General features: G+C 33.3%; 124 protein-coding genes (2 of these 124 cut by a window edge). 47 read left to right on the top strand and 77 right to left on the bottom strand.

Translation table 11 applies throughout. The annotated features are described in order from the left end of the window. Both Q0828_RS14675 and Q0828_RS14670 read right to left on the bottom strand, forming a co-directional pair. Window positions 1-522, bottom strand: partial view of a hypothetical protein gene (locus Q0828_RS14675; protein WP_298422506.1) — the 5' portion only. It extends 6 nt beyond the left edge of the window; only the first 522 of its 528 coding nucleotides appear in the window; it begins with the start codon at window positions 520-522; its stop codon lies off the left edge, out of view. Between the two features lie 13 nt (window positions 523-535). Further along, window positions 536-1,582: a hypothetical protein gene (locus tag Q0828_RS14670; protein ID WP_298422504.1), complete on the bottom strand. Its 1,047-nt coding sequence runs from the start codon at window positions 1,580-1,582 to the stop codon at window positions 536-538. Window positions 1,583-1,884: 302 nt separating this feature from the next. Between Q0828_RS14670 and Q0828_RS14665 the strand changes: the two genes are divergently transcribed. Beyond that, entirely contained in the window at window positions 1,885-3,078 is a 1,194-nt protein-coding gene (locus tag Q0828_RS14665) for a hypothetical protein (protein ID WP_298422502.1), read from the top strand. A gap of 92 nt (window positions 3,079-3,170) precedes the next feature. Then, window positions 3,171-3,425 carry a hypothetical protein gene (locus Q0828_RS14660; RefSeq protein ID WP_298422500.1) on the top strand — a complete coding sequence of 85 codons (255 nt, stop codon included), beginning with the start codon at window positions 3,171-3,173 and terminating at the stop codon, window positions 3,423-3,425. Between the two features lie 69 nt (window positions 3,426-3,494). Here the strand turns inward: Q0828_RS14660 and eno are convergent, their stop codons facing one another. The 36 genes from eno to rpsL form a co-directional block, all read right to left on the bottom strand. Beyond that, window positions 3,495-4,784, bottom strand: coding sequence for a phosphopyruvate hydratase (gene eno / locus Q0828_RS14655; RefSeq protein WP_298422498.1), 1,290 nt, complete (start codon window positions 4,782-4,784; stop codon window positions 3,495-3,497). A gap of 243 nt (window positions 4,785-5,027) precedes the next feature. Further along, window positions 5,028-5,645 (bottom strand): hypothetical protein, encoded by a 618-nt coding sequence (locus Q0828_RS14650; protein WP_298422496.1) that lies wholly within the window; start codon window positions 5,643-5,645, stop codon window positions 5,028-5,030. A gap of 19 nt (window positions 5,646-5,664) precedes the next feature. Beyond that, window positions 5,665-6,777, bottom strand: coding sequence for a glutamine-hydrolyzing carbamoyl-phosphate synthase small subunit (gene carA, locus Q0828_RS14645; protein WP_298422494.1), 1,113 nt, complete (start codon window positions 6,775-6,777; stop codon window positions 5,665-5,667). A 38-nt stretch (window positions 6,778-6,815) separates the two neighbouring features. Next, the gene (locus tag Q0828_RS14640) at window positions 6,816-7,634 is read right to left on the bottom strand and encodes an FkbM family methyltransferase (RefSeq protein ID WP_298422492.1); all 819 of its coding nucleotides are present in this window, start codon (window positions 7,632-7,634) and stop codon (window positions 6,816-6,818) included. 167 nt (window positions 7,635-7,801) lie between these two features. Further along, the gene (rplQ, locus tag Q0828_RS14635) at window positions 7,802-8,272 is read right to left on the bottom strand and encodes a 50S ribosomal protein L17 (RefSeq protein ID WP_298422490.1); all 471 of its coding nucleotides are present in this window, start codon (window positions 8,270-8,272) and stop codon (window positions 7,802-7,804) included. 65 nt (window positions 8,273-8,337) lie between these two features. Continuing rightward, window positions 8,338-9,330: a DNA-directed RNA polymerase subunit alpha gene (locus tag Q0828_RS14630; protein ID WP_298422488.1), complete on the bottom strand. Its 993-nt coding sequence runs from the start codon at window positions 9,328-9,330 to the stop codon at window positions 8,338-8,340. Between the two features lie 25 nt (window positions 9,331-9,355). Next, window positions 9,356-9,961, bottom strand: a complete 606-nt coding sequence (gene rpsD / locus Q0828_RS14625) for a 30S ribosomal protein S4 (RefSeq protein ID WP_298422486.1) — start codon at window positions 9,959-9,961, stop codon at window positions 9,356-9,358. Window positions 9,962-10,046: 85 nt separating this feature from the next. Continuing rightward, on the bottom strand, window positions 10,047-10,436 hold the full coding sequence (rpsK, locus tag Q0828_RS14620) for a 30S ribosomal protein S11 (protein WP_108115112.1): 390 nt from the start codon (window positions 10,434-10,436) through the stop codon (window positions 10,047-10,049). Between the two features lie 11 nt (window positions 10,437-10,447). Further along, a complete protein-coding gene (gene rpsM / locus Q0828_RS14615; protein WP_298422480.1) occupies window positions 10,448-10,822 on the bottom strand; it encodes a 30S ribosomal protein S13 in 375 nt (124 codons plus the stop codon). A gap of 2 nt (window positions 10,823-10,824) precedes the next feature. Continuing rightward, on the bottom strand, window positions 10,825-10,941 hold the full coding sequence (ykgO, locus tag Q0828_RS14610) for a type B 50S ribosomal protein L36 (protein WP_007094966.1): 117 nt from the start codon (window positions 10,939-10,941) through the stop codon (window positions 10,825-10,827). 4 nt (window positions 10,942-10,945) lie between these two features. Beyond that, window positions 10,946-11,161: a translation initiation factor IF-1 gene (infA, locus tag Q0828_RS14605; RefSeq protein ID WP_046756846.1), complete on the bottom strand. Its 216-nt coding sequence runs from the start codon at window positions 11,159-11,161 to the stop codon at window positions 10,946-10,948. A 2-nt stretch (window positions 11,162-11,163) separates the two neighbouring features. Next, window positions 11,164-12,504, bottom strand: a complete 1,341-nt coding sequence (secY, locus tag Q0828_RS14600; protein WP_298422470.1) for a preprotein translocase subunit SecY — start codon at window positions 12,502-12,504, stop codon at window positions 11,164-11,166. A gap of 15 nt (window positions 12,505-12,519) precedes the next feature. After that, on the bottom strand, window positions 12,520-12,972 hold the full coding sequence (rplO, locus tag Q0828_RS14595; protein WP_298422467.1) for a 50S ribosomal protein L15: 453 nt from the start codon (window positions 12,970-12,972) through the stop codon (window positions 12,520-12,522). A gap of 15 nt (window positions 12,973-12,987) precedes the next feature. Beyond that, a complete protein-coding gene (rpmD, locus tag Q0828_RS14590; protein ID WP_298422463.1) occupies window positions 12,988-13,167 on the bottom strand; it encodes a 50S ribosomal protein L30 in 180 nt (59 codons plus the stop codon). Window positions 13,168-13,179: 12 nt separating this feature from the next. Continuing rightward, complete coding sequence (rpsE, locus tag Q0828_RS14585; RefSeq protein WP_298422460.1) at window positions 13,180-13,704, bottom strand: 30S ribosomal protein S5; 525 nt, start codon at window positions 13,702-13,704, stop codon at window positions 13,180-13,182. Window positions 13,705-13,710: 6 nt separating this feature from the next. After that, window positions 13,711-14,064, bottom strand: coding sequence for a 50S ribosomal protein L18 (rplR, locus tag Q0828_RS14580; RefSeq protein WP_298422457.1), 354 nt, complete (start codon window positions 14,062-14,064; stop codon window positions 13,711-13,713). A gap of 9 nt (window positions 14,065-14,073) precedes the next feature. Next, complete coding sequence (gene rplF, locus Q0828_RS14575; protein ID WP_298422454.1) at window positions 14,074-14,616, bottom strand: 50S ribosomal protein L6; 543 nt, start codon at window positions 14,614-14,616, stop codon at window positions 14,074-14,076. An 18-nt stretch (window positions 14,617-14,634) separates the two neighbouring features. Further along, a complete protein-coding gene (gene rpsH, locus Q0828_RS14570; protein ID WP_298422451.1) occupies window positions 14,635-15,033 on the bottom strand; it encodes a 30S ribosomal protein S8 in 399 nt (132 codons plus the stop codon). Between the two features lie 61 nt (window positions 15,034-15,094). Continuing rightward, a complete protein-coding gene (gene rpsN / locus Q0828_RS14565) occupies window positions 15,095-15,364 on the bottom strand; it encodes a 30S ribosomal protein S14 (RefSeq protein WP_046756854.1) in 270 nt (89 codons plus the stop codon). Between the two features lie 2 nt (window positions 15,365-15,366). After that, window positions 15,367-15,918, bottom strand: a complete 552-nt coding sequence (gene rplE / locus Q0828_RS14560; protein ID WP_298422447.1) for a 50S ribosomal protein L5 — start codon at window positions 15,916-15,918, stop codon at window positions 15,367-15,369. Between the two features lie 2 nt (window positions 15,919-15,920). Continuing rightward, window positions 15,921-16,232 carry a 50S ribosomal protein L24 gene (rplX, locus tag Q0828_RS14555; protein WP_298422445.1) on the bottom strand — a complete coding sequence of 104 codons (312 nt, stop codon included), beginning with the start codon at window positions 16,230-16,232 and terminating at the stop codon, window positions 15,921-15,923. Window positions 16,233-16,245: 13 nt separating this feature from the next. Beyond that, entirely contained in the window at window positions 16,246-16,614 is a 369-nt protein-coding gene (gene rplN, locus Q0828_RS14550) for a 50S ribosomal protein L14 (RefSeq protein WP_007094978.1), read from the bottom strand. Between the two features lie 2 nt (window positions 16,615-16,616). Then, window positions 16,617-16,874 carry a 30S ribosomal protein S17 gene (gene rpsQ / locus Q0828_RS14545; RefSeq protein WP_007094979.1) on the bottom strand — a complete coding sequence of 86 codons (258 nt, stop codon included), beginning with the start codon at window positions 16,872-16,874 and terminating at the stop codon, window positions 16,617-16,619. An 18-nt stretch (window positions 16,875-16,892) separates the two neighbouring features. Further along, entirely contained in the window at window positions 16,893-17,084 is a 192-nt protein-coding gene (rpmC, locus tag Q0828_RS14540; RefSeq protein ID WP_298422441.1) for a 50S ribosomal protein L29, read from the bottom strand. 13 nt (window positions 17,085-17,097) lie between these two features. After that, a complete protein-coding gene (rplP, locus tag Q0828_RS14535; RefSeq protein WP_298422438.1) occupies window positions 17,098-17,517 on the bottom strand; it encodes a 50S ribosomal protein L16 in 420 nt (139 codons plus the stop codon). 20 nt (window positions 17,518-17,537) lie between these two features. Continuing rightward, a complete protein-coding gene (gene rpsC / locus Q0828_RS14530) occupies window positions 17,538-18,260 on the bottom strand; it encodes a 30S ribosomal protein S3 (protein WP_298422435.1) in 723 nt (240 codons plus the stop codon). 10 nt (window positions 18,261-18,270) lie between these two features. Further along, the gene (rplV, locus tag Q0828_RS14525; protein WP_046756860.1) at window positions 18,271-18,678 is read right to left on the bottom strand and encodes a 50S ribosomal protein L22; all 408 of its coding nucleotides are present in this window, start codon (window positions 18,676-18,678) and stop codon (window positions 18,271-18,273) included. Window positions 18,679-18,687: 9 nt separating this feature from the next. Continuing rightward, entirely contained in the window at window positions 18,688-18,966 is a 279-nt protein-coding gene (rpsS, locus tag Q0828_RS14520) for a 30S ribosomal protein S19 (RefSeq protein WP_072303192.1), read from the bottom strand. A gap of 3 nt (window positions 18,967-18,969) precedes the next feature. Then, complete coding sequence (gene rplB / locus Q0828_RS14515) at window positions 18,970-19,794, bottom strand: 50S ribosomal protein L2 (RefSeq protein ID WP_298422420.1); 825 nt, start codon at window positions 19,792-19,794, stop codon at window positions 18,970-18,972. A gap of 13 nt (window positions 19,795-19,807) precedes the next feature. After that, entirely contained in the window at window positions 19,808-20,098 is a 291-nt protein-coding gene (gene rplW, locus Q0828_RS14510) for a 50S ribosomal protein L23 (RefSeq protein ID WP_298422417.1), read from the bottom strand. Window positions 20,099-20,106: 8 nt separating this feature from the next. After that, a complete protein-coding gene (gene rplD, locus Q0828_RS14505) occupies window positions 20,107-20,736 on the bottom strand; it encodes a 50S ribosomal protein L4 (RefSeq protein ID WP_298422414.1) in 630 nt (209 codons plus the stop codon). Continuing rightward, complete coding sequence (rplC, locus tag Q0828_RS14500) at window positions 20,736-21,353, bottom strand: 50S ribosomal protein L3 (protein WP_298422410.1); 618 nt, start codon at window positions 21,351-21,353, stop codon at window positions 20,736-20,738. The genes rplD and rplC overlap by 1 nt, the downstream gene beginning before the upstream one ends. Before the next feature lie 155 nt (window positions 21,354-21,508). Next, window positions 21,509-21,814 carry a 30S ribosomal protein S10 gene (gene rpsJ, locus Q0828_RS14495; RefSeq protein ID WP_007094989.1) on the bottom strand — a complete coding sequence of 102 codons (306 nt, stop codon included), beginning with the start codon at window positions 21,812-21,814 and terminating at the stop codon, window positions 21,509-21,511. A gap of 10 nt (window positions 21,815-21,824) precedes the next feature. After that, window positions 21,825-23,957: an elongation factor G gene (fusA, locus tag Q0828_RS14490; protein ID WP_298422406.1), complete on the bottom strand. Its 2,133-nt coding sequence runs from the start codon at window positions 23,955-23,957 to the stop codon at window positions 21,825-21,827. An 18-nt stretch (window positions 23,958-23,975) separates the two neighbouring features. Beyond that, window positions 23,976-24,452 carry a 30S ribosomal protein S7 gene (rpsG, locus tag Q0828_RS14485; protein ID WP_298422403.1) on the bottom strand — a complete coding sequence of 159 codons (477 nt, stop codon included), beginning with the start codon at window positions 24,450-24,452 and terminating at the stop codon, window positions 23,976-23,978. Between the two features lie 24 nt (window positions 24,453-24,476). Continuing rightward, on the bottom strand, window positions 24,477-24,851 hold the full coding sequence (gene rpsL, locus Q0828_RS14480) for a 30S ribosomal protein S12 (RefSeq protein ID WP_007094992.1): 375 nt from the start codon (window positions 24,849-24,851) through the stop codon (window positions 24,477-24,479). 242 nt (window positions 24,852-25,093) lie between these two features. Between rpsL and Q0828_RS14475 the strand changes: the two genes are divergently transcribed. The 10 genes from Q0828_RS14475 to rlmB all read left to right on the top strand — a co-directional run bounded on the left by Q0828_RS14475 (window position 25,094) and on the right by rlmB (window position 41,802). Beyond that, entirely contained in the window at window positions 25,094-26,719 is a 1,626-nt protein-coding gene (locus Q0828_RS14475; RefSeq protein ID WP_298422398.1) for a hypothetical protein, read from the top strand. A 113-nt stretch (window positions 26,720-26,832) separates the two neighbouring features. Beyond that, on the top strand, window positions 26,833-30,075 hold the full coding sequence (locus tag Q0828_RS14470; RefSeq protein WP_298422395.1) for a SusC/RagA family TonB-linked outer membrane protein: 3,243 nt from the start codon (window positions 26,833-26,835) through the stop codon (window positions 30,073-30,075). A gap of 11 nt (window positions 30,076-30,086) precedes the next feature. After that, complete coding sequence (locus Q0828_RS14465) at window positions 30,087-31,772, top strand: SusD/RagB family nutrient-binding outer membrane lipoprotein (RefSeq protein ID WP_298422393.1); 1,686 nt, start codon at window positions 30,087-30,089, stop codon at window positions 31,770-31,772. 12 nt (window positions 31,773-31,784) lie between these two features. Continuing rightward, a complete protein-coding gene (locus tag Q0828_RS14460; protein ID WP_298422390.1) occupies window positions 31,785-32,684 on the top strand; it encodes a hypothetical protein in 900 nt (299 codons plus the stop codon). Window positions 32,685-32,819: 135 nt separating this feature from the next. Next, window positions 32,820-34,448, top strand: coding sequence for an aryl-sulfate sulfotransferase (locus Q0828_RS14455; protein WP_298422387.1), 1,629 nt, complete (start codon window positions 32,820-32,822; stop codon window positions 34,446-34,448). Between the two features lie 357 nt (window positions 34,449-34,805). Further along, window positions 34,806-37,856, top strand: coding sequence for a TonB-dependent receptor (locus Q0828_RS14450; protein ID WP_298422384.1), 3,051 nt, complete (start codon window positions 34,806-34,808; stop codon window positions 37,854-37,856). Between the two features lie 12 nt (window positions 37,857-37,868). Further along, a complete protein-coding gene (locus Q0828_RS14445; RefSeq protein ID WP_298422381.1) occupies window positions 37,869-39,290 on the top strand; it encodes a RagB/SusD family nutrient uptake outer membrane protein in 1,422 nt (473 codons plus the stop codon). A gap of 17 nt (window positions 39,291-39,307) precedes the next feature. Continuing rightward, entirely contained in the window at window positions 39,308-40,135 is an 828-nt protein-coding gene (locus tag Q0828_RS14440; protein ID WP_298422378.1) for a hypothetical protein, read from the top strand. 11 nt (window positions 40,136-40,146) lie between these two features. Continuing rightward, window positions 40,147-40,992, top strand: coding sequence for a hypothetical protein (locus tag Q0828_RS14435; protein WP_298422375.1), 846 nt, complete (start codon window positions 40,147-40,149; stop codon window positions 40,990-40,992). Window positions 40,993-41,064: 72 nt separating this feature from the next. Beyond that, window positions 41,065-41,802 (top strand): 23S rRNA (guanosine(2251)-2'-O)-methyltransferase RlmB, encoded by a 738-nt coding sequence (gene rlmB, locus Q0828_RS14430; RefSeq protein WP_298422372.1) that lies wholly within the window; start codon window positions 41,065-41,067, stop codon window positions 41,800-41,802. A gap of 6 nt (window positions 41,803-41,808) precedes the next feature. On the opposite strand, the gene Q0828_RS14425 is transcribed toward rlmB, so the two are convergent. After that, window positions 41,809-42,558: a rhomboid family intramembrane serine protease gene (locus tag Q0828_RS14425; RefSeq protein WP_298422369.1), complete on the bottom strand. Its 750-nt coding sequence runs from the start codon at window positions 42,556-42,558 to the stop codon at window positions 41,809-41,811. A 91-nt stretch (window positions 42,559-42,649) separates the two neighbouring features. Between Q0828_RS14425 and Q0828_RS14420 the strand changes: the two genes are divergently transcribed. Beyond that, a complete protein-coding gene (locus Q0828_RS14420) occupies window positions 42,650-43,927 on the top strand; it encodes a replication-associated recombination protein A (RefSeq protein WP_298422366.1) in 1,278 nt (425 codons plus the stop codon). Between the two features lie 98 nt (window positions 43,928-44,025). Here the strand turns inward: Q0828_RS14420 and Q0828_RS14415 are convergent, their stop codons facing one another. The 6 genes from Q0828_RS14415 to radC form a co-directional block, all read right to left on the bottom strand. Beyond that, window positions 44,026-44,826, bottom strand: a complete 801-nt coding sequence (locus tag Q0828_RS14415; RefSeq protein WP_298422363.1) for a hypothetical protein — start codon at window positions 44,824-44,826, stop codon at window positions 44,026-44,028. Window positions 44,827-44,879: 53 nt separating this feature from the next. Next, window positions 44,880-46,244: a DUF5723 family protein gene (locus Q0828_RS14410; RefSeq protein WP_298422360.1), complete on the bottom strand. Its 1,365-nt coding sequence runs from the start codon at window positions 46,242-46,244 to the stop codon at window positions 44,880-44,882. 79 nt (window positions 46,245-46,323) lie between these two features. Next, complete coding sequence (locus Q0828_RS14405; protein ID WP_298422357.1) at window positions 46,324-46,878, bottom strand: hypothetical protein; 555 nt, start codon at window positions 46,876-46,878, stop codon at window positions 46,324-46,326. A gap of 132 nt (window positions 46,879-47,010) precedes the next feature. Beyond that, window positions 47,011-47,694, bottom strand: coding sequence for a YjjG family noncanonical pyrimidine nucleotidase (locus Q0828_RS14400; RefSeq protein ID WP_298422355.1), 684 nt, complete (start codon window positions 47,692-47,694; stop codon window positions 47,011-47,013). Further along, window positions 47,687-48,982 carry a polysaccharide deacetylase family protein gene (locus Q0828_RS14395; protein WP_298422352.1) on the bottom strand — a complete coding sequence of 432 codons (1,296 nt, stop codon included), beginning with the start codon at window positions 48,980-48,982 and terminating at the stop codon, window positions 47,687-47,689. Before Q0828_RS14395 ends, Q0828_RS14400 begins: the two co-directional genes overlap by 8 nt. Window positions 48,983-49,142: 160 nt before the next feature. Further along, window positions 49,143-49,838, bottom strand: a complete 696-nt coding sequence (gene radC, locus Q0828_RS14390) for a DNA repair protein RadC (protein WP_298422349.1) — start codon at window positions 49,836-49,838, stop codon at window positions 49,143-49,145. Between the two features lie 154 nt (window positions 49,839-49,992). Here radC and Q0828_RS14385 point away from each other — a divergent pair, with 154 nt between their 5' ends. Further along, a complete protein-coding gene (locus Q0828_RS14385; protein ID WP_298422346.1) occupies window positions 49,993-50,451 on the top strand; it encodes a DUF1569 domain-containing protein in 459 nt (152 codons plus the stop codon). Window positions 50,452-50,457: 6 nt separating this feature from the next. Continuing rightward, entirely contained in the window at window positions 50,458-51,069 is a 612-nt protein-coding gene (locus Q0828_RS14380) for an FMN-binding negative transcriptional regulator (protein WP_298422344.1), read from the top strand. A 45-nt stretch (window positions 51,070-51,114) separates the two neighbouring features. Here the strand turns inward: Q0828_RS14380 and Q0828_RS14375 are convergent, their stop codons facing one another. Then, window positions 51,115-51,762: a hypothetical protein gene (locus tag Q0828_RS14375; protein ID WP_298422341.1), complete on the bottom strand. Its 648-nt coding sequence runs from the start codon at window positions 51,760-51,762 to the stop codon at window positions 51,115-51,117. A 329-nt stretch (window positions 51,763-52,091) separates the two neighbouring features. Further along, a complete protein-coding gene (locus Q0828_RS14370) occupies window positions 52,092-53,447 on the bottom strand; it encodes a Mur ligase family protein (RefSeq protein WP_298422338.1) in 1,356 nt (451 codons plus the stop codon). Window positions 53,448-53,621: 174 nt separating this feature from the next. On the opposite strand from Q0828_RS14370, the gene Q0828_RS14365 reads away from it, so the two are divergent. Beyond that, window positions 53,622-54,167: a GNAT family protein gene (locus Q0828_RS14365; protein WP_298422335.1), complete on the top strand. Its 546-nt coding sequence runs from the start codon at window positions 53,622-53,624 to the stop codon at window positions 54,165-54,167. 6 nt (window positions 54,168-54,173) lie between these two features. Here Q0828_RS14365 and Q0828_RS14360 read toward each other — a convergent pair whose 3' ends face one another. Beyond that, a complete protein-coding gene (locus Q0828_RS14360) occupies window positions 54,174-54,518 on the bottom strand; it encodes a dihydroorotase (RefSeq protein WP_298422332.1) in 345 nt (114 codons plus the stop codon). A gap of 330 nt (window positions 54,519-54,848) precedes the next feature. On the opposite strand from Q0828_RS14360, the gene Q0828_RS14355 reads away from it, so the two are divergent. After that, the gene (locus Q0828_RS14355) at window positions 54,849-55,694 is read left to right on the top strand and encodes an RDD family protein (protein WP_298422329.1); all 846 of its coding nucleotides are present in this window, start codon (window positions 54,849-54,851) and stop codon (window positions 55,692-55,694) included. A gap of 13 nt (window positions 55,695-55,707) precedes the next feature. Further along, window positions 55,708-56,469, top strand: coding sequence for a cyclase family protein (locus Q0828_RS14350; RefSeq protein WP_298422326.1), 762 nt, complete (start codon window positions 55,708-55,710; stop codon window positions 56,467-56,469). Window positions 56,470-56,687: 218 nt separating this feature from the next. Here the strand turns inward: Q0828_RS14350 and Q0828_RS14345 are convergent, their stop codons facing one another. Further along, window positions 56,688-57,641 carry a tetratricopeptide repeat protein gene (locus tag Q0828_RS14345; RefSeq protein WP_298422323.1) on the bottom strand — a complete coding sequence of 318 codons (954 nt, stop codon included), beginning with the start codon at window positions 57,639-57,641 and terminating at the stop codon, window positions 56,688-56,690. Between the two features lie 279 nt (window positions 57,642-57,920). On the opposite strand from Q0828_RS14345, the gene Q0828_RS14340 reads away from it, so the two are divergent. After that, window positions 57,921-64,013: an alpha-2-macroglobulin family protein gene (locus Q0828_RS14340; protein ID WP_298422320.1), complete on the top strand. Its 6,093-nt coding sequence runs from the start codon at window positions 57,921-57,923 to the stop codon at window positions 64,011-64,013. A 431-nt stretch (window positions 64,014-64,444) separates the two neighbouring features. Then, a complete protein-coding gene (locus tag Q0828_RS14335; RefSeq protein WP_298422317.1) occupies window positions 64,445-64,702 on the top strand; it encodes a hypothetical protein in 258 nt (85 codons plus the stop codon). A 58-nt stretch (window positions 64,703-64,760) separates the two neighbouring features. Here Q0828_RS14335 and Q0828_RS14330 read toward each other — a convergent pair whose 3' ends face one another. The 6 genes from Q0828_RS14330 to Q0828_RS14305 all read right to left on the bottom strand — a co-directional run bounded on the left by Q0828_RS14330 (window position 64,761) and on the right by Q0828_RS14305 (window position 69,241). Then, entirely contained in the window at window positions 64,761-65,822 is a 1,062-nt protein-coding gene (locus Q0828_RS14330; RefSeq protein WP_298422314.1) for a methylated-DNA--[protein]-cysteine S-methyltransferase, read from the bottom strand. Window position 65,823: 1 nt separating this feature from the next. Then, window positions 65,824-66,582, bottom strand: a complete 759-nt coding sequence (locus Q0828_RS14325) for an isocitrate lyase/phosphoenolpyruvate mutase family protein (RefSeq protein ID WP_298422310.1) — start codon at window positions 66,580-66,582, stop codon at window positions 65,824-65,826. Between the two features lie 98 nt (window positions 66,583-66,680). Further along, complete coding sequence (locus Q0828_RS14320) at window positions 66,681-67,256, bottom strand: hypothetical protein (RefSeq protein WP_298422307.1); 576 nt, start codon at window positions 67,254-67,256, stop codon at window positions 66,681-66,683. 9 nt (window positions 67,257-67,265) lie between these two features. Then, on the bottom strand, window positions 67,266-68,399 hold the full coding sequence (locus Q0828_RS14315) for a hypothetical protein (protein ID WP_298422304.1): 1,134 nt from the start codon (window positions 68,397-68,399) through the stop codon (window positions 67,266-67,268). Window positions 68,400-68,481: 82 nt separating this feature from the next. After that, window positions 68,482-68,847 (bottom strand): glyoxalase, encoded by a 366-nt coding sequence (locus Q0828_RS14310; RefSeq protein ID WP_298422301.1) that lies wholly within the window; start codon window positions 68,845-68,847, stop codon window positions 68,482-68,484. Window positions 68,848-68,860: 13 nt separating this feature from the next. Then, window positions 68,861-69,241, bottom strand: a complete 381-nt coding sequence (locus Q0828_RS14305; RefSeq protein WP_298422299.1) for a cyclophilin-like family protein — start codon at window positions 69,239-69,241, stop codon at window positions 68,861-68,863. Window positions 69,242-69,383: 142 nt separating this feature from the next. On the opposite strand from Q0828_RS14305, the gene Q0828_RS14300 reads away from it, so the two are divergent. Then, the gene (locus Q0828_RS14300; protein WP_298422296.1) at window positions 69,384-70,058 is read left to right on the top strand and encodes a carboxypeptidase-like regulatory domain-containing protein; all 675 of its coding nucleotides are present in this window, start codon (window positions 69,384-69,386) and stop codon (window positions 70,056-70,058) included. Between the two features lie 91 nt (window positions 70,059-70,149). Here the strand turns inward: Q0828_RS14300 and Q0828_RS14295 are convergent, their stop codons facing one another. The 6 genes from Q0828_RS14295 to Q0828_RS14270 all read right to left on the bottom strand — a co-directional run bounded on the left by Q0828_RS14295 (window position 70,150) and on the right by Q0828_RS14270 (window position 75,323). Beyond that, window positions 70,150-70,842 (bottom strand): peptidase E, encoded by a 693-nt coding sequence (locus Q0828_RS14295; protein ID WP_298422293.1) that lies wholly within the window; start codon window positions 70,840-70,842, stop codon window positions 70,150-70,152. A 25-nt stretch (window positions 70,843-70,867) separates the two neighbouring features. Next, window positions 70,868-71,803: a hypothetical protein gene (locus Q0828_RS14290; protein WP_298422290.1), complete on the bottom strand. Its 936-nt coding sequence runs from the start codon at window positions 71,801-71,803 to the stop codon at window positions 70,868-70,870. Between the two features lie 48 nt (window positions 71,804-71,851). Beyond that, window positions 71,852-72,253 carry a hypothetical protein gene (locus Q0828_RS14285; RefSeq protein ID WP_298422287.1) on the bottom strand — a complete coding sequence of 134 codons (402 nt, stop codon included), beginning with the start codon at window positions 72,251-72,253 and terminating at the stop codon, window positions 71,852-71,854. A 148-nt stretch (window positions 72,254-72,401) separates the two neighbouring features. Then, window positions 72,402-73,400 carry a GTPase ObgE gene (obgE, locus tag Q0828_RS14280; protein ID WP_298422285.1) on the bottom strand — a complete coding sequence of 333 codons (999 nt, stop codon included), beginning with the start codon at window positions 73,398-73,400 and terminating at the stop codon, window positions 72,402-72,404. A 20-nt stretch (window positions 73,401-73,420) separates the two neighbouring features. Next, window positions 73,421-74,227, bottom strand: coding sequence for a DUF3050 domain-containing protein (locus Q0828_RS14275; protein WP_298422282.1), 807 nt, complete (start codon window positions 74,225-74,227; stop codon window positions 73,421-73,423). Next, window positions 74,217-75,323, bottom strand: a complete 1,107-nt coding sequence (locus tag Q0828_RS14270) for an adenylate kinase (RefSeq protein ID WP_298422949.1) — start codon at window positions 75,321-75,323, stop codon at window positions 74,217-74,219. Before Q0828_RS14270 ends, Q0828_RS14275 begins: the two co-directional genes overlap by 11 nt. 197 nt (window positions 75,324-75,520) lie before the next feature. Here Q0828_RS14270 and Q0828_RS14265 point away from each other — a divergent pair, with 197 nt between their 5' ends. Together Q0828_RS14265 and purE are read left to right on the top strand one after the other, a co-directional pair. Beyond that, entirely contained in the window at window positions 75,521-76,675 is a 1,155-nt protein-coding gene (locus Q0828_RS14265) for a 5-(carboxyamino)imidazole ribonucleotide synthase (protein WP_298422279.1), read from the top strand. A 1-nt stretch (window position 76,676) separates the two neighbouring features. Continuing rightward, window positions 76,677-77,162: a 5-(carboxyamino)imidazole ribonucleotide mutase gene (gene purE, locus Q0828_RS14260; RefSeq protein ID WP_298422276.1), complete on the top strand. Its 486-nt coding sequence runs from the start codon at window positions 76,677-76,679 to the stop codon at window positions 77,160-77,162. A 519-nt stretch (window positions 77,163-77,681) separates the two neighbouring features. Here the strand turns inward: purE and Q0828_RS14255 are convergent. Continuing rightward, a complete protein-coding gene (locus Q0828_RS14255) occupies window positions 77,682-78,458 on the bottom strand; it encodes a T9SS type A sorting domain-containing protein (protein ID WP_298422273.1) in 777 nt (258 codons plus the stop codon). A gap of 91 nt (window positions 78,459-78,549) precedes the next feature. Beyond that, on the bottom strand, window positions 78,550-80,994 hold the full coding sequence (locus Q0828_RS14250) for a T9SS type A sorting domain-containing protein (RefSeq protein WP_298422270.1): 2,445 nt from the start codon (window positions 80,992-80,994) through the stop codon (window positions 78,550-78,552). Window positions 80,995-81,162: 168 nt separating this feature from the next. Here Q0828_RS14250 and Q0828_RS14245 point away from each other — a divergent pair, with 168 nt between their 5' ends. The 14 genes from Q0828_RS14245 (at window position 81,163) to Q0828_RS14180 (ending at window position 91,675) form a co-directional block, all read left to right on the top strand. Continuing rightward, a complete protein-coding gene (locus Q0828_RS14245) occupies window positions 81,163-83,196 on the top strand; it encodes a M3 family metallopeptidase (RefSeq protein ID WP_298422267.1) in 2,034 nt (677 codons plus the stop codon). Window positions 83,197-83,228: 32 nt separating this feature from the next. Then, a complete protein-coding gene (locus tag Q0828_RS14240) occupies window positions 83,229-84,791 on the top strand; it encodes a hypothetical protein (protein ID WP_298422264.1) in 1,563 nt (520 codons plus the stop codon). 70 nt (window positions 84,792-84,861) lie between these two features. Then, complete coding sequence (locus Q0828_RS14235; RefSeq protein WP_298422261.1) at window positions 84,862-85,365, top strand: MarR family transcriptional regulator; 504 nt, start codon at window positions 84,862-84,864, stop codon at window positions 85,363-85,365. A gap of 80 nt (window positions 85,366-85,445) precedes the next feature. After that, the gene (locus Q0828_RS14230; RefSeq protein ID WP_298422259.1) at window positions 85,446-85,820 is read left to right on the top strand and encodes a hypothetical protein; all 375 of its coding nucleotides are present in this window, start codon (window positions 85,446-85,448) and stop codon (window positions 85,818-85,820) included. Window positions 85,821-85,881: 61 nt separating this feature from the next. Beyond that, the gene (locus Q0828_RS14225) at window positions 85,882-86,217 is read left to right on the top strand and encodes a hypothetical protein (RefSeq protein ID WP_298422257.1); all 336 of its coding nucleotides are present in this window, start codon (window positions 85,882-85,884) and stop codon (window positions 86,215-86,217) included. Further along, window positions 86,214-87,104 (top strand): class I SAM-dependent methyltransferase, encoded by an 891-nt coding sequence (locus tag Q0828_RS14220; protein WP_298422255.1) that lies wholly within the window; start codon window positions 86,214-86,216, stop codon window positions 87,102-87,104. Before Q0828_RS14225 ends, Q0828_RS14220 begins: the two co-directional genes overlap by 4 nt. Window positions 87,105-87,108: 4 nt before the next feature. Further along, entirely contained in the window at window positions 87,109-87,456 is a 348-nt protein-coding gene (locus tag Q0828_RS14215; protein ID WP_298422252.1) for a hypothetical protein, read from the top strand. Between the two features lie 12 nt (window positions 87,457-87,468). Further along, window positions 87,469-87,876, top strand: a complete 408-nt coding sequence (locus Q0828_RS14210; RefSeq protein WP_298422249.1) for a hypothetical protein — start codon at window positions 87,469-87,471, stop codon at window positions 87,874-87,876. 13 nt (window positions 87,877-87,889) lie between these two features. Then, window positions 87,890-88,810: a TIGR01777 family oxidoreductase gene (locus Q0828_RS14205; RefSeq protein WP_298422243.1), complete on the top strand. Its 921-nt coding sequence runs from the start codon at window positions 87,890-87,892 to the stop codon at window positions 88,808-88,810. 10 nt (window positions 88,811-88,820) lie between these two features. Next, window positions 88,821-89,534 (top strand): DUF2071 domain-containing protein, encoded by a 714-nt coding sequence (locus tag Q0828_RS14200; RefSeq protein ID WP_298422240.1) that lies wholly within the window; start codon window positions 88,821-88,823, stop codon window positions 89,532-89,534. A gap of 73 nt (window positions 89,535-89,607) precedes the next feature. Then, window positions 89,608-90,222, top strand: coding sequence for a hypothetical protein (locus Q0828_RS14195; RefSeq protein ID WP_298422237.1), 615 nt, complete (start codon window positions 89,608-89,610; stop codon window positions 90,220-90,222). Continuing rightward, complete coding sequence (locus Q0828_RS14190) at window positions 90,223-90,675, top strand: SRPBCC family protein (RefSeq protein WP_298422234.1); 453 nt, start codon at window positions 90,223-90,225, stop codon at window positions 90,673-90,675. A 176-nt stretch (window positions 90,676-90,851) separates the two neighbouring features. Further along, complete coding sequence (locus Q0828_RS14185) at window positions 90,852-91,406, top strand: sigma-70 family RNA polymerase sigma factor (RefSeq protein ID WP_298422231.1); 555 nt, start codon at window positions 90,852-90,854, stop codon at window positions 91,404-91,406. A gap of 11 nt (window positions 91,407-91,417) precedes the next feature. Next, a complete protein-coding gene (locus Q0828_RS14180) occupies window positions 91,418-91,675 on the top strand; it encodes a hypothetical protein (protein WP_298422228.1) in 258 nt (85 codons plus the stop codon). A 1-nt stretch (window position 91,676) separates the two neighbouring features. On the opposite strand, the gene Q0828_RS14175 is transcribed toward Q0828_RS14180, so the two are convergent. Beyond that, window positions 91,677-92,492 carry a hypothetical protein gene (locus Q0828_RS14175; RefSeq protein ID WP_298422225.1) on the bottom strand — a complete coding sequence of 272 codons (816 nt, stop codon included), beginning with the start codon at window positions 92,490-92,492 and terminating at the stop codon, window positions 91,677-91,679. Window positions 92,493-92,645: 153 nt separating this feature from the next. Between Q0828_RS14175 and gcvP the strand changes: the two genes are divergently transcribed. The 3 genes from gcvP to proC all read left to right on the top strand — a co-directional run bounded on the left by gcvP (window position 92,646) and on the right by proC (window position 97,564). After that, complete coding sequence (gene gcvP / locus Q0828_RS14170) at window positions 92,646-95,492, top strand: aminomethyl-transferring glycine dehydrogenase (RefSeq protein ID WP_298422222.1); 2,847 nt, start codon at window positions 92,646-92,648, stop codon at window positions 95,490-95,492. Between the two features lie 219 nt (window positions 95,493-95,711). After that, window positions 95,712-96,770 (top strand): 3-oxoacyl-ACP synthase III family protein, encoded by a 1,059-nt coding sequence (locus Q0828_RS14165; protein WP_298422219.1) that lies wholly within the window; start codon window positions 95,712-95,714, stop codon window positions 96,768-96,770. Between the two features lie 2 nt (window positions 96,771-96,772). Continuing rightward, window positions 96,773-97,564: a pyrroline-5-carboxylate reductase gene (gene proC, locus Q0828_RS14160; RefSeq protein WP_298422217.1), complete on the top strand. Its 792-nt coding sequence runs from the start codon at window positions 96,773-96,775 to the stop codon at window positions 97,562-97,564. Between the two features lie 86 nt (window positions 97,565-97,650). On the opposite strand, the gene Q0828_RS14155 is transcribed toward proC, so the two are convergent. The 3 genes from Q0828_RS14155 to Q0828_RS14145 form a co-directional block, all read right to left on the bottom strand. Further along, window positions 97,651-99,147, bottom strand: coding sequence for a polysaccharide biosynthesis C-terminal domain-containing protein (locus Q0828_RS14155; RefSeq protein WP_298422214.1), 1,497 nt, complete (start codon window positions 99,145-99,147; stop codon window positions 97,651-97,653). 171 nt (window positions 99,148-99,318) lie between these two features. After that, entirely contained in the window at window positions 99,319-99,540 is a 222-nt protein-coding gene (locus tag Q0828_RS14150; RefSeq protein WP_298422212.1) for a hypothetical protein, read from the bottom strand. A 121-nt stretch (window positions 99,541-99,661) separates the two neighbouring features. Next, complete coding sequence (locus Q0828_RS14145) at window positions 99,662-99,850, bottom strand: hypothetical protein (RefSeq protein ID WP_298422209.1); 189 nt, start codon at window positions 99,848-99,850, stop codon at window positions 99,662-99,664. 136 nt (window positions 99,851-99,986) lie between these two features. On the opposite strand from Q0828_RS14145, the gene Q0828_RS14140 reads away from it, so the two are divergent. The 3 genes from Q0828_RS14140 to Q0828_RS14130 all read left to right on the top strand — a co-directional run bounded on the left by Q0828_RS14140 (window position 99,987) and on the right by Q0828_RS14130 (window position 102,313). Further along, window positions 99,987-100,520 carry a methyltransferase gene (locus Q0828_RS14140; protein WP_298422207.1) on the top strand — a complete coding sequence of 178 codons (534 nt, stop codon included), beginning with the start codon at window positions 99,987-99,989 and terminating at the stop codon, window positions 100,518-100,520. A gap of 53 nt (window positions 100,521-100,573) precedes the next feature. Further along, window positions 100,574-101,440, top strand: a complete 867-nt coding sequence (locus tag Q0828_RS14135) for a glycosyltransferase family 2 protein (protein ID WP_298422205.1) — start codon at window positions 100,574-100,576, stop codon at window positions 101,438-101,440. A 123-nt stretch (window positions 101,441-101,563) separates the two neighbouring features. Next, the gene (locus Q0828_RS14130) at window positions 101,564-102,313 is read left to right on the top strand and encodes a LytTR family DNA-binding domain-containing protein (RefSeq protein ID WP_298422201.1); all 750 of its coding nucleotides are present in this window, start codon (window positions 101,564-101,566) and stop codon (window positions 102,311-102,313) included. Here Q0828_RS14130 and pafA read toward each other — a convergent pair. Next, window positions 102,310-103,989, bottom strand: coding sequence for an alkaline phosphatase PafA (gene pafA / locus Q0828_RS14125; RefSeq protein WP_298422198.1), 1,680 nt, complete (start codon window positions 103,987-103,989; stop codon window positions 102,310-102,312). The genes Q0828_RS14130 and pafA overlap by 4 nt on opposite strands. A 145-nt stretch (window positions 103,990-104,134) precedes the next feature. On the opposite strand from pafA, the gene Q0828_RS14120 reads away from it, so the two are divergent. Then, the gene (locus tag Q0828_RS14120) at window positions 104,135-104,872 is read left to right on the top strand and encodes an ABC transporter permease (protein WP_298422194.1); all 738 of its coding nucleotides are present in this window, start codon (window positions 104,135-104,137) and stop codon (window positions 104,870-104,872) included. A 4-nt stretch (window positions 104,873-104,876) separates the two neighbouring features. Next, window positions 104,877-105,644: an ATP-binding cassette domain-containing protein gene (locus Q0828_RS14115; RefSeq protein WP_298422191.1), complete on the top strand. Its 768-nt coding sequence runs from the start codon at window positions 104,877-104,879 to the stop codon at window positions 105,642-105,644. Between the two features lie 64 nt (window positions 105,645-105,708). Here the strand turns inward: Q0828_RS14115 and Q0828_RS14110 are convergent, their stop codons facing one another. The 5 genes from Q0828_RS14110 to Q0828_RS14090 form a co-directional block, all read right to left on the bottom strand. Beyond that, window positions 105,709-106,077, bottom strand: a complete 369-nt coding sequence (locus Q0828_RS14110; protein WP_298422188.1) for a hypothetical protein — start codon at window positions 106,075-106,077, stop codon at window positions 105,709-105,711. 20 nt (window positions 106,078-106,097) lie between these two features. After that, entirely contained in the window at window positions 106,098-107,573 is a 1,476-nt protein-coding gene (locus tag Q0828_RS14105) for a DUF389 domain-containing protein (RefSeq protein WP_298422186.1), read from the bottom strand. Window positions 107,574-107,578: 5 nt separating this feature from the next. Continuing rightward, window positions 107,579-108,655: a mannose-1-phosphate guanylyltransferase gene (locus Q0828_RS14100; RefSeq protein ID WP_298422946.1), complete on the bottom strand. Its 1,077-nt coding sequence runs from the start codon at window positions 108,653-108,655 to the stop codon at window positions 107,579-107,581. 151 nt (window positions 108,656-108,806) lie between these two features. Next, window positions 108,807-109,406, bottom strand: coding sequence for a SprT-like domain-containing protein (locus Q0828_RS14095; protein ID WP_298422183.1), 600 nt, complete (start codon window positions 109,404-109,406; stop codon window positions 108,807-108,809). A 111-nt stretch (window positions 109,407-109,517) separates the two neighbouring features. Beyond that, complete coding sequence (locus Q0828_RS14090) at window positions 109,518-110,435, bottom strand: DUF4349 domain-containing protein (protein WP_298422180.1); 918 nt, start codon at window positions 110,433-110,435, stop codon at window positions 109,518-109,520. 134 nt (window positions 110,436-110,569) lie between these two features. On the opposite strand from Q0828_RS14090, the gene Q0828_RS14085 reads away from it, so the two are divergent. Together Q0828_RS14085 and Q0828_RS14080 are read left to right on the top strand one after the other, a co-directional pair. After that, window positions 110,570-111,487: a hypothetical protein gene (locus tag Q0828_RS14085; RefSeq protein WP_298422177.1), complete on the top strand. Its 918-nt coding sequence runs from the start codon at window positions 110,570-110,572 to the stop codon at window positions 111,485-111,487. Further along, window positions 111,484-112,023 carry a hypothetical protein gene (locus Q0828_RS14080; RefSeq protein ID WP_298422174.1) on the top strand — a complete coding sequence of 180 codons (540 nt, stop codon included), beginning with the start codon at window positions 111,484-111,486 and terminating at the stop codon, window positions 112,021-112,023. The genes Q0828_RS14085 and Q0828_RS14080 overlap by 4 nt, the downstream gene beginning before the upstream one ends. Window positions 112,024-112,060: 37 nt before the next feature. Here Q0828_RS14080 and Q0828_RS14075 read toward each other — a convergent pair whose 3' ends face one another. The 4 genes from Q0828_RS14075 to Q0828_RS14060 all read right to left on the bottom strand — a co-directional run. Further along, window positions 112,061-112,891, bottom strand: a complete 831-nt coding sequence (locus Q0828_RS14075; RefSeq protein WP_298422171.1) for a DNA-binding domain-containing protein — start codon at window positions 112,889-112,891, stop codon at window positions 112,061-112,063. Continuing rightward, window positions 112,891-113,823: a DUF692 domain-containing protein gene (locus Q0828_RS14070; protein ID WP_298422168.1), complete on the bottom strand. Its 933-nt coding sequence runs from the start codon at window positions 113,821-113,823 to the stop codon at window positions 112,891-112,893. Before Q0828_RS14070 ends, Q0828_RS14075 begins: the two co-directional genes overlap by 1 nt. A 223-nt stretch (window positions 113,824-114,046) precedes the next feature. Next, window positions 114,047-114,802, bottom strand: coding sequence for a hypothetical protein (locus Q0828_RS14065; protein WP_298422165.1), 756 nt, complete (start codon window positions 114,800-114,802; stop codon window positions 114,047-114,049). A 17-nt stretch (window positions 114,803-114,819) separates the two neighbouring features. Beyond that, on the bottom strand, window positions 114,820-115,343 hold the final stretch of the coding sequence (locus Q0828_RS14060; protein ID WP_298422162.1) for a ferritin-like domain-containing protein. 982 nt of this gene lie beyond the right edge of the window; the window shows 524 of its 1,506 coding nt (coding positions 983-1,506); its start codon lies off the right edge, out of view; its stop codon occupies window positions 114,820-114,822.

The raw sequence follows: 115,343 nt of genomic DNA, 5'->3' as shown, positions 1-115,343 counted from the left end.
TATTCCTGTATACTCTGTAACAACTGGTTGTGGTAAAAATAGTTCTATTAAAAATACTAAGCTATCTCTTGAAATGATTGTAATGGAAATTAGTATTGTAGTAAGTAATATCGCGACAGCTAAATTATTTTTTTTCAACTCTCCTACTTCGTCCACATGTTTCGTGAGTGATTTTGCTAACATGAACGAACTGAAATGAATTAATCCTGCTAATAAAAAACCTATAAATAATGATAATGAAGAGTATTTAAGAATTTCTACAAATAAATTTTCTTTCGCATGAATTTTAAACATTTCTATAGCACTGATAATTGATGGAATAATACCACTTAACAAATATCCTGTACTAAAAATGATTCCTGAGAAAAAGATACTTAACGCCAAATTAGAATCGTTTAGATTTTCTTCTTTGAGGTTAAATATTTTGATGAGTACTTTGTATGAGATGAAGAATATGACAATAGCAAGTACAATGGATAATACCATTTGACTTAGTGCGAGATAGAATAATTCTGTATTCATGTGATTTCTTTTTTTAGTTGACTAACACAAAGTCCCAATAGCGTAAGCTTGATACGTCTTTGGGCAAATATCCAATAGGACAACCTTTGGCAGTGGTTTCTACGAAATAATATTTTTTTCTGTTGTATGTTTTGTATTTTCCTCTTGCGGGGACACTGATTCCTAATACAGAATGTTTGTATTGATCACTGTTGAGAATAGCTACATCGTAATTAAATTTTGACAATAATACAAATAATAATACCGTACGCGAGTCACAATCACCCGTAAGATTGGCTCCAAATTCTACAGGAGCAAAGATTCCTAATCGTACATTTCCAACACATGGATAGTCTTCATTTCCATTACATGGTGTTGATTTTATATAGTTGTACTGTATGTTTTGTACACTAGTAATGATGAATTCGGCAAACTTTTTACGATTCATCTTTTTTTCTTTCTGAATTTTACTGAACGATGTGTACAAATGTTCTAACAATGGCGCATCATGATTTGCCATGTGTTTGTAGAAATTCCCCCAAGTAAAACTGCGTGTGTATTTGAAACTTTGGCGATTTTTTTTAGATTTTGGCACATTGGCTTTTTCTATTTTGAAGTTCATCCGATAACGATCGCCATCAAAATCTTTCCAACGCAGATTGTTTACAATATATTCAACTGTTTTGTCGCCTTCTGTTGTGGTAATAACTTCCGTCTTCTTCGTTTCTTCTTTTACGATTGTATTTTCTTCTTCTATAACATAGCCCGCATTTTTCATTAGAATTGCCATGATGACAGAAAATAGTATGATAATTCCAACGGTTCTTAGAATATTGAATAAGATATTTTTAAAAGCATCCGTATTGGAACTGCTTTTTCGTACTACTTTTTTCCAGAGATATCGTAATATGAAGAATCCACAAACTGAAATAACTAGCAATGACATACCTTCTATTTTGACTTCAGTTGCTAGAAAAAATAACACTATTCCTAAAAAACCTGTAGCTATTAATGCCAAACAACCCGAAAAGAGTTTTTGTATGGCAACGACGCATCCGTGAGGTTTTTTATCTTCTGTCATGATACGCTAAAGATACTATCTTTTTTGAATCTTGAAAATACGATGAATTGCTGATTTTTATATTTTATACTATTCGTTTTATAGAAACTCAATTTAACAACTTAGATCAAACTAAAGAAACTCTTTTTATCTTTGACTTTCGTTTTTTTGCTTTCCTTACATTTCGACAGCACTCAATGTATCAAGCAAAAATAAAAGAAAAGGAATTTTCAGTTCATGCATTTTTATTTTCAACGATTTTCTAAGAATTCTAGTTATTTAGTATATTGTGAGTAATTAACTATACGATTATCTTTCTTTTTATGTCAAATAGACCTGCACACGAACGTGGAATTTTGTTTTCGATTATTCTTGGAATTTTAGGACATGTAGTTTCTGCTATGTTTTTTTATGCTCAAATTACACCCGATTACGAGTATTTTGAATCACCCGAAAAGTTAAAAACTGTACAGTTAGATACGATTTACACACAAAAAGCACTTGACAAAGTTTATAATACATTTCAGAAAGATTTAGAAAGTATTAATGCTGATATTTTGATTAGCAATACTATTCAACACACAAATTGCTCTAAGAAATTCCATAGACAATCAGAAGTTTTGACAACTAAAATGATTTGTCATAATGATAATAACGTTTTACAAAAAGCAGGTTCTAGTACAGATATTCGATACGCTAAGTTATTAGGCAATCAACCTGTTTCTGTTCCATACTTTTTAAATAAACACCCAAAGGTTTCCTTATGGATTTTGTTTATTTCACTTGCAATTGGATTTTCCATGTTTTTTATTCCTTATTTCTATATCGGAATTCGTTATTATGCCAAACGAATGTCCAAAAGTGTTGTTTGGGGAAATGTTGGAATTTCACTTTTGATTGCTATTTTATTGATTCTACCGTTATTTTTTTATAAGCTAAATCATTCCAATTTACTGTTTAAACCTACAGATATGATTTCCAATTTTGGTTTCGGGTATAGCAAAGCAACCTTATTTACTGGCGCTACCTTACCATTTTTTGGCGTTATTTTTTGGATGGTTTTGGTATTGATGATTAATTCAAAGATTTCCTATTTGTTTGCAAATGATTTTGATACACTTATATTAAAATTTAAACCGTATCGCGATGCTTTAGAAAAGTATTTTATTATTATTGCTTTGTTTTTAGCGTTTACTATTTTTTGTACAGATACTTTGTTACGGACTTTGAATTCTTTAACGACAGTTTCACCAAATTTGTATCCTACAGAGTTTGCTTACAGTAACGGATTGATTCATACATTTTTCTTGGTTTTGATTTATTTAGGAATACATTCTAATTTAAATTACATCAAACAAAAAATTAACGAAAACGCAACTGTTTCTGATACTGTGAAAGATGATTTGAAGGAACAAAAGAGCTTTATCAGTTATTTAAAAGTGATATTAACAATGCTTGCTCCTGTGATTGGAAGTGGCGTACAAGAGATCATTGGATTGGTAAGCAGTGTAGGTTAGCAACCTGATTCACAGAACATTAATTACGGTAAAACCATAATTCAATCATTCTTTTTTTTCATAACTTACTGTAAACCAATATATTTTACATTATGAAGAAAAAGAATTTAAAAAACTTAGTATTACGCAAACAATCCGTTAGTAATTTGAACAAAACCCTAGGAGGCAATGCTTCTATTGATGTGGGAACAATTATTGATACCATTATTGACATTACTACGAAGTATACACGTGTATTTTCATATTGTCCACATGTGAGTTGTAACGATTGTCCACCTCAACTTACAGAATTTGGCACATGTGTTAGAACTCTTTGCGATGATTTAACTTGTAATACTTGCGTATAAAATAAAAAAGGTTGAATTCTAAGAATTCAACCTTTTCACTTTAACTGTGTTGTTAGTAGTTATAGTGTGTTATTTTATTTTGAATGCTTTGTCTTGTGGATAGTAAGCAACTTCTCCTAGCTCTTCTTCAATGCGTAATAATTGGTTGTATTTTGCCATTCTGTCTGAACGGGAAGCTGAACCTGTTTTGATTTGACCTGTGTTTAATGCAACTGCTAAATCAGCAATTGTATTGTCTTCAGTTTCTCCTGATCTGTGTGACATTACAGATGTATATCCAGCATTGTGCGCCATGTTTACCGCTGCAATTGTTTCCGTTAAGGTACCAATTTGGTTTACTTTGATTAGGATAGAGTTTGCCGTATTGTTTTCAATTCCTCTTGATAAACGTTCTACGTTGGTTACAAATAAATCGTCTCCAACTAATTGTACTTTGTCTCCGATTTTTTCAGTTAGGTATTTCCAACCTTCCCAATCGTTTTCGTCCATTCCATCTTCTATAGAAATGATTGGATAATTTGCCGCTAATTCAGCTAAGTAATCTGCTTGTTCTTTTGACGTTCTTACTTTTCCTGTTTCTCCTTCAAATTTAGCGTAGTCATATTTTCCGTCTACGTAAAATTCTGCAGCAGCACAATCCAACGCAATCATAATTTCATCACCAAGTTTATACCCTGCATTTGCAACAGCTAAAGAAATTGTATCTAAAGCATCTTCTGTTCCATCTAAAGTTGGCGCAAAACCTCCTTCGTCTCCTACAGCTGTACTTAAACCTCTGTCATGTAACACCTTTTTTAAATGGTGAAAAATTTCAGTTCCCATTTGCATAGCATGTGTAAAGTTTTTTGCTTTTACAGGCATTACCATGAATTCTTGGAACGCTATAGGTGCATCAGAGTGCGAACCTCCATTGATAATGTTCATCATTGGAACAGGAAGTGTATTTGCAGAAACTCCTCCTACATATCTGTATAAAGGCATTCCAAGTTCGTTTGCAGCAGCTTTTGCAGCAGCTAATGAAACTCCTAAGATTGCATTGGCTCCTAAGTTTCCTTTGTTTGGCGTTCCATCTAAATCGATCATTGCTTTGTCGATATGATTTTGCTCAAACACAGAAGTTCCTATAAGCGCTTCTGCAATGGTTGTATTTACATTTTGAACAGCCTTACTAACACCTTTTCCCATGTAAGCGTCTCCGCCATCTCTTAATTCTACTGCTTCGTGTTCTCCTGTTGATGCTCCTGAAGGCACTGCGGCTCTTCCTAATATTCCATTTTCAGTTACTACATCTACTTCAACAGTTGGATTTCCTCTTGAGTCTAAAATTTGTCTTGCGTGAATGTTAATGATTCTGCTCATTGTCTTTTTTCTTTTATTTCTTCTAGGCTAATTTACGAAACTAACACTAGTTTTTTATGGTTGTACATCGCTTTTACGGATATGTCAGCAATGTGGGTTTTTTGATTCTTTTTATAAAACGCGAAAACGTTTTCTATGAAAAATAATGCAACTATTTTTTACTCGATAATCGAGATTTATAGTGTTTTAAGGCTTGATTCCATATTTATATTGAATTTCTTGCCTAAACTTCATGAACTTATTTTAATGTGATTTGCTAAATAACACAATATTTTCTGTGGATTTGAATGCATAAGCCAATGATTTGTTCATAAATGATTTGGAAGCATCATAGTTTACCAAAGCCGTTGTATTAGGAACTTTTAGTTTCCACGAACCAGAAGTTGTCAGTTTTCCTGGCGTAATCATTGCTACTTGCCCGTACGTTTCAGAAACATCAATAGCTATTGTAGCATTTCCATTGTTTGCTGCTTCTTGCGCTTTGTTTAATGCTTCTTGATCGTTTGCTTTTCCAAGTTGTATCCAATTTTCTGATTTTTTCACAATAGATTGAATACTATCATATACTACATAATCACCATTCGCATTTTTGAAATCACCAATATTATAAAATTCAGAAATCATTTTTGTAATACTATTTCGACAATCATTTCTGCTTGTTGAATTTGCTTTACAGTTTTTGAAATAGGCAATTGTTGTTGATAGGAATTGTTCCTTGTCAACTGACAGCTTGGTATCTTTCGGTTTTGCTGTTTCTGTTGTTGTTTTTTCTGTTTTAGTCGTTGACTTTTCAGATTTCGCATCATTTTTACATGAAATAACAAGCATAAAAGCCACTAATAGTATGCTGATTTTTTTCATCTCTTGTGTTTGATCTAAATTAAACCGTTTTTACTTTTTGAATGTTTTCAATGAATTGATCAAATAAGTATTCTCCATCGTGTGGTCCAGGACTTGCTTCTGGATGGTATTGTACAGAGAAACAGTTTTTGTCTTTGATACGAATTCCTGCTACCGTATTGTCATTTAAGTGTACGTGTGTAATTTCTACATTTACATTTGCTTCTGTTTCTTCTCTATTGATTGCAAAACCATGGTTCTGTGAAGTAATTTCACCTTTCCCTGTCAACATGTTCTTTACAGGATGATTAATTCCTCTGTGACCGTTGTGCATTTTATAGGTAGAGATTCCGTTTGCTAAGGCAATTACTTGATGTCCTAAACAGATTCCGAATAATGGTAAATCGTGTTTGATTACTTCTTTTGCGAATGTGATAGCATCATTTAAAGGTTCTGGATCTCCAGGTCCATTTGACAAGAAGTATCCATCAGGATTCCATACACTCATTTCTTCAAAGGTTGCATTGTATGGAAATACTTTAATACATGCATCACGTTTTGCGAGGTTTCTAAGAATGTTCTTTTTTACACCAATATCTAATGCTGCAATTTTTATAGAAGCATTTTCATCTCCATAAACATATGGTTCTTTCGTAGATACCTTTGAAGCCAATTCTAATCCAGCCATACTTGGCACATTGGCAAGTGAAGTCTTTAGTTCATCTATCTTATCAACATTTGTAGAAATAACAGCATTCATAGCTCCATTATCTCTTATATAGCTTACTAAAGCTCTTGTATCTACATCTGATATTGCAAATAAGTTATTTTGGTCTAAGAATTCTTTTAGAGAACTGTCCGCAGCATCTCTTGAGTAATCATAACTAAAGTTTTTACAAATAAGTCCTGCAATTTTTACACCATCGGATTCCATTTCGGCTGTAGCCGTACCATAGTTTCCAATATGCACATTTGCAGTTACCATTAATTGTCCATAGTACGAAGGATCAGTAAAGATTTCTTGATATCCTGTCATTCCTGTATTGAAACATACTTCTCCGTATGCAGTTCCAGAGTTTCCAATTGCTTTTCCATGGAAGATTGTCCCGTCTTCTAGTAGTAATATTGCTTTTTGTCGCGTTTGGTATTTCATATCTAGCTATACAATTTAGTTGTGTGTGTTTGTATGAATTAATTATTGTGTTGTATCGTTACTATTGTGTTGTTGTGTACTTTCCCTGAGATTTGATACCCTAGAGAAAATATATTTTCTTGAAACCAATTGTTTGTTAGAATATCATTGTGTGATAATATTTCTAATATTAAAATTGGCTTACACCTTTTTATGGTATTGATGGCTCCTTTGAGTGCAGGAATTTCGAATCCTTCTAAATCGAGTTGAAGTATTGATATATTTCTGTCATCAGGAATCATATTGTCTAATGTTTCAATTGTTATGGGTACAAATTTACCATTTTCTGAATCAATTATTCTACTTGCGCCACCTAATCGTCTTCCATCTACTGTTTCTATTTGTAATTTTAACTGAGATTTTACTTCTCCAAGTCCAACTTGAAACAGATTTACATTTTTAAGATTATTAAGCAATATGGTTATTTGGGCACATCGATAGTATTCAGCATTTGGTTCAAATGTCCATACTTGCGCATTTTTATAAATATTTTTAGCTATTCCTGGAAGAAAGTCACCGAAATAGGCTCCGGCTTGAATTATATCACCTTCGCCAGCATGATCAATTATGTATTGAATTGTATTTGGCTCGTATACATTTCCTTTGAGTATTTTTTGAACAACAGATTCTTTCTGTTCAGAAAAAGGAGTACAATAGCCACCATATTTGTTATACGCTATGGTTCCATCTAATGTAAATTCATCCTTGATTAAAGAGGTCGCATGAACTGGTTTGTTAACGTATTTCTGTTTTAAAACTTTTCGCCTTACAAACTTCTTTAGTTTTTTAGGAATTAATGATTTTACAAGTTTGATCATTTGTTAGTGATTCGTTTTGATTTTAAATCAATTTAATTCTCAACTGTTACTTTTGAGATGTGCTTTTCAGCAAAATTAATTCAACTCAAAATTTTGAGTTTAGTTAATATAAAAAAAAGGATAAACTCAGAAAGTTTATCCTTTTATATGTAATGAATTGAATATCATTATTCTTCTTCGTTAGAAGCTTTAGTTTCTACTGGAGCAGGAGTTGCAGCTTTTTTACCACCTCTTCTACTACGTCTTGTAGTTTTCGCTTTCTTCTCAGTATTGTACGTTTCATTGTAGTCTACTAACTCGATTAATGCCATTTGAGCATTATCACCAAGACGATTTCCTAATTTGATAATTCTTGTGTAACCACCTGGTCTATCAGCAACCTTTACAGCAACGTCTCTGAATAATTCAGTAACTGCATATTTGTTTCTTAGTTTACTAAATACTAAACGACGATTGTGAGTAGTATCGTCTTTCGACTTAGTTACTAAAGGCTCAACAAATTGCTTTAACGCTTTTGCTTTTGCTACTGTAGTATTAATACGCTTGTGTTCTATTAATGAACAAGCCATATTTGCTAACATCGCTTTTCTATGCGCTGTTTTTCTACCTAAGTGATTTACTTTCTTTCCGTGTCTCATGACATTTGTTTTTTACCGCTATCTTGCTTCAACTCGTTTGAGGAGCAAATTATAGTGGAATTGAATTAATCTTTATCTAATTTATATTTTGATAAGTCCATTCCGAAACTTAATCCTTTAACATTTACTAGTTCTTCTAGCTCTGTTAATGATTTTTTACCGAAGTTTCTAAATTTCATCAAATCGTTTTTGTTGTAAGATACTAAGTCTCCTAATGTATCTACTTCTGCAGCTTTTAAACAGTTTAATGCTCTTACAGAAAGGTCCATGTCTACTAATTTTGTTTTTAGCAATTGACGCATATGTAATGATTCCTCATCATATGTTTCTGTTTGTGCAATTTCATCCGCTTCTAAAGTGATACGCTCATCAGAGAATAACATGAAGTGGTGAATAAGTGTTTTTGCAGCTTCAGTTAAAGCTTCTTTAGGATGAATAGATCCATCAGTGATGATTTCAAAAACTAATTTTTCGTAATCAGTTTTTTGTTCAACACGATAGTTTTCTATGCTGTATTTTACATTCTTTACAGGTGTGTAAATTGAATCTGTAAAGATAGTTCCTAAGGGAGCGTTTGATTTTTTGTTTTCTTCAGCTGGAACATATCCTCTACCTTTTTCAATAGTAATTTCCATATTCAAGTTTACAGAAGCGTCCATGTTACAGATAACTAAATCTGGATTTAATACTTGGAAACCTGAAATAAACTTTTGAAAATCACCAGCGGTAAGTTGATCTTTTCCTGAAACAGAGATTGATACTGATTCGTTATCAATATCATCTATTTGTCTCTTAAAACGTACTTGCTTTAAGTTCAAAATAATTTCTGTTACATCTTCTACAACACCAGAAATCGTTGAAAATTCGTGATCTACTTTGTCCATACGTACAGAAGTAATCGCAAAACCTTCCAATGATGATAGAAGTACTCTTCTTAATGCGTTCCCGATTGTTAACCCGTATCCAGGTTCTAAAGGACGAAATTCAAATTTGCCATCGAACTCAGATGAGTCAATCATGATAACTTTATCGGGCTTTTGGAAGTTTAATAATGCCATATTAAGAATACTTTCTGATTATTTATTATTTAGAATATAATTCTACTATTAACTGCTCTTTGATATTTTCAGGAATTTGAAGTCTTTCTGGAGCAGTAACAAACGTACCTTCCACTTTTTCTCCATTCCATGTAATCCACTCAAATACGTGGCTAGCGTTAGCTAGAGATCTTGTAACAACTTCTAAGGATTTAGATTTTTCTCTAACTCCTACTACATCACCAGGTTTTAAGCTGTATGAAGGAATGTTTACTTTCTCTCCATTTACTGTGATGTGACGGTGCGATACTAATTGTCTTGCTCCGCTTCTAGTTGGTGCGATTCCCATTCTGAAAACTACGTTATCTAAACGAGATTCACATAATTGTAATAATACCTCACCTGTAATTCCTTTACTTCTGTTTGCTCTATCAAACAAGTTTCTGAACTGACGCTCAAGAATTCCGTAAGTGTATTTTGCTTTTTGCTTTTCCATCAACTGAACTGCGTACTCAGATTTTTTTCCTCTACGTCTGTTGTTCCCGTGTTGACCTGGAGGATAATTTCTTTTATCAAAAGATTTATCGTCTCCGAAAATTGCTTCTCCGAATTTACGAGCAATTTTAGTTTTTGGACCAGTATATCTTGCCATTTCTAATAGTTATTATGAGAGTGATTATGAATTAAGGCGTTCTCCTTCGATAATCGTTAATCTCTCAATGTGAAAATTAATTTAATTATACTCTTCTTCTTTTTGGAGGTCTACATCCATTATGTGGTAATGGAGTAACGTCAATAATTTCTGTTACTTCGATTCCTGCATTATGGATTGTTCTGATAGCTGATTCTCTACCGTTACCTGGACCTTTTACGTATACTTTTACTTTACGTAATCCTGCTTCGTGTGCAACTTTAGATGCATCCTCAGCTGCAGTTTGTGCAGCATATGGAGTGTTCTTTTTAGAACCTCTAAAACCCATTTTACCAGCAGATGACCAAGAAATCACATCTCCTTTTTTGTTTGTAAGCGATATAATGATATTGTTGAAAGATGCAGTTACGTGTGCTTCTCCAACTGACTCAACGATTACTTTACGTTTTTTTGTACTCTTGCTAGACTTTGCCATACTACAAATTATTATTTAGTTGCTTTCTTCTTGTTAGCAACAGTTTTTCTTCTACCTTTTCTTGTTCTAGAGTTGTTTTTAGTTCTTTGACCTCTCAATGGAAGTCCAGATCTATGACGGATACCTCTGTAACAACCGATGTCCATTAAACGCTTGATGTTTAATTGAACTTCAGAACGTAATTCACCTTCAATTGTGTATGTTCCTACAGCTTCACGAATACGACCAATTTCTTCATCGTTCCAGTCTGAAACTTTAGTGTCTTCACTTACTTTTGCGCTAGCTAAAACTTCTTTAGCTCTACTTCTTCCGACTCCAAAGATGTATGTTAATGCGATAACTCCTCTCTTATGCTTTGGAATGTCTACTCCTGCGATTCTTGCCATAACTATCCTTGTCTTTGTTTAAATCTAGGATTCTTTTTATTGATTACGTATAATCTCCCCTTACGACGCACAATTTTGCACTCGGGACTTCTCTTTTTTATTGATGCTCTTACTTTCATGATTTTAGTATCTATAAGTAATTCTTGCTTTTGTTAGATCGTATGGGCTCATTTCTAGTTTCACTTTATCACCAGGTAATAATTTGATATAATGCATACGCATTTTTCCTGAGATGTGAGCCGTCACGATATGCTCGTTTTCTAATTCTACACGGAACATTGCATTTGACAATGCTTCTATGATTGTTCCGTCTTGTTCTATTGCAGCTTGTTTAGCCATAATTATGCAACTACTTTACGGTTTTTACCAGTTTTCATTAAACCATCATAATGTCTGTTCAACAAGTATGAGTTTATTTGTTGCATAGTATCAATGGCAACTCCTACCATAATTAGCAACGATGTTCCACCAAAGAATAATGCCCATGATTGCTGAATTCCTAATATCGTACCAATGATTGCAGGAAATACTGCGATCAATGCTAAGAATATTGATCCTGGCAATGTTATTTGTGACATTATCTTATCTAAATATTCTCCTGTTTCTCCACCTGGACGAATTCCAGGAATAAATCCACCACTTCTTTTTAAGTCATCAGCCATTTTGTTCGTAGGAACAGTAATAGCTGTGTAGAAATATGTAAAAATTATAATTAAGAAAGCGAATAAGACATTATACCATAATCCAAATACATTTTGGAAGTTAGCGAGCATCCACTGTCCAGCAGATGTATCATCTAATCCGTTTCCAATTGCTGTAGGTACAAACATTAATGCTTGCGCAAAAATGATTGGCATTACACCAGATGCATTTAATTTTAATGGAATAAATTGTCTTGCTCCGAAGATATTTTTTTCGTATCCACCACTAGCGGTTCTTCTAGCATATTGTACAGGTATTTGACGAACTGCCATTACCAATAAAATACTTGCTAAAATGATTAATAACCAAATTACAATTTCTATAAGAATAAGCATTGGCTTATCTGAATTAGAAGCAACTTCTTGTACAAATGCTGCAGGCATGTTCGCTATAATCCCTACCATGATTAATAGTGAAATACCGTTACCAATACCTTTGTCGGTAATTTTTTCTCCTAACCACATCGCAAAGATAGTACCAGTTACAAGAATGATTACAGAAGGAATGATAAAGTCAAGTCCTTTACCCATCATGAAAGCTTCATCAGGAACACCTAATGCTCCTAGTCCCCATAAATAGAAAGGTGCTTGTACCAAACATATTACAATTGTTAACCATCTAGTGATTTGCGTAATTTTTTTACGACCACTTTCTCCTTCTTTTTGGAGTTTTTGTAAATAAGGAATTGCAATTCCCATCAACTGAACCACAATTGAAGCAGAGATGTATGGCATAATTCCTAAAGCGAATACAGATGCTTTTGCAAAAGCTCCACCTGTAAACATATTTAGAAGATTACCGATTCCACCACCTTGAAAGTTTCCGGCGAAATCTGCGCCAAGTTTTGTATAGTCCATACCTGGAAGACTTACTTGTGCACCGAAACGATACACGAGTAAAAGTCCTAGAGTAACTAAAATTTTATTTTTTAGTTCTTCTATATTCCAAATATTTTTTATTGTGTCAATAAAATTTTTCATGCTTCTTTGTAGAAATTATAAAGTTACTGCTTCCCCACCTGCTGCTTCTATAGCTGCTTTAGCTGAAGCTGTAAATTTGTGAGCTGTAACCTTTAATTTTGCTTTTAGTTCACCTCTTCCAAGGATTTTTACTAAATCAGTTTTTCTAGCTACTCTATTCGCTATTAATATATTTAAATCAACAGAATCTGTGATTTTACCTTCGTCTACTAATTCCTGTAGTCTATCAAGGTTTACACCTTGATATTCCTTACGGTTGATGTTTGTAAATCCAAACTTAGGAACACGTCTTTGTAAAGGCATTTGACCACCTTCAAATCCAATTTTCTTTGAATAACCTGAGCGAGATTTAGCTCCTTTGTGACCACGTGTTGCCGTACCACCTTTTCCAGAACCTTGTCCTCTACCTACTCTTTTGTTATTACTTTGAACTGAACCTTCAGCTGGTTTTAAGTTACTTAAATCCATAACTAGTTGTTATTTTTAAGCTTCTTCAACAGAAACTAAATGTTTAACTTTATTTACCATTCCAAGGATGTTTGGTGTAGCATCGTGTACTACAACCTGACCGATCTTTTTAAGACCTAGCGCTTCTAGTGTTCTCTTTTGATTTTGAGGACGACTAATTTTGCTTCTTACTTGTTTTACTTTAATTTTTGCCATTTTATCCTTGATTTATCCTTTAAATACTTTTTCTAAAGAAACTCCTCTTTGTCTTGCAACAATACCTGCATCTCTTAATTGTAATAAAGCATCAAATGTTGCTTTTACTACATTATGAGGGTTAGATGATCCTTGTGACTTAGATAATACGTTATGAACTCCGACAGCTTCTAATACTGCACGTACAGCTCCACCTGCAATAACTCCTGTACCGGAAGATGCTGGTTGGATATATACTCTAGCTCCACCGTATTTACCTTTTTGCTCATGTGGTAATGTTCCATTTTGCAAAGGTATACGAACTAAGTTTTTCTTAGCATCTTCAATTGCTTTTGCAATTGCTGTAGCAACGTCTTTCGATTTTCCTAAACCGTGTCCTACAACACCGTTTTCATCTCCAACAACTACGATAGCTGAGAAACCAAAAGCTCTACCACCTTTAGTTACTTTAGTTACACGTTGTACTCCTACCAAACGATCTTTTAATTCTAGTCCACCTGGCTTTACTAATTCTGCGTTTTTGTATTTCTGATACATAGTTTCTTAGAATTTAAGTCCTCCTTCTCTAGCACCTTCTGCTAATGATTTTACTCTTCCGTGGTATAAATATCCACCTCTATCAAATGCGATTGTTTCGACACCAGCTTTTAGAGCTTTTTCAGCAATTGTTTTCCCTACTAGGGCAGCAACCTCTGTTTTTGTTCCTTCGGCTTTGATATCTTTATCACGTGATGATGCTGCAGCAATTGTTTTACCGTCTACATCATTAATGATCTGAGCATAAATTTCTTTATTACTTCTAAAAACAGCTAATCTTGGTCTAGCTTCTGTACCGCCAACGATTTTTCTAATTCTGTTTTTGATTCTGTTTCTTCTTTCAGTCTTTGATAATCCCATAATTAATTATTAAGCTGATTTACCTGCTTTTCTTCTTAATACTTCTCCAACAAATTTAACTCCTTTTCCTTTGTAAGGTTCTGGCTTACGGAATCCACGGATTTTAGCGGCAACTTGTCCTACTAATTGTTTGTCGTGAGAAGTTAATTTTATAATTGGGTTCTTTCCTTTCTCAGATATTGTTTCAACTTTTACTTCTTGAGCTAAGTTAATTACAATATTGTGAGAGAATCCTAAAGCTAATTCTAGTCTTTGTCCTTGGTTACTTGCTCTGTATCCAACTCCAACTAATTCTAACTCCTTTGTGAATCCTTTAGATACACCTTCAACCATGTTGTTAAGAAGTGCTCTATATAGACCGTGTTTTGCTCTATGATCTTTACTTTCAGATGGACGTTCTAGTACTAATTGACCTTCTTCTTGTTTAACAGTAATACCGTCAATCGTTTGTGTCAATTCTCCTAATTTACCTTTTACGGTTACCTGACCTTCTTTTATATCTACAGTAACTCCTGCTGGAATACTTACTGGGTTTTTACCTATTCTTGACATCTTCGTAAGTCTTTTTTATTAGTAAACGTAACATAAAACTTCTCCACCAACATTTTCACGCTTAGCTTGCTTTCCTGTCATTACTCCATGAGAAGTAGATACGATTGCAATTCCTAATCCGTTTAATACTCTTGGAAGTTCGTTAGCACCAGCATACTGACGTAAACCTGGTGTACTGATTCTCTGAATTTTTTTAATTACAGGATCTTTCGTCATCTTATCGTATTTTAAAGCGATTTTGATGCTTCCTTGAACCGTTGTATCTTCAAACTTGTAGCTTAAGATAAATCCTTGATCAAATAAGATCTTAGTAATTTCTTTTTTTAGCTTAGAAGCTGGAATTTCCACAACTCTGTGTCCTGCTCTACTAGCGTTTCGAACTCTAGTTAAATAATCCGCTATTGGATCTGTATACATATTTATCAATTTGCGGTTTTGGTTTTCGACATTTTATCGAACCTGAAACCAATTTATAATTTTACCAACTTGCCTTTTTAACTCCAGGAATTAACCCTTTGTTGGCCATTTCTCTAAACATAACACGAGAAATACCGAATTGACGCATATACCCTTTTGGTCTTCCAGTAAGTTTGCAACGGTTGTGCATACGAACTGGAGAAGCATTTTTAGGTAACTTTTGTAATGCTTCGTAATCTCCAGCTTCTTTTAAAGCTTTTCTTTTCTCAGCATATTTAGCAACCGTTTTTGCTCTTTTCACCTCACGGGCTTTCATTGATTCTTTAGCCATAATTAATTCTTTTTAAAAGGTAACCCTAATTGAGTTAATAATGATTTAGCTTCTTTATCAGTTGAAGCAGAAGTTACAAATGTAATATCCATTCCTGCAATTCTGTTCACTTTATCGATATTTATTTCTGGAAAGATAATTTGCTCAGTAATTCCTAAGTTATAATTACCTCTTCCGTCGAATCCATTTGCTTTGATTCCACCAAAATCTCTTACACGTGGTAAGGCTGAAGTAACCAATCTATCTAAGAACTCGTACATCTTCTCTCCTCTTAACGTAACTTTTGCACCAATTGGCATTCCTTTACGTAATTTGAAAGTAGCGACATCCTTTTTAGATATTGTAGCAATTGCTTTCTGTCCAGTAATCTTTGCTAACTCATCTGTAGCATGATCAATTAATTTCTTATCAGCTACAGCTCCACCAACACCTCTACTTAAAACTATTTTTTCAAGTTTTGGCACTTGCATTACGTTATTGTAACTGAATTCTTCTGTAAGAGCTTGGATAACTCTATCCTTATACTCTTGTTTTAATCTTGGAATGTAAGCCATAACTATATTACTTCATTAGATTTTTTAGAAAACCTTACTTTCTTGTCTCCTTCCACTCTGTATCCTACTCTTGTTGTTTCTCCTTTAGAAGTTAACAAAGATAGGTTAGACACTTGGATAGGCGCTTCTTTTTTAACGATTCCACCTTGAGGATTTTGAGCACTAGGCTTTTGATGCTTAGATACCATATTTACTCCTTCAACAATCGCTTTGTTTTTTTCACGAAGTACAGAAAGCACTTTACCTTCAGAACCTTTATGGTCTCCAGCAATAACGCGTACTGTATCTCCTGATTTTATCTTTAGTTTTGTCATCTTAAATAATGTATTAAAGTACCTCTGGTGCTAATGATACTATTTTCATGAATTGTTTATCACGAAGTTCTCTTGCAACCGGTCCGAAAACACGTGTACCTCTCATTTCCCCAGTTGGGTTTAAAAGAACACAAGCATTATCATCAAATCTAATATAAGATCCATCTGGTCTTCTTACTTCTTTCTTAGTACGTACAACAACTGCTGTAGAAACTTGTCCTTTCTTTACACTTCCGTTAGGAGTTGCATCTTTTACAGTTACAACAATTTTGTCTCCAACTGAAGCGTAACGTCTTTTTGTTCCACCTAGAACACGGATAGTTAAAACTTCTTTAGCTCCCGTGTTATCTGCTACTTTTAATCTTGATTCTTGTTGTACCATAATTACTTAGCTCTTTCAATGATTTCAACTAATCTCCAACATTTAGTTTTACTTAATGGACGTGTTTCCATTATTTTAACTGTATCACCAATGTTACAATCGTTCTTTTCGTCGTGTGCAACGTATTTTTTAGTTTTTAACACGAACTTTCCGTACATAGGATGCTTTACTCGTTTTACTTCAGAAACCACGATTGATTTCGTCATTTTATTACTAGTAACAACACCTATTCTCTCTTTTCTTAAATTTCTTTTTTCCATCTGTCAGTAGAATTCAATTTATTGCAATTCTCTTTTAGTTAGTTCAGTAGCTATTCTAGCAACTGTTCTTCTCGCAAATCGCAATTGAATTGGATTTTCTAGAGGAGAAATAGCGTTTGCAAATTTTAAATCAGCGTAGCTTTTTTTAGACTCCTTCAATTTCTCTTGTAACTCAGCTACAGATAATTCTTTAATTTCTGATTGTTTCATAACTTATTAAAAATTAAGCTTCGAAATCTCGAGCTACAATAAACTTAGTTTTAACTGGTAATTTTTGAGCAGCTAAGCGTAATGCTTCTTTAGCAACGTTCATAGGAACGCCTCCTACTTCAAAAATTATTCTTCCAGGTTTTACAACAGCTGCCCAGTATTCTGGTGCACCTTTACCTTTACCCATACGCACTTCTAATGGCTTCTTTGTAATTGGCTTGTCTGGAAAAATCTTGATCCATAATTGACCTTCTCTTTTCATGAAACGTGTTGCCGCAACACGGGCTGCTTCAATTTGACGAGATGTCAAGAAATTTGCATCTAATGATTTGATACCAAACATACCGTTAGAAAGCAAGTGACCTCTTCCAGAGTTCCCTTTCATACGCCCTTTCTGTACTTTACGATATTTTGTTCTTTTTGGCTGTAACATTTTTCTTTACCTTTAAAAAATTACTTTCTACGACGAGATTTTCCTTTTCCACCTGAATTATTTCCACCTTTTCCTGACTGTTTTTTAGCCATTCCAACTAATGGAGATAATTCTCTTTTTCCATAAACCTCACCTTTCATTATCCATACTTTTACTCCTAATCTACCGTAAGTAGTGTGAGATTCATGTAATGCATAATCGATATCTGCTCTGAAAGTTGATAAAGGAATACGACCATCTTTGTAAGATTCTGATCTTGCCATTTCCGCTCCGTTTAAACGTCCAGAAATTTGCACTTTAATACCTTCTGCATTCATACGCATTGCAGCAGCGATAGCCATTTTGATAGCTCTTCTGTACGAAATTCTGTTTTCGATTTGACGAGCGATACTAGCCGCAACTAAGTTTGCATCAAGTTCAGGTCTTTTAATCTCAAAGATATTGATCTGTACTTCTTTACCTGTAATCTTCTTAAGCTCCTCTTTTAACTTGTCTACCTCTTGACCTCCTTTACCAATAATGATACCTGGACGTGCCGTAGTGATAGTAACGGTTACAAGTTTAAGCGTACGCTCAATGATTACTCTAGAAACACTAGCTTTAGATAAACGAGCATGGATATACTTTCTGATTTTATCGTCCTCAGCAAGCTTATCTCCATAGTCATTACCTCCGTACCAGTTAGATTCCCATCCTCTGATAATACCAAGGCGATTTCCGATTGGATTTGTCTTTTGTCCCATACTTCTTATCTTAACTTTGTGTATTATTATTAGCTCCTAACACCAATGTAACATGGTTGGAACGTTTTCTAATTCTATGTGCACGACCTTGTGGAGCTGGACGTAGTCTTTTCAACATACTTCCACCATCAACTCTGATCTCTTTTACAAATAATTCAGCTTCTTCAACGCTTGCATCTTCGTTTTTAGCTTGCCAGTTTGCAATTGCAGACAACAATAATTTTTCTAAACGACGTGATGCTTCTTTTTGACTGAATTTTAATATATGAAGCGCTATTTCTACTTTCTTACCTCTTACTAAATCCGCTACTAGGCGCATTTTTCTTGGCGAAGTAGGGCAGTTATTCAACTTTGCAAAGGCTATGCTTTTCTTAGCCTCTTTGATTTGCTCTGCTCTTTCTCTTTTACGAACTCCCATAGCCTCTTATTATTTTTTTCCTTTATTTTTTGCACCTGCATGACCTCTAAATGATCTTGTTGGTGAAAATTCTCCTAATTTATGTCCTACCATGTTTTCAGTAACATATACAGGAACGAACTGACGACCGTTATGCACAGCAATAGTTTGACCAACGAAATCTGGAGTAATCATAGATGCTCTTGACCAAGTTTTGATCACAGCTTTCTTTCCTGACTCAACATTTTGTTGAACTTTTTTATCTAAACTATAGTGAACGTAAGGTCCTTTTTTTAATGATCTTGCCATGTCTTATTTCTTTCTACGTTCTATAATATACTTATTACTTGCTTTCGTCTTAGATCTTGTACGGTATCCTTTAGCTGGAATTCCGTTTCTAGATCTTGGGTGTCCTCCAGAAGATTTACCTTCACCACCACCCATTGGGTGATCGACAGGGTTCATTACTACTGGTCTAGTTCTTGGTCTTCTACCTAACCATCTTCCTCTACCTGCCTTACCAGATACTAATAACTGGTGATCAGAGTTAGAGATAGCTCCAATTGTCGCTAAACAGTTAGCCATTACCATTCTAGTTTCACCTGAAGGCAATTTGATTGTAGCGTATTTTCCATCACGTGCCATTAATTGAGCAAACGCTCCTGCACTACGAGCCATAACAGCTCCTTGTCCTGGACGTAATTCTACACAAGAAATAATAGTTCCTAAAGGAATATTACTCAAAGGCATTGTATTTCCGATTTCTGGAGCAACTTTCTCTCCTGAAACAACAGACTGTCCTACTTTCAAACCATTTTGAGCGATGATATAACGTTTTTCACCATCAGCATACTGAACTAATGCAATGAAAGCAGTTCTATTTGGATCATACTCAATCGATTTTACTTCAGCAGAAACTTCTTTTTTGTTTCTTTTGAAATCGATAATACGATATCTTTTCTTATGACCACCTCCGATGTAACGCATGGTCATTTTCCCTTGATTGTTTCTACCACCAGACCTCTTTTTCGGTGCAAGTAAACTCTTTTCCGGCTTATCAGTAGTAATGGCATCGAATCCATTAACTACTCTAAAACGCTGAGCTGGTGTAATTGGTTTTAATTTTCTTACTGACATTTTTTGTCTTTACTTATATATTGCTATAAAAATCAATAATATCTCCTTCCGCTACATCAACTATCGCTTTTTTCGTTGCGTTAGTTTTCCCATGCTGAATACCAGTCTTCGTGTAACGTGTTTTTCTATCAGGTCCGTAATTCATAGTACGAACTTTCTCTACAGAAACCCCATAAGTAGCTTCTATAGTTTTCTTAATCTCAACTTTATTAGCATTTACATTTACTAAGAAAGTGTAACGATTATTTAATTCACTATCAGCAGTAGCTTTTTCAGTTACAACTGGTTTAATTAAGATGCTCATTTGGTTCCTTATTTACTTAAATTTGACTCAATTCCTTCTAATGCACCTTCGAAAAGAACTACGCTATTTGCGTTAACAATTTTATAAGTGCTTAATTCTGAGCTAGTTAAAACCTCAGAGGTTTTCAAATTACGTGACGACAAATATACATTATTATTTGAATCACCCAACACAAATAGCGATTTTTTACTATCTAACCCTAAAGCTTTCAATACATTGATGAAATTTTTAGTCTTAGGAGTATCAAAATTAAAGTCTTCAATAACGATGATTGACTCGCTTTTTGCTTTTAATGCAAGAGCTGATTTTCTAGCCAATCTCTTTACATTTTTATTCAATTTTTGAGAATAACTTCTTGGTCTTGGACCAAAAACTCTACCTCCACCTTTGAATAATGGGTTTTTAATACTACCTGCTCTCGCCGTACCAGTACCTTTTTGCTTTTTAATCTTCCTAGTACTACCTACGATTTCAGCTCTTTCTTTCGCCTTATGCGTTCCTTGTCTTTGATTCGCAAGATATTGCTTCACGTCTAAGTATACTGCATGATCATTTGGCTCTATAGCGAAAACAGCATCAGAAAGGTTTGCCTTTCTACCTGTTTCTTTTCCGTTTATATCTAAAACTGCTACTTCCATTACTTCTGAACGATTACATAAGCGTTTTTGTGCCCAGGAACACATCCTTTGACAACTATCAAGTTCTTCTCAGGAACAACTTTTAAAACTCTTAAATTTTGAACTTTCACTTTATCTCCACCCATTCTTCCTGCCATACGCATTCCTTTGAATACACGTGCAGGGTAAGATGCAGCTCCAATAGATCCTGGCGCTCTAAGACGGTTATGCTGACCGTGAGTGGCTTGACCAACTCCAGCAAATCCGTGACGTTTTACAACCCCTTGGAATCCTTTACCCTTTGAAGTACCAGCAACATCTACAAATTCACCTTCTGCAAAGTGATCTACAGTGATACTGTCTCCTAATTTATACTCTTTCTCAAATCCTTGGAATTCAACAACTTTATACTTAGGCGAAGTACCTGCTTTTTTAAAGTGACCATTAGCCGCTTTTGAAGCACGTTTTTCTGCCTTGTCATCGAAACCAAGTTGAAGAGCTTCATACCCGTCAACCTCATTGGTTCTGACTTGGGTAACAACACAAGGTCCAGCCTCAATAACAGTACATGGAACGTTTTTTCCATTCTCGTCAAAGATGCTAGTCATGCCGATTTTTTTTCCGATTAACCCAGACATATTTATTAATTTAATTTATTATTATTTGCTTTATTTCTTAAAGCCTTAAAAAAAACAGGGTCAAATACTTCAACCCTGTTTGATGTATTTTTCCATTTTTCCTTTGCGAAACGCTCCGGACATGTTACTAAAAGATTCTCTTTTAGCTTTTATGATCACACTTTGATCTCAACTTCAACCCCACTTGGCAATTCAAGTTTCATAAGCGCATCAATTGTCTTTGAAGAAGAACTATAAATATCTAGTAATCTCTTATAAGAACTTAATTGAAATTGCTCTCTTGATTTCTTGTTTACGTGTGGAGAACGTAATACAGTAAAGATTTTTTTGTGTGTTGGTAACGGAATTGGCCCAGTTACTACAGCACCTGTAGTTTTTACTGTTTTTACGATTTTCTCAGCTGATTTATCAACTAAGTTATGATCGTATGATTTTAATTTTATTCTAATTTTTTGACTCATTTTCTTAGTTTTAAGCAGTTACACCTTTTGATTTAGCAATTACTTCTTCAGAAATATTAGAAGGAGTTTCTGCATAATGAGAGAATTCCATTGTTGAAGTTGCTCTACCAGATGACAATGTTCTTAAAGAAGTAACATATCCAAACATTTCAGATAATGGCACTGTAGCCTTTACAACTTTAGAACCAGCTCTATCAGACATGTCAGATACTTGTCCACGACGACGGTTTAAGTCACCTACAATATCTCCCATGTTTTCTTCTGGAGTTAACACTTCTAACTTCATGATTGGCTCAAGGATTTTAGCTCCCGCTGCTTTCGCCGCTGCCTTATAACCCATCTTCGCTGCCAATTCAAATGATAATGCATCAGAATCTACAGGGTGAAAAGACCCATCCTTTAAAACAATCTTCATAGAATCCATTTCGAATCCTGCTAAAGGACCATTCAACATTGCTGTTGCAAAACCTTTCTCTACAGAAGGAATAAATTCTTTAGGAATACGACCACCTTTAATTTGATCAACAAATTGCAATCCAGTACCTTCGAAATCTTCATCCACTGGGCTCATTTCAAAAACAATGTCTCCAAATTTACCACGCCCACCAGATTGCTTCTTATAAGTTTCCCTATGCTCAGCTAATTTTGTTAACGCTTCTTTGTACTCAACCTGAGGCTCACCTTGATTCACTTCAACCTTAAACTCACGTCTTAAACGATCTACAATAATATCTAAGTGAAGCTCTCCCATTCCCGAGATAATAGTTTGACCTGAAGCTTCATCAGTTTTAACTGTAAACGTAGGATCTTCTTCAGCTAATTTACCTAAAGCAATTCCTAATTTATCAACATCAGCTTTCGTTTTAGGCTCAACCGCGATACCAATTACTGGATCAGGGAAGTCCATAGATTCCAAAATAATTGGATTCTTTTCATCAGAAAGTGTATCTCCAGTTTTAATACTCTTAAAACCTACAGCTGCTCCAATATCTCCTGCCTCGATATAATCGATTGCATTTTGCTTATTAGAGTGCATTTGATAGATACGTGAAATACGCTCTTTTTTACCAGAACGATTATTTAACACATAAGAACCAGCATCTAGCCTTCCTGAATATGCACGGAAAAATGCTAAACGACCTACGAATGGATCTGTAGCAATTTTAAATGCTAATGCAGCGAAAGGATCTTTCACATCTGGCTTACGCGTGATTACATCTCCTGTATCAGGATCTGTACCTTTAATATCTTCTTTATCTAAAGGAGAAGGCAAGTAACGACAAACAGCATCTAACAAGAATTGAACTCCTTTGTTTTTAAATGCAGAACCACAAATCATTGGAATGATTGCCATATCCATTACAGCAGCTCTTAATGCAGCATGAACTTCTTCTTCAGTGATAGAGTTTTCATCTTCCATGAACTTCTCTAACAAGTTCTCGTCATACGTCGCAACCTCTTCAATTAATAAAGCACGTGCTTCAGCAGCTTCTTCTTTTAATTCTTCTGGAATATCAATCACATCAAAAGTAGCTCCTTGCGTGTTATCATGCCAAACAATAGCACGGTTTTTCACCAAGTCAACAATACCTTTAAAGTCCATCTCTTCTCCAATCGGTAATACAATTTGCACAGCGTTAGAACCTAACATCTCTTTCACCTGCTTACAAACCATAGAAAAGTTTGAACCTTGACGATCCATCTTGTTTACAAATCCAATTCTTGGAACTTTGTAATTATCAGCAAGTCTCCAGTTAGTTTCAGATTGCGGCTCAACACCATCAACTGCACTAAATAAGAAAACTAACCCATCCAACACACGCAATGAACGGTTTACTTCCACCGTAAAATCAACGTGACCTGGAGTATCAATAATATTAAAATGGTATCCTTTTGCATCAGCAGTTGGCTTACCATTTTCTGTTGGGAATTGCCATGTACATGTTGTAGCAGCAGACGTAATTGTAATACCACGCTCTTGCTCTTGCTCCATCCAGTCCATTGTTGCAGCACCATCGTGCACTTCTCCAATTTTGTGACTTACACCTGTATAATATAATACACGCTCTGTAGTTGTTGTTTTACCAGCATCAATGTGAGCAGCGATACCGATATTTCTAGTATATTTTAAATCTCTAGCCATTTCTTTAGTTGTGTCTGATTAAAATCTAAAATGTGAGAATGCTTTATTTGCTTCAGCCATCTTATGAGTATCTACTCTCTTTTTAACTGCCGCACCTTCTTCTTTAGCTGCTGCTAATACTTCAGAAGCTAATTTTAAAGCCATTGACTTCTCGTTTCTTTTACGTGAATAGCTAATTAGCCATTTCATAGCAATTGATACTTTTCTATCTGGTCTAATTTGCATTGGAATTTGGAATGTAGCTCCACCCACTCTACGCGAACGAACTTCTACATGCGGCATTACATTAGACAATGCTTCTTTCCAAATTTCTAAAGCTGTTTTTTCTTCGTCTGTTTTCTTTGAATCTACAATATCAATTGCATCATAGAAAATCTTAAATGCTACTGACTTTTTACCATCCCACATTAAGTTATTCACGAAACGTGTAACTAATTGGTCATTAAACTTTGGATCCGGTAAAAGAGGTCTCTTTTTCGCCTTACTTTTTCTCATGTCTTTACATTAAAAGTTTTAAAATTACTTCTTTGGGCGTTTTGCACCGTACTTAGATCTACGTTGTGTTCTTCCTTCTACACCTGCGGTGTCTAAAGCTCCACGAACGATATGATATCTAACTCCTGGTAAATCTTTTACCCTTCCACCTCTAACTAATACTATCGAGTGCTCTTGTAGATTGTGTCCTTCTCCTGGAATGTATGCATTCACTTCATTACCATTTGTCAAACGAACCCTTGCAACTTTACGCATTGCTGAATTCGGTTTTTTTGGCGTTGTTGTGTAAACACGTGTACAAACTCCACGTCTCTGAGGACAAGAATCTAAAGCAGCCGATTTACTCTTCTTAGTTATTTTGGCTCTTCCTTTTCTTACTAATTGTGAAATTGTTGGCATCTATTATTAAATATATTTTGATGTTAAAACCCTCTTTAGAGGGCGGCAAAGGTAAGTATTATTTCCAATTATTCAAATCTTAACGACTTAATTTTCAATAAGATTAATTTTTTAAAGCTTTCACACACATTAATTCCTGTTTTTTTACGTTACTTTGACAACATTCGCATTCACTTTTTAGTTTGAAAAATTTACCACGACATATTTATCCTTTATTTTTTTTACTTTTTTGTTTTTCATATATGAATAGTCAAACACTAAACGTAAAGGGAAGCAACGAAAATGAACAAATCATTATTGATGGTACGAACTATAAAAAATCGCACGAAAATATAAAATCTATTCTAGATGAACTCAATTCGCTTCAAAAAGCATTCTTCACTATTGGCTATTTTGACGCTTCTTACTCAGAACTTGAAAAAATAAACGACTCCACATATCAGAGTATTTTCAAATTAAATTCAAAATACAACTCTCTAAAAATAAATTACAATAAAGAGAAAATGAATTTAGATGTTTTAAGCGCGTTCAGTCTAGATTTTACAGATTCTCATCTCACCATTACTCCAGAAAATCTGACTCCTTTCTTAGAAGCATTGGTTGAAAACTTCCAAAACACAGGAAATCCTTTCGCAGAAGTCCAGCTTAAAAACATTGCCAAACAAGAAAACACTATTCTTGCAGATCTAGACATTAAAGTCATTGAAAAAAGAAGATTAGACAAAGTTATTATTAAAGGATACGAAAAGTTTCCAAAGTCTTATGTAAAAAACTACTTAAGACTCACCTCTAAAGTTTTCAACAAAGAAGAAATTACAACACAAACGAAACGAATTGATCAACTTCGTTTTGCACAACAATTAAAAGATCCCGAATTATTATTCACTAAAGACTCTACTACTTTATATATATATGTAGAAAAAGTAAAGAGCAATTTCTTCGATGGTTTTATCGGATTTAATTCAGATGAAGATACTGGAAACTTAAAATTGAACGGCTACCTTGATTTGAAACTAATTAATAATTTAAATTCGGGAGAGGAGTTTAATATTTTATGGAAGAATGACGGAAATAAGCAAACTAAGTTTTTGGCCGACTTAAGGATTCCATATATATTCAATTCTCCAATTGGTATAAATGCTGCACTAGACATTTTTAAACGCGATTCTTTATTTACAACTGTAAATACAACTTTCAAAACTTTTTATCAGATCAATCAAAACAATCAAGTTCATATAGGAATACAACAAATAGAATCAAACAACCTTTTAGATGACAATTCAAATACCGCAATTGATGATTATAAAAGTTTTTTTACCACTGCTGGATACACTTATAATAAACGCAACAACAGTTACAGTATATTTCCCAACAAAACCACTGTAAACCTAGAAGGGCAAGTAGGAAATCGAAAAAACGACTCCGAAAAGAACAAACAAAGCAAAGTCTCATTTACTGGAAATCATTTATGGGAACTCAACAACAGAAACTTCATCTACATAAACAACACTTCTGAAGCTTTATTTTCTGACACCTATCTCACAAATGAAAAATTACGCTTTGGAGGAATCCAATCCATTAGAGGCTTTAACGAAAATAGCTTAGAAGCTACACTATACAGCACCATCAATACAGAGTACCGATATATCCTATCAAGAAACTCCTATGTACACTCAATTATAGACTTCACATATTTTCAGGACGACCTCACAAATACCACTGCAAAACTCTACGGTTTTGGCTTCGGACTAGGAATTCGATCTAAATCAGGTCTCTTAAAAATTAATTATGCTGTTGGAAAAACTGACAATTCTAGCATTAAACTCTCTGAATCTAAGGTCCATATAAGTCTATCCACTTCCTTTTAACAAAGACTTAATCCTATTTTTTATTGAATTATAGTCACTTTTTTCCTTAAAAAAATAGGAATATTAACATATTATTATGATTTTTGGAATAGCTAATTCAAATAATTAACACAATGAGAACAAAGTTTAATGGAGTATTAACGCTTTTATTAGCGTTAATGGTGCAGCTAGCGCTTGCACAAGAACAAACAGTCTCTGGTACTGTTTCCGACGAATCTGGCCTTCCGTTACCGGGAGCTAGTGTAGTAATCAAAGGAACAAATACAGGAGTGTCTACTAATTTTGATGGTATTTACAACATTAAAGCTAGTAAAGGACAAACTTTAGTATTTAGTTACATTGGTTACGGCAAAAAAGAAGTTGTTGTCGGAGCTTCAAACAAAATTGACATTTCTTTAGAACCTGCAGACAATCAACTTGAAGAAGTGATTATTACTGCGCAAGGTATTAAGAAAGAGAAAAAAGCCTTAGGATATGCAGTAACAACTGTAGACAGTAAAGACCTAGAGCAGAAAGCAGATACGGATATCGGTAAGATATTACGTGGTAAAGCTTCTGGGGTTAGGATTACTGGTTCTGGAGGTGTATCTGGTAGTGGTTCTAATATCATTATTAGAGGGCAGTCTTCTATTACGGGTGGAAACCAACCTTTATTTATTGTAGATGGTGTTCCATTTGACGGATCATCAGGTGGTGCAAACCAGTCTGCTAGTTCAGCTGATTTCCAATCTGGTAACGTAAGTAGTAGATTTGCCGATATCGATCCTAACAACATTGAAAGCGTAAGTATCTTAAAAGGTTTAAGTGCAACTGCTCTTTATGGAGGTGAAGGACGTAATGGGGTAATTTTAATTACTACAAAAACTGGAAAAGATGCCAATAAAAAAATGGAGGTTACTGTAAACCAATCTATTTTCTTTAACAGCATTGTTTTACCAGATTACCAAGATACTTGGGGTAACGGTTTCCAAAACGTATACGGAGCCTTCTTTAGTAACTGGGGAGCTCGTTTTGATAGTCAAGCTACTATTGATAATGCATTTAGAACATCTATCTTGAATAACTTCGGTGTTGAGCCATCAGTTTTATTCCCAGGAAGACCTGGATTAGACACTCCAAATGTAGAATACAGACCTTATGACAGTCAGAAAGAATTTTTCAAAACAGGTACAATTAGCAGTACTTCTGTAAACGTTGCCGGAGCATTTTCAGACAAAGGAAGTTTCAATGCTTCTTATGCACATGTTGATGATCAATCATTTATTCCAAACAATAGCTTACGAAGAGATAACTTCTCTGTAGGTGGAAGATTCAAAATGTCAAATAAATTTACTGTTTCTGGTAAAATTAGTTTAGCAAAAACAGATATTAGAAGTCCATTTACTGATGCTTCTACTGGTAGTGACGTAACATCTTCTACAGCTGGAACTGGAGGTATTGCTTCTATCTGGAATATTCTTTATTTACCACGAAGTGTAGATATCAACTTACCATCACAACATCCAGTAACAGGAGAAAGTGTTTGGTATAGAGGTGGAAATGACCGTACAAACCCAAGATGGGTACTAAACAACACACAGGATAAGAATAGCACTGACCGTGTTTTTGCAAACTTCGTTACTTCTTATGAAGCTGCAGATTGGCTAACAGTTAGCTATAGATTAGGACTTGATAGTCAAAACACAAGATCTAGACGTGTAATTAACAAAGGATCTAATGATGGACTTCATCCTAATGGATATTTACAAACTACCTCTGAGAGGTTTACAATTTGGGATCACTCTTTATTAGCGTCTATCGACAAAGAAATTAATGAGGATTTCGCAATTCAAGCTACTATTGGTGGAACATCTAAGCGTCAAGTTTTTGAGCGTGATGGATCCGAAAGTAGAGATCAGATTGTATTTGGGCTATGGAATCACTTAAACTTCAGCAACTCTAGTACAATTATTGAAGGAACAGTGTTTGCTGACAACAATCTTACATACCAAACATTTAATGAACAAAACAACGTTGCATTATATGCTTCAGGTACATTATCATACAAAAACTTCTTATACTTAAACGCTACAGCGAGAAACGAGTGGAACTCTACATTAGAGCAACAAAACAGGTCTCAGTTTTCTCCTGGTGTAAGTATGTCTTTCATTCCAACATCTGCTTTCCCTGAAATCAGATCTGAAGGAGGATTAAACTTTTTAAAGTTAAGAGCTGGTTACGGTACTTCTCCAGGTTTCCCTGGACCATACAACACAAGAAGTGTTATATCGTTAGTACCTAACATTTTCCAAACTGCTGGAGGAAACGGAACTGTAACAACAGGTATTCCTAACTTCTTACCTAATCCTGCATTAAAGCCGGAATTATCTAAAGAGCTTGAATTTGGAGTTGAAACTAGATTCTTAAACAACAGAGTTGGATTAGAATTCACATATTATAGCAGAGATACGGAAGATCAAATTATCCAAAGACCTTTAGCTCCTGAAACAGGATACACAAGTACATTCACAAACATTGGTAATGTAATCAACGAAGGTTTTGAAATTTCTTATGACATTACTCCTATTAAAACAGAAGACTTCGAATTTAAACTTTCTGGTAGTTTCACTCAAAACGAAAGTGAAGTAAAAGGTCTTGATGATGGAGAGCAAATCCTTTACGGAGGTATCTTCGCAACTCCTGCAAACGCAGCAATTAACGGACAGCCGTTAGGTGTTATTGTTGGTAGTAGAGTTCTAAGAGATGATGCTGGCAACCGTTTGGTTGACGAAAACGGATACTGGATTCAAGATCCTACAAATGGTATAATTGGTGACCCAAACCCAGACTGGTTTACTACAGTAAACACAGGATTTACTTGGAAAAACTTATCATTTAACATGCAATGGGAATACCAAAAAGGTGGAGACATCTACGCTACGACCGTAGGAGCACTAGTTGGTAGAGGATTAGTTGAAGATACTGATTTTGACAGAACACAAAGTATTGTTTTACCAGGTGTACGTCAATCTACAGGACAACCAAATGACATTCAAGTAACATCAACTGAAGCATACTTTAACAATATTGGTTTCGGTACTGATGAACTATTAATTTATGATGCTACACATATTAGATTAAGAGAAGCATCTATTAGCTATAGATTACCTAAGAAATGGTTAGAAAGAACTCCTTTCGGGAATGTATCTCTTACAGTTTCAGGTCAAAACCTATGGGTAAAAGCATTCAACACACCTGATAGTGTAAACTACGATCCTGAATTGAACAGTTTAGGTGTTGGTAACTCTCAAGGGTTTGACTACTTAACTTCTTGGAATTCTAGAAGATATGGTATGAGTATAAAAGTAACATTCTAAAAAAAATGACAATGAAAATAAAAAATAACAAATTATTTTGGTTGCTAGCACTAATACTTGTATTCTCTTGTGAAACAACAGAATTAGACTTACTAGTAGACCCGAATGTACCCTCGCCAGAGACATTAAATGAAGATGGAAGTTTAAATTTCATCCAGTTCAACTTTGCTTCATTCTTTGCAGAAGCAACAGAGGCAGGTGCAGAAACTGTACGTTTAGAGTACATGTTTGACACATACGAAGTTAACTTCAACAATTCTAATGCAAATTTAGGAGGAATGTGGCGTATTGGATATGCTGACGTTTTAAATGAAGTTCAAGCATTAATTCCAATTGCTACAAATAGCGGAAGTGTTCGTCACACTGGTGTTGCTAGAATTATTAAAGCATACACATTAATGACACTTGTAGATTACTTTGGAGATGTTCCTTACTCAGAAGCATTACAAGGTGATTCAGGAGAAGTTTTCCCTAATGTTGATCCAGGAGCTGATGTATATGCGGCAGCTTTAGCTGAATTAGACTTAGCATTAGCTGACTTTGCCAGTATAGATGGAAATACTCCAACCTTTAACGATTTATTTTATGGAGAAGGAAGCAGTAATTCAATGACTAAATGGACAAAATTTTTAAACACACTTAAACTCAAGTACTATTTAAATAGAAGACTTATTGATCCAGCTGGTGCTACCGCAGGAATCAATGCACTTTTAACAGCTGGAGATCTTATTACATCAAGTGAAGATGATTTCAAGTGGACTTCTGGAACTGCAGACAATCCACAAAGTAAGCACCCTTACTACGTAGAAGAATATGAAGCTGCAAACCCTGGAGAGTATATCCCTAATTATTTAATGTGGGCATTAACACTTGAAAAAGGTACTGACGATCCAAGATTGAGATATTACACATACAGACAAGTAGGTGCTTTCCCAACAGATCCTGCCACACTAGACAACGAAATTGATTGTTGGAATGACCCAAGACCTGCTACATATGCAGCAATTGACGCAATGCAAGCTGTTCCATTACCATTCTGTTCTTTATTTGGACGAGGAGATGGATACTGGGGTAGAGATCATGCAGAAGCTGATGGTATTCCACCAGATAATGCAAAAAGATCAACATTTGGAGTATATCCTGCTGGTGGACGTTTTGATGATAATGATGCTGACAGTATTGACTCTGGAGATGGTTTAGACGGTGCTGGAATATGGCCAATCATGATGGATTCTTTCGTATACTTCATGAGAGCAGAAGCTGCTTTATTTTTAGGAACAGCTGACACTCCTGAAGCAATGCTTGAGCAAGGAATCAGATCTTCCATGAACACAGTAATTGGATTTTTACCAAACCCTGCTGATTTCACAAATACATCTGACGCTACAGATATCAATGATTACGTTACTGCGGTAATGACTGCATATATGGCTGCAGCTAATGACACTGAAAGAATGGCTATTATTGGTAAAGAATACTGGTTAGCTATGTATGGAAATGGAGTTGAAGGATACAATCTTTACAGAAGAACTGGAGCTCCTAACAACTTACAACCTACATTACTAGGAACAGGAGGATTCCCAAGATCATTCTTATATCCAAACGTTACGGTTGATAGAAATATAAATATCACTCAGAAGCCTGGATTATCAGAACAAGTATTCTGGGATAATAATCCTGCTGGATTTATTCAATAAAAAAGATAAATTATGAAAAATAAATTATTAAAATCATTCTTAGTACTCGGCGCTATGACTTTAGCGTTCAGTAGCTGTTCGGATGACGAGACATTACCTGTCCAGTTTGACGAATTGATTAATTCTGGAGTGCCATTCGCTACAGAAATAACTACCAATGGATCTACAAATGTTAATAAATTAGATCCAAGTAGCTCAAGCTTCTCCAAGGACTATCAATTAATTTCTCCAGCCGGAGGAACAGATATTACCAAAGTAGATGTATATGTTAGCTTAGATGGAGAAAACATTACTGCTTCAGAAACATTATTAGCAACTGTAAGCGCTTCTAGTTTTACAACTCCTGCTGACGGAGGCTATCCAGAAGTAAATGTAGCCTTTGATGGAGGAAGTATCATTTCTGCTTTAGGAATTGACGCTTCAGCTTTAGAAGGTGGAGACACATTTGCTTACAGATTAGCTGTCACAAATTCTCAAGGAACTTTCTCTGACGTAAGTTCTAATTTTGACAATCAATCAGCTGATCACACATTCTCATCAACAGTTGTATGCCTTGCTCCACCACCTCCAGGTGTATGGACAATAGACATGCATGATTCTTATGGAGATGGATGGCAAACTATTGGTAATAGCTCTGCCCCTATCACTATCACATTAGATGATGGAACTGTATTTGAAGTTGGACTATGTACTCCATATGAAGCAAACACATTTGACTGTATTGATGAGTCAAATGACGGTACTGACACGATCACAATTCCAGCAGGAACTGTATCTGCAGACTGGTTCTTCCCAGGAGATAACTACGGAGAAATTTCTTTTGAAATTTATGCTCCTAGCGGAAACTTAGTTGCTGCTTACACATCAGGATCTGCAGCTGGACCAATTGCATTAAACCTATGTAATGAATAGATAGATTTTCTTTAAAAATCAATCATAAATAAGACTGCTCATGAATATTATTCGTGAGCAGTTTTTTTTTAGTTGAATATTCTTTACTTTTCGTCCTTGAAAATCAATTGAGATTTTTACAATTACAAAATTGCTATGAAAAATTATATTTTACTACACCTCACTTTATTAATAACTCTCTGCGTAAATTCACAAAATACAGTAGGCACCATTATTAATAACCAAGGTACTTTTGATGGCTACACCTTATTCGCTCCTGCTGGACACACCGAAACATATTTAATAAACAACTGTGGGGAAGTTGTAAATCAATGGACAAGCACAGTTGGCCCAGGGAATGCAGTATATCTTCTTGAAAATGGTAATTTATTACGTGCAGGGAGAGTCGCAAATGCTAACGTTAACTTTGGTGGCGTTGGAGGAAAAGTAGAATTATATGATTGGGATAGTAATTTACTTTGGGAATACACCTACTCTACTACCACAGTTTCACAACATCACGATGTTTTCCCCATGCCTAACGGAAACGTCTTAATGCTTGCCGTAACAACAATGACAGATACAGAAGCAATTCAAGCAGGAAGAAACTCTAGCAATCTTACACAAGGGAAATTATTTAATGAACAAATACTTGAATTACAACCTATCCTTGGAAGTAATAATGCAACTATTGTATGGGAATGGAATGTAAAAGATCACTTGATTCAAGATTTAGATCCAACTAAAGATAATTACGGAGTAGTTGAAAACAATCCACAACTACTAGACATTAATTTTTTAGGAAACTCTGCGGGAAATGCGAATTGGCTGCACTTTAATTCCATTCAATATGATGAAAGGTTAGATCAAATTGTAATCAGCTCACGGCTTTTAAGTGAAATTTACATCATAGACCATAGTACTACAACAGCTGAAGCTGCTACAAATTCAGGGGGAGATAGAAACCGAGGAGGAGACTTTTTATACCGTTGGGGAAATCCACAATCTTACAAAAGAGGAACAGTTTCCGATCAAAAACTATTTGGCCAACATTACCCACATTTTATTGCTGATGGACTCCAAGATGCTCGAAAAATCATAGTATTTAACAATGGCTTCAATCGCCTTCCAAGTGTATCACAAATAGATATTATAACACCACCCGAAGATTCAGAAGGCGTTTATACGTATACTCCAGGAACTGCATATGGCCCAGCAAATACAGACTACACTTACAAAGCCCCTGTAGAAACTGATTTTTATTCAAGAATCCTTTCAAGTGGACAAAGACTTCCTAACGGAAACACTCTTATTTGTGATGGAGATGATGGGTATTTCTTTGAAATTACGCCTACAGAAGAGATTGTTTGGGAATATATCAATCCAGTAACACCTACAGGAATTCTTTCTCAAGGTGATGATTCTACAGCCTCACCAAACTTAACATTTAGAGTCTTACGTTATGCAAGTGACTATCCTGCATTTGCTAATAGGAATTTAACACCTAGTGCTCCAGTGGAGCTTAACCCAGACTTAACAGCATGTACTCTTTTAAGCACTGATGAAGTTGAAAATCAAACATACTCATTAATTCCAAATCCTGTAAAAGACATACTTACCATACAAGGAGAAATACAAAAAGTAGAAGTATATAATTTATTAGGTAAACTTCTTATAACCACAAATGACAATACAATTGACTTAACTAGTCAAAAAACTGGAATGTATATTTTAAAATTATATAATAATACTAAAGTCACTACGACTAAAGTCCTAAAACAATAACATTTTACTTCATTAGGCTAAAATATTACTTCAATACGGAAGATACATACTATTTAACTTAAATAAATTGCAAACTATACAATCAGTTATTGCAAAAAACCACAAAACATCTACCTAATACAGAGTATTTTATCAATTTGCTAAAATATTTAACAAAAGTCTAAATTAATGATAATACACTTCATTTTAAGATCGCAGCCCCTTCATTTCTAAGACTGTAACAGCTTTTCTCTTCTGATAATTAGCCTTCTTTTTCTAAAAAACTTGCGATTTAAATTGATTTTTAAGAAAAAAAAATTGGATTATTAACATAAAATTAGGATTTTTGGCGATAGCTAATTCAAATAAATTAAAAAAATGAGAACAAAGTTTAGTGGAATTCTAACGCTATTCCTAGCGTTATTTGTGCAGATTCTGTTTGCACAACAACAGACTGTCTCTGGAACAGTAACCGATGACACCGGTTTACCATTACCAGGAGCAACTGTTTCAATTAAAGGTACATCTAAAGGTATAACAACTGATTTCGATGGTAAATATTCTATTAAAGCTGACAACGGGCAAACACTTGTCTTCAGTTATATAGGGTATAAAGCAAAGGAAGTTACAGTTGGATCATCTTCAATAAATGTACAATTAGAATCAGACAATACATTAGGAGAGGTAGTAGTCGTTGCGTACGGGTCTGAAAAAAGATCAAATGTAACATCTGCGATTTCCGTTGTAAAATCTGAATCAATAGAGCAAGTTCCAAATGCTTCTATAGATCAAATCTTACAAGGACAGGCAGCAGGTTTAAACATCCAAACAAGTTCAGGTCAGCCTGGAGCTAGTGGTACTATCTTATTAAGAGGTAGAAACTCTGTACAAGGAAACGTTGAGCCTTTATTCATTATTGATGGAGTTCCTGTAAACGAAGATAACTTTAGAAGTTTAAATGCGAATGACATTCAGAATGTTTCTGTATTAAAGGATGCATCAGCTTCTGCACTTTATGGAAATAGAGCTGCGGGTGGTGTAATCATCGTTACTACAAAAACAGGTAAGAAGAACTCAGGAACACGTATTCAGTATAGATCTCTTTATGGTCAATCTACTACGATCGATCCTAATTTTGAGTTAATGAACTCTAGACAATACTTAACGTATTTAAGACAAAGAGGTTTCAATACCTTCTCTGACACTCAGATTAATGCTTTATCTAACCAAGTAAACACAAAATGGGAAGATATCTTATTAAGAACGGGTACTACATTATCGCATGAAGTTAATGTAACTACTGGTGGAGAAAACACTACTAGTTATACGTCTGTAGCATATTTTGAGCAAGAAGGTATTACATTACGTAGTAACTTAAAGCGTTTCACTTTAAGAAACAATACGAATGTTTCTTCTTCTAACAATAAGTTTAACTTGACTACTAACTTAACAATGGGTTATAGTGTTAATGATAATCCAGCAAACGCAGGATCAGGTTCATTAAACAACCCGTTCATTAATGCATATATTGGTAGTCCAGCATTAAACCCTTACAACCCAGATGGATCTTTAGACTTAACAGGAAACGGGACAACAGGATTTGGAAACTCACCTATCGTTGCCTTAAACACTGCAACTTTAAACACATCTGTTCAAGACGAATTAAAGATTGTTGGTAAAATTGGAGCTACTTTAGAAGTTGCTAAAAACCTAACAGTTGGAAGTTCTATTGGTATGGATTATGAGCAAATCAATGGTCTTACTATTACTGATCCAAACAGTTTAAGAGGTTTAAACAATGATACAAACAACCCTACAGCTGCAATCATCAAAGGTTCTCACGCTGAGAACTTCACAAGAAACGTTTCTTTTAACATTAACTCATTTGTTACTTATAAGAACATTTTTAAAGATGTACACAGTGTAGAAGTTTCTGCTTTCACAGAATACTACAAAGAACATTTCGATACTTACGGATTTGAAGCTTTTGGTTTAGATCCAAAGTTGCCTGGAGTTGGAGCTGGTTTCACAGCAGGAAATACAACAGAAGGTCCTAACAATGATCTTTACAACTATATCCCTACAGCTTTCTCTACAACTACAAATGGAGGTTTATTCTCTTACTTTGCAGTTGGTAAATATGACTATGATAACAAATATGGTTTCCAAGCTTCTATTAGACGTGATGCTTCTTCAAGATTTAGCAAAACGAACAGATGGGGTACTTTCTGGTCTGTATCTGGTAAGTGGAACATCCACAATGAGAAGTTCATGGAAGGTGTAGAATTCCTTAACGAATTAAAATTAAGAGGTAGTTACGGTACTACAGGTAACGATAGAGCTGCTGCACGTTTTGGAGGATTTAACTTAATTGGAACTGGAAACGGTGGAGGAAACTTCAACGGTTCAGGACAAGGATACCAAGGAACAAACGGATACTGGCTTTCTCAGATTGCTAACCCTGACTTGAAATGGGAAACTGTTACTCAAGCAAACATAGGTATTGACTTCGCTATGATGTCAAACAGATTAAGTGGTTCTCTTGATTTCTATGAGAAAACAACAGATGATTTATTCTTGAATAGACCAATTTCTACTATATCTTCAGTTAACTCTATCAACGCTAACGTTGGTCAGATGAAGAATACTGGTGTTGAATTAGCTTTAAGCTATGATATTATCAGAAGTGATGATAGAAAAGGTTTACAGTGGTCTGTTAATGGTAACATTGCATACAACAAAAACGAAATCACTAAATTAGTAGGTGATGGTTTAATTGAAACTACTCGTACAGCTTTATCTGAAGGAGATCCATTTGGTTCTTTCTATGCAGTTCGTTGGGCTGGTGTTAACCCTGCTAATGGTTCTCCATTATACTATGATTCTGATGGAAACATTACAGACACATACACTGATGACAATCGTGTAATTCTTGACAAAACTCAAGATCCAAAATTTGTTGGTGGATTCGGAACTAACGTTCAATACAAAGGATTTGCATTAAATGCATTATTCTCTTATGCTATCGATCAGTATAGATATAATGGTAGTTTAGCTGTAGTTGAAGATCCAACATTAGTTAGTATTTCTAACCAGTCTACATCTATTATTAGAGAATGGCAACAGCCAGGAGATATTACTGATATCCCATCTTCTGCTTTCGGTTCTACAAGACTTTTAAACACAGATCGTTATATTGAAAATGCATCTTTCTTACGTTTAAGAAATGTTACACTTTCATACACATTAGACAAAGACATTTTAGGGAAAACAAATTTATTTTCAAGTATAAGAATGTATGTTCAAGGACAAAACCTTTTAACTTGGTCTAAGTGGAGAGGATTCGATCCAGAATCAAACATTAATTCAACTTTCTTTGAATTCCCAACACCTAAAACATGGACATTAGGATTAGATGTTAACTTTTAAAAAAAAAGAAAAATGAAAAAAATAAATTTATCAATATTAATACTAATGCTAGCATTTACATACTCATGTAATGATGCATTAGATATTTTACCAGAGAACTCGATTCCTGAAGAAAATGCATTTGTTTCTGTTCCTGATTTAGTATTAGGTATGAATGCCGTATTTGCAAACTATACACCTGAAGCTAACTTAGACTTCTCTTCTATCTTAACAGATGATACAAAAGTTGGAGAAGACAATGGTGGACAGCGTATCAACGAACATAACTTCGTTGTTACTGCTAGTACATTCAGAGCAACTCAAATTTGGACAGGTAACTACGCGTTAATCAACAGTATTAACCGTCTTATTTCTGCTGCAGGAGGAATTGCTCCTCAAAATGCTGCTGAACAAGCAACTTATGACAACATTCTTGGTGAATGTTATGCATTAAGAGCTCTTGCTCACCTTGATTTATTAGCATTCTATTCTCAGGATTATAATGCTGCTACTGAGTCAGTACCTTATATTGACTATGTAGTTATCTTAGAGCAACCATCAAGAAACACTGTTGGTGAAGTTTTAACAGGTATCAAATCTGATTTAACAACTGCAGAAGGTTTTATTGATGCTTCTATTACAGATGTAACAAGAATTACAAGAGATTTCCTTACAGCTGTTAGAGCTAGAATGGCATTATATGAAGGTGATAACTCAACTGCAATGACTTTATCTCAGCAGTTAATCAATGCATATCCGTTAGCAAACCAAACTCAGTATGTTGCTATGTTTGATGACACAGATAACACTGAGGTTATTTTTAAAGCTGATAGAGTTGTAGGAGATCCTTTAGCTGGAGGAACTTGGATGTTTACAAACTCGGGAGGTTCTTTCATTGAAGTTTCTAATGAATTAGTTAGTATCATACCTGCAGGTGATGTTCGTAATGCTACTATTTGGACTAACCTTGATGCAAATTTTGTTGCTGATACACAAGAGCGTGTTAACAAATACCCAGGATCTGGTGGAAATAGATACTTAAATGATATCAAAGTTTTCCGTTCTTCTGAAATGGTATTAATTAATGCTGAAGCTAAAGCTAGAACTTCTGATTTCTCAGGAGCTGCTACTATGATTCAAACATTAAGAAGTGCAAGAACTGGCGGAACTGCTGCTCTTCCTTCTTATGCTAACATCAACGAAGCTATCACTGATATCTTATTCGAAAGAAGATTAGAATTATGTTTTGAAGGACATCGTTTTATTGACCTTAAAAGAACTCGTGACATTACTGGTACTGGTATCGTAAGATCTCAAGCTTTATTAGATTGTGGAGGAACTAGTGGAACATCTAACTGTGATTTACCTGCTAATGATCATAGATTTACACTACCTGTACCTGCTGCTGAATTAGATGGTAATGCTAATATGACTCAAACTCCAGGATATAATTAATAAATTAAAGAAAGAAAATGAAAAATTTTATAAAACTATTCATCGCATGTGCCTTCTTGGTATCATGTGGTGATTTTGAAGAAACAATTTATGATGGTGTAGGAGGAGCAACATTAGCATTTTTTGATGCTTCATCTTCATCATTAGAAGTTGAAATCAATCAAACAAATACTACGACTGTAACAATTGGAGTAAGTACATTATCTAGTGTAGAAAGAACTGTAGCCGTTAGTGCTGATGCTGCTTCTACTGCTGATGCTGCTATGTACTCTTTTAGCTCTACAGTTACTATTCCTGCAAACGAATACTTCGGTACATTAACTGTAACTGGTATTGATGCTGGTTTAACAACTGACTCTAGAAGTTTAATTTTGAACATTGATGATTCTCCAGGAATTACAGGAAGTACTGATTCTCACACGGTTACTCTTGTTGAGGTTTGTCCTATCCCAGCAGATTACATGATTGGTGATTACCAAATTGCTGATGGTGTTGCTGTTATAGGTCCAGGAAATGGAACTTCTAACTTTGATCCAGGTGTAGTTACTTTAACTGCTTCATCTGCTTCATCTAGAAGCTTTACAAATGCTGTATTACCTGCATTTAGAGGTCCAATTACTGTTACTGTTTCTTTAGTTTGTGGTAAATTGATCCTTGCTGACACTGATCCATCTATTGCTTGTGCTGATCCAGATATTGCTTATATTTTAGGTACTGCTGGAGATAACAACTCAGATTATGATCTTAGTTCTGATCAAACTTTTACAATCTTTTACACAGAAGACCCTAATGCATCATGTGGTGGTCCTTACTTATTAAGTTCTTTCACTTTAACCAAAATATAAACAACCCTGTTATGAAAAAAATAATGAAAGCTTTCATCTTGCCATTAGTTTTGGTGCTTGCATATAGTTGTGCAAAAGATGATGATGGTAGATTTTCTTCCAACCCAGAATCTGGATGGATAGAGTTTCCAAGTGCATCAACAACTCAATCTGTAAATAATACTTTAACTAGTATTACTGTACCTGTTAACTTTACTGCTCCTATTAATAAGAGTGATGTAAATGTAACTTATACACTTGTAGATGTATTAGGATCTTCTAGTGACGCTGTTACAGCTAGTGGTAATGTAAAAATTGCTGCTGATACAAATACAGCTTTAATCGAATTAAATGTAACTCCAACTGCTGCTACAGCATTAGTAGCTTCAGATATTACTTTTAACATCGTATTACAAACTGCATCTAGAGGAGTTTCTGTAGGATTATCTGATGGTTCTTCTACAACTACTCACACTGTAAACTTAGTATGTGACCTTACATTAGACTTAGGTGGAATGTATAGTGTAACTACTAACTACGGATTCCATGATTTCTTACCTAGCTTCAACCCAAATACGCAAGTTAGTGAGATCGTTGACAACGGAGACGGGACATTCTTCATCCAAGATTTCTCAGGAGGTCTTTACAATGGAGGTCCTTACTCAACTGCTTATGGAACTGGACCAACAAGTTTTGATGTAACATTCAGCAACTCTTGTAATAAAATCCAGTGGACTGATCAAGGTGACCCTTGGGGAGCTTGTATTCCATTAAGTGGAGGTGTTAACGAAGTTGATATTGCTACTGGAGTAGTAACTATCTCTTGGTTTAACGAAGGATACGGAGAAAACGGTGTATCAGTTTACACACCATTGTAGAAATAATATTATATTATAATACATATACAAAAAACCACCCAACTGGGTGGTTTTTTATTTTATATTTGTCCTATGCAAAACAATAACACTCAAATATTTGGCATAAGAGCCATTATAGAAGCTATAAACTCTGGAAGCACTATTGATAAAGTTTTCATTCAAAAAGGTCTTAGAGGAGAGCTATTCAACGAATTAGACCATCTTTTAAGAGCAAATGCAATCAGTACTTCGTTTGTTCCACCTGAAAAACTAAATAGACTTACCAAAAAAAATCATCAAGGTGTAATTGCTTTGATTTCTCCAATAGAATTTCATGATTTAGATACATTAGTTTTGAATGTTATTGAATCTGGACGCATACCTAAGTTTTTAATTTTAGATCAATTAAGTGATGTTCGTAACTTTGGTGCTATTATTAGAACCGCAGAATGTACTGGTGTTGATGGAATTATTATACAGAAAAAAGGTGGCGCTCCAGTAAATGCTGATGCAGTAAAAACATCCGCTGGTGCTATCTTTAAAATGCCAATCTGTAAAGTAGATCACATCAAAGATGCAATTTATCATTTACAAAGTTCAGGTGTACAAATTGTAGCTGCTACTGAAAAAGCGCAACACAATTTATACGATGTTGATTTTACAGCTCCTGTTGCTATTGTTATGGGATCAGAAGGTAAAGGCGTTTCTCCTTCTATTTTAAAAATTGTAGATCAGCAGGCTAAGTTACCAATGTTAGGTGAAATTGCTTCTTTAAATGTGTCTGTAGCATGTGGTGCGTTTTTATATGAAATAGTAAGACAACGCCAATAGAAAAGTCTATTCTTCTTGGTCAACTCTATCATTTTTGACAAAAATATAGTTGACCTTTATGGTAGGCAACTCCTCTTCTACTTCATCGGGTAAGGTCTCTATGAAGTTTCCATTCTCATCAAAATGCTTCATAAATGGATCATTTTCTGGGATAAATTCTTCTTTTTCCCACTCGTACGTATTCTTAGTATATACAACTGGAAGAAAAACAGCTAAAAGAAATCCTGTAATAAATCCACCTAAGTGGCCTTCCCAAGAAATGGTTTCTTCTATCGGAAATAAATACCAGAGCATTCCACCATATAAAAACATGATAATTAAAGACAAGGCTACAAATCGATAGTATTTGGTAATTACTCCTTTAAAAAAGATGAAACTCATCAATACATAAATAAAACCACTTGCGCCTATATGATTGGCTTCTCTACCAATAATCCACGTTAAAATTCCTGAACCTAATAATCCTATAATAAAAATGGTCCAACGTTGTGACCTATAGAAATAAATAACTGCAGCACTTAACAAGAATAATGGAATTGTATTATTCCATACATGTCGCATACTTCCATGAATAAGTGGACTCAATAAAATACCTCGCATTCCTTTCAATGTTCTTGGATATACACCATAATCATTAAATCGAAATCCAAAACGAACCTCAGACCAAAACACAAACCAAATAATTAATATAAACAGAAAAGGTAGTAATACTACTTCCGGTGTAAACACAAAAGGATGTTGCTGTTTGGATTTCATAGACAATTTTAAATCAAATAGTCAAAAAATTAGCCAAGATGAATTCACATGAAAAATTGTCACTTCCTTAGTAATATCTTATTTTTATCCCATGAATGAACCATTAGCAGAACGCATTCGCCCAAAAACGTTGGAAGACTATATAAGTCAAGATCATTTAGTGGGAGAAACTGGTGTATTAACACGTCAAATAAAACAAGGAATTATTCCTTCGCTCCTACTTTGGGGACCTCCAGGAACTGGAAAAACTACTTTAGCAAATATTATCGCTACAACTTCTGATCGTCCTTTTTATACGCTTAGCGCGATTAGTTCCGGTGTAAAAGATGTGCGTGAAGTTATTCAACGTGCAAAGCAAGATGGTGGTTTATTCACTACTAAGAATCCAATTTTATTTATTGATGAGATTCATCGATTTAGCAAATCACAACAAGATTCACTGCTTGGCGCTGTTGAGAAAGGCTGGGTTACGTTAATTGGTGCTACTACTGAAAATCCTAGTTTCGAGGTCATTCCCGCTTTATTGTCACGTTGTCAAGTATATATATTAAATCCTTTTGGAAAAGAAGATTTAGAACGGTTACTAAAACGTGCTATTATACAGGATACGCAACTTTCTCAAAAGAAAATTACACTAAAAGAAACAGAAGCACTATTAAAACTCTCTGGTGGTGATGGACGAAAATTATTGAATATTTTTGAACTCATTATCAATTCGGAAGGAACCGATGAAGTTATCATTACAGATGAACTCGTGTTAAGTCGCGTGCAAAAAAACACGGTTTTATATGACAAAACTGGCGAACAACACTACGACATTATTTCTGCTTTTATAAAATCGATTCGTGGAAGTGATCCTAATGGAGCTGTATATTGGTTAGCCAGAATGATTGAAGGTGGAGAAGATGTAAAATTTATCGCAAGAAGAATGTTGATTTCTGCAAGTGAAGATATCGGAATTGCCAATCCGACAGCTTTGGTTATTGCAACGAATACCTTTCAGGCGGTTTCTATTATCGGATATCCTGAAGCACGTATCATTTTAAGTCAATGTGCCGTATATTTAGCCACTTCTGCAAAAAGTAATGCTTCGTATATGGCAATCAAAAAAGCACAAGCTATTGTCAGAGAAACTGGCGATTTGTCAATTCCGTTACATTTACGAAATGCACCAACTAAATTAATGAAAGATTTAGGGTATGGCGAAGATTACAAATACTCGCATGATTTCAACAATAATTTTGTCGCACAAGAATACTTACCCGATGAAATTTCAAATACTAAAATCTATAATCCTGGAAGCAATCCACGTGAAAAAAGTCTTCGTGATTTCTTAAAAAATCGCTGGAAAGATAAATATGACTATTAGTGTAGATGTTTGGAAAAACTAACAATAAACTTTTAAAAATAAATGTTGTTATTCATCCCTAAATAAAAAACATCAAAGACAACTGAGCAAACCCGAAGTTAGAACTTCACATTCAAAACAGACACTTCATGTCCTGATGTGGTAGCATTAGACAACATCCATTTGCCGTTTTCTTTGTATACAATAGCATCTTTTCCTTTTACAAGATAAACATTAGGCACTCCTGTTTTTAGGAGAATCATTACCACTTTTGGCGAACGATCTACCAACTGAAAACCATTTTCTAAAGGTTGCGCATACAGAACTTCCTCTTTTAATTTTGTAACTGGCTTTACAACTATAGGTTTTACTTCTTTAACTGTCATCGTTTCTTTTACAGGAACAACTTCTTTTTTTACTTCTTCAACTTTTTTTGTAACGGTTTCTGTAACTGCTGATTTTGATGGAACGACAACTTTTTTTCTTTTAGCTGGTGTATACGAATACCGTTGTGCTTTTATGGACTCAAACGAATTTCGAACACTTTCATTATATGCTTTTTCGTACGCTTTCGTTCTTGAGGTACCTTCTTCACTTTCTAAAATCACTTGATTAGAACAGTCTTTCAATATAATTTTAGTCTTTGTAACAAACATTCCAGAGTCATCTTCAAGATCTAAGTACAATGCCAAACATCTATCATCAGTTAAATCTTGTGGAAACGTTTCAGAATCATACAATACTCCAAACCCTTCGCTTTTAAACAGAAAACGCATAAGTGAATTTACACGATATTTATCATGCTTTTTCAAAAATTCAAACTCATACGGAATTACTACATATTTATAGCTATCTAATTTTTGTGAAAAACCAGAAGCTGTAATAAATAGAAATATAATAACTGCTAGAAAACGTTTCATAATAATGGTATTGTGTATTTTGAGCTCCAAAATAAGGATTTTATTGGAATCCGTTACTTTTTAGTAGCAGGAAAAATATAATTAAACCCTAGTTGTACAGAAGCATAGTTCGCTTTCGCTAAATTTTGATATTCTAAGAGATTATCTGCCATGATGTAAAAATTCACATTTCCGATATGCGAAGAAATTCCCAAGCCAATATTGGTTTTTGAAAAAGTATCAGCTGTGTACGTCACTTTTCCGCTCAAAAAACTAAATAATCGACGGTAATAAAAAGCAGTTACAGCCGTTTGCGGTCTTCTTGGTCTACCAATTGCATATATTTGTAAACCTACTTCATTTAAATAATCGCCATCTTCAGCAGTACAATTACATTCTTTTAAAACTTTTTTCCCGTATTTATACGAAACTGATCCATTCAATTTAGGCGAACGCCAAGAAGTATAATTTTTAGTAATAGTATCAAGTTCGAATAAATCATCAAAAGTATCTTCAATTTCTTGCCAATATTCATCCGCAGTTTGTCCTGAACCATTGTTTGGAAATAATGGATTTACACCTTCAAATGTATACTCTCCTTTTAACGTGTATGTTTCTACATCTTTAGTGTGATGGATAAATCCAAGATCTTGAATACTTCCAGTTACAGTCCATTGTTCTTTAGGGTGATAAGTAAAACCAACATCTAACCCTAAACCTAAGTTTCCACCAAAAAGCACACGTTTACGTAATTCTTTAATTGCTTTCCCATTCCAGTCATTTTGTCCTTCATTCTCTAAATCGACCAAAGAGGCAAACCCTGAAGTCTGAAACGCCAAATCTAAATCAAATGTGTGGTAATAGAAGTTATTTGTGCCTTCTTGCGTAACGAAACTTCCTTTATTGTTTGTTGATTTAAAGTTTAACAAGCTAGAATATATTTTTCCTCGAAAACCGTAAGTCCATTTTTTATTCAACTTCGTAGTTAAACCAACGTGCAACACAGAAATTAATTCTCCTTTTGCATTCAAATCGCTTAAGTCAAATACACGACCAATATTATCTCTATTTCCTTCATATGCCAGTACTGCATAGTCTTTTGGGAAGTACAAATGAAGATCCATTTCTTGGTACAACCCAAAGGATAAGTATTTATTCTTTTCGTATGATGGACCAATGGCAAATCCGCCGCTGAATATTTCTAATTGTTGATTTACAGTAAAAAAATCATTTTTATTCATACTGTATACAACACGTCTTAATTTTTCATTAAAGTCAATTCCATTATCTGCAAAAAGATCATATACAGATGTTCCTGAAGCTCCTGCATTTGCATGGATATGTGATAATAAAGGAATTCCAACATGCCATTTATAATTTACTTCTGCACCAGGATTTGACAATAATGATTGTGGAATATCAGTAAAATTATACAGCAATTGCTTGTTCTGCCCATAAACAAAACAAGAAAAAAGGAGTATTATGATACTAATTTTTTTCACTAAAAGGAGTTATTAATTATTCTGTGTCTATTTCGAAAAAAAGTGTGGCTTTTGAACGCATCTTTATATTCCCTAAGCTTGTATCGTCTAATGGGATCCCCGCAGGACTTGGAAACATACTCAACGTTACTTGTATCCGCATGGTATTTTTCAACTGATCGAGAGAGGTATCTATAAAAAGTTCTGTATGCGTTACGACTACTTCATTATTTCCATCTGGCATTACAGTAATATCAAACGAATTTGTTATTCCTCCATTGGCATCAAACATCACAATATCTGCACGAAAATTACGATCAATTGAGTTGGTTACTTCAAAAAAGAGTTCGGCTCTAACCAAATTATCTCTTACAAATTCTTCATTAAAAAGATCGAGTTCTAATTCATCTTGTTCTACAACAACTGCAGTTCCTGTAGGTTCTTGAAATGATGAGGCTGGAAAATCAAAAAAGATTAAACTTGATTCTACGGCTGGAGAAATTAACAAATCTTCCGCTTGATCAAAATCAACATCTTTCACACAAGAAGTAATGATAAATACTAATAATATAGGAAGGATTCGTTTTAGCATTAAGGGTTTGTTTTTTAAATTACTAGGAATTACTCCAAGTTAAGTTATATCGTTTTTTACATAAAACTTTCAGAAGTAGATCCTTCTTACATAACAACTAACCTATAAAAAAACGACATTTTACTGCTTTTATTACAGTATTTTTTCAATTTCAGCCAAGTGACGTACAATTGGACACAATGAATGATTGTACTTTTTATCAAAATCCACATGAATAACTTGCATGTTTAATGCCATTGCTCCTTTGATATCTGCTTCAAAACTATCGCCTATCATTACTGAATTTTGAGCAGTTACATTTGCCAATTCTAATGCATGATTAAATATTTTCGGATTCGGTTTTTTCACATCTACACTTTCAGAATCTATAATGTGTTCAAAATAATCGTAAATACCAGAAGCTTTTATTTTTTTATGCTGCACACCACGAAAACCATTGGTAATAATATGAAGTTTGTACTTCTTTTGTAAATTATCAAGTAGTTCTTCTGTGTATTCAAACAGATAATTAAACGTAGATAGGTATTTTATATATTGTTCCGATAAATGATCAATCATCTCATCAGAAACGACAACTTCTAATTGTGTAAAGGTTTTATGCAATCGTTGGTAACGAAGTTCGGATTTCGTTATTTTTTCTTCACGAAACAAGCGCCAATATTCTAAATTAATAGGTACATATATTTCTAAAAACTGATCGATGTTTACTGGAATATTACTTTCTGCTAATATTTTTTTGAAAGTCAAGGCTGAATTTTTCTCAAAATCCCATAAAGTATGATCTAAATCAAAGAAAATGTCTGTGATATTATGCATTGCTATACGCTTTTAATAAACTGATATACAATTCTTTCCAAGCAGGATTGTTTTCAGACAATGCTACATTGTGAAATATAGGTATAAAAGTACCATTAACTTTTTGTATTTCCGATGCCATTTCCAGAATTTCATCGTTTGGTAATACAGTTTCTAGTTTTCCTAAATATGCCATACAAAACGGATGTACTTTTAACGGCGTTTGTATTTCCATACCGATGTCATAAAAGTAAAACGGACTACAAGTACCAGCCCTAAAGCCAAGTGTATCATGATATCCCATAGAATAATCTTCTGTAAATTCTAGCTCAATCAAGTTTCTATAGAATTTTGGTAAACTCAACATATTAAAATGTTGTCGTGCACGTTTCATTGGACGATTGATAATATTGTTCAATCGCTTTTTTTCAACCTTTAATTTTTCAACATCTGTAAATGAATCATAGGATGCTAGCAAGCCTACTTTACTATAATCGGATACATTTTTGATCAATCTAATAAAGACGTTTTTATATACTGAAATGTTGTGATCGTAAGTTGAATAATCGCCAATTTGGAAAAAATAATGCGCACTTGTTTTGTGTTCTTTATGCAATTCGATAAATGCCTCAAAATTATCGTAAGGATCTTCGCGCATTCCTAACAACACCGCTGATCGATCTAAAAATCGAGAAAAACGCAATCGAAATATATCTGAGAAGTATCCACCAAGTGTTCTAATCATTCCACGCTTTTTGTACGCATACGCAATTGGAATGTTGACAACAGGCATATATAAAAATGAACGTTGTGCGTAATCATTGGTGTTAAAAGTTTCAAAGGTTTCTTCTAAGATTTTTATAAATTTCTGACACCAAATATCAACAACAGGAATTTTTAAGAAATCGTGCTTAAATGCTAAACTTTCGGTAGCTCTATAACGTCCATGTTCATCTTTTACATAAGGTAAATATTCCTCATATCTACTTAACAAATAGAAACTTGCTGCAAAAATATCATATGGAATCGTACTTTTTTCACCTGCCATAAAAAAGCAAGGAACATCTTCCCATTCCAATACTTTAAACTCTACTTCTCCAATGCCTTGTTCAAATAATAAATCATGACTACGCACAAAAAATTCGTCTCCAAGTGGTTGTTTTGCGTATGACATTTTTACTTCATTATGCGCAATAAACGTTTCAATTTTCGTTGTGAAATCGACAGGAATTCCCAGTATACGCGTAATGAGGTGCTTAAATGTATAGCGAAGTCTTGGTGTAATTTTTTGTGTATATACTAGCAGCATTCAGAACTCATTTAAACTTTTTTAATTTGCTAAAAAATTGCTGTTTTCATTCTTAGATTTGTCTTTTTTAACTCCATAATTCACTATAAAATCCAAAAAAGTCTTCATCAAAATCAAAACCTCTAATTTTCGCTTAAATCCTAAAAGTTTAAACGAGTTTTTAGAGTAAGTTTTCATCAGCGAAACTAAAATACTCTTTTTCTGTGATAATTAAATGATCTAGTACTTTTATATCTAAATTTTCTGCACCCAAACTCAGTTTTTTGGTAATGGCTTTGTCTGCAGCACTTGGTTTTAAAGTTCCTGAAGGATGGTTATGTGCCAAAATAATAGCAACAGCACCAACTTCCAATGCAGTTTTTAATACCAAACGAATATCTACCAACGTTCCTGTAATACCTCCTTTACTTAAGCGTAATTTTTTCAAGACTTTGTTTGAATTATTCATATAGATAATCCAGAATTCCTCATGAGGTAATTCACCTATTACCGGATGCATAATTTCAAAAACCATACTACTTGAGGTAATTTTTTTCTTCTCTACTTTGGTTTCTATCTGCCTTCGTTTTCCTAATTCTAATGCAGCTATAATGGTAATTGCTTTTACTAAACCGACTCCTTTAAATTTTTTGAGCTGATCATCGGATAGTTTTGCTAATTCATTCAAGTTATCATCAACTGAAGCCAATATACGTTTAGACAAGGAAACAGCACTTTCATCTTTATTTCCCAATCGTATTAAAATAGCTAGCAATTCAGCATTACTTAAAGCTGTTTTTCCTTTTGAAGCTAACTTTTCACGAGGTCTGTCATCTTTTGACCAATATTTAATAGATTGCAAATGTGAGTCTTCCATTTTTAATATATTTTTTTAAATCTACTCGTTTTACAGAAAGAAAACTAGCTATACTTTGTGAGCGTTTAAAATATTGCACAAGCGTTAATTTTGATGTTTTTATCGCTTTTTTATTATGATTAATGTACTTTTAAATACTCTTAATTCAATTTTTATGAAATCACTTTTTGACACAAATACGTATAATGAAATTCTAAGTAGAATTGATACAATTACCGCAGATTCTTCTCCTTCTTGGGGAAAAATGTCTGCAGGTCAAATGTGTACACATTGCCAAATGCCTTTAGAACTTGCTATGGGAAAGCGCGCATTACAAAGCAGTAAGAAACCTGGTTTTATGAAACGATTAATGTTTAAACTATATAAACCATTAATGTATAATGATAAACCTTGGAGTAAAAATTTACCAACTGTACGTGATTTCATTGTAAGTGACGAAAAAGAAATTTCTATTGAAAAAGGAAAGTTAGCTGAATTAGTTTCAGAATTTCATGCATGTAAAGATGTTACTGAATGGCCCGCACATCCAATGTTTGGAACGTTTACTCATGAACAATGGGGAAAAATGCAATACAAACACTTAGATCATCATTTAAATCAATTTGACGCTTAATATTTTATGAACTATCCTCCAAAACATCATCAAGAAACTCAGTTTAGTAATATTATTGAAACCATTAAACAGTATCCTTTGGCAACTTTAATTTCCGCTAAAGACAGTGAAATTTTCACAACACATGTTCCATTGATATACGATGCGACTGATGGTGAATTTGGCTCGTTAATAGGACATATTGACAAGTTTAACCCGCATGTTGAATTGCTACAAAGTAATATTCCTGCGCAAGCGATATTTCACGGACCTAATTGTTATATTTCTCCTAATGTATATAGCACGACACAGTTTCCTACATGGAATTATGTCAAAGTGCATATTTCGGCGAAAGCTACACGAATTTCTAAAAATGATGACGTAATTGCCTCTATTGGACGTATGACTTCTTTTTTAGAGACTTCTGAAAATCCATATGTTTTAGATGAAAAAAACCCGAGAGCACAAGCACTTGCAGATTATATTGTAGGTGTAAAGTTGGAGATTACTGCTTGGGAAGGAAAGTTTAAGCTTTCGCAAGATAAAACACGCAAAGACACAAACCTTGCTAAAGATGAGTTAATACAAAAAAGCCGCAACGATGTTACGGCTTTTATTAACGGCATTTTAGATAGATAACACTTAAAGTAATTAGCGGCAAGACTAATTACACCCAAACCTAAACTATTGCACATTATAAGATATTAAACGTCTCTCCATTACATGTGTACTTTGACTTGCAAAGGAACAGGTATTAAGTACTTTCCCTATTCCGTCTGCATAATAGTTTTTATCAAGTGCAGGAAGCAATTCTAAATTCGGTTCTTCCTTGGCATAAATTTTCATCCACTCACAGTCAAAATCTCCTGCGGCTGTAGAAATCATTTCATTATTTTCTCCTCTAGCAGTATATACTTGCAAGGAACCACTTGTGTATAATAGAAATTCTTGATTATTGTCTCTAGAAAATTCAACGACTCCTGTATCTGTTACAAAATAACCTAGAGAATCTCTAAAATTCACGAAACGTTCTCCGTTTGGAGCACACAAAGCTGCATTAGATTCGTTTCCAGAAGTACGTATTCTAAACTTAAAAAAAGTATTACCATTGATTTCTTCAGTGCTAATAATTTTCACAGAATCTATGACGCCAGTATCATTAAATACATTTGAGAGTGCATTTTCTCTTCGATAGTGTTTATATACCCACGAATTTCCAACACGAAGTGCATAAAAACTTTCTTCTGGTTCAGGAATAGTATTGTCGTCACTAGAACAGGAGACACAAAATAAAGATACTACTAGTGAGGCTAGTAAAATAGTTTTTTTCATAATTAGTTAATTAATATCGGTTTTAAAAAAGTAATTATGAATCTATAGTATCTTGGTTTAGTGTGTTAGTACAGTACCCAAAACGTAGCTTCTTTGAATTTAGTGTGTTTAGAATTAAATTTCTTAATACTTGCTATTCCAAAACTTGCTTAACTCACTTGGATATAACATCATCGTCAATATAACAGGAAATACAAAAGAGTGCTACACATACTAATAAAAAGGATTTTCTCATAACTTATTTTAAATTGATTGTTGAAAAAGTAATTATGAGATATAGTGTATGCGTTTTTTAAGGTTCTATATGTGTAACGTATATTTTTGTAGTTTTAGTGTATATGTTGTGTAAATGCTTCAAAATCTAATCCACCATAATTCCCTGAACTCATTAATAATAAAGCGGTTTCTTCTAAATTTTGACTGTATAGATATTCTTTAAATGCTGTTGGATCTGTGTAAATAATTAAATCATCACGTTCAAAAGCAGTTGCAATTTGTTCCTTAGAAACCTCATCTAGTTTTTTTATTTGCACAGCATGTGGCGAATAAAACACAACAGCTTTGTCAGCTGCATCTAAAGCACCTTTGTATTCTTTTAAAAATTCTACATTTAAACTACTATATGTATGTAATTCCAAACATGCCAAAACCGTTCGATCTTTATATTGTTCTTTTACTGCTTGTGTAGTTGCTTGTACTTTACTTGGTGAATGCGCAAAGTCTTTATAGACTACTGTAGAATTGTACTCGGCAATCTTTTCCAAACGCTTACTCGCACCTTTAAAGGTAGAAATAGCTTCGTAGAAATCTTCTTCATCAACACCTATATGTTGACAAATCCATTTGGCTCCAGCCAGATTGTTTAAATTGTGTTTCCCAAAAATTTCAATTGGCATCAAACCATCAGGCGTTTCTAAAAGTGTCTCACCATTTTCTATGGTATAGTTTGGTGTTTTATAGCTTAATTTACGAATTGGATTTTCAGAAGCTTCTACAACACGTACAACTTCTGCATCTTCTTCATTGTAATTTATACTTCCGCCTCTAGTGATTGAATCTACAAAGATTTGAAACTGCTCTACATAATTTTCATAGGTTGGAAATACATTGATATGATCCCACGCAATTCCACTTAATAACGCAATATTTGGTTGATACAAATGAAACTTTGGACGACGATCAATTGGTGATGACAAATATTCATCTCCTTCCAACACAATAAAATCGTTTTCTTCTGTCAAATGTACCATCGTATCAAAACCTTCTAGTTGTGCGCCAACCATATAATCAACAGCAATATCATGATAGTTTAACACATGCAAAATCATAGATGTAATGGTCGTTTTTCCATGACTTCCACCAATAACGACACGCGTTTTATATTTTGATTGCTCGTATAAAAATTCTGGATACGAATAAATAGTTATGCCTAATTCTTGTGCTTTTAGCAACTCAGAATTATCAGGTTTTGCGTGCATTCCTAAAATAATAGCATCCAAATCTGTAGTAATTTTTTCAGGAAACCAACCAAAGGCTTCTGGCAGCAATCCTTTTGCTTCCAAACGTCCTTTTGATGGTTCAAAAATTACGTCATCGCTTCCTGTAATTTGATATCCTTTTGCATGTAATGCTAGTGCTAAGTTGTGCATGGCGCTTCCACCAATAGCTATAAAATGTATTCGCATGAGTTGTAGAATTCTAAGCTGTAAAGATAAAAGGGATTTTTGGTTTTTTTAAATTGTCTTAAAGATTTCAACAAGAAAAAACTAACTTCGATACTATTAAACGCTTAAAAAAACTCAAACTACTCCTAAATGGGCAAAGAAATCAATAAAAACAAATAGAACTAGGAAATTGATATGATGATAAAAGTAGACGACATTATCACTTTAAAGAAACTGAAACATACTGATGCCTCAGCTATTTTCAATATTATTGATAGTCAACGTGACTACTTAGGGAAATGGCTGCCATTTGTTGCTTTTACCAAAGTACTTGCCGATAGTGAACAATTTGTGAATAGTGTTTTAAACACACCTATTGAACGTTTAGAATTTACATTTGCTATTCATACAAACGATATACTTATTGGTATTATTGGAGTTAAGAATACAGACAAACTGAATAAGAAAGCTGAAATTGGATACTGGCTTTCTAAGGAGTATCAAGGACAAGGTATCATTACTAAATCTGTAGCAAAACTATGTGATTTTATTTTCAATAAACTTGGCTTCAATAGAGTTGAAATCAAATGTGCTGTTGGTAATGCGCCAAGTAATGGCGTCCCAAAAAGACTCGGATTTACTTTTGAAGGAATTGAACGTCAAGGCGAATGGATTCGTGATAATATCTATTATGATATAGAAGTGTATAGCAAGCTAAAATCAGAAGAACTCAATAAATAACTTTTATTAATTCGCTATTAACTCTTTTTTATTAATAGCTTCATCAATCGCAACAGTAATATACTTGTGACTATTAAAAAACAATTTCTTAGAAGCTAGTTTAATTGTTGCTACCAAGCTTCCATCTTTCTGTTTTTTAATAGAAGTGACCTCTACCTTCTCTCCTATCACATTTGTATAATTTGCTATTCCTCCTTTTTTCTGAATCAAATTAGCTTTAGGGAAATTGATAAAATCATAACTATCATTCGCTACTTTACCAATCGTAAAAGTATCACCTACATGAACACTTTGAGCATATATAATACTTGAAAAAAGCCCCATAATGAGCACTAATAAAATCTTTTTCATGGATAATAATTAATATGATTACTACAATAAAAATAATCATAAAATTAGTTTTCTGTATTATAAAACATTAAAAATCTGAATTTATTAAAAAACAACCAAGATTCGTCGGTTAATTCAACAAATTGCTTTGTTATTCTTTATCTTTAAGAAAAGACAAAAAAGAAATAAAACTGACAAGCAAATGGAAAAAATACACCTTCAAAGTAAAGCGTTTAGATTTGAGTTGTATTCGTTCTGACTTGAATCTATTCTCTCAAAGCTTCGGTTTTCTAGAAACCATTTATATTGACGAGGTTGTTTTTTGAATAAAAACATACAATTTGTACAACAATGAACTATTTATTTTCTACTTACAGACAATACAATACTTCAAAAAAATTATATAAATTTCGAAAAACGAGTTACATTACACACATGGATTTAGAAAAAAGATATGATCTAGCAAGTAGAAAAAGACGTATTGTCGCATTTATTATTGATCATTTTATAATGTCATTCTTAATTGTTTTGCTTACGTTTTTATTTCTTGGAGCAGATTTTATGAATGCTACAAATTTCGATGAAGTATTAAATAATAGTTTATATATATTCCTTTTTAGTTTCATCCTATACAGTGCTAAAGATTCCGTAAAAGGAATCAGTATTGGAAAATGGGTTATGGGTATTATGGTTGTTGATGATAAGAGTCCAAACGATACACCTTCACTTGCAAGATTGTTTATCCGAAACTTATTTATTTTTATTTGGCCAGTTGAATTCATAATTCTTGCTTCAAGCAATGAGAAAAAAAGACTTGGAGATACAATTGCGAAAACTATCGTTGTTCAAAATCCAAATAAGCTAGCCAAACTGCCTCGAATTTCAGCTATAGCTGCAACTATAATCATCTTTTTCTTTTCTATTTTCATACTTGTAAGTTCCATCATAAAAAGTACAGACGCATACAAAGTAGCCATTAGTGAAATTGAGCAAAATCAAGAAATCATTGCAATAACTGGTGGAATAAAAGGCTTTGGAATGATGCCAACCGGAAGTATCAATATTACAAACGGAAACGGTCAAGCGGCTTTACAAATAAAAGTATTAGGAAATGAAAAAAATATAAATCTTACAGCATATCTCAGCAAGAGACCTAATGGAGATTGGAAGTTAACACAATTAAACCAACAAAATTAAAACCTACCTAACCATGAAAATCATCGACCTCTCAAAACCTATTCAATACAATAAAAATGATCCTTGGTTTATGAAAGTAAAAATAAAACATAAACCACATCGCAAAGCAAAATGGTTGATTCGTATATTAGGATTGCCGTTTAAATTATTCCCGAAAGGATTTACAGGTTGGGCAGATGATACTATTCAGAAAATGGGTGTGCATTCTACCACGCATATTGATGCACCTTGGCATTATTCGCCAACGGTAAATGGTGAAAAAGCAAAAACTATTGATGAAGTTCCGCTTGATTGGTGTTATGGTGAAGGCATTGTGATTGATATGAAACATAAAGCAGATTTTGATGCGATTACGATAGAAGACATCACAACGTTTTTAACCGAAAACAATTTATCTATTGCTCCTAAAATGATTGTTTTAATTAAAACAGGAAGAGATAAATTTAACGGAACAAAAGATTTTCATAAAATTGGTACAGGCATGAGTGCAGAAGCTACCGAATGGCTCATTGACAAAGGCATCAAAGTCATGGGAATTGATTCTTGGGGCTGGGATTTACCATTGCCACACATGCTTAAAAAAGCCAAAGAAACTGGAAATTCAGAATTATTTTGGGAAGCACATTTAGTTGGACAACGCAAAGAATACTGTCATATGGAACAATTGGTCAATTTAGACGCACTTCCCTACTCAGGTTTCAAAGTGGCGGTATTTCCGTTAAAAATTGTGGGAGCTTCTGCAGCCCCTGCAAGAGTTGTGGCAATGCTTGATTAAAAAATTTAAGAGCTATGGATAGCGAAATGAAAGGCTATTTTCTTCAAAAATGTTACAGTCAATTGCTACATAAAATAATTCTCTGTTATGTTTTTTAGAAAGAAGAAACCTCTGATTTTGATACTAAGATATGTCATGAAAAAATGTAAAAAAGAAATACTATTGACATTACGCCTATCGTCTTTTACAAATTTTCGAAAGTATTCTAAAAATACTTATTACAAGTTTAAGATTACTTGTTTCAGCTTTTTAAAAGGTTTGAGTTCTTTTTCAGTTAAGGCTTTATCAATCCACTTTAATGCTTCTTGTTTGTTGCGTTTATGTCTAAATATTTGTGCCAAACGATAATATGCCCATGATTTCGGAACTCCGTCTTTAGCCGTATAATTTTCAATATAAATGTATAAACACTTCTCTCCTTTTTCAAGTTCCAAATTATATTCTGCCGCCACTTTTCCTATTTGATAATGCAAAGCATTACGTTGATGTTTTTTGTGTGCTTCTTCAATATTTGCAATCGCTTTAGCAGGTTGTTTTTCCTTTTCGTATAAATCGGTAAGCTTTTTATAACACGTTAGTGAACCACCTATTTCAATTGCTTTTTTATAATAGCTCTCTGCTAACTCAGGTTCGTCATCATATTCATAAATGTAGCCTTTCGCTAAATAGCCATCAACTTTAGATAAATTTTCCAATTGATTGGCATATTTCATAGAAGTACGTTTGCTTCCGCCAACAATACCTGGTAATTGCATATACAACTCCACCAAAGCCCAACGTGTATCAATATGATTTGGATCAAGTTCAGCCGCCTTTTTAAACGATCGTTTAATATCGCCAATTAAACCAAGTGCTCTAAATTTATTTACACTCAAAGCCTTCATTCCCATAGCGCCACCATATTTATAATGATAATTTGCGTTGGAATCCTCCATTTCTACTAATTTTTCGTAGTTATCAATAGCTTCATCCCACTTTTCCTGATATCCGTACGCATCACCTAGAAACTCAATAAATTGTTTATTGCTTGGCGATTTTTCCAATTCCAATTGTATAATCGTAATGGCTTTAGTATACTGCTTTTTAGAAAATAAATCGGTAACTGTTTCGGAAGCTGTTTGACTCCACAAAAACATAGGAACACAAAGAAAGATGAGAAAATAGTACTTCATTCGTTTTTATATTTCTTTTACTACTAGCAGATATTGTTCCAAAGATAGTATTTCATCTGTTCATACAAAGAACTAACGATGACTTTTACATTTATAGAATTATACTATATACAATTAATCTGTTTTTGGAATGCTCTTTGTTATTTACAAAATAATAATCCATAGTTAGAACGTATTATCTTTAAAATTCTTACTTTACATACGTAAAAGATACCAACTTGGTTGTATACCAATGTAGTTATAAATCGCGTTCTATAGTGTGATCTAATTTTTAACAGAATGAAAAACATCCTTACCATATTTATGATTGTATTATTTAGTCAGTTTTCAAACGCTCAACAAGAATATTCCAACCTTTGGAAAGAAGTAGAACGTTTGGAGAAAAAAGGCTTGACTAAATCTGCATTTGAGAGAGTTTCTGAAATTTCAAAACGTGCCAAACGTGATCGAAATAATCCGCAAATCATTAAAACGTTTTTGAAAAAAGCGAGTTATCAAATGATTTTGGAAGAAGATGCGCAATTGACCATTGTGAATGACTTGAAAGCCGAAATTGCTACACAATCATTTCCATCTAAAAATATTTTACAAAGCATTTTAGGAACCATCTATTGGGAATATTTTTCAGGCAGTCGTTATCTATTTTACAATAGAACTGAAACCTCTGAAAAAGTAGATGCAAACGATTTTAGAACTTGGGATTTACAAACACTTTTTAAAGAAATACATAAACATTTTGATGCTTCGTTTGAAAATGCTACGCAATTACAAAAGCTTGATTTATCCGAGTTTGATGTAATTCTTCATACAGAAAAAGATTCAAAAATATACCGCCCAACTGTTTATGATCTTTTAGCACACAATGCCTTGAAATTTTACAAGTCGGATGAAAATAATTTAGCGAGTCCAGCCTATGCATTTGTAATAGATGATCCAGAATATTTATGCGATGCTACAATTTTTGCTAAAATGGATTTAACAACAAAAGATACATTTTCATTAGAAGCCAGAGCATTAAAAATTTATCAAGATTTAATTCGTTTTCACTTAAAAGATAAGTCACCTGAAGCTTTAATTAAAGTAAATATTGAACGTCTGTATTTTGTAAAACAAAAAGCTACGTTTGATGATAAAATTCAAAAACTTATTGAAGCATTTCAGAATGAAAAAACAACTTTTGCTTCACATCCATATTCAGGAATGTACGATGCCGAAACTGCCGTTTTGCACCAACAACAAGGTTCTTCATACAATTCAATAACAAAACCTGAACATCAATGGAGTTATAAAAAAGCAATTCAATTGTGCGATGCTGTTATCACGAAATTCCCAAATAGTATTGCTGAAAAAAAATGTAAAATCATAAAATATAGTACTGAAAAACCTAGTATCAGCATTCTTACAGAAAATTACCTTCCTATTGACCAAGCTTCAAAATTATTAGTTACCTATAAAAATACTGACAGTTTATACTTTTCTACAAGTACGATTTCATTAGCGCAATACAATCAACTTTCAAAACTATACAGCAAAGAAGATCGTTTTGAATTTCTCAAAAAACTCTCAACGCAGCAACAGTGGAATGTAAAATTACCAACAGAAAATGATTACCAATCACATACAACAGAAGTCTCTGTACCCAAACTCACAAATGGCTATCATGTAATTATCGCTTCTGAAAATCCTGACTTACAAAATGATTACTATGCTTTTGGCGTAGTACAAGTAACGAATATGGCCATAGTTCATAAAAGTACTACCAGAAACTCTATCTTCCAGTTAACGGATAGAAATACTGGAAAACCTATTGCTAATCAAGAAGTAGCGTTTAAATATTCTGAACGAAGTTCCAAAGATGAACTCACAAAAACAATGACAACAGACGCTACAGGAAGCATTGTGTTTGATAATGAATATAGTTTACGAAATGTACATATTCACATAAAAAATGCTGCTGAGACGGCTTATTTTGGTCAATATTACATCTACAAAAACAGAAGGAGTGAAAATGCTGATCCAAAAATAAATTTATTTTTCTTTACAGATAGAAGTATTTACAGACCTGCACAAACCAATTTCTTTAAAGGTATTTTGGTGAAAACAGCAGATAAAAAATCTACTGTGTTATCAAATCGAACTGTTATTGTTACGCTTCATGATACTAATCATCAAGAAGTTTCCGAACAAACACTTGTTACCAATGAATATGGTTCTATAAAAGGTGAATTCATCTTACCAAACTCTGGACTTACTGGAAATTTCTCATTGCAAGCATATGTAGAAGGTTTTGGTGATGTTGGAAGCACCTATTTTTCTGTGGAAGAATACAAACGTCCAAAATTTGAAGCAAACTTTCTTCCTGTAAAGGAAAGCTACAGTGTAAACGATGAAGTTATCGCCAAAGGAACTGCCAAAGCATTTGCAGGAAGCAATATTTCTGATGCAAAAGTAAGTTATACAGTAAAACGTACGCCACGTTATCCTGTTTGGGCATTTTGGAGACGTCCATATGTACCAAGTACATCACAACAAATAACTTCTGGAGAAACTACTACAGATGCTACAGGAAACTTTGAAGTTTCGTTTAAAGCAATTCCAGACGCTTCGGTAGATAAAGAATTGTTACCAATATTTGATTACGAAGTTTCAGCAAATATTACAGATATCAATGGAGAAACCAGAAGTGCAAAAACGACTATTCGTGTAGGATATCATACGCTAACTGCCAATATCAATATTGATAGAAAATTAGACGCTACCAAAAGAACGCATACACTAGAAGTAATTACTAAAAATTTAAATGGTGAAAAAGTTACTGCTAAAGGAACTGTTACCATTCATAAGTTGCAAGCTCCAGATCGCGTGTTACGTCAACGTCCTTGGCTAGTTCCAGATTATAAAATGATTTCAGAGGAAGAGTTTAAAACAACATTTCCACACGATGCGTATACACGTGAAGAAGCAGATTATAAAAAATGGGCAAAAGGCAAACAAGTATTCAGTAAATCATTTGATACTAAAAATGATTCCATCCTTGAACTTGGAAGAATAAAACGTTGGGAATCTGGAAAATATATTGTAGAACTCAAAACTACAGATGCCAATGGCATGGAAATAAAAGACATGGTATATACAAATGTCTGGAATAAAAATGATGATTTTACTGCTGACAAAAAGTTATTAGATGTATCTATTGATAAAGATTCATACATGCCAAATGAAACTGTTGTCCTAACCTTAGCTTCTGCTACCAAAGATATGCATGTAACTATTGATATTGAAAAAGATCACGAAATTGTCAATACGTATATCATTTCTTTAGAAGATGGAAAACAACAAGTAAAAATTCCTGTATTAAAAACGGATGAAGGTGGTTTTAAAATTCATTGTACGGCTACTGTTTTTAATAGTATTGTTTCACAGGTGATTTCTGTTGTTGTAGCATATCCACCATCAGAATTACAAATTGAAACCACTACATTTAGAGACAAATTAAAGCCAGGACAAGAGGAAACATGGAGTTTCCGTATCAAAGGTTCAAAAGGAGAAAAAGTTGCAGCCGAATTGTTGACAAGTATGTATGATGCTTCTTTAGATGAATTTAAATCACATCAATGGGAATTTTCTCCACTCTACGAACCTGGATATTATAGTTCTGTAGGAATTAATGGTTCTCAAAGTTTTGGAACATCAGGGTTTACACAATATCATAGTTATAAATCTAAATATTACGATACGCAATCCTACGATAAATTGAATTGGTTTGGTTTCCGAATGCAAAATGCCAGAAATCAATATCTAAGAAAAAATGTTTTAAGAGCAAGTCAAAGAGTTGAATCGACATTACAAGGTATTGCAGCTGGAGTTGAAGTTGTAAATGATGCCGAAGAAGTTGAAGCCATGGCACTAATGGATGCTGATGAAGGATCTCAAAATGCTAATTTTAAGGAGAAGGATAGTACTACTTCTCTGGGCAGATTAGCTGGTGGATTTTTTGAAGAAGCAGAAGAAAACAAGACAGCAAGTATTATTCCTCGTAAAAACTTGCAAGAAACCGCTTTTTTCTTTCCACAATTACAAACAGATACAGAAGGTAATGTTTCATTCAGTTTTACTACACCAGAAGCATTGACAAAGTGGAAATTACAATTATTAGCACATACGAAAGACTTACATTCGGCAACGAAATCGTTAACAACCGTGACTCAAAAAGAATTGATGGTATTGCCAAATATACCTCGTTTCTTACGTGAAGGCGATAAGATTGTAATTAGTAGCAAGATTTCTAATCTTTCTGAAAATAACTTAACTGGAGAAGCTTCGCTAGAATTGGTTGATCCTATTACTGGAAATGACATCAATCCTGCATTATTTCCACGTACCGGAAACCCAAAACAAGCATTTTCGGTGGATGCCAATGGAAACACACAAGTGTCTTGGACCTTATATATCCCGAAAACGATTCAAGCTATTCAGTATACTATTATTGCCAAAGCTGGTGCATTTAGTGATGGAGAACAAGGTGCATTACCTGTATTATCAAATAGAATGTTAGTGACAGAAACACTACCAATGTGGATTCGTTCCAACGAAACAAAAACATTTACATTAGACAAACTTTCAAACACAAATTCTAGCACATTACAACATCACAAATTGAGTTTGGAAGTAACTTCTAATCCTGCTTGGTATGCTGTGCAAGCATTGCCATATTTAATGGAATATCCATATGAATGTGCAGAACAAACGTTTTCTCGTTATTATGCAAACGCATTGGCAAGTCATATTGCAAATAGCAATCCTAGAATTCAAGAAGTGTTCAATCAATGGAAATCTTCGGATGCTTTATTGAGTAACTTAGAGAAGAATCAGGAATTAAAATCTTTACTGATTCAAGAAACACCTTGGGTTCGCGATGCACAATCAGAAACGGAACAGAAGAAACGAATTGCACTATTGTTCGATTTAAATCGAATGAAAAATGAACAATCAAATACAATTAGTAAGTTGCAACAAATGCAGTTATCATCGGGTGGTTTTCCTTGGTTTTCTGGCGGACGCGCGAACCGATTTATTACACAACATATTATTGCAGGTTATGGACATTTAGACAAACTTGGCGTACGTATTTACGATTCAGAAAAAGCGTCTACGATTATTGAAAAAGCCATCGCATATTTAGATGCTGAGTTTATAAAAGAATATCATGACATTCGTAAGTATGATAAAAAAGTAGATTTATCTAAAGATCATTTGTCGTATTCACAATTGCACTATTTATACATGCGAAGCTTCTTTCCACAATTTGAAATGTCGAAAGAAGCATTGAAGATTTCTGACTATTACACAGGTCAAATTACTAAATATTGGCTCAACAGAAGTTTGTATGCAAAAGGCTTAATGGCATTGGTTTCGCACAGGTATAACAACCCAAAAACAGCTAATACAATTATACGTTCATTACAAGAGAATAGCATAACAAGTGACGAATTAGGTATGTATTGGAAGGCAAATACGTCTTCTTGGTACTGGTATCAAGCACCAATTGAAACACAGGCATTAATGATAGAAGCTTTTTCCGAAATTTCACAAGATATCACCACAATTGATAACTTAAAAATTTGGTTGTTAAAGAATAAACAAACCAATCGTTGGTCTACTACCAAAGCGACTTCGGATGCTGTATATGCATTATTATTACAAGGAAGCGATTGGCTCTCAGTAACAGACATGGTTGATATTACTATTGGAGATCAAAAAATTTCGCCAACTACCTTAGAAAATGTAAAAGTAGAAGCAGGCACAGGATATTTTAAAACGTCTTGGAATGGAAACGAAGTAAAACCCGAAATGGCAAAAGTAACCTTAACTAAGAAAGGAAAAGGAATCGCTTGGGGCGGATTGTACTGGCAATATTTTGAAGATTTAGACAAAATCACAACGGCTGAAACATCTTTAAAGTTGAGCAAAAAATTATTTAAACGTACGTACGGAGATACTGGAGAAATATTAACCGCTATTGACGAAAACAGTAAATTAGAACTGGGAGATTTAATTCGTGTTCGAATTGAACTACGTAATGACAGAGCTATGGAATTTGTTCATATGAAAGATATGCGCGCTGCTGGTTTGGAGCCAATCAATGTGTTATCTCAATACAAATGGCAAGATGGTTTAGGTTATTATGAAAGTACGAAAGATGCTAGTACGAATTTCTTTTTTGACTATTTACCTAAAGGTGTTTTTGTATTTGAATACGATTTACGTGTAAATAATATTGGAGAGTTTTCTAATGGAATTACAACTATTCAAAGCATGTATGCACCAGAATTTAGCAGTCATAGTGAAGGCGTAAGGATTAAAGTGGATTAGTTTGATGATTTGTTGATTCACTAATTTCATTATAAAAAATACAAACACACGTCAGACCGAGTGAATTTGCGAAACAAATTTATATTGAGAGCTGCTCGAAAATAATACATTTTATAAGTACTTCTCAATACAATTCGCTTTAGTGAATCACTCGAAGTGATGATTCTTGTTATTAAAATTTCTAAAAAGTGAGACTGAAAACTGAGGAACTGTCAATTCGTTAATTTGATAATTGTTTATCAAAACTCTGCCGATTACCCCTATTTTATTTAGATTCTCTACAAAGTCAAGTATAAATACTTGCGCTTCCGTATAATACACCTGTATTTCACTTTGAGCGAAAATACACTAGTCTAAGATGTAATAAAGTTACAACTTTACTATATCAAACAAACCATATTTAGTAATCATTTTTTTAAAAGCAAATTATTATGAGTACATCAACTTTAATTTTAGCCCCAGGAACAAATGGTAATGCACAAGTAACACCTAGTAAATTTCCTGCACAAATTGAACTTACATTTGAGCCACAAGCACAAGCAGAAGCATTTTACGGTCTTGATGGACAACAACCTTCAATTCCTTTATACCCAGGAGAAAGAAAAATTGTTACGGTTAACGTGAACTCTTTACAATTACAATATAGAGTCAATAGTGGACAAGCAAAACTTCAATGGGAATTACAATAGTTCCTAAAATTTTATAAGAATAGAGACATTTTCTTGGAAAAAGGAAATGTCTTTTTCTTTATAGAGAATTCACATGTTTTTCTTCATGAGCTAACAACCAACGTTTACGTTCTACACCTCCATTATAACCTGTAAGCTTACCTTTTTTACCAATGACTCTATGACACGGAATGATAATAGATATACGATTGCAACTATTTGCTTTGGCAACTGCTCGCACCGCTTTTGGATTGTTAATTTTTTGCGCTTGTTCTTGGTATGAAACTGTTTGTCCGTACTGAATGGTTTGCAATGCTTTCCAAGTTTCTTTTTGAAAATCAGTTCCTGGCATTTCTATTTGTACATTGAAGTTTGTTAGGCTTCCTTCAAAATATGCTTTTAGTTCTTTCTTTGCTTGTTGAATGTGTTCGTTTTCACCAATGATAATATTCGCATTGAGCAAACGTTGCAACTCTTTGAATGCCGTTTCTAACATTTCTTTGTCTATAAATTCTAATAAACAAATGCCTTTATCTGTTGCACATACAAACATAGGCCCTAAAGGTGTGGTAAATCTGTGAATGAGAATAATGGTTTTGTCAATACTTTTTTGAGGAGATTTTCCAATGAGTTTTTTATAGGTATATCCAAATCCACTTAATGACTCATAACCTGTATCAAAAGCAGTATGAGTTGCATTTTTTCCTTTTTTTAATTCCAAAAATGCATTGTTGATCCGATACATACGTTGATATGCCTGAAACGTCATTCTGTAATTTTTGTTGAACCATCTTCGTACTTTTTCAGGACTAATATTACGTTCTCGCAATTGATCATCCGTAATTTTTTCTTTGGGATTTTCTTTTACAAGTTGAATCGCTGTTTCGACTTCTTTTGGAGCTTCGTTTGCGTTTTCTGTTGGCTTGCATATTTTGCACGGACGATATCCATTATCTAAAGCTTCTTTGAAAGATGTGTAGAATTCTACATTTTTCAATTTCGGCTTACGCGCTCTACATGTTGCAATACAAAATACAGATGTTGTTTTTACACCCACAAAAAAGATTCCGACAAAACTTTCGTTTCGTTCTATCAGTGCTTGGTAGTATTCATGTATCTTTTCAGTTTCTGTGATTAACATCTTAAAAGATTGCGTTAAACGATTGGCTTTTGACAATTTCTTTGGTCATTTCTTCATAGTAATCGTACATATTATCAAATAGAAAATTCCCCATACTAATTCGTTTCACGCCAAGTTGTTTCAAGATATTAAAATTTGGGAGTTTTGGCATGCACAATACATTAATTGGTAATTTTGTCGTTTCAACCATTTGCTTAATAGCTGCTTCATTTTCGATACAAGGTATAAATATTCCCGAAGCGCCTGCATTTTCGTATTGTTGTATGCGTGTCTGAGTTTCTTCCAACACATTGGTAACATTTAATAAAAAAGTATCCGTACGGACATTTATATAGATTTTAATGTTTTCTTTTTGAAGTTGTGTTGTGATCGTTGAAAGTGTTTTTGCAAAAGCTTCCGAAGCTAACAATTGTCGTGTTCCAGCTACAACAATACTATCTTCTATGTTGATGCCGACAACACCCAAATAGTATAGTTTTTTAATATGTTGTACGATTTCTATCGGATTGCGACTATAACCAGCTTCTAAGTCTACAGATAATGGAAGTTTCGTGTTTGAAGCAATTCGTTTCACGATGTATTCTAATTCAGAAAAACTGAGTTCTTCTCCATCGTTGTAACCTAATAATGAAGCAATTGCTGCACTTGACGTTCCAATGGCTTTTGCTTTTAGTTTCTCTGCAATTTTTGCGCTTGGCACATCCCAAACATTATAAATTAGTAAAGGGTTTTCTTGATTGTGTAGGTTTTTAAATTCCATCTTTGCCTTGTTTTATACAAAGAACTCAAGATTAAAATTTGACAGCAACCGAAAATTGAACATGTATTTTTTAATTTCTGTCTTTATTTTACTGAACGCTATTTATTACCATTTTTAATGGTGCTCATGATAGCATCTATTTCTGCTTGAGAAATATTGTATTCTTCGTAAAAATCTGACAATGTATTTTTATATAATCTGTTTTGCTGTTTAGATCTTTGATTATGTGCAGTTAATGATTTTTGATACTCTAGATCATTACTATCAATTGTATCTTCCAGCGTTTTTAAGAATTTAATACCAATTTCATTGAAGTCTTTTGTAACTTCTATTTGTTTGATCGTTGCATTAAATAATTCTTTGTTAGGAGATAATTCTTTGTAACTATGTAATAACGCTAATTGCTCAGTTGCTATTTGATTAACTTCTTTTGAAATTTTATTGATTGTGACAAAATCTGACTTATCAAAATTGTTTTTGTCTTGTTCCGATTTTTTAAGAATACTTCGTAAATACGGATTTCGCTGATTAAATTTACTTCCTACAAGTTCAACCGCATTTAAACTATATTTTAGTTCTTTAAGTGTATTTTCTCGTGATTGTTTCGTTTCACAACTTAAAAATAAGACTAAAACTGTAAGCACTATAACTATATGTCGTTTTAAAAATTTCATGATTTTATCTTAATAATATTCTATTTCAAAAGTAGTTTCTTTATGAATTATTTTTTCGCCACCAATATAATAATAAGATGTAATGTTTTTTGGATTTCCTTTTTCATCATATACATATTCGTATCCAACTTCTAGTTTTTGTAGCTGATCATTACCATAAAACTGCAAAATTCCGTTCACTAAGTGTAATTTATCATTTTTATCAAATACAATTGTATAGTCTTCTTTTTCGTCTCCATTTACGGTATTAAAAGCGCTTATTTTCTTTGTTTTTGAATATTGAAATGTTCCAGTTTGTATGCTATTCATAGATTCTACTTTGGGAAAATCTATATATTTCTGTGCATCTATGGAAATAGAATTATCATAATAATCATATAAATAACGCTTATAATGTGTTTGAAATTTTTCTATCCTGCCATCTTTGAGATATGTGTAATTTGTTTTGTAAATATCTATCACTTCCCCAAATTTATCATAGAATATTTTACTTTTTACACGTCCGTTTTCATAGGTAACTCGCTGCAATGTTTTGTCTTCAAACTCACTTCGCCAAAGTGTTGTTGATTCATCATTTTCGTTGTATTCTTCTGCTATTAAACTTTCAAATGTTTTAATTTCTACCAAGCGATCTTTTATATCATATACATACGAAATGCTATCATTATTGTTAAAAAAGGCAACCAAACGGTCATTTTCATACACATATTTATCATCTCCTTTTTCTTCATATTCATATCCCAAATCATCATTTAATTCATTTTTGATAATTTTTATGGTCAGATTTCCTTTCTTTTCAATAGTAGCTTTTGGCGCTTCTAAATGATTTGTTACTTCTTTTGAATTTTCTATTCCAAATGAATACCCACGCAATACCGTTTTTTCAAATTCTCCCTTTGTATTTACATACATTGTTGATTTTTCCAAGGTTACTACATCTACTCCTTGTTCATATTCTTTATAGGTACGAATCACTTTTTTTACACGTCCGTTATACTTTGCAGGATTTGAAATTTGTTCGTTGTCTAAATTATTATAGAATGCTTTTTCTGGTGAAGTTAATGTTGGCTTTTTAAATTCTTGTGCGTGTATATTCGCGAAAGCGTAACAAAAACAAAAGAAACTGAAGATGGTATTTTTCATAATATGATATTCCTTACTAAGGTAAAGTTTTTTGTACTAACAACTTGGATTTCTACTTTGTTCAATATTTTTTAGTAAAATACTAACTTGAAAACTCACCAATATGCCACAAAATACCCGAAGGATCATAAACAAAAAACTCATTTCCCCAATCATTGCAACTGATTTCAGTGACACGAACATTTTCATATTTTTGGTCAAGTTGTAACGATTTAATAGTTTTTAGTTGAGTTTCTAAGTCATTTACTTCTATAAAAATCATTGAATTTTCAATCCAATCTTTTACATATGCATCTTGTAAATAGAAGCCAAAATCCCCCATTTTAAAATATGACATTGTTGGAAATACTCTTATTTCTTCAAAACCAAAATCATGATAAAATCTTCTGGAGATTTCATAGTTTTTTGCTCCAATAAATGTTCTAATAGACTTTACATGTTGTTTCATAAGATCCGTATTTTTATCCAAGTTTTAATTGTTCGCCAGTTTCAATGGAACGAATGACTTTATGATTTAGTATGTGCCCAATTTTGATTCCGGGACTTGACGTTCTTGGTTTTGTGCCATCACCATACGTTGTATTTCCATACATGAATAAAATACCAAACTTAGTTTTATCCGTTTGTGATTTCCAATACACCACATCTCCAACTTCAAAAACTTCTTTTTCTTCCCCATTAAACGGAATATCCAACTCATATTGATAAAAAAATACTTCGCCTTGAATATGTGTTGCAATTCCTTCTAAAGCAGTATTCGTTTTAATTTGATTAATAATTCCACAAGATTCATCCCAAACGATTTCTAGAGTTTTAGTTTCTGTATGTAAAATTGATTGCATAAAAGGGTATGATTTTTTTAAAAAGTGAAAGTTTACTCACTGAAAAGGATTGTTCACGTATTGGTTGTTTTATGAATCTGAAAGATACGATAGTTTTGAACTGTAATCAAACAAATTCAGCATACATCAAAAATTATACTATATGAAATCAACTTTACTATTTGGATTATTTTTAAGTTTTTCAATCTGTTGCTTTGCGCAAAAAGTTACCATTACAGGAACTGTGTATGATGCATATAAAAACACTATTCCGTATGCAAATGTAATCGTTAAGAATACTCCCAAAGGCGTTATCACTAATGAAGAAGGACAGTTTTCAATTGCTGTTGATCCAACTGCTGTTTTAGAAGTTTCATATGTAGGTTTTGAAACACAGGAAATTTTCGCTGGAAAACACAATCAAGTTTCAATTATTTTAGAACGCAATATTGAAGAATTAGATGCTGTCACAGTAGTTGGGTATTCTTCCTATTGTAGATCCAACCTGATGTATTGTACACTTGTCACCGTTGAACCGGGCGATGTATACTCATATTCTGATGGAGCGTTTGATCGGATTTCAAGCAAACAACGGATCACTTCATTATTCCCAAATCCTTCTGCAAATGGTTTATTTCAGCTACAGCTGGATAAAACATATGCGTATATTTCGATTGAAGTATACAATATGAATGGTCAGTTATTACAAACTACAACACATTCTAATCTTGCTAAAATTCCACGAATTAATCTTTCCAATCAACCAAAAGGCATGTATTTGGTTCGTGTGAAGGCTGATGGGAAATTGTTAGAAACCAAGAAAGCTGTGAGAATCTAATTTTGTTATCTTTTATTATTTCTCTGTAGGCAGGAATCCATCTAGAATTTGAATAGATTCCGCGTCAGATGCAGAATGACAAAACTAACAACTACGTTATTATCTCCGACTCCAAACGTTCTTCAATAACTTGATCATCTTTTTTATATACGAAATACGAATGATTTTCACCATCTATCGACATCGCTTTAACAGGTTTTCCATCCTCAAATACAATTCCTGATAAGTCATCACATGCATAACCATCTGTTAAAATTCCTTTAGCAATATTACTATGAAATAAAGGACGACGAGACGCTTCCGAATGGTAATGTGGGCAATGACTGAACGGTAAAAAGTTAAAACCTTCCACAAACGTGAGTTGCTTAGGTCTGGAATCTGTAAATCCACCATTAAACCAACACAATGAACCTGCGCTTCCGCCTGCTAATACAATTCCTTTTTGATACGCTTTCATTAATGCTTTATCAATTTCATGTGCTTTTAGTAAGGTCATCATGTTTAAGGTATTTCCGCCACCAACAATGATAGCGTCCATTTCCAGTAACATGTCTTCAAATTCCCAATCTTGCGTACTAGAATTTATCCAAACTTTTAAGATATGTGGTTCTACTTCCAAATTATGACACAACTCATACCAATAATTGATATACCAAAGTGCATCGCCTGTTGCGGTTGGTAAAAAGCAAATACGTGGTTTCTGTTTTCCTGTAAGTTTGGCTGTATATTTTACAAATTCTTGATTGACTTGTCCGCCGTAAACGAATAATGTTGGTATGTTCATGTTGGTTAACTTTAGTAAAACGTAGTTATTGGAAACTCTTGGTTCCTCCGTTAGATTTTATGGGTTTAATTTTTCTTTTCTTTTTATACTCTTTAATCTCATTCCATTGTTTTTTGTCTACCATTTTCCAGTAGGCATCAAAAAATGTCCGATCATTTTTATTCTCTTTAATATAGTATCCGAAAAGTTCGATGAGTCGAAATCGAAGTGTGGAATTTTCCGCTAGCATATCGTTTCCATTTTCATCAAAAATCATCACAGAAGCGTATATTGTTTGTCTACTTTCTTCACCTCTTGTAACTACTGTAAACTTTTTATCGACATCATCAAGCAGTTTTACATTATTCCATATTAGGTTTGGATGACGTGAATTGTTATCAGGAAATGCTACTTTATGCCACTTTCCAAAACGATCAAACATTACTTTTTTGGTGTATGATGCACTGTGTACGCATCTGTATTTTACTTCATTGATATAAAGTGTATCATTATTTACAACGGAAGCAAAATTATCCATAATGATTTGTGAATAATCGTTTTTCAAAATTTGTTGACAAGAAGCTTTTGCAGACAAGCGTTTGTAGTCTTGTATGACTTTTTGCGTTGTGATTTCAATGTCTGATACTAAAACTCGATGTTGATATAGGAATTGAATAACACCATAGTCAGATTCAAAAACTTTCTCATTAAACGTCAAGTCTTTTTTTATCGCAAAAAAATAAAATCGTGTAGTGTAATACAAAAACTGATTAATTTCATTATGTTTTTTTTGCGTTGTGACTTTGATCAGTTTCTCATTTGTTTTCACATCATATAGCAAAAATCTATACTTGCTCTTTCTTTCTATTTTTAAATACGGTTTACCATCAATAAATGCAATATCATCTTTGATTTCAATATGTTGGGCAGTACTAAAATGTATACTAAAAATGATGAGTATAATGCTAAGATACTTTTTCAATGGTATTGATTTTAATTTGTGATAGAAATATACAACATTTTACGTACGTTAATTATGATGAATTACATTTTCTTTATGAAATAAATTCTTTCGGAATACTGCTGGTTTTTTATCGTTTAACAACTCCAATTCTCCTTTTTCTTTGATCAATTCTTCGAAATGTTTCTCACGTTGTTCGTATTGTGACTTATTTGCGTAGGTTGTAATCAACATGAGATGAAAAGGCGCTTCTTCGGAATAAGTAGTTTCCATGATTTCATAAGAAGCTATATAGTTTTTCTTCAATGCCATTTGGCGTAACACTTTCCAGTTTTGCTCGTAGTAATAAATAGTCTCTGCTTTGTTTCCATCTATAATTTGAACAAAATCTATGGTAGATATTCGTTCATCTTTTTGTGCAAATGAAAATTGCGTAAAAATGATTAAAAGGAGAAATAGTATCTTTTTCATGTTTATTGATTGTATTATAGTTCATTGAGCCTAGTAAAGGCATAAAGTACGTCATTCTGAACTTGATTCAGAGTGGCGAATTATTATATGACAAAAACAGATTTCTAAAAAAAGATACAAAAAAAGCGACTTTAAAAGTCGCTTTTTTTTAGTTGTTTAACATTTCCCATAGTTTATCTTTTAGTTCCATAATGCCTTGTTGGGCAACGGAAGAGATAAACATATATGGAATGTTTAAATCTTTATCGAGTTCTGCACTCATTTCTTCCATGAGTTCATCATCTAGCATGTCTGACTTAGAAATCGCAATGAAACGTTCTTTATCGAGCATTTCTGGATTGTATTTTTTTAATTCGTTTAGTAGAATATCGTATTCTTTAGAAATATCTGCGCTATCGGCAGGAATTAAGAAAAGTAAGGTTGAGTTACGCTCAATATGTCTTAGGAAGTAATGTCCTAATCCTTTTCCTTCAGAAGCTCCTTCTATAATTCCCGGAATATCTGCCATGACAAATGATTTGTAATCTCTGTATTCTACAATTCCTAAGTTTGGTTTTAAAGTTGTAAACTCGTAATCTCCAATTTTAGGTTTTGCTGATGTAATTACAGAAAGTAAGGTTGATTTTCCAGCATTTGGAAATCCTACTAAACCAACATCTGCTAATACTTTTAATTCTAATAGAATGTCTTTTTCTTCACCCGGAATTCCAGGTTGCGCATAACGTGGTGTTTGATTTATTGACGATTTGAAATGCCAGTTTCCACGTCCACCTTTTCCGCCTTTTGCAATGATACGTTCTTCATCATGTGCTGTGATTTCAAAAAGAATGTTATTTGTTTCTGTATCACGTACCACAGTTCCCAACGGAACATCTAAATACACATCTTGTCCATCAGCACCTGTGCTCCTATTTGAACTTCCATGACTTCCATGTTCTGCTTTGTGATGTCTTTTTAATTTAAAGTGGTATAATGTCCAAAGGTTTTGATTTCCTCTAAGAATAATATGTCCTCCACGTCCGCCATCGCCACCATCTGGTCCACCTTTCGCGTTGTATTTTTCACGTAATAAATGCATTGATCCTTTTCCTCCGTTTCCAGAAGTTATGTGCATTTTTACATAGTCTACAAAATTTCCATCTGTCATTGTATCATTATTTTAGTTCGCTACACGAGTTCACGCTGCGAAAGTACTTCTATTTTGTCTTCAATTGCAGTCCAAAGTGCAATTCTGTGCTGTAAAGCTTGTTTACTTATTGCAATACAATCTTCCCACTTCTGAGCGTCTGTACCACACAATTCTTCTATCATTTGTAAGGCTAGTGGTCCGTGTTCATCGCCATCAAGCTCAATATGTCTTTCTAAATAATAGATAAACTTATCTAAGTTTAGATCAATACTTTTTTGATCAATTCCTTTGACCATTTCCAAAAACATATTTGGAATTAAATCTTCTCGTCCAAATGTAAATACTGCAGCAATTTTATGTACTTCTTTTGTAGCAATTACAGCAAATGTAAAATTTACAAAATCTTGTACTGCTTTTGGTGCTTTTACTGCGATGAGACTTTCAGCTATGCTTTCACCTTCTGAAATATACGTAATACATTCTGAAATCATTTTTGTATTAGCTTCAGAAGCTTCCATTGCTTCTACATACATTTCATAGTGACTTAATGGTTTTCCATTTTTGTCAATATCACTTTCTTCTCCAAAAACGATTTCGTTGATAAATCGTCTTGTGACAGGATTCCCTTTTGGAATCCAAGGTAATTCTGTTTGTGTTAAGTGTATTTGCAAAGCTTTTAATAGTGACATAAAATCAAATACTGCAAACACATGATATTCCATAAATGTATTCAACGCATCTATAGAATTCACTTTGTTATATAAAGAATGTGCCACTATTTGTTGTTGTAGTGGCGCCAATTCTTGTTGTAAGTTTTGTATGTATAATTGAGAATTATAATGCATCTATAACTTTGCTTATTCGTGTTGTAATTTCTTCTATACTTCCAATACCGTTTACACTATAAAACTTATTTTGTTTTTTGTAATAGTCGATTAATGGTGCTGTTTTTTGATTGTACTCTTCAAAACGATTTCTAATTTTTTCTACATCCTGATCATCTGTACGTCCACTACTCTTTCCACGTTCTATCAATCGTTCGATTAACGTTTCATCATGTGCTTCTAAAGCTATTGTTGCAGAAATTGTCCATCCTTTCGTTTCTAGAAAAGCATCCAATGCTTCTGATTGTGCAGTTGTTCTTGGGAAACCATCAAAAATAAAACCATTTGCTTCTGGGTTTTTCTCAACTTCCGCTTGTAACATGTTAATCGTTACTTCATCAGGCACTAAATCTCCTTTGTCCATGTACGACTTTGCTAAAAGTCCTAATTCTGTTCCATTTTTGATGTTATATCTAAATACATCTCCAGTAGAAATATGTACTAAATTGTACTGTTCTTTTATAAAATCTGCCTGTGTTCCTTTTCCTGCTCCGGGTTTACCGAATAAAATTAAATTAATCATGTTGTGTGTGTGTAATTGATAAACTTCGGGTAAGTTTCTTCCTAATTCGTCATAGTCTAATCCGTAACCTACAATGAATTTGTTAGGAATTTCCATTCCGATATAATCTATTTTGTGTTGTTTTGTGTATGCTTCAGGCTTAAAGAATAACGTTCCAATCTTGAATTGTTTTACTTTTTTTGCCTTGAATATTTTGTGTAATTCTTCTAGCGTGTTTCCTGTATCTATAATGTCTTCTAATACGACAACAGTCCTTCCTTCAATGTCTTGAGATAAGCCAATGAGTTCTTTAATGTCACCTGTTGAAGCTGTTCCATGATAGGAAGATAGTTTTATGAAACTCATTTCGCATGGAAATGGATATGCTTTCATAAAATCTGAAAAAAACATAAATACGCCGTTCAAGATTCCAATAAAGATTGGTTGTTCATCTTTGAGGTCATTTGCTATTTCATTGGCCATTCTAGCGACAGCTTCCTGAATTTGAGCTTCAGTAATGAATTTCTTGAAATATTTATCGTGTAATTTAATCACGTTTTCTAAGCACTTTTTTGATAAAATCACTTTTTTTGATGTGTTCAAAAAAGTAGAATTTTATACGTTGATGTCTCTTAAATAATGATACTTTATCATTTTGAAAGGTGCAAAGATACAAATTGATTTATGAATAACGTTTTACGAGTTTACTTTTACCGTTTTAGATTTGTACTTTTGTTCAAAATATGTAATTCATGAATTATTTTTCCTCCAATTTTAAGCTAGGAATTCTTGGTGGTGGCCAATTAGGCAAAATGCTATTGTATACCACTAGAAAGTTTGACATTTACACTAAAGTTTTAGATCCAAATGCGGAAGCACCTTGTAAAATAGCGTGTAATGATTTTCATCAAGGTGATTTGATGGATTTTGATACTGTATATAATTTTGGCAAGAATGTAGATGTACTCACCTTTGAAATTGAACATGTAAATGTAGATGCTTTAGAAAAGCTTGAAGAAGAAGGCGTACAAGTATATCCGTCTGCAAAAACATTACGTACAATTCAGAATAAAGGAATTCAGAAGCTTTTTTATCAAAAAAATCAGATTCCTACTGCTCCTTTTTCAATTTATATGTCATTGGAAGAATTGATTCATAGTGTAGAAAATGAAGTAATTTCAATTCCTTTTGTTTGGAAAAGCACACAGTTTGGCTATGACGGAACTGGCGTAAAAGTAATTCGTTCAATTGAAGATTTAGAAAATGTACCTAATGTGGAGTGCATGTGTGAAGAATTGATTGATTTTAAGAATGAACTAGCGGTTATTGTTGCCCGAAACGCTTCAGGCGATATGAAAACGTATCCTGTGGTAGAAATGGAGTTTCACCCAGAAGCAAACCAGGTGGAATATGTAATTTGTCCGGCAAGAATTTCTGAGGATATTCAAGCAAAAGCGAGACAAGTAGCATTACAGGTTTCGGAAGCATTACAACATACAGGAATTTTAGCCGTAGAGATGTTTCAAACACAAGATGATGAAATTATTGTAAATGAAGTTGCGCCAAGACCTCATAATAGTGGACATTATAGTATTGAAGCTAGTTATACATGTCAATTTGAACAACATATCCGTGCAATTTTAAATCTTCCTTTAGGAAATACGGAAAGTAAAGTAGCTGGAATTATGGTGAATTTGGTTGGTGCAGAAGGTCATACTGGCGATGTTGTGTATGAAAATATTGAAAAAATTATGCAGCTAGAAGGTGTTACACCACATATTTATGGAAAGAAACAAACGCGTCCTTTCCGTAAAATGGGACATGTAACTATTGTAAATAAAAATGTAGCAGAAGCCAGAAAGGTAGCTGCAACAGTAAAACAAACAATCAACGTAATTAGTAAGTAATATGGCAAAAGTGGGAATTATTATGGGAAGTACAAGTGATCTTCCTGTAATGCAAGAAGCAATTGATATTTTAAAGGGTTTTGATATAGAAATTGAAGTAGATATTGTTTCTGCACACAGAACTCCTGAGAAGTTATTTGATTATGGTAAAAACGCACATACACGTGGCATTAGTGTTATTATTGCAGGTGCTGGCGGTGCTGCACATTTACCAGGTATGGTAGCATCTTTATCTCCATTACCTGTAATTGGTGTTCCTGTAAAATCGAGGAATTCTATTGATGGTTGGGATTCTGTATTATCTATTTTGCAAATGCCTGGCGGCGTTCCTGTAGCAACTGTTGCGTTGGATGGCGCTAAAAATGCTGGAATATTGGCAGCACAAATTATTGGAACTTCTGATGCATGTGTATTAGATAAGATTATGGTGTATAAAGAAGGCTTGAAACAGAAAGTAATTAATTCCGCTAAGGAAATCTCTAAATAGAAAAAAGCCGCTTTAAAAGCGGCTTTTTTTGTATCATACAAACCATTAAAAATAAAACTAACCTACCATATTATTAATCATTTTTTACCCCAAAAACATATTTGGATAAATAAGTTTGTAATGATGACTCAAAAGTATTGTATTGATCATTATTTGCACTTTTGAAACTGCTATAAATTCGTTTTCTCGTTTAAATGCACTAACTATTCGATGAAAGACATTTCTATCAAAGAAATACATATTTATACTTCATGTAAAAACCAAAAAACCCTTTAAACTTTCATTTAAAGGGTTTACATCAACCAATCCATTTTAATTACTATACAGTGTAATAGGGCTATCAACATTGTACATGTGTCAAGTAGGTTACATATATTTTGTTATTATGAAAAAAACTATCTCTACTAAATCAACAGGACAAAATTCTTAATTCTCTGATAATTTGAACAATAGCGGATTGTATTTCTACCAAGAATCGATGAAATACAAAAAATAATCGACAGAATGTGTCTTATTGTGTTATTTTACAAGCTTATTGACACTCACAGCGCCTGAAATGTCTGTACAACGTAAAATATAAATACCTTTTACCAAGCTATTTACAGTTATTTCATTTGCAAAATCAGTGGTTATGATACGTTTACCAGATATATTGAAGAGTTCTACAGTTTTAAAATTTGTTTGTTTTGTATGTATGGTGAGTAAATCATTTGTAAAATACGCATGCAAACTTGTTAAGTTTTTATGAATATCTTCAACACCTAATGACGCTCTACGATCCAATTTTAGAAAGAAACGATTATTAAATTCACCAACCATTCCTGTAAACGAATAGTTTGTTTGGCGTAAATCTGTAAATAGACCTTCATATCTATCTTCTAAAATAATGTCAAAATCAGGATCTAAGAATTCTGCATCAATAGATAAAGTGTAAGTCTCGGCTGCTGTAAGTTCGTATCCTAGAGGAACTTCAACATCATGTCCTGCCAATTCTGGCAAGGCTTGAATGGAAAGTTTTGTAGTTCCTAACATTGAATAGAATTCTAAAACCGCTCCATCGTTGATAAAAGTACCATCAAATCCATCATCATAATTTATAGTTCCGCCTGGAATAAACCCTAAAAGAATTGTCATAAAAGAACCATTTCCAGATAAACGTAATGAAATACGTCCATCAGTGGAACTATCTTCAGGTGTAATAAGTTGATTGTTATTGCCTCCTTGCGACCTATTTTGTCCGTAAGATATAACGGAAAGGCTTATCAATAGTAGTGTAAAGAATAATTTTGTTTTCATGATAAGAAGATTTAGCTAGCTTTCTTAAACTCTTCTAGTGCAATTATAAACAAAATATTAATTCAACACACTACTACTAATTAATTCTTTTTTAAGACTTTAAAATTTTCTTCACTACAGTGATACCATTTTCAGTAACCAATTTCACAATATAGACACCTTTCGATAATTGAGGAATTGCTATTGCATTCTTATAATCACGTTGAATGATTTGCTTTCCAGAAATATCATATAGTGTAATTGTTTCAAAATCTGTACGATCTGTAATCGTACGTAATTCATTATCTTTAATCAATACATTTGTTTGTTCATTTGCTAAAGCAATATCTTCTACATCTAATGTACTTCTACTGTGAATATTTAGAAAGAAGCGATCATTTTCTTCTACCGGACTTGTTGTAAATGTATATGAAACTTGTCTTAAGTCTGTAAATGTTCCATTATATCTATCTTCTAAAATAATATCAAAATCAGGGTTTAAATATTCAGCGTCAATTTGAATTGTATATGTTGCACTTGCTAATACTTGATATCCTAAAGGAATTTCAACATTAGAGTTTGCAAGTTCTGGTAATGCCTGAATAGACATTTTACTATCGCCAACATATGAATAAAATTCTAAGCTAGAACCTTCATTTATAAAAGCTCCATCATATCTTTCATCATATCCATTTGTTCCTTCAGGAATAAACCCTAGTAATTGTGTCGCGTATACACCATTTCCGTGCATGCGAAGTGATAACCTGCCATCTGTTTGGCTATTACTAGACGTATTTGCTGTTTCTGGTGTATATGCTCCTGTACTATTTGGTCTAAAGAATTGATCGTTATTTGCAACTACTCTTTGTGTATTTTTAAACGTAACTACACCGCCTCCACTTTTTGCTTGTACAGCAAAACCTTGTGCTGTTCCTATGTTTCCGTCTGCCGCTCCTAGCGGGTTAGAACCTGTACTATTATACTCAATATAATCAGATGCTAAATTGTCTCCAATTGGTGCTTCTGTTTGCCTCCAATAGTATACTGTTCCTTCAATAACATCAGCATTGTCGCTTTGAAAAGTTTCCCAGTCTAGTGCAGAAGGATATGGATTTCCAATAATATTATATCCAGACTCTCCCGAATTTGGATCTGTAGTATAATATACATTTTCAACAATATCTCCGTTATTTACCGTTCCTGTGTAAATTGCTGTTCGTACATTGTAATGATTTGCTCTAAGTGCATAACCTCTTCCTACTTCCATTTCTGTATGATCGCTACCCCAAGACGCATTTGTTGCTGACGCATTCCAATAATACTTATATCCACCTACACTTGGAAAAATAGTTGTAATTGTTGTGCTAGCTTCATCAACTGGTGTAGACCAGTACGAATAGAAATATCTGTTTATATAATCAGGTGAATCACGTTTTACAGTATAACTACCTGTTCCTTCTACAACTTTATTTTTACGTGCAATAAAAGCTCCATCATTTTCTATAGTAACTGTTCCATTGTTTGTCATGTCATAATGAACATCTAATGTTGCACCTGCATTTACCGTAACAGATGCAGTTGCGTTTATTGTAAGCTCTCCAACTTCAATATGCGATGTTAATATTGGATAATTTGTAGAGCTTTGAATAATTACAGATTCTAATCTTGTAGCATCTGGAGCAATTCCTCCAACCCAGTTGCTTGCTGTTGTCCAACTTGAAGTTGCAGCGGTTGCTGACCAAGTAATTACAGTTTTATTGTTTGACTCAACCTCAACTGCATTATCACTACTATTTAAATATGTTAGTTCATCTCCATCCAATGCCGCTACTAAATCATTAGTTCCAACTGTTGAAATTAAAACATCTTTGTTGTCATCGATTTCTGTTGCTGTTCGCACATCATTCCATAATCTGAATCCCCAAACATTTCCTTGAAAATAGTATTCATCACCTCCATTATCGTTTGTAATCGTTCCGAAACAATATTCTGATAATCCTGATGTTGTCCATGTACTACATGTTGGAAAACGCAAATTTTCATTTTTATATCCTATACGTAGTGAATTATGTCCTCCAACTTGAAAGCCTGATAACTCTGTTTGTAAAGTTCCATTCAAATACCATTTCAATGCTGTATTTGCTGTAGTAGTCATAGGATTTGTTGTTGCATTCCCTGCTAATGCATTGTCAAAAACCAATGCAAAATGGTACCAAGTATTAGCCGAGATTGCTTTTCTATAAAACGTTCCTTGCCAATTTGGTGTATAATCAGCTCTGTTATAGGATCCCATAATTAGATAACCATTTTCTACATAAGCAATCACCGCTCGCGTTCCACCTCCTTCTTTAAAGATCATCTGCCTTGCACTCGTAGAGGTGATTTTAAAATACATCTCGTATGTTCTATTGTTGGTCGTAGTACTGTTTATATTTGTTGTGTTTGGTACTGTTATAAAATCATCAACACCATCTAGGTAGTAACCATCATTTGGTGGTTGCGCCGTCATAGCGGTAATAAATAGTAGGAATAAAATTAATATTGTAAACTTTTTCATAATCAGGGCGATTTTAATATTGTATACGTAAATTCTATATCTTTGGTTTTTTAATCGTAAATACAGAGAAAAATTTGTTTATATAAAACTATACGTTCGGTGTAAAATAACTTTTTCTTACAAAGATAAAAATTCAATTTCGACAAAAAGCACAAATAGACCGATAAAATGAACATTTTAAATACCAATTTTCCTACAAAACACACAACTGCTCCTTTTTCTAAAATTAATGTAACTGACTTTATTCCTGCAATAGAAGAAGAAATAGTCCGTACTAAAGAAGAAATTAATCGAATAACTAATAATACAAGTCTTCCTACATTTGAGAATACAATTGAAAAACTAGAATATTCTGGGCAACAATTGGATAGAATTACAAGTATATTTTTCAACTTAAATTCTGCAGAAACTAATGAAACTATTCAGAAGTTAGCACAAGAGATTTCTCCAAAATTAACTGAGTTTTCAAATGATATTACATTAAATGAAGATTTATTTAAAAGAGTGAAACATGTGTATGAAAACAGTGAAAATTTAGCATTATCAACTGAACAAAAAACATTACTCGATAAAAAATTTAAAGGGTTTTCTAGAAATGGTGCCAACCTACCCGAAGATAAAAAGGAACAACTTCGTGAAATTGATAAAAAACTTTCAAAATTAAGTTTGACTTTTGGTGAAAATGTACTCGCTGAAACGAATAAATTTAAATTACACTTAACGGATGAAAAAGACGTTGCAGGAATTCCTAATGGAGCTTTAGAAGCCGCTAAAGCTATTGCTAAAAGCGAAAACGAAGAAGGCTGGATTTTCACTTTGGATTATCCAAGTTATATTCCTTTTATGAAATATGCTGACAACCGAGAATTGCGACAACAAATGGCAACTGCTTTTGGTTCTAAATCTTTTAAAGATGATGAATTGGATAACAAAGCCAATGTGTTAAAAATTGCAAAATTACGTCATGAGCGTGCTAATTTATTAGGTTATAAAACACATGCACATTTTGTATTAGAAGAACGTATGGCAGAAACACCTGAAAAAGTAATCTCTTTTTTAAATGAATTGCTAGAAAAAGCAAAACCAGCTGCCGAACGTGAGTTTCAACAATTATCAAACTTTGCTAAAAAGCTAGACGGAATTGAGCAATTACAAAGTTGGGATAGCTCCTATTATTCAGAAAAATTAAAGCAAGAATTATTCAATTTGGATGATGAAAAACTAAAACCATATTTTAAACTTGAAAATATAATTGAAGGCGCATTTACAGTTGCCAATAAACTATTTGACTTACGTTTTGAGCAAGTTTTTGATATTGACACTTATCATGAAGATGTAAAGACATATGAAGTATATGATAGTCAAAACAATTTCGTTTCTGTATTTTACGCAGATTTCCATCCGAGAAAAGGAAAACGAAATGGAGCTTGGATGACTTCTTATAAATCACAGCAACGAAAAGACGGAAAGGTAGAACGTCCGCATGTTTCTATTGTCTGCAATTTTACAAAACCAACAGCTTCAAAACCCTCATTACTAACATTTAATGAAGTTACAACTTTATTTCACGAATTTGGTCATGCATTACACGGAATGCTTGCAGATACAACCTATCCGAGCTTAAGCGGAACGTCTGTATTTTGGGACTTTGTTGAATTGCCAAGTCAAGTATTAGAAAATTGGTGTTATGAAGCAGAAGCGTTAGCCATTTTTGCCAGACATTATGAAACAGATGAAGTGATTCCGATGGAATTTATTGAAAAAATAAAAGCGTCTGCAACTTTCTTAGAAGGAATGGCAACAATGCGCCAACTAAGTTTTGGATTGCTCGATATGAGTTGGCACGGAATTGACCCAACTGCTATTACTGACTTAAAAGCGCATGAACAAGCTGCTTTTGAAAATACCCGATTGTTCCCAAAGAATCCAAAAACGGCAATGAGTACTGCGTTTTCTCATATATTTCAAGGTGGATATTCTTCTGGGTATTACAGTTACAAATGGGCAGAAGTATTGGATGCTGATGCATTCGAATATTTTAAAGAGAATGGCATTTTTAGTAAAGAAATTGCTTCAAAATTTGCAACACATGTATTATCTAAAGGTGGAACAGAACATCCAATGACTTTGTACAAACGTTTCCGTGGAGAAGCTCCAAAACCAGATGCCTTATTAAAACGTGCTGGTTTATTAGTTGATTAAAAAATTATATCAAACACTCAAAACATAGAATTATGCGTTATATCTTCATTTTGCTTTTTCTATGTTTTGGGTGTAAAAATACTTCTGATAAGAAAACCACTAACACTTCTATTCAAGATACTAAAGAAGTTCGCTATTTCAGTTTTATAGATTCTATTCAAAAGTATACTATTAATGATCCTTTTCGCGTTTGGCAATATCATAAAAATGGTAGATTGCTCTCTAAAGAAGAGTTTGAAGCCTTACAACTACAGCGTATTTTTATAACCTATGACGCTTCTTTAGAATATCGTTTTTTGGCAAACTTGAATCCTTCAAATAAGTATAAAACATTTGTCTTTGGCACATCTGACAATACAACGTTTGGATCAACGCACTTGGCTACTTATGATTCAAACTACAATTTAATAAGCCATATACCTGTAGATCATCACGGTAAAAAAGGCGGTTCTGTCATGAAAACATTCATGGAAGGAAATTCATTGTTTGTTGAGAATACAAGGCATGATACAGCGCTAGAATTTATTATTCGCGAAAGCGGAAAAATTGAAAAGAGTACAAAACCTGTAACGTTTAAACATTATCGTTATTTAGGCAAGTTTAAAGGATATCTTCATGAAATGCCCAAACGAATAGTAAAAGCAAAAAGTGGTTTATTAATTCGTGATGTCGAAGGAAAACAGATTGGTAAAGTGAATTATGGTAATCCTGTATATATAATTGATTACACCAAAGATTCTACGACTGTAAAAGATAATGGAAACACTCTTAAGGCACCAAAAGCTAGGATTATACTTGACCCAAAAAAAGTAACACAAGGAAAAGACTTTCATATTGAGTCTGCTAATATTGGCTACATTTTTTCAGGATTTTTGTATGATGATTATGCTGTAAAATATGAAGCAAGTTTTCCATATGAGTATGAATATTTAAAAATAGGCAACAATCCAGGAGACGAAAACGCTAGTATTGATCTTAAAGAACTGTTTGAAATTAAACGCATAGATTTCAATACTTACAAACACAAAATCATTAAGAAGCCAACAGTATTTCCAACTAATACAATTACATATAAAAAAGGAAAAGTACTTACCTTGCCTTTTGAAAACGGAAAGAAACGTGTTTTAAAAGACACAACATACAATTCTGAATATAATCCTACTAGAACATTCAATGTATCATTTCACGAAGCGTTTCCAACTGCTTATATGGTTAATGAAAGTATGTTTTTTATGGATGAGAAGTATGTCGTTTTAAGTAAAAAAACGGGAGATACATTGCATACATTTAATGGATATCCATACATTTCGCCTTCAAAAAAATATAGTGTAGCCATTTTTCACGACTTCGAATGTATGCAGCAAACCTATATGGTTGTTAACAAACTCAAAGACAAAAACTACCAACATTACATATCATTACAAACAAATTCTTGGTCATATCCATTCAAATTGAATGAAAACAATATGCTTTTGGACGAATTTTCCATGCATTGGATTTCGGACACTGAATTCATAATCTATGCTAAAAATCCTGAAGAATGTTATATAGACAATGCAACTGACTACTTCTACTTAAAGTACAAAATCAAGTAAAATTTCATAAAAAATGAAAATAAACTTTCAATAAGTTTTGAAAGTTTAAAAATTATCATACATTTGTACTATGAATTACAAAGAAGCAAAAGATAAGTTTATACAAACATGGGGATCGTTAGGAACCTTATGGGGAATTAATAAAGCAATGGCTCAAATTCATGCTTTACTTTTTATTTCTCCAGAGCCATTATCGATGGAAGATGTAATGGAAGAATTGCACATTTCAAGAGGAAATACTAGCATGAACTTACGTCAATTAATTGATTGGGGAATTGTATACAAAACGTCAAAAGTAGGTGAACGAAAAGAGTACTTCACTTCAGAGAAAGACATTAACGAGCTCGCAAAGCAAATTGCTCGCGAACGTAGTAGAAGAGAAATTCAACCTACGTTAAAAGTACTAAAAGAAGTAAGTAGTATTGAAGATGATGGCACAGATAAAGTGAAAGAATTTATCAAACAAACGAAAGCGCTTCACGAGTTAGCATCAACGGCAGATTCTATTATGAATCGAGTTGTAAATCAAGAGTCGAATTGGTTGACAAAAACCTTCATGAAGCTCTTAAAATAGTATACGAAAGGAATTCATTTTCCTTTTTTATTTCAATAAAAGTTTCATAAATTACTGAAAGTTTAAAATATACAATAGTTATGAAAGACATTTATCACATTAACAAAATTTTCTATATCATCACCGTTGGGTTGTACATTACAGTCATTTATGGCTTGTTGATGCAATTTCTACTTGGTTGTTTACAAGTATTACTTTTTTCAATTTTGATTTTTAATTTTTCAAAGCATCCAAAAGTTTTACAGAAACATTTAATTATTTATGGAGTAATTACAGGTTTGTATCTCATGTTTTACTTTTCGCACAACCATTTTTCAATTGTACACTTTAAACAAAAATGGACATCACTGGTGTTAATTCCTATGAGTCTTGGAACGTATTTCACATACATTGTATATCAACTAAAAAACGCTAAAAATCAAAAAACCGTATGCTTACAAAACGAAGGGAATTGATATTCCTTTTTTATTTCAAAACATGTTTCAAAAATTACTGAAAGTTTAAAAATATAATCACATGAAATTCATTTATTACACCAACAACACCATTTACGGATTAACGCTTTTAGGATATTTAACCATCATTTTAGGTTTGTACATGCAAATTCTTCTTGGAGTTATTCAAATCCTGTTTTTCTTAGTACTACTATTCAATTATGACAAATTTTCCAAAAACATAAAAGATCATTTAAGTATTTACGGAACAACAATACTTCTGTACTTCATATTCATTCTATATATGAAAAACAATATATATCCAGAATATGGAATATTGATTAGCATATTAATTCCTATGACAATAGGAACCTATTTTACCTATATCGTATCACAACTTAAACAACAAGTATTATGAAAAATCTATGTCTTCTCTCCTATTTAAAAAAGGAATTCAAAACATCACCTTCAAACAAAGAACAAGTAATTGATTTTTATAATGAAGCGACCGAAGACTATCGTTTTTGGAGTAACGATTTAAACATGCACTTTGGATATTTTGTACCATTTAAAACCTGTGTATTTAAGCGTGATGGTATGCTAAATGAAATGAATAAAGAAGTATTTGAACGTTTACATATTACTGATAAAAAGAAACACATTGTAGATTTAGGTTGTGGAATGGGCGCTTCTATCCGTTATGGACTTTCAAAGTATCCAAACCTAGCTGTTACAGGTTTGACAATTTCTCCTTTTCAGGTTGAAAAAGGAAACGAATTGTTAAACACCGAACGCGGAACTATTTTAAATAGAGATTATCGTAATACATTCTTTCAAGAAAATTCTTTTGATGGAGCAATGGCAATTGAAAGTCTATGTCATTCGGGTTGTAGTACAGATGCATTAGAAGAAACACATCGTATTCTAAAACCTGGTTCCACATTTGTAATCGCTGATGCCTTTACTAAAAAGGATTTTAACGACATGAATCCGTTAGCAAAATATACCTATAAAGGTTTATGCGAATCCTGGAATTTACAAAACTTAGGAAATGTAAATCGTGTCAAAGCTGACTTAGAACGAATTGGCTTCAAAGATGTAAAAGTTCAAAATATATGGTACAGAGTTGCACCTTCTGTATTACATGTTCCTTTTACAATAAGCGGTTTTATCTTAAAAAAACTTTTCAAAAAAGAACCACTAAAGTCAGAAAGTATCAAAAACTTAAAAGGTTCATTCTTTGCATTATTATCTAGCTTAAGCTTAACAAACTTTGGATATTATATCATTACAGCTAAAAAGTAATCTCATGAATTTCAACATTCTAAGCTATATCATTTACATTCCTATCATCTTTTTCATCACGATAAAAGTAGGCTGGATACTTTACAAAAGTGGCGAAGTATTTATGTGTGATATGTTTAAGGATGATACAGAAATTGTAGCAAGCTTAAATAAAATATTATTGATTGGGTATTACCTCATCAATTTAGGCTCAGCGACCATTACAATTGCTTTTTGGGATAGCGTAAGCACAAGTTATGAAATGATGAATGCATTGTCAGACATACTCGGAAAAACGATTCTTGTACTTGCAATTTTACATTACAACAACATCTTTTGGATTAAATTTTTAAACAGAAAAAACAAACAATAAACTAATATTACTATGGAATCATCAAAAATTGTCATTGCTTATTTTATCTACCTACCAATTGTCATTGGACTCACCATTTTTGTCTCTAAAAAACTATTTGAAAGCGGAAAAAGCTTTATGGTTGATATTTTTAGAGGCGAAGAAAACATTGCTATTGCCACCAACAAACTCTTTGAAGTTGGCTTTTACTTGGTAAATATTGGTTGGGCGTTGCTCATTATGAAAATTTACTATTACAGCAAAACAATGGAAATTACCAACCAAGAACTTATCGAAATTTTAAGTAAAAAAATTGGTGGTTTCTCTATTTATTTAGGTGTCATGTTACTCTTAAATCTATTCCTATTCTTACGAGGAAGAAAAGTTGCTAGACGTTCAAAACAAAAAGTTGCTACAGAAGAATTTACAAAGTTTAACTAAAAAAGATTCCAACATGAAAGTAAAAAAGATAGTCATCGCAGGCGGAAGTGGATTTTTAGGAAACGCATTAATTGATTTCTATCTTCCTAAAAATTATGAAATAGTAGTGCTTTCGCGAAATGTCAAAGAAACAGGAAACGACATGCTTCGGTATGTACAATGGAATGCAAAAACATTGGATCTTTGGTTAACAGAGCTTGAAGGAATTGAAGCATTAATCAATCTTACAGGAAAATCTGTAGATTGCAGATACAACGAACAAAACAAAGCTGAAATTTTAAACTCCAGAGTACACTCTACGGAAGTGTTAGGAAAAGCAATTCAGGCATGCGCAGTTCCGCCAAAAGTTTGGATAAATTCCTCTACAGCTACGATTTATAAGCATTCGCTAGACAAGGAAATGACAGAAGTTACAGGTATTATAGGTGATGATTTTTCTATGAATGTTGCCAAATCGTGGGAAGAAACATTTTACAACATGAAAACACCAAGAACACAAAAAATTGCGTTGCGAACGTCCATCGTATTAGGAAAAAATGGTGGTGCTTTCATACCTTTAAGAAACCTAGCAAAAGTTGGACTGGGTGGCACACAAGGAAATGGAAACCAAAAAGTAAGCTGGATTCATGAACACGACTTCTGTCGCGCTGTAGATTTTCTATTAACCAAAAGTACAGCTGGAATTTTTAATATAACAGCGCCTAATCCTATACCGAACAAAAAATTTATGCAAACGTTGCGACGTGCATTAAAAATTCCGTTTGGTTTACCGCAACCAATATGGTTACTCAACATTGGCGCTAGAATTATTAGAACGGAAGCTGAATTGATTTTAAAAAGCAGGTATGTTATTCCGGAAAAACTGCTAAATGCAGGTTTTCAATTTACATATCCAACAGCAGAAACTGCTATGAAAGAAATTGTACAACGATAAAAAATACACTATGAGTTTCTTAACAGCCGAATGGCGAAAACTGGTCTTTATCAATTACACTGTTAACCCAGCATTATTACAAGAATATGTTCCAAAAGGAACAACACTTGACAGTTATAATGGAAAATGTTTTGTCAGTGTTATAGGTTTCTTGTTTAAAAACACCAAAGTATTAGGTTGTAAAATGCCTTCGCTACATACGTTTGAAGAAGTAAACCTTCGATTTTATGTAAAACGAGAGGAAAATGATATTGTAAAAAGAGGCGTTGTATTCATTCAGGAAATTGTTCCAAAACGCTTGTTGAGTTTTGTTGCAAATACAGTGTATAATGAACATTACATAACGCTGCCAATGTCGCACAATTGGGATATTGGATCAAATACTATTGACATTTCATATACTTGGAAACACCAACAAAAAGAGCAATCTATTGCTATAAAAGCAAGTAACAACCCGAAATCATTTCCGCTAAATTCGGAAATAGAATTTATTTCAGAACACTATTTTGGTTACACCAAATACAACGAAAACAAAACATTTGAATACGAAGTTACGCATCCAAAATGGTTGTATTATAAGGCACATGAATACATTGTAAATGTAGATTTTGAACTGAACTACGGAAAAAAGTTTGCTCATCTTACAAAACAAACACCTGATTCTGTATTTCTAATGGAAGGCTCTGCAATAACGGTGGAACCGAAAAAAACTTTAAAAAACTAAAAACTGTATTATTTTATATATCCATATTTCTTTATAAATTACTACTTTAACTACTCATAAAAATGTGACAGCTATGAAATCTATCAAATTAATAGTACTTATTTTCTTTATTGGAATGCTATACTCAAATGCGCAAACCGTTCTATTTGATCAAGCATATTATTTTATCGCAAAAGATGAAATAAAAAAAATAAAACAAGTACAAGATTCTATATTAGTATTTGAATGCAAGGAATTTCAGAAATGTAATTCCACACCTAATTATGCTCATAAAATTTTAAGAGATTCTATTATTAATAAAAATAGTAAAATGGTTTTTTTAGGAAAACATAAATATGATGCTCAAAATCTAGAAACAAAAGACAAAAAAATAATGCTTGTTGATACTATTCAGGGCAGGAAAATATTAAAGGAATTTTCAGCATACACCAAAAAAGAAAGAACTCAAAAATCATTACTTTATTCTACTTCAGAATTAATAGGATTACGTCCTATTTCAGAAATTACTAAAACAGATGCCGATCATATTTATGAACAAATGGTTACTCAGATGAAAGCATCAAAAATGAAACAACCGTTTTTTAATGAGTATAAAACTTGGGAACTACTCAATGACTTAATCATCGCTAAAGGATATTCTCCTGTAGGTGCAAGAGAAGTGTTGCAGCAAAAATCTGATAAATTTTAAATGACCGCAATCCATATAAACACACACATCAACGCTCCAATTCAATTGGTTTTTGATCTTTCCAGAGATATTACTGAGCACGAAGCTTCAGCAAACCATACACGTGAAAAAGCAATTGCTGGACGAACTTCTGGTAAAATTGAACTTGGAGAAACCGTTACGTGGCGAGCCAAACATTTTGGTATATACTTACAACATACAAGTATCATTTCTGCTTTCGAGTCGCCAACACGTTTTGTAGATGAGATGCAGAAAGGTGTTTTTAAAAGTTTTCATCATGAACATATCTTCAAAGAAAACGAAAACGGTACCGAAATGATTGACATACTCAACTATGAAGTTCCGTACGGAATCTTTGGACGATTTTTTAACTATTGCATTCTAAAATCATATATGACAAAATTTTTACTGCAACGAAATCAACACATCAAAAAACGTGCAGAAGTTTTATAATGCAGTATTGTGTTTATTTATTTGAAAAACTTCTATATTCTTGACTTTCCCAAAAAAAAGGAACTACAAAAACACAGGAATTGTTAAATTTAACAAAGTAAGGATTTTTCGTATTTCGTAATAATTTTTTATTCTAACAATTATCGTTTACTTTTGAAGAAATAATTACACCATCAATGCCAAATCATCAACTTGATCCTAATAAGTGGATTACGCTCTATGCGGATTACCTTTTCAATTATACGATTGTTAGGGTGAAAGATAGAGAAACTGCGCAAGACTTAGTCCAAGAGACCTTTTTTGCTGGATTAAAATCAATGGCTAATTTCAAAGGAGAAGCTTCCGAACGAACATGGTTGATTTCTATTTTGAAAAGAAAAATCATTGATTATTACCGTAAAATAAACTCTAAAAAAGGACAAGCCGAAGTGCGTATCAATTATAATTCTGATTCAGAATCTGAAGGAGATTGGTTAGAAGAACGTGTTGCAGACGGCTATGACAAGAATGCCGAAGATCAAATACAGAACGAAGAATTAGGACTTGCTATTGAAGATTGCATCGACAAACTTCCTGAAAAGCAAGCGAAAATCTTTAAAATGAAAACCATTTTAGGATACGATACTGAAACTATTTGTAATGATCTAAATATAACTGCGTCTAACCTTTGGGTTATCATCCATAGAGCGCGTACAGCTCTTTCTGGATGCCTCGAACAGAACTGGTATTAATAATAAATTAAATGAGTACAAAGAATAAATTTTTTATATCCTGTGAAGAAGCAAAACACATTTGTGACAAAACACAATATGGGGAAGCTAGCTTTTGGGAAAAAGTAAAATTGAACGTAAGACTATCTTGGTGTCGCTTTACAAGAGCTTATTCAAGTAATAATAATAAGTTGACAAAATTGATGGACAAATCTAAGATTGATGCCATAGAACAAGATAAGAAAGCAGAAATGCAACGCAAACTGCAAGAAGAAATGAGCAAATATTAGGCTACAAAAAAAGTAGTGCTAAAAACCATATAATCGGAATACTTTCTACCCAAAAAGATGTAAAGTATTTCGATTTTTTTATGCTTGCTTGCCAAACAACTATTGCTAACAATACACTTAATCCTATTGTACTAAAAAATACAGTTGAATATATTTCTGTTTGCCAGAATTCAATAACTACAAAAAATAAAATCCAAGCATAAGCAATTAATTTTGTTTTAGCGATTCCAATTCGTTGCGGCATCGTCCCTAAGCCTGATGCATCAAACTGTAAATCACTAATTTCAAAAGGAATCATTAAAATTAAAACAAGTAAAACACGTTGTATCAAAACCAATATTGCTAACTGATTTAGTTGAAAAACATCCGCATTTACCAACGGTAAAACAACTGTTACACCTGCCCAACATAACGCAACAATCAAAATTTTGAGTCCTGGCAATGTTCTAAAATTTTTCTGTTTAGGTAAAAATGGTAAAATATATAATGAAGACAATACACTAAACCCAATAGCAAAAAAAAGTGTTTTCAATTGTAATTGATATGCGTAAAAAAGTGCCAATCCAAAACAAATAAAACTCAATAATTGAATCCATTTTTTATACGCTGAAGCAACAAAAAAGTAACGCTTTGCAGAACTTCCATACTTAATAAAATTATACGTAACAATAGTTCCATAAAATGTGAAATATAACACAGCTTCATCATATGGTAATTCAAATAGTAACAAAGTACTATATGTTAATGCATATACACTTAAACCTATATGAATACTACTATCTAAATAAAAATTGAAAAGTTTCTTTAAAACATTCATCACGCAAAAATAACTAAACTGTTCATAACCTATATTTTTCGTTAAAAACTTTCCATATTCGCTATAAAATAAAAGTAAAAGATATAATTTTTTAATCGTACTTTTGCATATCTAAAAAAACACACACAACTATAAAAAGAAAATACAAAGTCGATGAATACGGATTCTTTCTCACTAAGACATAATGGAACGCGCGCAAAGAACGTTCCTAACATGTTAAAAACCATCGGAGTTGATTCTTTAGAACAACTTATAGACGAAACTATTCCTGACGAAATTCGATTAAACGCGCCAATAGATCTTCCTGTAGGATTAAGCGAAAACGAATTCTTGTCACACATGCAAAATCTTGCAGGTCACAATAAAATATTTAAATCATATATTGGATTAGGATATCACGAACCTATAACGCCAGCGGTAATTCAACGTAATATTTTTGAAAACCCAGGTTGGTATACAGCATACACTCCGTATCAAGCAGAAATTGCACAAGGAAGATTGGAAGCTTTATTAAACTTCCAAACAGTTGTAACAGATTTAACAGGAATGGAAATTGCCAATGCTTCATTGTTAGACGAAAGTACCGCAGCAGCAGAAGCTATGGGAATGTTATTCTCTGTACGATCTAGAGCTCAAAAGAAAGCTGGAGTTTCAAAATTCTTTGTTTCTAATGAAGTATTACCACAAACAATTTCATTATTAAAAACAAGAGCAATTCCTATTGGTATAGAATTAGTATTTGGAAACCATGAAGAATTTGACTTCTCTACTGAATATTTCGGAGCATTATTACAATATCCCGGAAAATATGGACAAGTTTTTGATTACAGAGCGTTTACAGAACAAGCAAATGCAAATGAAATCAAAGTAGCCGTTGCAGCAGATATTTTAAGTTTGGTATTATTAGAATCTCCAGGGAACTTTGGAGTAGATGTTGTTGTGGGAACTACACAACGTTTTGGAATTCCATTAGGATATGGTGGACCACACGCAGCATTTTTTGCTACAAAAGAAGCTTATAAAAGATACTTACCTGGTCGTATTATTGGAGTAACCAAAGACATGGACGATAATCGTGCATTACGCATGGCGCTTCAAACACGCGAACAACATATTAAAAGAGACAAAGCAACTTCTAACATTTGTACTGCGCAAGTTTTATTAGCAGTAATGGCAGGAATGTACGCTGTATATCATGGACCAAATGGGCTAACATATATTGCTAACAAAGTACATTCAAATGCAGTTAGTTTAGCAAACACACTAGAAAAACTAGGTTTTGAACAAACAAACACAGCATATTTTGATACAATTGTTATCAAAGCAGATGCAGATAAAGTAAAAGAAGTTGCTGAACAAAATGAAGTTAACTTTTTATACATAGATAAAAATACCGTTGGAATTTCGATCAATGAAGCTACAACTCCACGTGATTTAAATGATATTGTATTCATCTTCGCTACAGTAGCAGGAAAAGAAACAATTGAAATAGAAAATACAAGCACTTCAAAAATATTACCTGCTGTTTCAAGAAAAACAACATTCTTAGAAGAAGCTGTTTTTAATAGTTATCATTCTGAAACAGAAATGATGCGTTACATCAAAAAGTTGGAACGTAAAGATTTATCTTTAAATCATTCAATGATTGCTTTGGGTTCTTGTACGATGAAATTAAACGCTGCAGCGGAAATGTTATCGTTAAGTTCAGCACAATGGAATAACATTCACCCATTTGTTCCTGTTGAACAAGCAGAAGGTTATCAAATCTTATTAAAAGAATTAGAGCACCAATTAAATATCGTGACTGGATTTGCAGGAACTTCATTGCAACCAAACTCTGGAGCACAAGGAGAATTTGCAGGATTAATGGTCATTAGAGCATATCACGAATCTAGAGGTGATACACACAGAAACATCTGTCTTATTCCAGCATCTGCACACGGAACAAACCCTGCAAGTGCAGTAATGGCAGGAATGAAAGTTGTGGTAACAAAAACTACAGAAGAAGGAAACATAGATGTAGAAGATTTACGTGAAAAAGCATTAGCTCACAAGGACAACTTAGCTGCGTTAATGGTAACATATCCATCAACTCACGGAGTTTTTGAAGCAACGATCAAAGAAATTACACAAATCATCCATAACAATGGAGGACAAGTTTATATGGATGGTGCAAACATGAATGCACAAGTTGGATTGACAAACCCGGCAACTATTGGTGCAGATGTTTGTCATTTAAATTTACACAAAACATTCGCTATTCCACATGGTGGTGGTGGACCTGGTGTTGGACCAATTTGTGTTGCTGCACACTTAGTACCGTTTTTACCGAGTAATCCAATCATAAAAACTGGAGGAGAAAAAGCAATTACAGCAATTTCTTCCGCTCCTTGGGGAAGCTCTTTAGTTTGTTTAATTTCTTACGGATACATTGCAATGTTAGGTTCAAGAGGTTTAACAGAAGCAACAGAATATGCCATCTTAAATGCAAACTACATTAAAGCACGTTTAGAAGACGAATACAACATTCTATACACTAACGAACGCGGAAGATGTGCACACGAAATGATTATTGATTGTAGACCTTTTAAACAACAAGGAATTGAAGTTACGGATATTGCCAAGCGTTTGATGGATTACGGATTCCATGCGCCAACTGTATCATTCCCAGTTGGAGGAACTATTATGATTGAACCGACAGAAAGCGAAAGCCTAGCAGAATTAGATACATTCTGTGATGCAATGTTGGCAATTCGCAGTGAAATCTCTGAAGCAAAAGCTGATAATACAAACAATGTATTAAAAAATGCACCACATACATTAGCTATGCTAACAGCTGAAGAATGGGAATTACCATATTCAAGACAAAAAGCAGCATTTCCATTACCATATGTAGCAGAAAACAAATTCTGGCCATCAGTTCGTAGAGTTGATGATGCATACGGAGATCGAAATTTAATCTGTACATGCGCACCAATTGAGGCGTATGCAGAAGCATAAAATTAACAAAGGAGCGTTTATGTAAACGCTCCTTTGTTATTTCACCGTATTCTTTATTGCATAATTATCAGTTTTAAGGCTTTTATTTTACATATTCTCTAAAACCTTAACATTTGACTGAATTTTCCACAAAAATTATAATTTCGACTTCACATCTGAAATAAGCAAGCTTTATAATTGTTAATTTAGTTGTCTTAAATCTTAAAAACTGATATTGGTATGAACGTTAAAATTACGGGGACGGGATGCTATATTCCCTCTGAAGTTGAAACAAATGAAGATTTCCATCAACATGAATTCCTTAACGATGATGGCAGCCCTTTTAAACAAAACACAAACATAATTATTAAAAAATTCAAGTCCATTACTGGAATTGGAGAACGCAGATACGCTAAAAATCATCACAACTCTTCTGATTTAGGATTTTTTGCAGCAGAAAAAGCAATTACTGATGCTAATGTAAATCCAGAAGAACTCGATTATATCATATTTGCACATAATTTTGGAGATGTAAAACACAGCACTATTCAAAGTGATATGGTTCCTAGTTTGGCGAGTAGAGTAAAACACAGTTTACGCATTAAAAACCCTAAATGTGTTGCCTACGACATTCTTTTTGGATGCCCAGGTTGGCTAGAAGGTGTAATACAAGCTTACGCATTTATCAAAGCAGGAATTGCAAAGAAATGTTTGGTTATAGGTTCTGAAACTTTATCCAGAGTTGTGGATAAACATGATAGAGATTCTATGATTTATTCTGACGGAGCTGGCGCAACAGTTATTGAAGCTTCTGATAGTGATAGCGGGATTATTTCGCACGAAACGGCTACATATGCATATGATGAAGCTTACTTTTTATATTATGGAAAATCGAACAATCAAGAATTATGTAAAGACACTCGTTATATAAAAATGTTTGGTCGAAAAATATACGAATTCGCGCTTACCAATGTTCCGTTAGCAATGAAAGCATGTTTAGATAAAAGCGGTGTTTCTATTGATGGTTTAGATAAAATTTTCATCCATCAAGCTAATGAAAAGATGGACGAAGCCATTATAGATCGTTTCTACAAACTACACGAACGAGAAACTCCCGAAGGAATTATGCCAATGAATATTCATAAATTAGGAAATAGCTCGGTTGCAACCATTCCTACATTATTTGATATGGTAACCAAAGGAAAAGTAGAAAATCAAGAGATTAAAAAAGGCGACGTTGTAATGTTTGCCAGTGTTGGTGCAGGAATGAATATCAATGCAATTGTGTATAAATATTAGACATGAATCAAGATACGATTGCCATTATTGGTGGCGGAAATTTAGGAAGATCAATTGCAGAAGGATTATTAAGAAATGACTATAATCCTGCTCAAATTTATGTGACGCGTACAAAAGTTTCCTTGTTGGATGATTTGAAAGCGAAAAACATACAAACTACTTCTGATAATATAAAAGCTGTACAACAAGCTAGTATTTTAATTTTCGCCTTAAAACCGTATCGTATTGAAAGTGTTTTAAAAGAACTTTCAGCACATATAACTCCTAAACACGTAGTTATTTCTGTGATTAGTGATTTCTCTTTGGAACAGCTTTCTAATTGCTTAGCACCAACTATTCAAGTAATTCGCGCTATGCCAAATACCGCTGCAGCCATAAGTCAATCTATGACTTGCTTGGCAACAAAAAACGCAAGTGACGAAAATATAGCTAAAGCTAAATTCATTTTTGATGCGTTGGGTGAAACAATTGAAATTGATGAAAATTTAATGGACGCTGCAACTGTTTTAGGCGCTTGTGGAATTGCATATGCATTGCGTTTTATTCGAGCGATGATTCAAGGTGGAATTGAGATTGGATTTGATGCCAAAACCGCCACAAAAATTGCTTCACAAACTGTAAAAGGAGCCAGTGAATTATTACTTCAAAATGGCAATCATCCAGAAGAAGAAATTGACAAAGTAACAACTCCTAAAGGATGTACCATTGCAGGGCTCAACGAAATGGAACACCAAGGATTTAGCTCTTCTTTAATAAAAGGAATTACAACTTCTATTGAATCCATTCAGAAGTGATTTTTCAAATTTATTGCTATATTGAATGACGCTCTTTTATTCTAAAAGTGTTAACTGAAGAAGGTATTTTACATTGCAAAAACTCTTTACCTCACTCCTATTTTTTCAGAAATCCAATTATTGAGCATTGGAATCATACGAAGTTTATAAATCACAAATCCATTCACCAACATATACGTTCCTACTTTAAGAATAATATCGAAGATAATATTACGGGTTGATGGAATATTGTGTAAAATACCAACACTTCCTATAAAGACAACTAAGAGGATTAAATGTTTTTTTGTAAATGGTTGTATTTTAAATTTTGAATAGATATAGATGAGTTTCACACTATTATACAGCGTCATAGAAATTAACGTTGCATAAGCTGCGCCTTCAATTCCTAAATTGAGATGTTTGATAAAATAAATATTCAACGAAATATTTAATATCACCAAAATTGCAATCGCAACCATATTGAAACGATAATATTTTGAATACAATAAAATATGCGAATTGAACGACGTAGTCATATCAACAACTACATTAAAACTCAAAATTAAAATCACAGGAATGGTATCAAGTAAGTTTTCTCGTGTTGGTAAAATTGAAAACAAATCATCTACACCTAAAAAAATACAACTTAGCAAAAATCCGCCAAGCGCAAACAATAGCATTGAAATTTCTTTATACTTTTTCCCTAAAGAAACAATATCATCTTTGGCTATATACTCTCTAACAATCGGACTATAAATAGTATACAAACCAATTGCAGGAATTCCTAATGTTGCTGCTAAAGCAACACCAATACTGTACGTTCCGTTAGCCGTCATTGAATCAACAATTATTAAGTTGGGCACCATAATTCCATCAATTTTAAAAGCCAACAAAGAACCTAAAATACTCAGAAAAGCAAACACACTATACTTAATATATTCTTTTCTAAAAGAAGCATCAAATACATTCTTATAATTAAAGTTGAATGTAATATTTGCAATCTTTTTTACATATACTAATGCTATACAAAAAAGAATGACAAAACAACCTGTATAAATTAGTTTCCCTGTTTCTACAGTAATGATTCCTGCTAATAAGAGTAAGAATGTAGCTGGAAAAAACAATTTGATTGAAAAACGTTCCAAGACAGTCGGAATTGCTATTTTTTTATAATTAGATGCTTGTCGTTTACACACATCCATAATTGCGAAAGCAAAACCAACTACGATAGAATACCCTATATAATCAAACGCATGAAAATCGGGTAATACACTTGATAAGGAGTTTGCCAATAGTAAAAAGACCAATGAGAATACAACACTATTGACAATGACAATTAATAAGGTGGAAGAAAAAAATATGTTTCGTTTTTCTGCTACATCCTTAAAACGTGGAAAATAGTTTACCAATGATTGTGAAGTTCCAAACACGAAAAATGCCATTAAAATTTGTGCACCATCAAAAATGTAACGAATAATTCCTAAGAACTCTTTATTATTCGGATAGATAAAAAGTGTAGATACAATTCCAATTGCTGCACCAATATAATTGATGATGCTAAATTTGAGTGCTTGCGATGATACTTCTTTTTGTTGTTTTTCCAATCGTAGAGATGCTTATCAACACAAATGTACATAAATGTATTGGAATGTTTAGTGTATGCTTTGAGTTTGAAAATTGAAGTTGGAATTGAAATTTTACATATAAAACCTATATCATACTTTGAAACAAAGTATAAAGTATGATACAGGTTAAATATACGGCTAACACTCTTATTAATTACAGAAAAAATCTGTGACACATGTGGTACAACTTACTTTTGAATCTACCGTAATTGGCTCTAATGGATCACTTGTATCCGCTTCTATTGGGCACATTAATACAGAGTTTGAGTTACAAGTATACGTGTGATAACGCGCACCACCTATCATGTGATTCGTTATTTCAGAAATTGTTTTCTTTTGTAATTGTAGGTTTTTGAAGGTTTGTTTTTTCATAATTATATTATTTTTAAGTTGTATACCTTAAAGGAGTAAAAACGAAAAAACATTACCCGAAAGAACAAACTATTTTATCATTAGACTGATTTGCATGCATCAAAAAAAACTGCTTTTAAAATCATCTTTCTGCTGGTGAACACGTGATGTTACTAGGGCATTTTGGGCAAATCGTTGCATATGTTGGGCAAATTAAACAAGTAGCCGTTCCACAACTTTTTGCAGTTCTTCCTCCAATACTTTTTTGTAATGACAAACTTGAAATTGTTTTCTTAGCTAATTTTAAGTTTTTAAAATGTTGTTTTTTCATGATTTCTATTTTTGGTTATATCCTTTAAAATAAAAAAAAGATATCTATGATTGCTTCTTTAGGATGATTCTATGTGGTATTTGTAAAAATCTAACAACTCTTTTACATATATTTGTAGTACCAAGACTATCATTACATGTACAACAAGTTTTTTCCACATAAACGATATCGCTACACGATTGATTTTTTAAAAGAAGTCATTCCTAGTGGTTCAAAAATTTTAGATTTAGGCGTCTCAAATCCTTTATCTGAGATTATGTCTGAGGAAGGCTATATTGTTGAAAACACAAAAGGAGAAGATTTAGATGAAGATTTTTCTTCGGTACAAGAAAGTGATGCAGATGTAGTAACTGCTTTTGAAATTTTCGAACATTTAGTAGCACCTTTTAATGTTTTAAAAGAAATAAAAGCTACAAAAATAGTCGTAACAGTTCCGCTACGTTTATGGTTTGCAACTGCCTACAGAAGTAAAACAGATCCTTGGGACAGACATTACCACGAATTTGAAGATTGGCAATTTGATTGGCTATTGGAAAAAGCTGGTTGGGATATTATTAAAACAAAAAAATGGACAAATCCTTCACGTCCACCTATTGCTCCACGCCCAATTTTACGTCACTTAATCCCTCGTTATTACGCTGTATATGCTGAACGAAAAGTTTCAAAATAACAATGAAATTCACATTGTCTTCTGTACACTAATTAATTTCTAATTTTAAACGAATGAAGTTTTATATTGTCATTCCTGCACATAATGAAGAAAAGCATATTCAAGCTACGCTGAGTTCTATTGTAAAGCAGACAAAACTTCCCGAAAGATTGGTAGTTGTAAATGATAATTCTTCTGATGATACTGAAAAAATAATTGATACGTTTACTGATAATCACACATTCATTACAAAAGTAAATACCAACGCTCCGAACGAACATTTACCAGGAAGTAAAGTCATTAATACTTTTTACAAAGGTTTTGAAAGATTAGACGATTCGTATGACGTCATTGTAAAGTTGGATGCTGATATTATTTTACCCGAAAACTATCTCCAGACAATTGCTAATCATTTTTTAAATGATGACAAAGTCGGAATTACTGGTGGCTTTTGCTACATCCAAAAAGGAGATACTTGGGTATTGGAAAATTTGACGGACAAAGACCACGTGAGAGGCGCGCTAAAAGCCTATCGGAAACAGTGTTTTATTGACATTGGAGGTCTTAAAAAAGCAATGGGCTGGGATACTGTTGATGAGTTACTTGCACAGTATTATGGCTGGAAAATTAAAACAGATTCTTCACTTCAAACAAAACATTTAAAACCTACTGGCGCTACGTATAATAAAAAAGCAATGTACAGACAAGGAGAAGCTTTTTATAGACTGCGTTACGGATTTATCATCACATTGATAGCTTCCCTAAAATTAGCATTTTTAAAAAAAAGAGTTTCACTTTTTTATAATTATATAAAAGGCTATTGGCTTGCTAAACGTAAAAAAATTGACTTCTTAGTAACGCCAGCGCAAGGTGACTTTATTAGAAAGTATAGACGCGATAAAATATTGAATAAACTTAAAAACCTCTTCTTATTTAGATAGTAAGAAAATTGACGATTGATATTTCTTATTTTTTACAAAAAATTACGATCTTTCATAAATTAACCGTATTTTGCTGACAATATAGTCCTTCAGTTCCCCTAATCAAGTAAAAACAATGTTCACATGATTACTGCAGTTATTGTTGAAGATGAAAAACCATCTATGGAGTATCTTTCATCGCTATTAACAAAAAACCATTCTAACATTCAAGTTCTTGCATCAGCATCTAATGTTGACGATGCAGTGGCGATGATTGAATCAAATAATCCTGATATTGTATTTTTAGATATCCAATTGCAAGATGGAAGCGGTTTTGAAGTGCTTGATAGTTTAAAACAAGAAATGTCGTTCGAAATTATTTTCACTACAGGTTTTTTAGATTATAAAGAGCGGGCAATGGATTATTTTGCCTTTTACTACCTCAACAAACCTGTCCAAGAACACGAATTGAAAAAGGTATTGAACATGTATGTTGTGAAACGCACCTCTTTTGATGTGCAAAAATATATGGCATTTAAAAACCAGATAAAGGCTAAAAATCAGATTGTAAGTATTATTGTAAAAGATCAATATGTAGCTATTAGCTTAAAAGATATTGTCTTTTGTGAAGCATCTGGCAGTTATACTTTTATCCATACGATTCAAGGTGATCAACATTTGACTTCTGGAAATTTAAAACGCATAGAAGACCTTATTGAAGATGAAGCTTTTTACAGAGTTCATCGTTCAAAATTAGTCAACATGAAACATATTTCAAGTATTTCAAAAGATGGAATGATATACTTAAGTAATGGTACTGAAATTTTGACTTCAGTTAGAAGTAAAAAGAAAGTACTTGAAATGTATCAATTGTATTTAGAAACTAAGAATTAGTCTTCTAGCACTTCTTGAATTGGATCTCCTGTAGCTCCATTTGGAAACGAAATTCCTAAAATAGCCGAAATGGTTGGTGCTACATCAGTAATTTTTGTACGTCGCATCGTTTCTCCTTGCTGAATTCCATTTCCATAGAATACTAACGGCACGTGTGTATCGTAGTTAAATCCTGAACCATGCGTTGAACCAGTTCTTCCATATGAAATTGTAGATGGCTCTAATACATAACATACATCTCCCGAACGTTTTTGATTAAATCCTTTTTGAATTGCCGCAGCAATTCCTGTGTTAAACTCACCAGCTGTTAATGTGGAACGTGTGTATACTTTTGAAATTTGATCGTACGCTAATAATTCACTTTGCAATGCGTTTTCTATAGCTGTAGGCGAAAGGTTCAAACGCTTTACTTCATCGTAATCTAAAAAGATTTGTCCATTGGAAGTATTTTCAATTAATTTATCACTTCCGTACTTTTTCTTTAAGAAACCTATTAAATGTTCTCTAAGTACTGAATGCTCAAAATATCCACCTGGGATTTTCATGCTCTGTAAATACGTTGGCACATGAACTGCCGCATGATCAGCCGTTAAGAAAATTGTGTAGTTCCCTTTCCCTACTTCTGCATCAAGTTTAGCAAATAAACGTTCGATATCTTTATCTAATCGTATATATGTGTCTTCAATTTCTTTAGAATTTACGCCAAATCTATGTCCGACATAATCTGTGCTTGAATAACTTAATGCTAACATATCTGGCGTATTGTCTTTTCCTAATTGTTCGCCTTTGATGGCTGCAATAGCAAAATCTGTAGTTAAACTATTTCCATACGCCGTTGCTTTTAGAATATCAAAACCTCCATTTTTATCCTTCAAACCATCTAAGTCATACGGAAAATTTGCATTTGCCTTTCCTTTAAATGTTCCTTCAAACTCATTAATATCCGAACCACTTTCTGTATACGTATTAATGTCATACAAGGTATTCCAAGTAGTTAAGTACTTTTCTGCCGCATCACTTACATTGAATTCTTTTACCCAAGTTGGCAATTCATTTCTGTAATACGTACTCGTAATCCAGTTTCCTTTATCTTTTCCATAAAACCAATACGCTCCAGTTGCGGCATGACCTGCTGGCAAAATAGCACCTCTGTCTTTTATGGCTATTCCAATAGTTTTTCCACGTTCTTGTGTTGCCAAACGCAATTGATCAGTTACAGTTGTTGTTTGCATTCTATGCGGCGACATTTTTCCTTCGTATTTATCAGTTACACCAACAGAAGTATAACTTTCATCAAAAGCACAATACACGCTATTTTTTGCAAACTTATCATACCAATCATTTGAGATAATCCCATGATTTTTCGGCGTTGTTCCTGTATATACAGAAGCGTGTCCTGGACCTGTATACGTTGGAATGTAATTGTAATGATTGTTTTTACAATTATATCCTTCACGGATCATTCGTTTAAAACCGCCTTCGCTGTATTTATTTTCAAATCGAGTTAAATAATCATATCGCATCTGATCTACAATAATCCCAACTACGAGTTTTGGACTTGTTTGAGCGGTTGTTTGTGTATCAGAATTTGATGCTGTTGCTTTTACTTTCTGTTTTACAGATATACATTGAATGAAGAAAAAAGATACAATACTGATATAAATAATTCTTTTCATGATGAGGCGTTCTCGTTTATTTGAATTCGGGATAACTAATTTTTATACTTCTCCAAAAATAATCGTTTTCTTTCAATTAGTTTTATCTAAACATTAAATAGCTGAATTATTTTATTAGGTTGCCCGAATAATGTATTTTTATCCCATGATTTACCTAGAAAATATAGGACGCTATTTTTTGATGTTGAAAAGCGTATTTAGCAAAATGACAAAATGGTCAATGCTAAGAAATCTTATCTTTAAAGAGATTGATGATTTAATCATTGGTTCTATGGGAATTGTATGTTTCATTTCCTTCTTTGTTGGTGGTGTTGTTGCTATACAAACTGCCTTGAACATCAACAATCCGTTAATTCCAAAATATTTAGTTGGGTTTGCTACACGACAATCGGTTATTTTAGAGTTTGCTCCTACTTTTATTTCTATCATTATGGCAGGAAAAGTAGGGTCGTTTATTACTTCTAGCATTGGAACCATGCGTGTTACAGAGCAAATTGACGCATTGGAAGTTATGGGTGTAAATTCACTTAACTATTTAGTTTTCCCTAAAATTGTTGCGTTGACATTGTATCCTTTTGTCATTGCAATTTCTATGTTTTTAGGAATTGTTGGTGGTTGGATTGCTTCAATTTATGGAGGTTTTTCAAGTAGTGCCGATTTTATACAAGGATTACAGATCGAGTTTATTCCGTTTCACGTTACCTACGCTTTTTGCAAAACCTTAATTTTTGCTTTTGTATTAGCAACAATTCCTTCTTTTTATGGTTATTACATGAAAGGTGGTGCTTTGGAAGTTGGAAAAGCAAGTACAACTTCATTCGTTTGGACGAGTGTTGTTATTATTTTATTGAATTATATCATCACACAATTATTACTTACATAAATAAATGATTGAAGTAAATAACATAAAGAAGTCGTTTGATGGCGTTGAAATTTTAAAAGGAATTTCAACAACATTTGACAAGGGAAAAACCAATTTGATTATTGGTCAAAGTGGTTCGGGTAAAACTGTTTTTCTGAAATCTTTATTAGGATTATTTACACCAGAAGAAGGTACAATTGCTTTTGATGGGAAAATTTATGCTAGTTTATCTGTGAAAGAAAAAAGAGCACTTCGTACTGAAATTGGAATGGTTTTTCAAGGAAGTGCATTGTTTGATTCTATGACGGTTGAAGAAAACGTAATGTTTCCATTGCGTATGTTTTCAAATCAGGCAGTAAGTGAGATGAAAGATCGTGTAGACTTAGCTTTGAAACGTGTAAATTTAGTTGATGCGCATCATAAATTTCCTGCAGAAACTTCTGGAGGAATGCAAAAACGTGTTGCTATTGCACGCGCTATTGTAATGAATCCGAAGTATTTATTTTGTGATGAACCTAATTCTGGACTTGATCCAAAAACAGCTATTGTTATTGACAATTTGATTCAAGAAATTACAGACGAATACAATATTACTACTGTAATTAACACACATGATATGAATTCTGTGATGGAAATTGGTGAAAAAATTGTCTTCTTAAAAAACGGTCATAAAGCTTGGGAAGGAACTAATAAAGAAATCTTTAAAACAGATAACGAATCTGTAACTGACTTTGTATATTCTTCTGACTTATTTAAAAAAGTACGTGAAGTGTATTTAAAAGAACTTGGCTAGTATTATTTCCTAAAAAAAGCGAACCGAAGTTCGCTCTGTATTATTAGTTATCAATTTTATAATTTTACCAAACATTGATCGTTTCTGTAAAATCAGCATCTCCTGTTACTTTAATCGTCAACACGGAAGGAATAAAACTTTTTCCTTTGTAACTTGGTTGTACATTATAACTTAAATTTTTTCCTTCATGCAGTAAGTTTTCAATCATTGCATCAAAACGTTGTTTGAATTGTTGTGCAAATTCTGGCGCATATAAAGTATTTCTAGGACTGTCTTCCCCACCAAATTCTAAAGGCATCAAATGCACTTTTACCAATTCACCTTTATTGTATAAACCGATTGCTTTTTCATTACTATTAACATTACTAAAATCAGGTCCATTTTGAGAAGGTGATGTCTTGTTTTTATCTTTTTTCTTAAACCAATTAAACATTCTTTTTCTTTTTGACTTTATTATTTAATGCGTTCTATGATTAATGTATCTAAAGATAGTTCTGTTCGTAACCAAGCTTCTAGCTCTTTCTCACGAAGTGCCTGTACGCTATCTGTTAATGCTGGATTCCATTTTACGGCAGCTACAGGAATGGTATCAACTTTTATAAAATCGTTAGAACTTAACATTTTAGCAAATCCAAACTGACGTAAATCTGTGTGAAGAATTTTAGCATCTTTCGCTACTTTACTAAAAGCTACATAATTTTCGTTTTCAGACGAAGCTTTTGATTCTAATTGAGAATTGAGGTTTGTAACTTCTTGTTTTAATTCTACAATTTGCTTTTGAAGACCTTCTATGACAATTTGCTTTTCATCAATATCTTCATATGCTCTATCTAATGCGTTTGAAATTTTATCAAAGCTTCTATTTTTATTTCCATTAACTTTTAATTTGAAGTCTTTTATATGTTCATAGTTTTTTAGATCATTTTGATAAGCAGCTTCTAGTGCAGGTGTTACCTCTCCAATAAAATTTAGGTTAATTTTTCTATTTTCAATATCTAAATCTTTTTTACGTTCTTGTAACCATATCTCAGGGTTTGCCTGAATATTTTCTATAAACGTACCATAATCTCTTTTAATATTACTTATCTGAAGTACATTCCAAAATGTCCAAACCGCAGGAATCATTACTGCAAAAGCAACCAATGAAGCTAATCTTGAAATTCGTTTTCGCTTGGCAGAGTTTGCATATTTGAGCATTGGAAAACGCAATACTTTTAGCACTAAAAATGTTGCTAACGCAATAAACGTAGTATTAATAGCAAAAAGATACATGGCACCAAGGAAGAATTTGAAATTCCCTACTGCTAATCCATATCCTGCCGTACATAAAGGCGGCATTAATGCCGTTGCAATTGCCACACCAAATATTACAGAGGCTATAGTGCCTTTTTTGGTTCGGGCAACAATGAGAGCCAATCCACCAAAAATGGCGACAAATACATCTAATATGTTAGGTTCTGTTCTAGATTCCAATTCTGGCGTAAGCTCAGTTAATGGAGATAACACAAAGTATAAATAAGCTGTTATAATACTTAAAATCACCATCACCAATAGATTGGTAAACGAGCTTCTGAGTGTATCAATATCATTAATAGCTAGCGACATTCCAATTCCTAAAATTGGTCCCATTAGCGGAGATATTAACATGGCTCCAATTACTACAGCAGTAGAACTCACATTTAATCCAATAGAAGCTACAAATACGGCAAATATTAAAATCCAAGCAGTTGCCCCTTTAAATGGAATATCAGCTTTGATAGCAGCAATAGTCTGATCTTTATCAGTATCTTTCTGAATATCTAATAATTCATTCATGAAGATTTTCAAACCTTCCCACAAACCTTTGGCATCAGCTGGCGGCATTGTTTCTTCTGTTATTTTTGGTTCGTCTTCTGAAAAGCTAAACTTATTTTCTTCTTCTGTACTCATATACTTTATCCGTAATTTTCGCCAAAGGTATCTTTGACTTTTTGTAATACTTTCTTGATGTCTTGCTCTTTTGTTTTTGGGTAAATGAGCAAAACTTCTTCTTTATCTACGACAATATAATCATTTAATCCATCAATTACTACCACTTTTTTCTTTGCTGTGCGAATCATATTCCCACTTGCATCTTCTAAAATCGTTTGTGCATTTACAACTGCATTTCCATTTTCTTCTTTGTCTAGTTTATCATATAAACTTCCCCAAGTTCCTAAATCATTCCAATCAAATGTTGCTGGTAAAACGTATACGTGTGATGCATGTTCCATAATGGCATAATCTATTGAGATGTTTTCGGCTAGACCGTAATTATCACGGATAAAATCATCTTCAAAGTCTGTATTATATACTGAAAAACCCTTATCAAACAGTTCGTATAGTGCTGGTTGAAAGTTTTGAAACGCCGTTACAATTGTATTCACACTCCAAATAAAAATTCCTGCATTCCACAAGTAATTTCCACTCGCTAAAAACTTTTTAGCTGTTTCATAATTTGGTTTTTCAGTGAACTGATGCACTTTTTTGATTGCGTTTTCACTTTTTTCAAAGTTGATATAACCATATCCAGTATTTGCAAATGTTGGTTGAATTCCCAAGGTCATCAATACATTTTCTTTTTCACATTTATCAAACGAAGCTTGTAAGTTGTTTATGAATGCGTTTTCATCTTCAATCCAATGATCGCTTGGAGCAACTACCATCACTGCGTTTGGATTTTCTTTCTGAATTTTTAGAGAAGCGTATAAAATACAAGGTGCAGTGTTTCGCATTGCTGGTTCTAACACCACTTGCTTTTGAGTAGCATCTGGTAATTGTTCCAAAACCAAATCGTTATATTTTTCATTGGTAAGAATGTAAATGTTTTCTTTCGGAATTAATTTACTAAGTCTGCTAAACGTTTTTTGGATTAAGGTTTCACCAGTTCCTAACATATCGTGAAACTGTTTTGGGAAACTTGAAGTACTTACAGGCCAAAAACGCGATCCTACACCGCCAGCCATCAGAATTGCATAATAATTCGTGTTCATTGTCGTCATTATTCGTCAGTAGGTTTATATTTCGTAAGCAATATAATACAGATTGCTGAAATAATTAACAAAACTGTAGATTATTAACGACTTGGTAACGTTGATTTGCAATTACAGTAAGGTGTTTTGATTTTTTTCAGATATTAAGCTATCAACTTCGCAACAATTCCACTTCTGCATTTGGATTAAATAGATAAACACGTCCTGTAGCAATTTCTTGACATTCATAGCGTTTTATACGTTTATTTCCACGCTTAAATATTTTTCCATTATGTAAACGAAATGTACTACCATGTGGAATTTCAAATACATAATTTTTATCATTTTCCGGATCGTATTGTTTGAGCGCTAATGCAAATCGTGCATCTGTATCACTACTTGCTTTTGGATTTTTAAAATGATTGGCAACAATAGGTAGTATTTTTGCAGGAAATATTTGCGGATTGATAAATGGCAACATTAATTGTTGAAACGTACGTTTCCACTCTATTCCGTGAGGTTTTATTAGACGTCCGTGCTTTTCATATGCTACCAAATGCGCAATTTCATGAATTAAAGTTATGAAAAAACGGTATTTGTTATCACCTGCATTTACGGTTATTACATGCCTTCCATCAGACATTCTGCGGTAATCACCATGTCGTGTAACTCTCTGATTCACAATTTTTAAGTGTACTTGATGCTTCTTTATGAGTTCAAAAGTAGGATCTACGGAGCGTTCAGGAATGTATTTGGTTAGTATAGCTTTCACGATTCAAAAGTAATAATTTGTTTTGAAAGAAGATAATTGTACCAAATAGAGCAACCGACAATTCACGGAATCGAAATTGCCGGTTGGATATAATTTATAAATTATCCCCTATTATTTCTTAGCTTTTTTCCATCTTTTATAAAAGAAAATTCCAATTGCAGATAATAAAATTATTGGCCAAATATGAAACAATGCAATAACTAAGATTTGAATAAAATTCCAACCTTCTGACAATCCTTCTTTCGCTTTGGCTAAAAATCCTTTTTTATACGCTACAGGTTCTTCCTTATACGTTATCGTTTCATAAATTTCTACCTGAATAGTACTATACGCAACTCTATTGCTCATGTATTTTATTTTTCCTTGCGCTACTTCTATTTCTTCCTGAATGATGCGTAATTGGTTTTCTGTCGCTAAAATATCTTTAACCGTTTTTGCATTTCTACGCAATACAGCTTCCAAACGTTTTTTTACTTCTAACTTTGTTTGTAAGCGTATTTGTATGTCCATATATTTTTCTGTTACATCCGTTGTAGATATGTTTACATAATCTGTTTCTTCGGCAAATTTTTTAATGCCTTCTAACATTGTATTAAATTTATCTTTTGGAATTTTTATGGTGAATCTGTTTTGCTTAGTATGATAATTTTTATCGTATCGCAATTCCGAAATATAACCACCATTTATATACATTTCATCTTTTATATCTGCCAAAGCTTTTTCAATATTTATTACTTTATATTTTGTGCTTGCCGTTTTTATAATTTTTAAATCTTTGGGAATGTTAGACGTACGTTCTTCACTCTTCGTTTGTGGTGTTAGACCACGTGTTTGAGTTTTATAATCATTTTTCTTATCTGTATCAGTTGTTTTATCATCAACACCATCATAATCATTTCTAAGGTCTACATTTTCTAATGACAGTTGTTCTTTAAACTGGCTCTCATTTTGATGACACGAAATAGAAATCAGAAAAAGAAAAATGAGTAGATATGATTTTACGATTCGTTTTAGTGTGATTGCATTCATAATTTTATATTTTTAAGGATTACGAATACAAACGTATCGGAGTTTTTACAAAAAGCTTTGTAAACGACTTGTAACAGCTTTGTAAACTAATTTACAAAATACAATTTACTGACTATCTGATTTTTACATTTTAATTGAACACAGAAAAAACATATTATTTTTCAGTATTGAAACAGCAAATTGCGAGCACTTTTTTGGCTTCGCATGCTGCTTCAAGTGATATTTGTGAATGGAAAGGGAATACAATTACAGATTTTCAAGAAGACTTACGCAGTAAAACAAAAGGAAGTATTAGCGAAAAATGGTTTTATACATATATTAAAAATGATGCTGAAAAGTTGCCTCGTGTAGACATGCTTAATTTGTTGAGTGTGTATGTTGGTTGCGAAAACTGGAATGACTTTATGCAAAAAAACGTAGAAACCAAAGCTAAAAACGAAATTGAAGCTACTGAAGTCAAAGCATCTTCACGTCGTTCTGTATATTTACTTTTTATTGTACCATTATTAGCCTTTGGAATTTATAGTTTGTATCCAAAAGAAAATACATTTTCATTTTGTTTTACAGATGCCGATCAGCGTGAAGCTATAACAAAAATACCTTTAGATATTGAAGTGATTCGAAATAATGAATCGTCTTTGTATTTTAAAACAGATAGTTTGGGATGTTTCTCTTATACAACTCCTGAAAATGAATTGAAATTTGTGGTAAAATCGCCGTATCATAAAACAGACACCATAGTACGGCATATCAATTCGAGTACTCATAAAACAGTACAATTACAAACCGATGATTATGCTTTGATGTTGTTGTATTATGCAAATGGAAACAAAAATGATTGGAAAAAAAGACGTGTACAATTGAATGAGTTGATTTCTGAAAATGCCCAAATTTACAGAGCGTTTAAAAATAATATTGGCATTGAAATTTACACCAAAAAAGAATTTATCAACTTACTAACCATTCCGACAAGTACATTAAAAAAGATGCAAATTCTTGACAAAGTATATGCAAATAATAAGATTGTGAAACTTAAATTTATGATTCAATGATGAAAAAGATTGTATACATACTATGTTTCCTTTTTTGTGTTGCTTGCAATCAACACGCTCCTAAATCTGAAAATGCAACAATGAAAAGTCAAGAATTTACCGTTGACAAAGATGGTTTATTAGATGATACTGACTATAAAACTGATTTAAAAAAGCCTGATTTAGATTTTTCACTAATTGGTTATTTAGACACCGAAATTTCGGCAAAGTTACAAGCCAACTATGAAGCAAAAATATTAGCTACTAAACATCCTGAGTTTCAAGAAGCTATTAAAGAACAATTAGCAGGTTCAGATAAGTTCAATGTTTCACTTTCCGATTCTATAGAAACCATTGAAATTAAAGATGTTGAACGTTTTGGAATTATGAGGAATCGTAATGATAGTATTACTACGCAAAAAATTAGATATACTTCATTGATCAATTCAAAATACACGCAAAAAGACAGCGTTCTTGTTGTGATAAAACGCGCTATGATTGTTATTGATAATGAGTTTAAAATAAATACTTCTTTCTCGTTTGAAAAATTGGATTGATTAGATTTTTAAATCGTTGTTGCTGTTAGATTTTCTGTCACATTAAGCGCGAAGTCGAAGTAAAAAAACCTTCTTCCAACCACTTTACTTTCCATTGTTTCCAATGCGATTCAAGTTCATTTGCATCAAAGTTATGTTGTGTAATAAAGAACTGTTTGGTTTTATAAATAGATTGCGTTTCTTTTAGCTTTGTTAAGAAATAGTACTGAACTCTATTCAACTCAAATAATCCCAATCGATACTTACGACGTAGTAACACGCAGTAACTTTCAGCTTCAAATGGCAGTGTTGGATTTCGATCATTTACTACTTCTTTGTAATATAAACTCACTGGAAATTGATGTTTGTACAAATGAAATACTGGCACTAATTTCAAGTCTTCTTCTTTTGTTTCTAAAGTTGTTTTTTGATGGTTCTCATCGGCCTTTTCATCAAAAATAATATTTACTAAAAATTCAAAGTTTGCCAATTCAATCATAAAATCAGGCCATGATTCTTTTACTTCAGCATCTTTATCTGGTCTCGTTTCTTCTAAGAACGTTCCAAAATGCTGACCTAAATCGCCCAAAGTATAACTTTTTGAAGGATATTGATGTAAGTACAAATCGGCAAATTCTAGAAACAATTCTTTTCCCAATGCATGGCTTAATGCTGGAAATTGCGCAATCATACAATCACGCAGACGAGCAATATAACTTCGTTGGTAAATTTGCAAGTGTTGTTTTGCAGAAAGTTTTGAAGTCGATTTTACAAAATCTTCATAATCATTTCGAAACTGTGGATTTATCAATTGTGATTGCATCCATTGTTGAATTTGCGCAAAACTTTTTTGTGTCGCTTTACGCGAAGCGTCTCTTTTGATGTCCATTATTCTACAAAATCTTTTGCCACATTCGTCACCATAAAATCAACTGGATTTGACACTATTTCTGTTTCAGACACTGTTACCCTTGGTGTTACAAATTGTTTTTCAAAACCATTCATATAATTTTTTGCTTTCAATAATTCTGCATGACAGACATTAAAATCAGGAATATTTCCATCCCATTCTAATAAAGTTGACGTTCCACCAGTACGTTCCCAAGCCAAACTGAATAATTCCCAAACAGGATCAACTACGGGACTGTCATGAGTATCTATAATATGATCACCATTGTGTTGATGACCTGCCAAGTGCATTTGTACAATACTTTTATGTGGCAAACCTTCTATGTATTCAATTGGATCAAATTCATTATTAAACGAAGACACATATACATTATTTACATCGAGTAATAAACCGCAATTCGTTTCTTCAACCATATATTTTAAAAATTGCCATTCTGGAATCGTAGATTGTTGAAACGTTAAGTATGTACTTGGATTTTCTAGAATTAATGGTCGTTCTAAATAGTCTTGCACTTGTTTTATTTTCGTTGTAATAAGCTTCAAGCTTTCTTCATTGAGTACAACAGGCAATAAATCATGTGAATTTAGACTTAGCACACCTGTCCAACACAAATGATCGCTAATCCATTTTGGATTAATTGCTTTTGCCAGATTTTTTAATCGTTTGAGATATTCAAAATTTAAGTCATCTGTACTTCCAATCGACATTGAAACTCCATGCATTACGATTGGATACTTTTCAGCAATTTGATCTAATACATACCTTGGTCTACCGCCAGAATCCATAAAATTTTCCGAAATAATTTCGAACCAATCTACTTTAGGCGTATGTTCTAAAATATGATTGAAATGTTCTCCACGCAAACCTAAGCCCAAACCTAAATCGGGCAATTGTTGTACTGTTTGTTTCATTGATTTTTAGCTTTTGGCTATTTGCTTTTAGCTTTCAGTATTAACGTCATTCCGAGCTTGATTCAGAATCACACATCCTTATTTTATCTTTTCACAAAAAACATCACTTCGAGTGATTTTTGATAGAAAATTGTATCGAGAAGCACTTCGGAACTTTATTGTTTCTAAGCTCTTCTCGATACTAAATCTTTCCAATATTTCACTCGAACTAACGGTTTAGTTATTATTTTTTTGAAGATTTCTTTTTTGAAGATTTTTTCTTCTTTTTGTCTTCTTTACAATCACAATTTTCAAGTGTATTTTTGATTTCGTGACTACTTTCTATACAGAATTCATTTGCACTTTTCTCTGGATTATTTAATCCAAAAGAACAATATTTATCACCACTACTTCCACAAGATTCTCCTCTTCCTTGAGTACGTAACCATTTTATTGGTGGACCATATTGAAAAGGCGCATCTTTTACCGTTCTACGTGATTTATCCATACGATCTTCAAACAGTTTACGAGCCAATTGCCATACACTTCTTCCTTTGTTTGGTCCTTGTGTAATGAAGCGTTCAGCAGGAATTGGCGTTCCACAACTTCCTTGCCACGCGCAATCATTTGCTCCTGGTCTACACTGTTCTTCTGTATCTCCATATAATCCGCAACCTCCTTGACCGCGACAATTATTTAAAGTATGACAACTATGTACTTGCGTTGCACAATGTCCTGAGCCTGCACAATCGTTTGTTCCAAATCGATCATGACCTTTACAAGCGTTTAGTCCCATACATGCGTGTAACTCCAATGGCACTGCGATATCTTTTTGTTTTGATGGTGTACTTGTTCCGCTTCCACATCCATTAGATCCTCCACTACTTCCGCAACCGTTTGAACTACTACTACTGCTACAACTGTTAGGCCCATTTGTACTTGATTTGCTACAACTGTTTGCGCCACATCCATTTAATGCGCTATATTTTAAATCTTTCATGTCTTTACTGCTTTTAATTATAAAATCCCTTTGTTGTTTTCTACCAAGTATGCTTCTAGTGGCACATCTGGTAAATCTTTAATTCTACTTAGTATTGTTTCAGATACAATAGGACTTGAAGCCATTGCAGTTTCTGCTAAGTTTATTATTTGAGATTTTGGACTTGATGAAGGAGCAAAGTCATAATCTTCAAGGGTTGCTGCGACGCTATGTTGTTCACCACTACTATCTGTATAATGTAATTTAGACATAGTTCCACATAAATTATCTAGTAACCAAATCATAGATTTATGAATTCCAAACATAAATATTTCGTATTGCTTATGTCCAGCAGTTTTGTAACATGCTTCTGCCATTACAAATATGTATGTATAAATTGCATTTGTAAGATTAGATACATCTTGAATAGCTGATGGGTAATCTGATGTACTTGGGTTTGTTGGAAGGTCTCTTACGAAGTACTTAGTGAAATCAAAATCCTTTGTTCCTAAAAAAGCATTGAGTTCATTATTTTTTCTTTCAATTGTACAATATACTTCTA

The sequence above is a fragment of the uncultured Kordia sp. genome (assembly GCF_947496985.1).
Taxonomy (GTDB): Bacteria; Bacteroidota; Bacteroidia; order Flavobacteriales; family Flavobacteriaceae; genus Kordia.
Note: the sequence above shows the minus strand (reverse complement) of the source record. Positions and strands in the feature narration are given on the sequence as shown.

What these genes read in the sequence shown, in the direction of transcription:
- Q0828_RS14670 (WP_298422504.1), bottom strand. Translation starts at nt 1,582, where the DNA reads ATGACAGAAGATAAAAAACCTCACGGATGCGTCGTTGCCATACAAAAA.
- Q0828_RS14665 (WP_298422502.1), top strand. Translation starts at nt 1,885, where the DNA reads ATGTCAAATAGACCTGCACACGAACGTGGAATTTTGTTTTCGATTATT.
- Q0828_RS14660 (WP_298422500.1), top strand. Translation starts at nt 3,171, where the DNA reads ATGAAGAAAAAGAATTTAAAAAACTTAGTATTACGCAAACAATCCGTT.
- eno (WP_298422498.1), bottom strand. Translation starts at nt 4,784, where the DNA reads ATGAGCAGAATCATTAACATTCACGCAAGACAAATTTTAGACTCAAGA.
- Q0828_RS14650 (WP_298422496.1), bottom strand. Translation starts at nt 5,645, where the DNA reads ATGAAAAAAATCAGCATACTATTAGTGGCTTTTATGCTTGTTATTTCA.
- carA (WP_298422494.1), bottom strand. Translation starts at nt 6,777, where the DNA reads ATGAAATACCAAACGCGACAAAAAGCAATATTACTACTAGAAGACGGG.
- Q0828_RS14640 (WP_298422492.1), bottom strand. Translation starts at nt 7,634, where the DNA reads ATGATCAAACTTGTAAAATCATTAATTCCTAAAAAACTAAAGAAGTTT.
- rplQ (WP_298422490.1), bottom strand. Translation starts at nt 8,272, where the DNA reads ATGAGACACGGAAAGAAAGTAAATCACTTAGGTAGAAAAACAGCGCAT.
- Q0828_RS14630 (WP_298422488.1), bottom strand. Translation starts at nt 9,330, where the DNA reads ATGGCATTATTAAACTTCCAAAAGCCCGATAAAGTTATCATGATTGAC.
- rpsD (WP_298422486.1), bottom strand. Translation starts at nt 9,961, where the DNA reads ATGGCAAGATATACTGGTCCAAAAACTAAAATTGCTCGTAAATTCGGA.
- rpsK (WP_108115112.1), bottom strand. Translation starts at nt 10,436, where the DNA reads ATGGCAAAGTCTAGCAAGAGTACAAAAAAACGTAAAGTAATCGTTGAG.
- rpsM (WP_298422480.1), bottom strand. Translation starts at nt 10,822, where the DNA reads ATGGCAAGAATCGCAGGAGTAGACATTCCAAAGCATAAGAGAGGAGTT.
- ykgO (WP_007094966.1), bottom strand. Translation starts at nt 10,941, where the DNA reads ATGAAAGTAAGAGCATCAATAAAAAAGAGAAGTCCCGAGTGCAAAATT.
- infA (WP_046756846.1), bottom strand. Translation starts at nt 11,161, where the DNA reads ATGGCTAAACAAGCTGCAATAGAACAAGACGGAACAATCATAGAAGCA.
- secY (WP_298422470.1), bottom strand. Translation starts at nt 12,504, where the DNA reads ATGAAAAATTTTATTGACACAATAAAAAATATTTGGAATATAGAAGAA.
- rplO (WP_298422467.1), bottom strand. Translation starts at nt 12,972, where the DNA reads ATGGATTTAAGTAACTTAAAACCAGCTGAAGGTTCAGTTCAAAGTAAT.
- rpmD (WP_298422463.1), bottom strand. Translation starts at nt 13,167, where the DNA reads ATGGCAAAAATTAAAGTAAAACAAGTAAGAAGCAAAATTAGTCGTCCT.
- rpsE (WP_298422460.1), bottom strand. Translation starts at nt 13,704, where the DNA reads ATGTATCAGAAATACAAAAACGCAGAATTAGTAAAGCCAGGTGGACTA.
- rplR (WP_298422457.1), bottom strand. Translation starts at nt 14,064, where the DNA reads ATGGGATTATCAAAGACTGAAAGAAGAAACAGAATCAAAAACAGAATT.
- rplF (WP_298422454.1), bottom strand. Translation starts at nt 14,616, where the DNA reads ATGTCAAGAATAGGTAAAAACCCAGTAAGTATTCCAGCAGGAGTTACT.
- rpsH (WP_298422451.1), bottom strand. Translation starts at nt 15,033, where the DNA reads ATGTATACAGATCCAATAGCGGATTATTTAACTAGAGTTCGAAACGCT.
- rpsN (WP_046756854.1), bottom strand. Translation starts at nt 15,364, where the DNA reads ATGGCTAAAGAATCAATGAAAGCCCGTGAGGTGAAAAGAGCAAAAACG.
- rplE (WP_298422447.1), bottom strand. Translation starts at nt 15,918, where the DNA reads ATGGCTTACATTCCAAGATTAAAACAAGAGTATAAGGATAGAGTTATC.
- rplX (WP_298422445.1), bottom strand. Translation starts at nt 16,232, where the DNA reads ATGACAAAACTAAAGATAAAATCAGGAGATACAGTACGCGTTATTGCT.
- rplN (WP_007094978.1), bottom strand. Translation starts at nt 16,614, where the DNA reads ATGGTACAACAAGAATCAAGATTAAAAGTAGCAGATAACACGGGAGCT.
- rpsQ (WP_007094979.1), bottom strand. Translation starts at nt 16,874, where the DNA reads ATGGAAAAAAGAAATTTAAGAAAAGAGAGAATAGGTGTTGTTACTAGT.
- rpmC (WP_298422441.1), bottom strand. Translation starts at nt 17,084, where the DNA reads ATGAAACAATCAGAAATTAAAGAATTATCTGTAGCTGAGTTACAAGAG.
- rplP (WP_298422438.1), bottom strand. Translation starts at nt 17,517, where the DNA reads ATGTTACAGCCAAAAAGAACAAAATATCGTAAAGTACAGAAAGGGCGT.
- rpsC (WP_298422435.1), bottom strand. Translation starts at nt 18,260, where the DNA reads ATGGGACAAAAGACAAATCCAATCGGAAATCGCCTTGGTATTATCAGA.
- rplV (WP_046756860.1), bottom strand. Translation starts at nt 18,678, where the DNA reads ATGGGAGTTCGTAAAAGAGAAAGAGCAGAGCAAATCAAAGAGGCTAAG.
- rpsS (WP_072303192.1), bottom strand. Translation starts at nt 18,966, where the DNA reads ATGGCAAGATCATTAAAAAAAGGACCTTACGTTCACTATAGTTTAGAT.
- rplB (WP_298422420.1), bottom strand. Translation starts at nt 19,794, where the DNA reads ATGTCAGTAAGAAAATTAAAACCAATTACACCAGCTCAGCGTTTTAGA.
- rplW (WP_298422417.1), bottom strand. Translation starts at nt 20,098, where the DNA reads ATGAGCATCTTAATTAAACCAGTTGTAACTGAAAAAGCTACTGCTGAT.
- rplD (WP_298422414.1), bottom strand. Translation starts at nt 20,736, where the DNA reads ATGGAAGTAGCAGTTTTAGATATAAACGGAAAAGAAACAGGTAGAAAG.
- rplC (WP_298422410.1), bottom strand. Translation starts at nt 21,353, where the DNA reads ATGTCTGGGTTAATCGGAAAAAAAATCGGCATGACTAGCATCTTTGAC.
- rpsJ (WP_007094989.1), bottom strand. Translation starts at nt 21,814, where the DNA reads ATGAGTCAAAAAATTAGAATAAAATTAAAATCATACGATCATAACTTA.
- fusA (WP_298422406.1), bottom strand. Translation starts at nt 23,957, where the DNA reads ATGGCTAGAGATTTAAAATATACTAGAAATATCGGTATCGCTGCTCAC.
- rpsG (WP_298422403.1), bottom strand. Translation starts at nt 24,452, where the DNA reads ATGAGAAAAAGTAAGGCGAAAAAGAGACCTCTTTTACCGGATCCAAAG.
- rpsL (WP_007094992.1), bottom strand. Translation starts at nt 24,851, where the DNA reads ATGCCAACAATTTCACAATTAGTAAGAAAAGGAAGAGCCAAAATAACT.
- Q0828_RS14475 (WP_298422398.1), top strand. Translation starts at nt 25,094, where the DNA reads ATGAATAGTCAAACACTAAACGTAAAGGGAAGCAACGAAAATGAACAA.
- Q0828_RS14470 (WP_298422395.1), top strand. Translation starts at nt 26,833, where the DNA reads ATGAGAACAAAGTTTAATGGAGTATTAACGCTTTTATTAGCGTTAATG.
- Q0828_RS14465 (WP_298422393.1), top strand. Translation starts at nt 30,087, where the DNA reads ATGAAAATAAAAAATAACAAATTATTTTGGTTGCTAGCACTAATACTT.
- Q0828_RS14460 (WP_298422390.1), top strand. Translation starts at nt 31,785, where the DNA reads ATGAAAAATAAATTATTAAAATCATTCTTAGTACTCGGCGCTATGACT.
- Q0828_RS14455 (WP_298422387.1), top strand. Translation starts at nt 32,820, where the DNA reads ATGAAAAATTATATTTTACTACACCTCACTTTATTAATAACTCTCTGC.
- Q0828_RS14450 (WP_298422384.1), top strand. Translation starts at nt 34,806, where the DNA reads ATGAGAACAAAGTTTAGTGGAATTCTAACGCTATTCCTAGCGTTATTT.
- Q0828_RS14445 (WP_298422381.1), top strand. Translation starts at nt 37,869, where the DNA reads ATGAAAAAAATAAATTTATCAATATTAATACTAATGCTAGCATTTACA.
- Q0828_RS14440 (WP_298422378.1), top strand. Translation starts at nt 39,308, where the DNA reads ATGAAAAATTTTATAAAACTATTCATCGCATGTGCCTTCTTGGTATCA.
- Q0828_RS14435 (WP_298422375.1), top strand. Translation starts at nt 40,147, where the DNA reads ATGAAAAAAATAATGAAAGCTTTCATCTTGCCATTAGTTTTGGTGCTT.
- rlmB (WP_298422372.1), top strand. Translation starts at nt 41,065, where the DNA reads ATGCAAAACAATAACACTCAAATATTTGGCATAAGAGCCATTATAGAA.
- Q0828_RS14425 (WP_298422369.1), bottom strand. Translation starts at nt 42,558, where the DNA reads ATGAAATCCAAACAGCAACATCCTTTTGTGTTTACACCGGAAGTAGTA.
- Q0828_RS14420 (WP_298422366.1), top strand. Translation starts at nt 42,650, where the DNA reads ATGAATGAACCATTAGCAGAACGCATTCGCCCAAAAACGTTGGAAGAC.
- Q0828_RS14415 (WP_298422363.1), bottom strand. Translation starts at nt 44,826, where the DNA reads ATGAAACGTTTTCTAGCAGTTATTATATTTCTATTTATTACAGCTTCT.
- Q0828_RS14405 (WP_298422357.1), bottom strand. Translation starts at nt 46,878, where the DNA reads ATGCTAAAACGAATCCTTCCTATATTATTAGTATTTATCATTACTTCT.
- Q0828_RS14400 (WP_298422355.1), bottom strand. Translation starts at nt 47,694, where the DNA reads ATGCATAATATCACAGACATTTTCTTTGATTTAGATCATACTTTATGG.
- Q0828_RS14395 (WP_298422352.1), bottom strand. Translation starts at nt 48,982, where the DNA reads ATGCTGCTAGTATATACACAAAAAATTACACCAAGACTTCGCTATACA.
- radC (WP_298422349.1), bottom strand. Translation starts at nt 49,838, where the DNA reads ATGGAAGACTCACATTTGCAATCTATTAAATATTGGTCAAAAGATGAC.
- Q0828_RS14385 (WP_298422346.1), top strand. Translation starts at nt 49,993, where the DNA reads ATGAAATCACTTTTTGACACAAATACGTATAATGAAATTCTAAGTAGA.
- Q0828_RS14380 (WP_298422344.1), top strand. Translation starts at nt 50,458, where the DNA reads ATGAACTATCCTCCAAAACATCATCAAGAAACTCAGTTTAGTAATATT.
- Q0828_RS14375 (WP_298422341.1), bottom strand. Translation starts at nt 51,762, where the DNA reads ATGAAAAAAACTATTTTACTAGCCTCACTAGTAGTATCTTTATTTTGT.
- Q0828_RS14370 (WP_298422338.1), bottom strand. Translation starts at nt 53,447, where the DNA reads ATGCGAATACATTTTATAGCTATTGGTGGAAGCGCCATGCACAACTTA.
- Q0828_RS14365 (WP_298422335.1), top strand. Translation starts at nt 53,622, where the DNA reads ATGATGATAAAAGTAGACGACATTATCACTTTAAAGAAACTGAAACAT.
- Q0828_RS14360 (WP_298422332.1), bottom strand. Translation starts at nt 54,518, where the DNA reads ATGAAAAAGATTTTATTAGTGCTCATTATGGGGCTTTTTTCAAGTATT.
- Q0828_RS14355 (WP_298422329.1), top strand. Translation starts at nt 54,849, where the DNA reads ATGAACTATTTATTTTCTACTTACAGACAATACAATACTTCAAAAAAA.
- Q0828_RS14350 (WP_298422326.1), top strand. Translation starts at nt 55,708, where the DNA reads ATGAAAATCATCGACCTCTCAAAACCTATTCAATACAATAAAAATGAT.
- Q0828_RS14345 (WP_298422323.1), bottom strand. Translation starts at nt 57,641, where the DNA reads ATGAAGTACTATTTTCTCATCTTTCTTTGTGTTCCTATGTTTTTGTGG.
- Q0828_RS14340 (WP_298422320.1), top strand. Translation starts at nt 57,921, where the DNA reads ATGAAAAACATCCTTACCATATTTATGATTGTATTATTTAGTCAGTTT.
- Q0828_RS14335 (WP_298422317.1), top strand. Translation starts at nt 64,445, where the DNA reads ATGAGTACATCAACTTTAATTTTAGCCCCAGGAACAAATGGTAATGCA.
- Q0828_RS14330 (WP_298422314.1), bottom strand. Translation starts at nt 65,822, where the DNA reads ATGTTAATCACAGAAACTGAAAAGATACATGAATACTACCAAGCACTG.
- Q0828_RS14325 (WP_298422310.1), bottom strand. Translation starts at nt 66,582, where the DNA reads ATGGAATTTAAAAACCTACACAATCAAGAAAACCCTTTACTAATTTAT.
- Q0828_RS14320 (WP_298422307.1), bottom strand. Translation starts at nt 67,256, where the DNA reads ATGAAATTTTTAAAACGACATATAGTTATAGTGCTTACAGTTTTAGTC.
- Q0828_RS14315 (WP_298422304.1), bottom strand. Translation starts at nt 68,399, where the DNA reads ATGAAAAATACCATCTTCAGTTTCTTTTGTTTTTGTTACGCTTTCGCG.
- Q0828_RS14310 (WP_298422301.1), bottom strand. Translation starts at nt 68,847, where the DNA reads ATGAAACAACATGTAAAGTCTATTAGAACATTTATTGGAGCAAAAAAC.
- Q0828_RS14305 (WP_298422299.1), bottom strand. Translation starts at nt 69,241, where the DNA reads ATGCAATCAATTTTACATACAGAAACTAAAACTCTAGAAATCGTTTGG.
- Q0828_RS14300 (WP_298422296.1), top strand. Translation starts at nt 69,384, where the DNA reads ATGAAATCAACTTTACTATTTGGATTATTTTTAAGTTTTTCAATCTGT.
- Q0828_RS14295 (WP_298422293.1), bottom strand. Translation starts at nt 70,842, where the DNA reads ATGAACATACCAACATTATTCGTTTACGGCGGACAAGTCAATCAAGAA.
- Q0828_RS14285 (WP_298422287.1), bottom strand. Translation starts at nt 72,253, where the DNA reads ATGAAAAAGATACTATTTCTCCTTTTAATCATTTTTACGCAATTTTCA.
- obgE (WP_298422285.1), bottom strand. Translation starts at nt 73,400, where the DNA reads ATGACAGATGGAAATTTTGTAGACTATGTAAAAATGCACATAACTTCT.
- Q0828_RS14275 (WP_298422282.1), bottom strand. Translation starts at nt 74,227, where the DNA reads ATGCATTATAATTCTCAATTATACATACAAAACTTACAACAAGAATTG.
- Q0828_RS14265 (WP_298422279.1), top strand. Translation starts at nt 75,521, where the DNA reads ATGAATTATTTTTCCTCCAATTTTAAGCTAGGAATTCTTGGTGGTGGC.
- purE (WP_298422276.1), top strand. Translation starts at nt 76,677, where the DNA reads ATGGCAAAAGTGGGAATTATTATGGGAAGTACAAGTGATCTTCCTGTA.
- Q0828_RS14255 (WP_298422273.1), bottom strand. Translation starts at nt 78,458, where the DNA reads ATGAAAACAAAATTATTCTTTACACTACTATTGATAAGCCTTTCCGTT.
- Q0828_RS14250 (WP_298422270.1), bottom strand. Translation starts at nt 80,994, where the DNA reads ATGAAAAAGTTTACAATATTAATTTTATTCCTACTATTTATTACCGCT.
- Q0828_RS14245 (WP_298422267.1), top strand. Translation starts at nt 81,163, where the DNA reads ATGAACATTTTAAATACCAATTTTCCTACAAAACACACAACTGCTCCT.
- Q0828_RS14240 (WP_298422264.1), top strand. Translation starts at nt 83,229, where the DNA reads ATGCGTTATATCTTCATTTTGCTTTTTCTATGTTTTGGGTGTAAAAAT.
- Q0828_RS14235 (WP_298422261.1), top strand. Translation starts at nt 84,862, where the DNA reads ATGAATTACAAAGAAGCAAAAGATAAGTTTATACAAACATGGGGATCG.
- Q0828_RS14230 (WP_298422259.1), top strand. Translation starts at nt 85,446, where the DNA reads ATGAAAGACATTTATCACATTAACAAAATTTTCTATATCATCACCGTT.
- Q0828_RS14225 (WP_298422257.1), top strand. Translation starts at nt 85,882, where the DNA reads ATGAAATTCATTTATTACACCAACAACACCATTTACGGATTAACGCTT.
- Q0828_RS14220 (WP_298422255.1), top strand. Translation starts at nt 86,214, where the DNA reads ATGAAAAATCTATGTCTTCTCTCCTATTTAAAAAAGGAATTCAAAACA.
- Q0828_RS14215 (WP_298422252.1), top strand. Translation starts at nt 87,109, where the DNA reads ATGAATTTCAACATTCTAAGCTATATCATTTACATTCCTATCATCTTT.
- Q0828_RS14210 (WP_298422249.1), top strand. Translation starts at nt 87,469, where the DNA reads ATGGAATCATCAAAAATTGTCATTGCTTATTTTATCTACCTACCAATT.
- Q0828_RS14205 (WP_298422243.1), top strand. Translation starts at nt 87,890, where the DNA reads ATGAAAGTAAAAAAGATAGTCATCGCAGGCGGAAGTGGATTTTTAGGA.
- Q0828_RS14200 (WP_298422240.1), top strand. Translation starts at nt 88,821, where the DNA reads ATGAGTTTCTTAACAGCCGAATGGCGAAAACTGGTCTTTATCAATTAC.
- Q0828_RS14195 (WP_298422237.1), top strand. Translation starts at nt 89,608, where the DNA reads ATGAAATCTATCAAATTAATAGTACTTATTTTCTTTATTGGAATGCTA.
- Q0828_RS14190 (WP_298422234.1), top strand. Translation starts at nt 90,223, where the DNA reads ATGACCGCAATCCATATAAACACACACATCAACGCTCCAATTCAATTG.
- Q0828_RS14185 (WP_298422231.1), top strand. Translation starts at nt 90,852, where the DNA reads ATGCCAAATCATCAACTTGATCCTAATAAGTGGATTACGCTCTATGCG.
- Q0828_RS14180 (WP_298422228.1), top strand. Translation starts at nt 91,418, where the DNA reads ATGAGTACAAAGAATAAATTTTTTATATCCTGTGAAGAAGCAAAACAC.
- Q0828_RS14175 (WP_298422225.1), bottom strand. Translation starts at nt 92,492, where the DNA reads ATGAATGTTTTAAAGAAACTTTTCAATTTTTATTTAGATAGTAGTATT.
- gcvP (WP_298422222.1), top strand. Translation starts at nt 92,646, where the DNA reads ATGAATACGGATTCTTTCTCACTAAGACATAATGGAACGCGCGCAAAG.
- Q0828_RS14165 (WP_298422219.1), top strand. Translation starts at nt 95,712, where the DNA reads ATGAACGTTAAAATTACGGGGACGGGATGCTATATTCCCTCTGAAGTT.
- proC (WP_298422217.1), top strand. Translation starts at nt 96,773, where the DNA reads ATGAATCAAGATACGATTGCCATTATTGGTGGCGGAAATTTAGGAAGA.
- Q0828_RS14150 (WP_298422212.1), bottom strand. Translation starts at nt 99,540, where the DNA reads ATGAAAAAACAAACCTTCAAAAACCTACAATTACAAAAGAAAACAATT.
- Q0828_RS14145 (WP_298422209.1), bottom strand. Translation starts at nt 99,850, where the DNA reads ATGAAAAAACAACATTTTAAAAACTTAAAATTAGCTAAGAAAACAATT.
- Q0828_RS14140 (WP_298422207.1), top strand. Translation starts at nt 99,987, where the DNA reads ATGTACAACAAGTTTTTTCCACATAAACGATATCGCTACACGATTGAT.
- Q0828_RS14135 (WP_298422205.1), top strand. Translation starts at nt 100,574, where the DNA reads ATGAAGTTTTATATTGTCATTCCTGCACATAATGAAGAAAAGCATATT.
- Q0828_RS14130 (WP_298422201.1), top strand. Translation starts at nt 101,564, where the DNA reads ATGATTACTGCAGTTATTGTTGAAGATGAAAAACCATCTATGGAGTAT.
- pafA (WP_298422198.1), bottom strand. Translation starts at nt 103,989, where the DNA reads ATGAAAAGAATTATTTATATCAGTATTGTATCTTTTTTCTTCATTCAA.
- Q0828_RS14120 (WP_298422194.1), top strand. Translation starts at nt 104,135, where the DNA reads ATGATTTACCTAGAAAATATAGGACGCTATTTTTTGATGTTGAAAAGC.
- Q0828_RS14115 (WP_298422191.1), top strand. Translation starts at nt 104,877, where the DNA reads ATGATTGAAGTAAATAACATAAAGAAGTCGTTTGATGGCGTTGAAATT.
- Q0828_RS14110 (WP_298422188.1), bottom strand. Translation starts at nt 106,077, where the DNA reads ATGTTTAATTGGTTTAAGAAAAAAGATAAAAACAAGACATCACCTTCT.
- Q0828_RS14105 (WP_298422186.1), bottom strand. Translation starts at nt 107,573, where the DNA reads ATGAGTACAGAAGAAGAAAATAAGTTTAGCTTTTCAGAAGACGAACCA.
- Q0828_RS14100 (WP_298422946.1), bottom strand. Translation starts at nt 108,655, where the DNA reads ATGAACACGAATTATTATGCAATTCTGATGGCTGGCGGTGTAGGATCG.
- Q0828_RS14090 (WP_298422180.1), bottom strand. Translation starts at nt 110,435, where the DNA reads ATGAATGCAATCACACTAAAACGAATCGTAAAATCATATCTACTCATT.
- Q0828_RS14080 (WP_298422174.1), top strand. Translation starts at nt 111,484, where the DNA reads ATGATGAAAAAGATTGTATACATACTATGTTTCCTTTTTTGTGTTGCT.
- Q0828_RS14075 (WP_298422171.1), bottom strand. Translation starts at nt 112,891, where the DNA reads ATGGACATCAAAAGAGACGCTTCGCGTAAAGCGACACAAAAAAGTTTT.
- Q0828_RS14070 (WP_298422168.1), bottom strand. Translation starts at nt 113,823, where the DNA reads ATGAAACAAACAGTACAACAATTGCCCGATTTAGGTTTGGGCTTAGGT.
- Q0828_RS14065 (WP_298422165.1), bottom strand. Translation starts at nt 114,802, where the DNA reads ATGAAAGATTTAAAATATAGCGCATTAAATGGATGTGGCGCAAACAGT.